Annotated in this window: 108 protein-coding genes, 27 tRNA genes, 4 rRNA genes, 3 pseudogenes and 3 riboswitches (2 of these 145 only partly in view); of the genes and pseudogenes, 38 read left to right on the plus strand and 104 right to left on the minus strand. The window is 46.0% G+C overall.

Annotated elements, in window-relative coordinates:
- Together MHI54_RS03485 and MHI54_RS03490 are read left to right on the plus strand one after the other, a co-directional pair.
- Positions 1-255, plus strand: the 3' portion of a protein-coding gene (locus tag MHI54_RS03485; protein WP_340082915.1) for a YitT family protein. 585 nt of this gene lie to the left of the window's left edge; the window shows 255 of its 840 coding nt (coding positions 586-840); its start codon lies off the left edge, out of view; the stop codon is at positions 253-255.
- A gap of 143 nt (positions 256-398) precedes the next feature.
- Positions 399-1,409: an STAS domain-containing protein gene (locus MHI54_RS03490; protein WP_095216802.1), complete on the plus strand. Its 1,011-nt coding sequence runs from the start codon at positions 399-401 to the stop codon at positions 1,407-1,409.
- A 38-nt stretch (positions 1,410-1,447) separates the two neighbouring features.
- Here the strand turns inward: MHI54_RS03490 and MHI54_RS03495 are convergent, their stop codons facing one another.
- The 10 genes from MHI54_RS03495 to MHI54_RS03540 form a co-directional block, all read right to left on the minus strand.
- On the minus strand, positions 1,448-2,767 hold the full coding sequence (locus tag MHI54_RS03495; RefSeq protein WP_095216803.1) for an SLC13 family permease: 1,320 nt from the start codon (positions 2,765-2,767) through the stop codon (positions 1,448-1,450).
- Between the two features lie 32 nt (positions 2,768-2,799).
- On the minus strand, positions 2,800-4,092 hold the full coding sequence (hisD, locus tag MHI54_RS03500; RefSeq protein ID WP_095216804.1) for a histidinol dehydrogenase: 1,293 nt from the start codon (positions 4,090-4,092) through the stop codon (positions 2,800-2,802).
- A 119-nt stretch (positions 4,093-4,211) separates the two neighbouring features.
- Positions 4,212-5,198, minus strand: a complete 987-nt coding sequence (locus tag MHI54_RS03505) for a LacI family DNA-binding transcriptional regulator (RefSeq protein ID WP_095216805.1) — start codon at positions 5,196-5,198, stop codon at positions 4,212-4,214.
- 50 nt (positions 5,199-5,248) lie between these two features.
- Positions 5,249-5,719 carry a GNAT family N-acetyltransferase gene (locus MHI54_RS03510; RefSeq protein WP_340082316.1) on the minus strand — a complete coding sequence of 157 codons (471 nt, stop codon included), beginning with the start codon at positions 5,717-5,719 and terminating at the stop codon, positions 5,249-5,251.
- Positions 5,716-5,877 carry a hypothetical protein gene (locus MHI54_RS03515; RefSeq protein WP_158221572.1) on the minus strand — a complete coding sequence of 54 codons (162 nt, stop codon included), beginning with the start codon at positions 5,875-5,877 and terminating at the stop codon, positions 5,716-5,718. Before MHI54_RS03515 ends, MHI54_RS03510 begins: the two co-directional genes overlap by 4 nt.
- 162 nt (positions 5,878-6,039) lie before the next feature.
- Positions 6,040-6,327, minus strand: coding sequence for a hypothetical protein (locus MHI54_RS03520; protein WP_340082317.1), 288 nt, complete (start codon positions 6,325-6,327; stop codon positions 6,040-6,042).
- 78 nt (positions 6,328-6,405) lie between these two features.
- Positions 6,406-6,984, minus strand: coding sequence for a hypothetical protein (locus tag MHI54_RS03525; RefSeq protein WP_095216808.1), 579 nt, complete (start codon positions 6,982-6,984; stop codon positions 6,406-6,408).
- 167 nt (positions 6,985-7,151) lie between these two features.
- Positions 7,152-8,462 (minus strand): PTS cellobiose transporter subunit IIC, encoded by a 1,311-nt coding sequence (celB, locus tag MHI54_RS03530; protein WP_095216809.1) that lies wholly within the window; start codon positions 8,460-8,462, stop codon positions 7,152-7,154.
- A gap of 267 nt (positions 8,463-8,729) precedes the next feature.
- Positions 8,730-9,491, minus strand: coding sequence for a GTP pyrophosphokinase family protein (locus MHI54_RS03535; RefSeq protein WP_340082916.1), 762 nt, complete (start codon positions 9,489-9,491; stop codon positions 8,730-8,732).
- A 235-nt stretch (positions 9,492-9,726) separates the two neighbouring features.
- A complete protein-coding gene (locus MHI54_RS03540; protein ID WP_233135118.1) occupies positions 9,727-10,641 on the minus strand; it encodes an AraC family transcriptional regulator in 915 nt (304 codons plus the stop codon).
- A 237-nt stretch (positions 10,642-10,878) separates the two neighbouring features.
- Here MHI54_RS03540 and MHI54_RS03545 point away from each other — a divergent pair, with 237 nt between their 5' ends.
- Positions 10,879-11,178 carry an HPr family phosphocarrier protein gene (locus MHI54_RS03545; protein ID WP_095216812.1) on the plus strand — a complete coding sequence of 100 codons (300 nt, stop codon included), beginning with the start codon at positions 10,879-10,881 and terminating at the stop codon, positions 11,176-11,178.
- 9 nt (positions 11,179-11,187) lie between these two features.
- Here MHI54_RS03545 and MHI54_RS03550 read toward each other — a convergent pair whose 3' ends face one another.
- A complete protein-coding gene (locus MHI54_RS03550; RefSeq protein ID WP_340082318.1) occupies positions 11,188-11,712 on the minus strand; it encodes a hypothetical protein in 525 nt (174 codons plus the stop codon).
- A gap of 95 nt (positions 11,713-11,807) precedes the next feature.
- Here MHI54_RS03550 and MHI54_RS03555 point away from each other — a divergent pair, with 95 nt between their 5' ends.
- Positions 11,808-13,271 (plus strand): PLP-dependent aminotransferase family protein, encoded by a 1,464-nt coding sequence (locus tag MHI54_RS03555; protein ID WP_340082917.1) that lies wholly within the window; start codon positions 11,808-11,810, stop codon positions 13,269-13,271.
- A 135-nt stretch (positions 13,272-13,406) separates the two neighbouring features.
- Here the strand turns inward: MHI54_RS03555 and MHI54_RS03560 are convergent, their stop codons facing one another.
- From MHI54_RS03560 to pdxS, 3 genes are all read right to left on the minus strand, one after another.
- Positions 13,407-13,610, minus strand: coding sequence for a zinc ribbon domain-containing protein (locus MHI54_RS03560; protein WP_095216815.1), 204 nt, complete (start codon positions 13,608-13,610; stop codon positions 13,407-13,409).
- 158 nt (positions 13,611-13,768) lie between these two features.
- Positions 13,769-14,353, minus strand: coding sequence for a pyridoxal 5'-phosphate synthase glutaminase subunit PdxT (pdxT, locus tag MHI54_RS03565; protein ID WP_095216816.1), 585 nt, complete (start codon positions 14,351-14,353; stop codon positions 13,769-13,771).
- Positions 14,354-14,370: 17 nt separating this feature from the next.
- The gene (gene pdxS / locus MHI54_RS03570) at positions 14,371-15,255 is read right to left on the minus strand and encodes a pyridoxal 5'-phosphate synthase lyase subunit PdxS (protein ID WP_340082319.1); all 885 of its coding nucleotides are present in this window, start codon (positions 15,253-15,255) and stop codon (positions 14,371-14,373) included.
- A 246-nt stretch (positions 15,256-15,501) separates the two neighbouring features.
- On the opposite strand from pdxS, the gene MHI54_RS03575 reads away from it, so the two are divergent.
- Positions 15,502-16,419 (plus strand): class I SAM-dependent methyltransferase, encoded by a 918-nt coding sequence (locus MHI54_RS03575; protein ID WP_340082320.1) that lies wholly within the window; start codon positions 15,502-15,504, stop codon positions 16,417-16,419.
- Between the two features lie 51 nt (positions 16,420-16,470).
- Here MHI54_RS03575 and MHI54_RS03580 read toward each other — a convergent pair whose 3' ends face one another.
- The 3 genes from MHI54_RS03580 to MHI54_RS03590 form a co-directional block, all read right to left on the minus strand.
- The gene (locus MHI54_RS03580) at positions 16,471-17,376 is read right to left on the minus strand and encodes a DMT family transporter (RefSeq protein ID WP_095216819.1); all 906 of its coding nucleotides are present in this window, start codon (positions 17,374-17,376) and stop codon (positions 16,471-16,473) included.
- Positions 17,377-17,505: 129 nt separating this feature from the next.
- Positions 17,506-18,426 carry a lipoyl synthase gene (gene lipA, locus MHI54_RS03585; protein WP_095216820.1) on the minus strand — a complete coding sequence of 307 codons (921 nt, stop codon included), beginning with the start codon at positions 18,424-18,426 and terminating at the stop codon, positions 17,506-17,508.
- A gap of 12 nt (positions 18,427-18,438) precedes the next feature.
- Positions 18,439-19,200: a biotin/lipoate A/B protein ligase family protein gene (locus tag MHI54_RS03590; RefSeq protein WP_095216848.1), complete on the minus strand. Its 762-nt coding sequence runs from the start codon at positions 19,198-19,200 to the stop codon at positions 18,439-18,441.
- Between the two features lie 210 nt (positions 19,201-19,410).
- Here MHI54_RS03590 and MHI54_RS03595 point away from each other — a divergent pair.
- Positions 19,411-19,638, plus strand: a pseudogene (locus MHI54_RS03595) (DapH/DapD/GlmU-related protein); the annotation flags it as partial.
- Positions 19,639-19,768: 130 nt separating this feature from the next.
- Here the strand turns inward: MHI54_RS03595 and MHI54_RS03600 are convergent.
- The 4 genes from MHI54_RS03600 to MHI54_RS03615 form a co-directional block, all read right to left on the minus strand.
- Positions 19,769-21,120 (minus strand): IS1182 family transposase gene (locus MHI54_RS03600; protein ID WP_340081544.1). Its coding sequence is split into 2 segments (ribosomal slippage): positions 19,769-20,553 and positions 20,553-21,120, totalling 1,353 coding nucleotides; the frame shifts between segments, so codons are not numbered across the junction.
- Positions 21,121-21,246: 126 nt separating this feature from the next.
- Positions 21,247-22,353 carry a 5-methyltetrahydropteroyltriglutamate--homocysteine S-methyltransferase gene (locus tag MHI54_RS03605; RefSeq protein ID WP_340082321.1) on the minus strand — a complete coding sequence of 369 codons (1,107 nt, stop codon included), beginning with the start codon at positions 22,351-22,353 and terminating at the stop codon, positions 21,247-21,249.
- 16 nt (positions 22,354-22,369) lie between these two features.
- Positions 22,370-23,542: an aminotransferase class I/II-fold pyridoxal phosphate-dependent enzyme gene (locus tag MHI54_RS03610; protein WP_095216823.1), complete on the minus strand. Its 1,173-nt coding sequence runs from the start codon at positions 23,540-23,542 to the stop codon at positions 22,370-22,372.
- Positions 23,539-24,654 (minus strand): methionine biosynthesis PLP-dependent protein, encoded by a 1,116-nt coding sequence (locus MHI54_RS03615; protein ID WP_095216824.1) that lies wholly within the window; start codon positions 24,652-24,654, stop codon positions 23,539-23,541. Before MHI54_RS03615 ends, MHI54_RS03610 begins: the two co-directional genes overlap by 4 nt.
- Before the next feature lie 77 nt (positions 24,655-24,731).
- A riboswitch (SAM riboswitch) is annotated at positions 24,732-24,835 on the minus strand.
- Positions 24,836-25,034: 199 nt separating this feature from the next.
- Positions 25,035-25,138, plus strand: a riboswitch (SAM riboswitch).
- Positions 25,139-25,246: 108 nt separating this feature from the next.
- Here MHI54_RS03615 and MHI54_RS03620 point away from each other — a divergent pair.
- The 6 genes from MHI54_RS03620 to MHI54_RS03645 all read left to right on the plus strand — a co-directional run bounded on the left by MHI54_RS03620 (position 25,247) and on the right by MHI54_RS03645 (position 31,955).
- Entirely contained in the window at positions 25,247-26,443 is a 1,197-nt protein-coding gene (locus MHI54_RS03620) for a M20 family metallopeptidase (protein ID WP_095216825.1), read from the plus strand.
- Positions 26,444-26,455: 12 nt separating this feature from the next.
- On the plus strand, positions 26,456-28,042 hold the full coding sequence (locus tag MHI54_RS03625; protein ID WP_340082322.1) for an ABC transporter substrate-binding protein: 1,587 nt from the start codon (positions 26,456-26,458) through the stop codon (positions 28,040-28,042).
- Between the two features lie 69 nt (positions 28,043-28,111).
- A complete protein-coding gene (locus tag MHI54_RS03630; protein WP_340082323.1) occupies positions 28,112-29,056 on the plus strand; it encodes an ABC transporter permease in 945 nt (314 codons plus the stop codon).
- A 22-nt stretch (positions 29,057-29,078) separates the two neighbouring features.
- The gene (locus tag MHI54_RS03635; protein ID WP_095216828.1) at positions 29,079-29,927 is read left to right on the plus strand and encodes an ABC transporter permease; all 849 of its coding nucleotides are present in this window, start codon (positions 29,079-29,081) and stop codon (positions 29,925-29,927) included.
- Positions 29,928-29,940: 13 nt separating this feature from the next.
- Complete coding sequence (locus MHI54_RS03640; RefSeq protein ID WP_095216829.1) at positions 29,941-30,957, plus strand: ABC transporter ATP-binding protein; 1,017 nt, start codon at positions 29,941-29,943, stop codon at positions 30,955-30,957.
- Positions 30,954-31,955: an oligopeptide/dipeptide ABC transporter ATP-binding protein gene (locus tag MHI54_RS03645; protein ID WP_340082324.1), complete on the plus strand. Its 1,002-nt coding sequence runs from the start codon at positions 30,954-30,956 to the stop codon at positions 31,953-31,955. Before MHI54_RS03640 ends, MHI54_RS03645 begins: the two co-directional genes overlap by 4 nt.
- Before the next feature lie 57 nt (positions 31,956-32,012).
- On the opposite strand, the pseudogene MHI54_RS03650 reads toward MHI54_RS03645, so the two are convergent.
- The 5 genes and pseudogenes from MHI54_RS03650 to MHI54_RS03670 all read right to left on the minus strand — a co-directional run bounded on the left by MHI54_RS03650 (position 32,013) and on the right by MHI54_RS03670 (position 34,499).
- Positions 32,013-32,570: pseudogene (locus MHI54_RS03650) on the minus strand (histidine phosphatase family protein).
- Positions 32,571-32,611: 41 nt separating this feature from the next.
- Positions 32,612-33,232, minus strand: a complete 621-nt coding sequence (locus MHI54_RS03655; protein WP_340082918.1) for an NUDIX hydrolase — start codon at positions 33,230-33,232, stop codon at positions 32,612-32,614.
- A gap of 199 nt (positions 33,233-33,431) precedes the next feature.
- On the minus strand, positions 33,432-33,605 hold the full coding sequence (locus tag MHI54_RS03660; RefSeq protein ID WP_158221573.1) for a hypothetical protein: 174 nt from the start codon (positions 33,603-33,605) through the stop codon (positions 33,432-33,434).
- Positions 33,584-34,039 carry a VOC family protein gene (locus MHI54_RS03665; RefSeq protein WP_095216833.1) on the minus strand — a complete coding sequence of 152 codons (456 nt, stop codon included), beginning with the start codon at positions 34,037-34,039 and terminating at the stop codon, positions 33,584-33,586. The genes MHI54_RS03660 and MHI54_RS03665 overlap by 22 nt, the downstream gene beginning before the upstream one ends.
- Before the next feature lie 106 nt (positions 34,040-34,145).
- Positions 34,146-34,499 (minus strand): helix-turn-helix domain-containing protein, encoded by a 354-nt coding sequence (locus MHI54_RS03670; protein WP_340082325.1) that lies wholly within the window; start codon positions 34,497-34,499, stop codon positions 34,146-34,148.
- Positions 34,500-34,612: 113 nt separating this feature from the next.
- On the opposite strand from MHI54_RS03670, the gene MHI54_RS03675 reads away from it, so the two are divergent.
- Positions 34,613-35,194: an NAD(P)H-dependent oxidoreductase gene (locus MHI54_RS03675; protein ID WP_340082326.1), complete on the plus strand. Its 582-nt coding sequence runs from the start codon at positions 34,613-34,615 to the stop codon at positions 35,192-35,194.
- Between the two features lie 188 nt (positions 35,195-35,382).
- Here MHI54_RS03675 and dhaK read toward each other — a convergent pair whose 3' ends face one another.
- Positions 35,383-37,125 carry a dihydroxyacetone kinase subunit DhaK gene (dhaK, locus tag MHI54_RS03680; RefSeq protein ID WP_095216836.1) on the minus strand — a complete coding sequence of 581 codons (1,743 nt, stop codon included), beginning with the start codon at positions 37,123-37,125 and terminating at the stop codon, positions 35,383-35,385.
- Between the two features lie 126 nt (positions 37,126-37,251).
- A riboswitch (SAM riboswitch) is annotated at positions 37,252-37,356 on the plus strand.
- Positions 37,357-37,457: 101 nt separating this feature from the next.
- On the opposite strand from dhaK, the gene sfnG reads away from it, so the two are divergent.
- Positions 37,458-38,543, plus strand: a complete 1,086-nt coding sequence (gene sfnG / locus MHI54_RS03685) for a dimethylsulfone monooxygenase SfnG (protein WP_095216837.1) — start codon at positions 37,458-37,460, stop codon at positions 38,541-38,543.
- A gap of 30 nt (positions 38,544-38,573) precedes the next feature.
- On the opposite strand, the gene MHI54_RS03690 is transcribed toward sfnG, so the two are convergent.
- Positions 38,574-39,068 carry a GNAT family N-acetyltransferase gene (locus tag MHI54_RS03690; RefSeq protein ID WP_340082327.1) on the minus strand — a complete coding sequence of 165 codons (495 nt, stop codon included), beginning with the start codon at positions 39,066-39,068 and terminating at the stop codon, positions 38,574-38,576.
- A gap of 83 nt (positions 39,069-39,151) precedes the next feature.
- On the opposite strand from MHI54_RS03690, the gene MHI54_RS03695 reads away from it, so the two are divergent.
- Together MHI54_RS03695 and MHI54_RS03700 are read left to right on the plus strand one after the other, a co-directional pair.
- Positions 39,152-39,811: a DUF3885 domain-containing protein gene (locus MHI54_RS03695; RefSeq protein ID WP_340082328.1), complete on the plus strand. Its 660-nt coding sequence runs from the start codon at positions 39,152-39,154 to the stop codon at positions 39,809-39,811.
- Between the two features lie 127 nt (positions 39,812-39,938).
- Positions 39,939-41,138 carry a DUF4317 domain-containing protein gene (locus tag MHI54_RS03700; RefSeq protein WP_095216840.1) on the plus strand — a complete coding sequence of 400 codons (1,200 nt, stop codon included), beginning with the start codon at positions 39,939-39,941 and terminating at the stop codon, positions 41,136-41,138.
- A 44-nt stretch (positions 41,139-41,182) separates the two neighbouring features.
- Here the strand turns inward: MHI54_RS03700 and MHI54_RS03705 are convergent, their stop codons facing one another.
- Positions 41,183-43,282 carry a 5'-nucleotidase C-terminal domain-containing protein gene (locus MHI54_RS03705; RefSeq protein ID WP_340082329.1) on the minus strand — a complete coding sequence of 700 codons (2,100 nt, stop codon included), beginning with the start codon at positions 43,280-43,282 and terminating at the stop codon, positions 41,183-41,185.
- A gap of 320 nt (positions 43,283-43,602) precedes the next feature.
- Between MHI54_RS03705 and MHI54_RS03710 the strand changes: the two genes are divergently transcribed.
- Entirely contained in the window at positions 43,603-45,015 is a 1,413-nt protein-coding gene (locus tag MHI54_RS03710; RefSeq protein ID WP_340082330.1) for a hypothetical protein, read from the plus strand.
- Between the two features lie 142 nt (positions 45,016-45,157).
- On the opposite strand, the gene MHI54_RS03715 is transcribed toward MHI54_RS03710, so the two are convergent.
- Together MHI54_RS03715 and MHI54_RS03720 are read right to left on the minus strand one after the other, a co-directional pair.
- The gene (locus tag MHI54_RS03715) at positions 45,158-46,387 is read right to left on the minus strand and encodes a Zn-dependent hydrolase (RefSeq protein WP_095216842.1); all 1,230 of its coding nucleotides are present in this window, start codon (positions 46,385-46,387) and stop codon (positions 45,158-45,160) included.
- Positions 46,388-46,402: 15 nt separating this feature from the next.
- Positions 46,403-47,596: a hypothetical protein gene (locus MHI54_RS03720; RefSeq protein WP_095216843.1), complete on the minus strand. Its 1,194-nt coding sequence runs from the start codon at positions 47,594-47,596 to the stop codon at positions 46,403-46,405.
- 209 nt (positions 47,597-47,805) lie between these two features.
- On the opposite strand from MHI54_RS03720, the gene MHI54_RS03725 reads away from it, so the two are divergent.
- Positions 47,806-48,876, plus strand: a complete 1,071-nt coding sequence (locus tag MHI54_RS03725; RefSeq protein WP_095216850.1) for an aldo/keto reductase — start codon at positions 47,806-47,808, stop codon at positions 48,874-48,876.
- Between the two features lie 341 nt (positions 48,877-49,217).
- The gene (locus MHI54_RS03730) at positions 49,218-50,678 is read left to right on the plus strand and encodes a carbon starvation CstA family protein (protein WP_095216844.1); all 1,461 of its coding nucleotides are present in this window, start codon (positions 49,218-49,220) and stop codon (positions 50,676-50,678) included.
- A gap of 166 nt (positions 50,679-50,844) precedes the next feature.
- Here MHI54_RS03730 and MHI54_RS03735 read toward each other — a convergent pair.
- The 42 genes from MHI54_RS03735 to MHI54_RS03940 form a co-directional block, all read right to left on the minus strand.
- Positions 50,845-50,926, minus strand: a tRNA-Leu gene (locus MHI54_RS03735).
- An 18-nt stretch (positions 50,927-50,944) separates the two neighbouring features.
- Positions 50,945-51,018, minus strand: a tRNA-Cys gene (locus tag MHI54_RS03740).
- A 4-nt stretch (positions 51,019-51,022) separates the two neighbouring features.
- Positions 51,023-51,097 (minus strand) — tRNA-Gly (locus tag MHI54_RS03745).
- A 73-nt stretch (positions 51,098-51,170) separates the two neighbouring features.
- Positions 51,171-51,245, minus strand: a tRNA-His gene (locus tag MHI54_RS03750).
- Between the two features lie 15 nt (positions 51,246-51,260).
- Positions 51,261-51,334, minus strand: a tRNA-Trp gene (locus tag MHI54_RS03755).
- Between the two features lies 1 nt (position 51,335).
- Positions 51,336-51,421, minus strand: a tRNA-Tyr gene (locus MHI54_RS03760).
- An 8-nt stretch (positions 51,422-51,429) separates the two neighbouring features.
- Positions 51,430-51,502, minus strand: a tRNA-Phe gene (locus MHI54_RS03765).
- A gap of 21 nt (positions 51,503-51,523) precedes the next feature.
- A tRNA-Asp gene (locus tag MHI54_RS03770) sits at positions 51,524-51,600 on the minus strand.
- A 123-nt stretch (positions 51,601-51,723) separates the two neighbouring features.
- A tRNA-Met gene (locus MHI54_RS03775) sits at positions 51,724-51,798 on the minus strand.
- Positions 51,799-51,833: 35 nt separating this feature from the next.
- Positions 51,834-51,909: transfer RNA gene (locus tag MHI54_RS03780), tRNA-Val, on the minus strand.
- Between the two features lie 20 nt (positions 51,910-51,929).
- Positions 51,930-52,004: transfer RNA gene (locus MHI54_RS03785), tRNA-Glu, on the minus strand.
- 17 nt (positions 52,005-52,021) lie between these two features.
- Positions 52,022-52,113, minus strand: a tRNA-Ser gene (locus MHI54_RS03790).
- A 1-nt stretch (position 52,114) separates the two neighbouring features.
- A tRNA-Asn gene (locus MHI54_RS03795) sits at positions 52,115-52,189 on the minus strand.
- A gap of 11 nt (positions 52,190-52,200) precedes the next feature.
- Positions 52,201-52,313, minus strand: a 5S ribosomal RNA gene (gene rrf / locus MHI54_RS03800).
- Positions 52,314-52,677: 364 nt separating this feature from the next.
- Positions 52,678-54,573, minus strand: coding sequence for an ABC transporter permease (locus tag MHI54_RS03805; RefSeq protein ID WP_095217316.1), 1,896 nt, complete (start codon positions 54,571-54,573; stop codon positions 52,678-52,680).
- On the minus strand, positions 54,548-55,312 hold the full coding sequence (locus tag MHI54_RS03810; protein WP_340082331.1) for an ABC transporter ATP-binding protein: 765 nt from the start codon (positions 55,310-55,312) through the stop codon (positions 54,548-54,550). The genes MHI54_RS03805 and MHI54_RS03810 overlap by 26 nt, the downstream gene beginning before the upstream one ends.
- Positions 55,313-55,393: 81 nt before the next feature.
- Complete coding sequence (locus MHI54_RS03815) at positions 55,394-56,395, minus strand: sensor histidine kinase (RefSeq protein WP_340082332.1); 1,002 nt, start codon at positions 56,393-56,395, stop codon at positions 55,394-55,396.
- Entirely contained in the window at positions 56,392-57,096 is a 705-nt protein-coding gene (locus MHI54_RS03820) for a response regulator transcription factor (protein ID WP_095217313.1), read from the minus strand. The genes MHI54_RS03815 and MHI54_RS03820 overlap by 4 nt, the downstream gene beginning before the upstream one ends.
- A 244-nt stretch (positions 57,097-57,340) precedes the next feature.
- Complete coding sequence (locus tag MHI54_RS03825; protein ID WP_095217312.1) at positions 57,341-58,276, minus strand: NADP-dependent oxidoreductase; 936 nt, start codon at positions 58,274-58,276, stop codon at positions 57,341-57,343.
- 781 nt (positions 58,277-59,057) lie between these two features.
- Positions 59,058-59,139, minus strand: a tRNA-Leu gene (locus MHI54_RS03830).
- Between the two features lie 18 nt (positions 59,140-59,157).
- Positions 59,158-59,231: transfer RNA gene (locus MHI54_RS03835), tRNA-Cys, on the minus strand.
- Between the two features lie 4 nt (positions 59,232-59,235).
- A tRNA-Gly gene (locus MHI54_RS03840) sits at positions 59,236-59,310 on the minus strand.
- Between the two features lie 73 nt (positions 59,311-59,383).
- Positions 59,384-59,458, minus strand: a tRNA-His gene (locus MHI54_RS03845).
- Positions 59,459-59,473: 15 nt separating this feature from the next.
- A tRNA-Trp gene (locus MHI54_RS03850) sits at positions 59,474-59,547 on the minus strand.
- Between the two features lies 1 nt (position 59,548).
- Positions 59,549-59,634, minus strand: a tRNA-Tyr gene (locus MHI54_RS03855).
- 8 nt (positions 59,635-59,642) lie between these two features.
- Positions 59,643-59,715, minus strand: a tRNA-Phe gene (locus MHI54_RS03860).
- A 21-nt stretch (positions 59,716-59,736) separates the two neighbouring features.
- Positions 59,737-59,813, minus strand: a tRNA-Asp gene (locus MHI54_RS03865).
- 123 nt (positions 59,814-59,936) lie between these two features.
- Positions 59,937-60,011, minus strand: a tRNA-Met gene (locus MHI54_RS03870).
- 35 nt (positions 60,012-60,046) lie between these two features.
- Positions 60,047-60,122 (minus strand) — tRNA-Val (locus MHI54_RS03875).
- Between the two features lie 20 nt (positions 60,123-60,142).
- Positions 60,143-60,217: transfer RNA gene (locus tag MHI54_RS03880), tRNA-Glu, on the minus strand.
- Between the two features lie 17 nt (positions 60,218-60,234).
- Positions 60,235-60,326 (minus strand) — tRNA-Ser (locus tag MHI54_RS03885).
- Between the two features lies 1 nt (position 60,327).
- A tRNA-Asn gene (locus tag MHI54_RS03890) sits at positions 60,328-60,402 on the minus strand.
- An 11-nt stretch (positions 60,403-60,413) separates the two neighbouring features.
- Positions 60,414-60,526, minus strand: a 5S ribosomal RNA gene (gene rrf, locus MHI54_RS03895).
- Between the two features lie 254 nt (positions 60,527-60,780).
- A 23S ribosomal RNA gene (locus MHI54_RS03900) occupies positions 60,781-63,705 on the minus strand.
- A gap of 301 nt (positions 63,706-64,006) precedes the next feature.
- A 16S ribosomal RNA gene (locus tag MHI54_RS03905) occupies positions 64,007-65,568 on the minus strand.
- Together the 16S, 23S and 5S rRNA genes with 13 tRNA genes alongside form the textbook arrangement of a ribosomal RNA operon.
- A gap of 392 nt (positions 65,569-65,960) precedes the next feature.
- Positions 65,961-66,830, minus strand: coding sequence for a nucleotidyltransferase-like protein (locus tag MHI54_RS03910; RefSeq protein ID WP_095217310.1), 870 nt, complete (start codon positions 66,828-66,830; stop codon positions 65,961-65,963).
- 143 nt (positions 66,831-66,973) lie between these two features.
- Complete coding sequence (gene perR / locus MHI54_RS03915; RefSeq protein WP_198946075.1) at positions 66,974-67,411, minus strand: peroxide-responsive transcriptional repressor PerR; 438 nt, start codon at positions 67,409-67,411, stop codon at positions 66,974-66,976.
- 126 nt (positions 67,412-67,537) lie between these two features.
- Positions 67,538-68,083 (minus strand): cob(I)yrinic acid a,c-diamide adenosyltransferase, encoded by a 546-nt coding sequence (locus tag MHI54_RS03920; protein ID WP_340082333.1) that lies wholly within the window; start codon positions 68,081-68,083, stop codon positions 67,538-67,540.
- Positions 68,083-69,039 (minus strand): D-2-hydroxyacid dehydrogenase, encoded by a 957-nt coding sequence (locus tag MHI54_RS03925; protein WP_340082334.1) that lies wholly within the window; start codon positions 69,037-69,039, stop codon positions 68,083-68,085. Before MHI54_RS03925 ends, MHI54_RS03920 begins: the two co-directional genes overlap by 1 nt.
- A 184-nt stretch (positions 69,040-69,223) precedes the next feature.
- Positions 69,224-70,321 (minus strand): aminopeptidase, encoded by a 1,098-nt coding sequence (locus tag MHI54_RS03930; RefSeq protein ID WP_340082335.1) that lies wholly within the window; start codon positions 70,319-70,321, stop codon positions 69,224-69,226.
- Positions 70,322-70,389: 68 nt separating this feature from the next.
- Positions 70,390-70,860: a thioredoxin-dependent thiol peroxidase gene (gene bcp / locus MHI54_RS03935; protein ID WP_095217305.1), complete on the minus strand. Its 471-nt coding sequence runs from the start codon at positions 70,858-70,860 to the stop codon at positions 70,390-70,392.
- 61 nt (positions 70,861-70,921) lie between these two features.
- Entirely contained in the window at positions 70,922-71,347 is a 426-nt protein-coding gene (locus MHI54_RS03940) for a potassium channel family protein (RefSeq protein WP_233135194.1), read from the minus strand.
- 235 nt (positions 71,348-71,582) lie between these two features.
- On the opposite strand from MHI54_RS03940, the gene MHI54_RS03945 reads away from it, so the two are divergent.
- Positions 71,583-72,872, plus strand: a complete 1,290-nt coding sequence (locus MHI54_RS03945; RefSeq protein ID WP_340082919.1) for a glutamate-1-semialdehyde 2,1-aminomutase — start codon at positions 71,583-71,585, stop codon at positions 72,870-72,872.
- A gap of 142 nt (positions 72,873-73,014) precedes the next feature.
- Positions 73,015-74,082: an aromatic acid exporter family protein gene (locus MHI54_RS03950; protein WP_095214865.1), complete on the plus strand. Its 1,068-nt coding sequence runs from the start codon at positions 73,015-73,017 to the stop codon at positions 74,080-74,082.
- A 196-nt stretch (positions 74,083-74,278) separates the two neighbouring features.
- Here MHI54_RS03950 and MHI54_RS03955 read toward each other — a convergent pair whose 3' ends face one another.
- The 11 genes from MHI54_RS03955 to mutY form a co-directional block, all read right to left on the minus strand.
- Positions 74,279-74,503, minus strand: a complete 225-nt coding sequence (locus tag MHI54_RS03955; protein ID WP_095214866.1) for a hypothetical protein — start codon at positions 74,501-74,503, stop codon at positions 74,279-74,281.
- 2 nt (positions 74,504-74,505) lie between these two features.
- The gene (locus tag MHI54_RS03960) at positions 74,506-75,153 is read right to left on the minus strand and encodes a class II aldolase/adducin family protein (RefSeq protein WP_095214867.1); all 648 of its coding nucleotides are present in this window, start codon (positions 75,151-75,153) and stop codon (positions 74,506-74,508) included.
- A complete protein-coding gene (locus MHI54_RS03965; protein WP_340082336.1) occupies positions 75,140-76,087 on the minus strand; it encodes a 1-phosphofructokinase family hexose kinase in 948 nt (315 codons plus the stop codon). Before MHI54_RS03965 ends, MHI54_RS03960 begins: the two co-directional genes overlap by 14 nt.
- Positions 76,088-76,100: 13 nt before the next feature.
- A complete protein-coding gene (locus MHI54_RS03970) occupies positions 76,101-77,456 on the minus strand; it encodes a PTS transporter subunit IIC (RefSeq protein WP_095214869.1) in 1,356 nt (451 codons plus the stop codon).
- A gap of 13 nt (positions 77,457-77,469) precedes the next feature.
- Positions 77,470-77,748: a PTS sugar transporter subunit IIB gene (locus MHI54_RS03975; protein ID WP_095214870.1), complete on the minus strand. Its 279-nt coding sequence runs from the start codon at positions 77,746-77,748 to the stop codon at positions 77,470-77,472.
- 5 nt (positions 77,749-77,753) lie between these two features.
- Positions 77,754-78,221, minus strand: a complete 468-nt coding sequence (locus MHI54_RS03980) for a PTS sugar transporter subunit IIA (protein WP_340082337.1) — start codon at positions 78,219-78,221, stop codon at positions 77,754-77,756.
- On the minus strand, positions 78,214-80,259 hold the full coding sequence (locus MHI54_RS03985; RefSeq protein ID WP_095214872.1) for a BglG family transcription antiterminator: 2,046 nt from the start codon (positions 80,257-80,259) through the stop codon (positions 78,214-78,216). The genes MHI54_RS03980 and MHI54_RS03985 overlap by 8 nt, the downstream gene beginning before the upstream one ends.
- Before the next feature lie 225 nt (positions 80,260-80,484).
- Complete coding sequence (locus tag MHI54_RS03990) at positions 80,485-82,263, minus strand: ABC transporter ATP-binding protein (protein ID WP_340082338.1); 1,779 nt, start codon at positions 82,261-82,263, stop codon at positions 80,485-80,487.
- A gap of 72 nt (positions 82,264-82,335) precedes the next feature.
- The gene (locus MHI54_RS03995) at positions 82,336-82,863 is read right to left on the minus strand and encodes a DUF402 domain-containing protein (RefSeq protein ID WP_095214874.1); all 528 of its coding nucleotides are present in this window, start codon (positions 82,861-82,863) and stop codon (positions 82,336-82,338) included.
- A 181-nt stretch (positions 82,864-83,044) separates the two neighbouring features.
- On the minus strand, positions 83,045-83,293 hold the full coding sequence (locus tag MHI54_RS04000) for a gamma-type small acid-soluble spore protein (RefSeq protein WP_340082339.1): 249 nt from the start codon (positions 83,291-83,293) through the stop codon (positions 83,045-83,047).
- 74 nt (positions 83,294-83,367) lie between these two features.
- The gene (gene mutY / locus MHI54_RS04005) at positions 83,368-84,453 is read right to left on the minus strand and encodes an A/G-specific adenine glycosylase (protein WP_233134829.1); all 1,086 of its coding nucleotides are present in this window, start codon (positions 84,451-84,453) and stop codon (positions 83,368-83,370) included.
- A gap of 72 nt (positions 84,454-84,525) precedes the next feature.
- Between mutY and MHI54_RS04010 the strand changes: the two genes are divergently transcribed.
- The gene (locus tag MHI54_RS04010; RefSeq protein WP_095214876.1) at positions 84,526-85,521 is read left to right on the plus strand and encodes a metal-dependent hydrolase; all 996 of its coding nucleotides are present in this window, start codon (positions 84,526-84,528) and stop codon (positions 85,519-85,521) included.
- Between the two features lie 27 nt (positions 85,522-85,548).
- On the opposite strand, the gene MHI54_RS04015 is transcribed toward MHI54_RS04010, so the two are convergent.
- On the minus strand, positions 85,549-85,812 hold the full coding sequence (locus tag MHI54_RS04015; protein WP_095214877.1) for a YfhJ family protein: 264 nt from the start codon (positions 85,810-85,812) through the stop codon (positions 85,549-85,551).
- A 99-nt stretch (positions 85,813-85,911) separates the two neighbouring features.
- Here MHI54_RS04015 and MHI54_RS04020 point away from each other — a divergent pair, with 99 nt between their 5' ends.
- Positions 85,912-86,076 (plus strand): YpzG family protein, encoded by a 165-nt coding sequence (locus tag MHI54_RS04020; protein WP_095214878.1) that lies wholly within the window; start codon positions 85,912-85,914, stop codon positions 86,074-86,076.
- Between the two features lie 29 nt (positions 86,077-86,105).
- Here MHI54_RS04020 and MHI54_RS04025 read toward each other — a convergent pair whose 3' ends face one another.
- Positions 86,106-86,435 (minus strand): YfhH family protein, encoded by a 330-nt coding sequence (locus tag MHI54_RS04025; RefSeq protein ID WP_095214879.1) that lies wholly within the window; start codon positions 86,433-86,435, stop codon positions 86,106-86,108.
- Between the two features lie 18 nt (positions 86,436-86,453).
- The gene (gene recX / locus MHI54_RS04030) at positions 86,454-87,281 is read right to left on the minus strand and encodes a recombination regulator RecX (RefSeq protein WP_095214880.1); all 828 of its coding nucleotides are present in this window, start codon (positions 87,279-87,281) and stop codon (positions 86,454-86,456) included.
- Positions 87,282-87,367: 86 nt separating this feature from the next.
- Here recX and MHI54_RS04035 point away from each other — a divergent pair, with 86 nt between their 5' ends.
- A complete protein-coding gene (locus MHI54_RS04035; protein WP_095214881.1) occupies positions 87,368-88,264 on the plus strand; it encodes a TIGR01777 family oxidoreductase in 897 nt (298 codons plus the stop codon).
- Positions 88,265-88,559: 295 nt separating this feature from the next.
- Positions 88,560-89,711, plus strand: a complete 1,152-nt coding sequence (locus MHI54_RS04040; RefSeq protein WP_095214882.1) for an AI-2E family transporter — start codon at positions 88,560-88,562, stop codon at positions 89,709-89,711.
- A 27-nt stretch (positions 89,712-89,738) separates the two neighbouring features.
- Here the strand turns inward: MHI54_RS04040 and MHI54_RS04045 are convergent, their stop codons facing one another.
- Together MHI54_RS04045 and tnpA are read right to left on the minus strand one after the other, a co-directional pair.
- Positions 89,739-90,878, minus strand: coding sequence for an alcohol dehydrogenase catalytic domain-containing protein (locus MHI54_RS04045; RefSeq protein ID WP_095214883.1), 1,140 nt, complete (start codon positions 90,876-90,878; stop codon positions 89,739-89,741).
- Between the two features lie 323 nt (positions 90,879-91,201).
- On the minus strand, positions 91,202-91,672 hold the full coding sequence (gene tnpA, locus MHI54_RS04050; protein ID WP_093727170.1) for an IS200/IS605 family transposase: 471 nt from the start codon (positions 91,670-91,672) through the stop codon (positions 91,202-91,204).
- Between the two features lie 350 nt (positions 91,673-92,022).
- Here tnpA and MHI54_RS04055 point away from each other — a divergent pair, with 350 nt between their 5' ends.
- The 5 genes from MHI54_RS04055 (at position 92,023) to MHI54_RS04075 (ending at position 97,528) form a co-directional block, all read left to right on the plus strand.
- Complete coding sequence (locus MHI54_RS04055) at positions 92,023-92,196, plus strand: hypothetical protein (protein ID WP_340082340.1); 174 nt, start codon at positions 92,023-92,025, stop codon at positions 92,194-92,196.
- Between the two features lie 71 nt (positions 92,197-92,267).
- Positions 92,268-92,690 (plus strand): YkvA family protein, encoded by a 423-nt coding sequence (locus tag MHI54_RS04060; RefSeq protein WP_095214884.1) that lies wholly within the window; start codon positions 92,268-92,270, stop codon positions 92,688-92,690.
- Between the two features lie 120 nt (positions 92,691-92,810).
- A protein-coding gene (locus tag MHI54_RS04065) for an IS1182 family transposase (protein ID WP_340081544.1) occupies positions 92,811-94,162 on the plus strand; the annotation gives its coding sequence in 2 pieces (ribosomal slippage) (positions 92,811-93,378 and positions 93,378-94,162; 1,353 coding nt in all).
- A gap of 298 nt (positions 94,163-94,460) precedes the next feature.
- Positions 94,461-96,389 (plus strand): LTA synthase family protein, encoded by a 1,929-nt coding sequence (locus tag MHI54_RS04070; RefSeq protein WP_095214885.1) that lies wholly within the window; start codon positions 94,461-94,463, stop codon positions 96,387-96,389.
- Between the two features lie 137 nt (positions 96,390-96,526).
- Positions 96,527-97,528, plus strand: coding sequence for a hypothetical protein (locus tag MHI54_RS04075; RefSeq protein ID WP_095214886.1), 1,002 nt, complete (start codon positions 96,527-96,529; stop codon positions 97,526-97,528).
- Between the two features lie 36 nt (positions 97,529-97,564).
- On the opposite strand, the gene MHI54_RS04080 is transcribed toward MHI54_RS04075, so the two are convergent.
- The 4 genes from MHI54_RS04080 to MHI54_RS04095 are packed head-to-tail and all read right to left on the minus strand — an operon-like array spanning position 97,565 to position 100,872.
- Positions 97,565-97,714: a hypothetical protein gene (locus MHI54_RS04080; RefSeq protein ID WP_198946020.1), complete on the minus strand. Its 150-nt coding sequence runs from the start codon at positions 97,712-97,714 to the stop codon at positions 97,565-97,567.
- A gap of 45 nt (positions 97,715-97,759) precedes the next feature.
- Positions 97,760-99,517, minus strand: a complete 1,758-nt coding sequence (locus MHI54_RS04085; protein WP_095214887.1) for an ABC transporter ATP-binding protein — start codon at positions 99,515-99,517, stop codon at positions 97,760-97,762.
- Positions 99,499-99,948 carry a hypothetical protein gene (locus MHI54_RS04090; RefSeq protein WP_095214888.1) on the minus strand — a complete coding sequence of 150 codons (450 nt, stop codon included), beginning with the start codon at positions 99,946-99,948 and terminating at the stop codon, positions 99,499-99,501. Before MHI54_RS04090 ends, MHI54_RS04085 begins: the two co-directional genes overlap by 19 nt.
- Positions 99,949-99,993: 45 nt before the next feature.
- Positions 99,994-100,872 (minus strand): exonuclease domain-containing protein, encoded by an 879-nt coding sequence (locus MHI54_RS04095; protein WP_233134832.1) that lies wholly within the window; start codon positions 100,870-100,872, stop codon positions 99,994-99,996.
- Positions 100,873-101,026: 154 nt separating this feature from the next.
- On the opposite strand from MHI54_RS04095, the gene MHI54_RS04100 reads away from it, so the two are divergent.
- Positions 101,027-101,099: transfer RNA gene (locus tag MHI54_RS04100), tRNA-Ala, on the plus strand.
- A gap of 67 nt (positions 101,100-101,166) precedes the next feature.
- On the opposite strand, the gene nadD is transcribed toward MHI54_RS04100, so the two are convergent.
- From nadD to MHI54_RS04125, 5 genes are all read right to left on the minus strand, one after another.
- A complete protein-coding gene (gene nadD, locus MHI54_RS04105; protein ID WP_095214890.1) occupies positions 101,167-101,781 on the minus strand; it encodes a nicotinate (nicotinamide) nucleotide adenylyltransferase in 615 nt (204 codons plus the stop codon).
- A 1-nt stretch (position 101,782) separates the two neighbouring features.
- Entirely contained in the window at positions 101,783-103,243 is a 1,461-nt protein-coding gene (locus MHI54_RS04110; protein WP_095214891.1) for a nicotinate phosphoribosyltransferase, read from the minus strand.
- Positions 103,240-103,803, minus strand: a complete 564-nt coding sequence (locus tag MHI54_RS04115; protein ID WP_095214892.1) for an isochorismatase family cysteine hydrolase — start codon at positions 103,801-103,803, stop codon at positions 103,240-103,242. The genes MHI54_RS04110 and MHI54_RS04115 overlap by 4 nt, the downstream gene beginning before the upstream one ends.
- 18 nt (positions 103,804-103,821) lie before the next feature.
- On the minus strand, positions 103,822-104,598 hold the full coding sequence (locus MHI54_RS04120; protein WP_340082341.1) for an NUDIX hydrolase: 777 nt from the start codon (positions 104,596-104,598) through the stop codon (positions 103,822-103,824).
- Between the two features lie 112 nt (positions 104,599-104,710).
- Positions 104,711-104,947 carry a hypothetical protein gene (locus MHI54_RS04125; RefSeq protein ID WP_095214894.1) on the minus strand — a complete coding sequence of 79 codons (237 nt, stop codon included), beginning with the start codon at positions 104,945-104,947 and terminating at the stop codon, positions 104,711-104,713.
- A gap of 87 nt (positions 104,948-105,034) precedes the next feature.
- Between MHI54_RS04125 and MHI54_RS04130 the strand changes: the two genes are divergently transcribed.
- On the plus strand, positions 105,035-105,295 hold the full coding sequence (locus MHI54_RS04130; RefSeq protein WP_095214895.1) for a hypothetical protein: 261 nt from the start codon (positions 105,035-105,037) through the stop codon (positions 105,293-105,295).
- On the opposite strand, the pseudogene MHI54_RS04135 reads toward MHI54_RS04130, so the two are convergent.
- From MHI54_RS04135 to MHI54_RS04145, 3 genes and pseudogenes are all read right to left on the minus strand, one after another.
- Positions 105,288-105,872 (minus strand): annotated as a pseudogene (locus MHI54_RS04135) (NAD(P)H-dependent oxidoreductase). The gene MHI54_RS04130 and the pseudogene MHI54_RS04135 overlap by 8 nt on opposite strands.
- Before the next feature lie 96 nt (positions 105,873-105,968).
- On the minus strand, positions 105,969-106,199 hold the full coding sequence (locus tag MHI54_RS04140) for a hypothetical protein (protein ID WP_095214896.1): 231 nt from the start codon (positions 106,197-106,199) through the stop codon (positions 105,969-105,971).
- A gap of 114 nt (positions 106,200-106,313) precedes the next feature.
- Positions 106,314-107,738 carry an alanine/glycine:cation symporter family protein gene (locus tag MHI54_RS04145; RefSeq protein WP_095214897.1) on the minus strand — a complete coding sequence of 475 codons (1,425 nt, stop codon included), beginning with the start codon at positions 107,736-107,738 and terminating at the stop codon, positions 106,314-106,316.
- 132 nt (positions 107,739-107,870) lie between these two features.
- Here MHI54_RS04145 and MHI54_RS04150 point away from each other — a divergent pair, with 132 nt between their 5' ends.
- The 3 genes from MHI54_RS04150 to MHI54_RS04160 all read left to right on the plus strand — a co-directional run bounded on the left by MHI54_RS04150 (position 107,871) and on the right by MHI54_RS04160 (position 108,842).
- Positions 107,871-108,050, plus strand: coding sequence for a hypothetical protein (locus tag MHI54_RS04150; RefSeq protein WP_340082342.1), 180 nt, complete (start codon positions 107,871-107,873; stop codon positions 108,048-108,050).
- Complete coding sequence (locus MHI54_RS04155; protein ID WP_340082343.1) at positions 108,050-108,439, plus strand: GNAT family N-acetyltransferase; 390 nt, start codon at positions 108,050-108,052, stop codon at positions 108,437-108,439. Before MHI54_RS04150 ends, MHI54_RS04155 begins: the two co-directional genes overlap by 1 nt.
- A 94-nt stretch (positions 108,440-108,533) precedes the next feature.
- The gene (locus tag MHI54_RS04160; protein ID WP_095214899.1) at positions 108,534-108,842 is read left to right on the plus strand and encodes a DUF3243 family protein; all 309 of its coding nucleotides are present in this window, start codon (positions 108,534-108,536) and stop codon (positions 108,840-108,842) included.
- A 25-nt stretch (positions 108,843-108,867) separates the two neighbouring features.
- Here the strand turns inward: MHI54_RS04160 and MHI54_RS04165 are convergent, their stop codons facing one another.
- Positions 108,868-109,764: a ComEC/Rec2 family competence protein gene (locus MHI54_RS04165; protein WP_340082344.1), complete on the minus strand. Its 897-nt coding sequence runs from the start codon at positions 109,762-109,764 to the stop codon at positions 108,868-108,870.
- Positions 109,765-109,896: 132 nt separating this feature from the next.
- On the opposite strand from MHI54_RS04165, the gene MHI54_RS04170 reads away from it, so the two are divergent.
- The 3 genes from MHI54_RS04170 (at position 109,897) to lepB (ending at position 112,059) form a co-directional block, all read left to right on the plus strand.
- Positions 109,897-110,478, plus strand: a complete 582-nt coding sequence (locus MHI54_RS04170) for a GNAT family protein (protein WP_095214901.1) — start codon at positions 109,897-109,899, stop codon at positions 110,476-110,478.
- Positions 110,479-110,569: 91 nt separating this feature from the next.
- Entirely contained in the window at positions 110,570-111,427 is an 858-nt protein-coding gene (locus MHI54_RS04175; RefSeq protein ID WP_233134834.1) for a glycosyltransferase family 8 protein, read from the plus strand.
- An 80-nt stretch (positions 111,428-111,507) separates the two neighbouring features.
- On the plus strand, positions 111,508-112,059 hold the full coding sequence (gene lepB / locus MHI54_RS04180; RefSeq protein WP_095214902.1) for a signal peptidase I: 552 nt from the start codon (positions 111,508-111,510) through the stop codon (positions 112,057-112,059).
- A 230-nt stretch (positions 112,060-112,289) separates the two neighbouring features.
- Here lepB and MHI54_RS04185 read toward each other — a convergent pair whose 3' ends face one another.
- Both MHI54_RS04185 and MHI54_RS04190 read right to left on the minus strand, forming a co-directional pair.
- Positions 112,290-114,425 (minus strand): ATP-dependent Clp protease ATP-binding subunit, encoded by a 2,136-nt coding sequence (locus MHI54_RS04185; protein WP_340082345.1) that lies wholly within the window; start codon positions 114,423-114,425, stop codon positions 112,290-112,292.
- Between the two features lie 204 nt (positions 114,426-114,629).
- Positions 114,630-115,343, minus strand: partial view of an acyl--CoA ligase gene (locus MHI54_RS04190; RefSeq protein ID WP_095214904.1) — the final stretch only. Its footprint extends 867 nt past the window's final position; only the last 714 of its 1,581 coding nucleotides appear in the window; its start codon lies beyond the right edge, outside the window — the gene reads right to left on this strand; the stop codon is at positions 114,630-114,632.

The raw sequence follows: 115,343 nt of genomic DNA on the forward strand, positions 1-115,343 counted from the left end.
GCAGTCTTCATCATTTCCAATCAAAAAGATACGATTGCCAAAACGATTTCCACACAGCTTGACAGAGGCGTCACACTGCTGGAAGGACGCGGGTATTATACGCAGAACCAGAAAGAGATACTCTATGTCGTCATAAATAAACAGGAATTGCTCCCACTGAAGAAAATTGTCCGATCCATCGATACAAAAGCATTCATCACCTTGTACGATGTACGCGATGTATTTGGTGAAGGATTCATGGATATCACCAAATAAATCGAAGCGAACCCAAGGGAATCTGGGTTCGCTTTTTGGTTTTTTTGAGGTTCCATGCCTTGGCAAAGGACTGGCATTGTATGCCAAGAAATTTTATAATGAGAGTTGGATAATAAAATGCACCAAGAAGGAGTACGAGATCATTGGACAAGATAGAGATCGGCGGCCTTCAGTTTGGTTGGGAACTGGAAAAAGGCAAATTCACATATGAAAATGAAGATGCGGTACTGTTTTGGATTTCCAGTGCCATGCGGGAATTTTTTGATACGATAGAGGAAATATCAGGGATGGAAGTCTCCAATCTTGTTTTTGAAACGTCTGGATATCGGCAGGGACTGGTCGTAGGTAAATATTTTCAGGACAAGCCTGATGTCGATCTTCATAAAGCTGCCGAACTGATTACGAATACGTATGCATCAGCAGGATGGGGCAGAACGAAAATCACGAATCTTGATCTTGAAAAACATACGCTGACAGCTGAGCTGATCGACAGCTGGGAGCACAAGATAAATGTCGCGCAAGGAAAAACCGAAGGCGGCTCCTTCCTTCCTGCGCATTATGCCGGTATCTTCAGCGGCATGTTCGAAACAAACATCTGGTACGAGGTAGAGCATTATCAATTGGAAGGTCATGAAAGTACCATCATCCACTACTTTCCTTCGGAGATAACTGTTACAGAGAATATCCATCAGCTGGCCCGTAAAAAAGAATCACAGCATATCATGGAATTGGAAGCGATTGTCGAAGATAAAACCAGGGATTTGAAGAATCTTGTAAGCGAGCTGTCATCTCCGATCATTCCGGTACTGGATCATGTCGTTGTCGTTCCGCTGATCGGGAAATATGACGAGGATCGATCTAAGGAGCTGCTCTTTAAAACACTGGAAAACCTGCCAGCACATAAAGCAAGATACATGCTGCTTGATTTGACAGGACTGGATAAGGACGTCAGCCAGTACACAGCCAATCTGATCAGCAAGGTTGGGTCCGCTGCATCCATGATCGGAACAAAGACATTGCTTGTAGGTATTTCCCCCGAGCTCAGTCTGCACATATCCAACTCCGGGATTTCACTCGCCTCCTTCGATTGCTTCCAAACACTGCAGCACGGAATCCATTATGCTTTAGGACAAATGGGAAAACAGATCATTTAACAGTGATAGCCCCCTTAAAAGGGGGCTATCACTATAGATTAGATACCCAATCCAAAACTGAATAATAATACTGCCAGAATGACTGCAGCCAACGGAACGCATACTGTCATCGCCCCAAAGGCCGGATATGCATCCCGGTGCGTCTCCCCAGCAATGGCCCGTATAGTGGTGACAGCGTAACCTCCATGCGGCAGGGAATCCAATGTGCCTGAAGAGATGGAAACCGTCCGGTGAAGAGCTTCCGGATCCACTCCCATATCCAGATAGTGCGGCGCCAAGATAGGCAAGGCTATCGATTGTCCGCCTGACGATGAACCAGTGAGACCTGCTATGACCATTACAGCTAGTGCGCCTCCTATCAATGGGGATCCAGGAATACTTGTCATAAAATTCACGGCATCATCGAAAGCAGGTGTTATTTTGGCAACTCCGCCAAAACCGACTACCGCCGCAGTGTTACCTATTGCAATAATTGCTCCGGTGGTACCTTCACCTACAGCATCCCAGAAATCCCTGAAATACTTCCTATTGAGCAGCCATGTAGAGATTATCCCGCCCAACAAAGCAAGTATCAACGCTGATTGTGCCAACGAGTCATGGAAGACAAAGGCAATGATCAATACAATCAGCAAAGGAATCAAGCTTTTCAGCGGATGCGGCAGGTCCTTTCTTATTTTCGTTTCATCCGTATCCCTGGCGATGAAATGTTCGCCTTTTTCAGCCGCCTTTTTAATCATCCTCATTAACCACCAGTACCCAAAGATAATCATGAAGACTGCTGTAACTAAACTTACTTCCCAGCCTGCATAAGGACTTGTTCCAAGATAGGGAATCGGAATCCAGTTCTGAATTTCAGGTGATCCGGCAGACGTCATGGTAAATGTCGTGGAACCGAAAGCCAACGCTGCGGGAATGAATCTTCTTGGTAAGTCAGCTTCCTTAAACAAGCTGACGGCCATCGGATATACGGCAAATGCCACAACGAATAAACTGACCCCGCCATAAGTCAGCACGGCAGATGCCAGTACGATGGCGAGTACGGCGTGCTTGATTCCTACCTTGGTGACGATCCAATGGGAGACACTATCAGCAGCCCCGCTATCTTCCATTACTTTTCCGAAGATTGCTCCCGCCAAGAACATAAGGTACCAAGAGGTGATGAATCCAGCGAACCCGTCCATATAACCAGTAATGAAATCTACCTGTCCATCTTCAGCAAACTGCGGGAATAACGGGATACCATTCAATACTGCGACGAATAATGCTGATATAGGCGCGACCACCAACAGATTCATGCCTCTCATCACAAGAACTGTCAGTAAAACCAGACCGCCGATCAGACCAATCATACTTAACATAATGCACCTACTTCCATAAAAGAAGTTAAACTCTATTCATTCTCCGACTCACCCTTGTACTTCCTTACACGAAGCAACGCTTGCTCTGCATGACCAGAGAAATTCTCCAGCTGGCAAAGTCTAGCAGCATATTCCCCGATATAAGCACTTTGCTCCTTGGAAGTAACTTTCTGATAGGTAACCGTTTTCAAAAACTTGCCGACCCAAAGTCCCCCGGTATATCTCGCCGCGCCTTTTGTCGGCAATGTGTGGTTCGTTCCTATCACTTTATCGCCGTATGCAACATTTGTTTCTGGTCCAAGGAACAGGCATCCATAATTTGTCATGTTCTCTAAAAAGAAGTCAGGATTCTTAGTGAGTATTTCAACATGCTCAAACGCTAATTTATCTGCTTCTTCCAGCGCTTCTTTCTCATCTTCTGCGATGATGATCTGTCCGTAATCATTCCAGGATACACTAGCTACATCTGCAGTAGGAAGAATCTTTAATTGTCTCTCGATCTCTTCGACTGTCCTTTCCGCTATTTCTTTCGAAGTGGTGATCAAGGCACCAGGAGATGTTGGTCCATGCTCGCCTTGACCAAGCAAATCTGTAGCGATAAATTCAGGATCGCTTGTTTCATCTGCAACTACCAGTGTTTCAGTCGGCCCCGCAAAAAGATCGATCCCCACGCGACCATAAAGCTGTCTCTTCGCTTCAGCTACAAAAGCGTTACCTGGTCCAACAATCATATCGACTGGTGCAATAGTTTCCGTACCAATCGCCATTCCGGCCATTGCTTGAATACCGCCTAAAATATAAATCTCATCCGCCCCAGCCTTGTGCATGGCATAAACCGTGGCCGCCGGAATCTCACCATTGATCGGGGGTGTGCAAGCTATCACTCTTTTAACACCGGCAACTTTAGCCGTCAATACACTCATGTGAGCGGATGCAACCATTGGATATCGTCCACCGGGAATATAGCAGCCAACACTTCCAACCGGAATATTCTTGTGTCCCAGAATGACTCCCGGCATTGTCTCCACTTCTATATCTTTCATTGATTTTCTTTGTTCCTCTGCAAAACGCCTGATGTTATTTTGAGCAAATTCAATATCCTGCTTTGTCTGTTCTGGAATGGATGCGCAGATTTCATTGATTTTTTCTTCTGTAAGCCGGAAACTTTCTGGCGACCACTTGTCAAATTGAAGAGACAATTCCCTGATTGCTTTGTCACCTTCATCTTCGATTTTTTGGATTGTGGATCTTACTATGCTCGCGACTTTCTCATCGTCACGCTTGATATCTTCATCCACTTTACCTTTTTTGAAATAAACAGCCACATTATCCCCTCCATAGTTTTTGCATACGTATGCAAAAACAGATCGATTAAATTTGCATACGTATGCAAATTTAATTATGTCTAGATAATAATTGAAACGCTTTCATTTGTCAAATAATTTTATCTTGTTGTAGCCCGGTGGATGAACTTGCCTTCCAGTTTAATTAATTCCGGCTCTTGTATTCGGTCTTTCAGCGTAACCAAATCAATCGCTTTCTCTACCATTTCATTAATAGGCTGAGCCCACGTAGATAACGAGTAATTGGGCCAAGAGGACATTTTGATGTCGTCAAACCCAATGACCATCGTTTTTTCAGGTATTTCTACCTTACATTCCTTCAAAGCATCCAAAGCTCCCAAGGCCGTAATATCATTTGCACCAAATATCACTTCCGGGATATGGCCTTTTTGAATCATGTTCCTAGTCAGATGGAAAGACTTTTCGTAAGTGTAATCACCTTCCTGGATTGTGATATCAGTGTCCTTGTCACGAAAGAAATCAATAAATCCATTTTGCCTGTCACGGCTGGTCGATGTATTCACTTTTCCTGTGATAAAAACTGCATCCCGGACTCCCTGGCCATATACGTAAGAACCTATCCTTTTTGCTGCATTGACATTATCGCAAACAACTGAATGGCACATCAGTTCCTTATCATGGCGATTAAACAAAATAACAGGTATGTTATTTGCAGTAAGCCTGGTGACAACGTTCGAGGATAAGAGTGCATCTGTCACAATGATTGCTTCTACATTGTATTCCAGGAAGTGATTGATTTCTTCTTGTTGAATCTCCTCATTTTCCGTATAAACAAATAATACCGAATATCCTTTTTCCTTCAGTTTTCGAGTGAATAACCCCAATACTTCATGGTAAAAGGGATTTTGGATGTCCTTCATCGCCAGACCGATCATGTTCGTTTTTTTAGTGATCAAGCCGCGAGCCAAAGCATTTGGCTGGTACTTTAACTCTTCGGCAGCCTTCATTACTTTTTTCCTTGTTTTTTCCGATACACTTGCACCTGGTGTAAAAACCCTGGATACCGTCGATTGTGATACATTTGCCAGTTTTGCAACTTCGATTGCCGATACTATTCTTCTTTCCATATCCATGCCCCATATCTATGCGTGTTTAATTCGTTTCTAAAGTAATATCATTAGATGTTACATTTCAAGACCATTCGGATAAATGGATAAACATCACCATTGGTAATCTGGTCAAATTGCTCCATCTGTTGGAACCCGACTCTTTCATAGACAGTGATCGCCCGCTGATTGAAAGCTGCTACTCTAAGGGAAATCGTCTCGGGCTGATGCATTTGTTGCACGGTTTCCACCAAAAAAGAAACAAAGGACTGTCCCAATCCTTGACCTGTCAAATCAGGCCGAATCCCAAATCCTATTTCTGCTTCTGCTTTTTCATACGTCACTGACAGGAAACCCACAAGCTTTTCCTTCTGTATAACAGCAAAAATCTTTCCTTCCCTTGCTGCCGGATTGAGGAATTCAGCCATATCTTCTTCATCCTGATCCATATCATAAAAGCTGTATGCCCCATCATATTTCCAAGTGTCCGCAATCGTTTCAGCCTGGCTTTGCGTCATTGGTACGATTTGATACACGGTCATTCATGCTCCTTCCTCGCCGCCTGCCATTCATCCATGATCTTTTGTTCACGTATTCGATTGTATCTCCGGAACACAAGATAGATACCGACCGTCACACCTATCACTATCAGCAGAATGAGTGCGGTGATGGCAACGGTGTAAAAGGATAACGCAGTCATAAGTTGTTTCTCCTTCTTCATGTAATTACTTCCATTATAGATAGAAACCACATGGCAGACCAAGCACAACTTTCATAATTTTCTTCAACCTCTTGTTCATTCCGGGAATGAAATGAATAAATATATACTTATTGGAAAAACCCGGCCACCGCCGGGTTTCGATCATTCTTTCACTTTTTCTTCCGCTTGCTTAATCTCTTCTTCCGTCGGGGTGATTGTGTTTGCCACCCATTCTTCCCGATAGGCATGATCCAATGCACTCAAACCCTTTTCCGCATCATCTGTTTTGGCATCGGGGCTAGGGAGCTTGTCCTCCCTCTCTTTATCCTGCAGATTCGATCCTGTCACCTTCTGATCGTCATCCTTCTTCCGTTTCAAATAAGAAAAGGTGCCTGCTGCTGCGGCTATTGCGACTGTCCCTCCTGCGATCCATCCGATATTTTTCTTCATCTTGTCACTTCCCCTCCACTCATTTGTGTTCAATGCCGTTTTCATCCTATATTCCTTGTTTGCGCTTTCTTCAAACCATCAAGCTTCCTGCTTCAATTCAAACTCGACAAGGTTCTCCCCTAGGACACTGAGCGTGATATGATTATCACTCATATTGATATAGCCATATTTCGAGCTCGATGTATCCGTGATGCTCTGGCGGAGATTACCCGGCACCTTACGCTCGCCATTCTTGTAGCAAGTATAGATATGATCAATCGTCACATCTGGTATATGCAGGACGTTCTTCAGATAGTAGACTGCCACTGTGTTGAACTTGATATTGGAGTTCACTTCATATCGTTCCAGGAAGTCGCGGAATGGTTCCACACCGCTCTTGCCCAGGAGATCCAGATCTTTCACCATGCTATAGGAGTCCTTGTTCCGGCGAATCGGACGTTTTTTGATGGATTGAACCCGATTGGAGTCGGCAACCGAAATATGCTGTACATTTTCTGTCTCCGGTTCTTCCGCAGCTGCCGTTTCAAAGGCATGCTCCCCAAGATAGCTTTTCACCATGATATCGAAAACCTTGCCCTGCAGATTCTCCGGGAACTTCTGTATCACTGTCGATATACGTTCCATTTCCACCACTAGTTCTTCGTAAGATGTCGTCATGATTCCCCTCCCATAGCCTTTTTCTATTTGTTTCTCTATTATTCGCACTATTTCCTGCATGAATTTCAATTTTTCTATATTGAAAGATTTATATAGTCATCATTCCACCATCCTTATCTTTTCACACCTTCTTAACATAGTGCTTTTCTATGTATGAAGAAGAGCAATCATTGCTCTTCTCCTCCCGATTCTTCAGCTGCTTTTTGTTTATCCCATAGCCGGAAAAATGGATAGTAAACCAGAAACGATAAGACAAGGATGATGATTTGTAATATCGCACCCGAAATGCTGCCGGTAATCATATATCCCTGCAAAATCGGCGGCATAGTCCAAGGTGGCACGATCCCGATCGGCTTTGCAACAAAGCCCCAGTCCATGGCCAAATACGTAATCAATACCGAAATAAGCGGTGTCACGATGAAGGGAACGATCAAAAGCGGGTTCATGACGATTGGCATACCGAACAATACTGGTTCATTGATATTGAAAATACCTGGCCCGATACTCAATCTACCAAGCTGCTTCATCTGCTGGCTTTTCGCAAATAATAGCATTGCCAGCACCAGCCCGAGCGTCGTACCGGAACCTCCGATAAAGACGATATCATTGATTTCATTCGTGACGATATGCTGTACAGGTTCGCCAAGCTCAAAGGATTTGGCATTCTCGGCTGTCAACGTCAGCCAAATCGGACCTGTCACTGCCCCGACAATTGTCGCACCATGCAAACCAGTACTCCAAAGCAATGTGATCAATAAGAAAATGATCATTGTACCAGCAAGACTCGTGCCGATCGATGTGAGCGGTTTTTGCAGCAGTACAGTGATGACATTATGAATGCTTCCAAAAGAACCGACATTCTCGACTAACAGCCTGATGCCCCAGATTACGATGATGGCAAAAAAACCTGGTATCAGAGCAGTAAAGGAGCGGGCAACCGCTGGCGGGACCCCATCCGGCAGCTTGATGACGATATTGCGCTGTACAATGAAACGATATATTTCTGTACATATCAAGGCAATCAACATTCCGACGAACAAACCTTTGCTGGTGAACATCGCCGTCTGATAAGCCGTCTCTGTAATATCCAATCCTTCCGGCGTCTTCCCTATTACGTATGTTACATACGGCGTCCCGACAAAATAAGCCGATAAAGATACAGCTCCTGCCGCAAGCGGATCAACCTTATATGACTCCGCCAGCCGATAACCGATCCCAAAGACCGCAGTCAAGGTCATCAATTCAAACGTCCCCCGATACGGATAAAGCAAGCTCTCCTTTAGCTGGGGACGATCGGCTAAGAAGTCCATATATGACTGAATGGGGAAATTGGCAAGTATCAAAAAGAACGAGCCGATGATGATAAGCGGCATCGATAATATCAGTCCATCACGAAGTGCATTCAAATGGCGCTGCTGTGCAACTTTTGCAGCTATGGGCATAACTTTCCCTTCCAAGAACTGGTTCACCTTACTCATCGCTGTACCCCCTTAACGGATTTACAGCAGTTTATGTAAACGCTTTCAATTTTGTTTTTGTATTTTTGCCCAAATATCGCGATACACTTTTGGGAGTATAGCATGCTGCTGTGCATTAATTGAGGCATCATCCATATAAAGATTCATTTTATCCTTTACTAGGTATATCCGTTATTTAAATGGCAATAGGTAACTATAATCCCCCCTAAAAAAACAAGAACCGTCCATCACCTTGCCTGAACGGTTCTATCCATTATCATGCTGAATCTATTCAAGTTTTTTCGGCTCTTTGAGCAACTGCTGGATGATTCCCTGCATAAACTTGTCCTGGGTCGCCGTCATGCTGCTTACATCAAATACCTCATCCAGTTCATTTAATTGTTTATTTTTCAGCTCTTTTACTTCACTATGGATTTTTTCCATCTTCTCGTCCAGTGCAGCTGCTGAATCTGCAGCTTCTTTCAGTTCAGTTGCCAGCCGGTTTGGGATTTCCTTGTCATATTTGTAGTAAATCTTATGCTCCAAACTGGCCCAGAAATCCATCGCTATTGTCCTGATTTGGATTTCCACACATACTTTTTCTTCCCTGTCGGATAAGAATACCGGTACCTTAACGATCAGATGCAGGCTCTGATAGCCGTTCGGTTTTGGATTCTGTATATAATCTTTCCGTTCTATCAGCTCGATATCCTTCTGATTCTGGATCATTTCGCTTAATGCATAGATATCCGATTTAAAAGAACAAATGATCCTGATACCGGCAATATCTTTGATATTTTCCTTTATGGAACCCAATGAAAATTCAATATTTTTCTTATAGATTTTCTTCAGGATACTTTCTGGTGATTTTAACCGGGAGCTGCAATGCTCTATCGGATTATAATCATGAATATAGGAGAATTCATCTTTCAGAATGTTGATTTTTGTATTCACTTCATCCAGGGCGAACTTATAAACGGCTGTGAATCTTGTCAGTTCCGTCCTCAATTGTTTAAGCTGCGTCAGATTCTCTTGTGTCAGTGGCTGCATCATCTGATTTCCTTTCCGATCGGCGATAGTGACTTCATACTGTCCTGTACTTAGTTTACCAATTTTTCATCATAAATGCTGGTACAAAGGAAAGAACGTCACCTTCTATATACACCATGAGCCCTAACCGGTGATAGTACGAATTGCAAGAGACTGCAGTATGATCACCAAGCGCAGCTCGCAAACAAAAAAACGAGAAAGGCCCCATCCTTTCTCGTTCATTCATCCGAATCCATCAGTCCTCAGTCACGCCGCTCCATTCCTCTTTTAAACGATTGATGTCCCTGCGCGGAGGCAAACCGAACAGCCTGGCATACTCCCTGCTGAATTGGGACACACTTTCATATCCCACATGAAGCGCCGCTTCCATTATATCTGCATCCTCATACAGCAATAGATGGCGAGCCTCCTGCAGCCTTATTTGCTTTTGAAATTGAATCGGGCTCATCGCGGTGACTTCCCTGAAATGCCGATGTAGCGTCGAAACACTCATCCCTGCAATGTCAGCAAGCTCCTCGATACGGAAGGATTGATTAAATTCCCTTCTTATGTAATGGATTACATCCCGGATACGCTGTGCATAGCTCCCCTGGATAGCCATCTGTGCCAGGGCACTGCCATGTTTTCCTTGCAGTACACGATAAAGGATCTCCTTTTTGATCAAAGGGGCGAGCACTGGGATATCCTCCGGTGATGCAAGCAGATCTGTCAGCCGGACTGCAACATCCAATATCGGATGCTCGACTTCACTCACATACATCCCTCGCTTCGGGTCCTCATCTGTAGTGAACTGCAAAGTGCCTTCTTCCATCACCTCTAATATTTCAGCTGGTGTAAATTCCATTTTCATAGCCAAATAGGGGGCAGAATCAGATGCTTCCAAAATCTGACCGGAAACTGGTAAATCCACCGAAGCCACCAAATAATGATTTGGTCCATAGAGTAGACGCTCCTGCCCTAAAAGGAGTTCTTTCTCTCCTTGCACGATGATACAGACAGACGGTTTGTAGACACTGTGTACAGGTCCGTAAGCACTTGAATGCCGAATGAAAAATAAGGAAGGGATGCTTGTTTCACAGATTCCCTCTTTCGGGGCAAAGCGCTTGATCACCTCGGCAAGTGTCGATTGCTTATCTGGAGCTGCTTTCACTATAAAACCTCCTCCTTCTCCATGTCATCTTAAATAGTATAAATCATTTCCTCCCGCGTGGCAGGATCAGGCAAATTTATGATACGAATAAGATAACGCTCTCCTATCGAATCATCGCATAATGAAAGACATACCAATCTTGGAAAGGATGTCATCTAATGAATTCGGAGCTACAGCATCATATTTCCAGCTGCATCATTCTGCCAGATCAATCTCCTTGGATTGGAGCCGATAAGGATGCTTGAAAAAAACTTCCGTATGACAGTTGAAACAGGGTTTGCACGTTATGCGGCCGCATTGGTCCATATTGCGGGAAGGTTCTCATCTGCCATTATCATGATGCACCAAGGAAAATCTGTAGATGTAAAGCATGTCCCGGATTGCATCCTGCAGATTATGAATCTTGGCATCAGTATACACAGTTCCTTTACGATCAGAGCAGATGGGATAGATGAGATACAGGCCATGGAAGCAATTACGGATCATTTGGAGGGTGTAAAGACAATCAATAGGATTTTTGACTTGAAATATAGATGATGATTTGTATCAGCGCTGTATCACAACATACTGGCGATCACACCAGCGGAATTTGCGAGCCAGATCTGCGATGGGATTTTCCCGGCTGATCGGAAAAGAAGCTCCTCCAGATTGATAGCTGCCAGCTCCCAGAAGAATCAACGTATCACATGCTTCCAGGCGGGCAGCATTTTCTTCCCCATCCCAGCATGGGTACATCTCTATCTTATCTCCATCATCCAGCTGCTCATCCACAAATCGAAATAATGCTTCATAGGCTGCCCCATCATCCTCACATTCCAGCTCATAAAGGAATGCATTGGCAATATGAGGTATGTAGCATTCCTTTCGGCGCTCAATGACAATGCTCGAATGATCTTTTTTAGTTTGACAGATACGCCAGTATTTTTCCCCCTTGATTTCATGCATTTTTTTAAAGTAAGCATTTTCAAGCATATAATCGTCTATATCCTCAGCTCGCATCCATATCGAGTTGCTTCCATGCTCTCCTTGCTTCAGTCTCTTGCCGGCTGCCAGATAATGTTTCTGTGTCATTTGTTCACCTGCTTCTTCGTTCATCTTACACATAGTATACAAGAAGATGCTATACTGGCATCATAATATAACAATGTATAACAAATAGGAGCAAGCTGATGATCACAATTAATAAAAACGAAGCAATTCCGCTTTCCAAGCAAATATATATGTCATTCGTGGATAAAATCCGCTCCGGTTTATTGATAGGCGGAACAAAACTCCCAACAGTAAGGCAGCTGTCCAAAGATCTCGAAGTTAGCCTCGTCACGGTCATGAAGGCTTACAAACAGCTAGAAGAAGATGGTTTTTTGGAAATGAGCAAAGGCAAAGGAACTTATGTCAAAGCCCAGCAGCAGCCGGAAAGCCTTCCTGCAGGATCCGATTTGGATTGGCAGCTGAGCATTCCTGATTACCTGCACCGTTCCCAATATGCGCGTTTTCAGGATTCGGATGCGAGTTACCATTTCTCTTCCTCCATGATCGATCCGGCTTTGTTCCCGAATCAATACATGGATCAGCTGATTGCACAAGTATTCATGCAGAATCCGCGCATACTGTCGCAATACGGCGGCATTCAGGGTGACCTGGCATTACGTGAGAAAATGGTACAAAATCTGCAAAAATCAAAAATCAACACTGCACCGGAAAACCTGCTGATCACTAGCGGTTCCCAGCAAGGTATCGACCTTGTTGCTCGTACATTCATCGGTCCTGGTGATGTCGTGATCATGGAAGCACCGACATATCCTGGTGCTATCGATGTTTTCCGCAGCCGTGGCGCCACCATCCTTACTGTTCCGATTGATCAAGATGGCATGCAAGTGGATATGCTGCATGGCTTATGCGAGAAACATAAACCAAAATTGATTTATACAACACCTACTTTCCATAATCCAACGGGAACCATCATGCCGCTGCAGCGTCGAAAAGTATTGCTTGATATCGCTGAAAGCCATCATTGCCTGATCACGGAAGATGATCCATTCAGCGATATCTACTTTGACCGAAAGCCGCCGCTGCCGATCAAGAGCATGGATAAGACAGGGCATGTCATCTACTTGAAAGGGTTGAGCAAGACGATTGCGCCTGGCTGCCGTATCGGCCTGATAGCAGCTTCCGGTTCGATCTTCAAGCGGCTTTATGCAGCAAAAGCGAATATGGATCTCGGCAGCCCATTGCTGCCGCAAAAGGTGATTCTGCCGCTCCTCGATTCCACCAAGATGGAACAGCACACCAAGCGGCTTCGGGCTGCCTTGAAGAGCCGCCGTGATACGGTGCTGAAAGTCCTGGCAGAGCATGCCCCCGACGGTGTGACATGGCTGAATCCCAAGGGTGGCTTGAATGTCTGGATACAGCTGCCTGCTTGGCTGGACAGCAACGCCCTGCTATATGAAGCAAACAAGCGTCATGTCTCTTTCCTCACTGGCTCTGCTTGTTTTGCCATTGAAAATGAACATAGCACATTCCGGCTGAGCTACTCCTATGCCAATGAAAAACGATTGCAAGAAGGTGTTCAGATCCTTTGTGATATCATGCAGGCGATGCAGCCATCCAGCTCTTCTTCGCCTACCTTCTGACTCGGGATCCAGTTTGTAATCAGATCGGAAACAATGGAGGCTTTAGCATGCGGAAATCCTGCTAAAGCCTTCTGACTTCATTTCACTTCCATCATCTCAGTAAACGCAAAAAAGCCATCCTCTTGGGATAGCTTTTTAACCAAAAAATAAATCCAGCAAATTACTGCCTTTAGATGATTCCTTATTATATAATTCCGAATACCCGCATTGTGTACAAGAAATGACCAGGAATTGATTATGCTGCACATCGAATAACTTCGACAGGCCAGTGCCCGTCATTGCCACTTCTTTTTGTGAAACATCTGTACCTCCGCATTTTATACAGCCACTCTGTTGCATAAACGACGCTCCCTTTTTCTTTTTCTATCATTCATACGAAGACAGCATCTTGCAGGTTTCATTTTTAATCTATCCAGAGCTCGGTATCAAGCTGAGCTGATATTTTATAAAATGGGACAGACAAAGAAGGAAGCTGCCCCAGGGACAGCTTCCTTCTTTCATAGCCTAGCTTTCGCAGCTTCCCCGACCATATCGCGGAAATAAGCAATCAATCTGGTATCATCGGTAAGTTCCGGGTGGAAGGCTGTTGCCAGATAATGTCCATCTCTTGCCGCGACGATACGCCCTGCATCTTCACTCAGCACCTCGACATCAGGTCCGGCTTCCAGAATATAAGGCGCCCGAATGAAAACTGCAGGAAAATCATCTGCCACTCCCTTTATTTCAAGGCCCGTCTCAAAGCTATCAACCTGGCGCCCGAACGCGTTCCGCTCCACAGTCACATCCATCAGGCCCAGATGGCTCGTTTCCTGATTATTGATACGTTTTGCCAACAAAATCATTCCGGCACAAGTGCCGAAAATCGGTTTTCCGGATGCACCGAAAGCCCGTAATGGCTCCAGGAAATGATACCGATCAATCAGTCTTCTCATTGCAGTACTCTCACCGCCAGGCAAAATCAATCCATCCAAGTCAGCCAGCTGTTCCACACGTTTGACCAAGACAGCTTTTGCGCCGACCGCCTCCACTGTTCGTGCATGCTCAGCCACCGCACCTTGAAGGGCCAATACACCGATTTTCATCGAGCAAATCCCCTTTCTTACCAGCCGCGCTCCTGCATTCTGTTTTCCGGAGAGAGGCTTGTGATGTCGATTCCATTCATCGGCGTGCCAAGTCCTTTGGAAAGCTCTGCAATCAGTTTGTAATCCTGGTAATGCGTCGTTGCTTCCACGATGGCTTTGGCAAATTTCGCTGGATTATCAGATTTAAAGATACCAGAGCCGACAAAGACACCATCCGCTCCAAGCTGCATCATCAGCGCAGCATCTGCTGGCGTTGCCACACCGCCTGCTGCAAAATTCACGACTGGAAGCTTGCCTGCTTCACGGATCTGAAGCAGGACTTCATATGGTGCGCCCAGCTCTTTGGCAAATGTCATCACTTCATCCAAATCCATGGAAAGAAGCTTTCGTACTTGAGACTGCACCTTACGCATGTGACGAACCGCTTCGACGATATTACCGGTTCCAGGCTCTCCTTTTGTACGGAGCATGGAAGCACCTTCCCCGATGCGGCGGGCAGCTTCACCTAAATCACGGCTTCCGCACACGAAAGGTACTGTGAATTCCCGCTTGTTCAAATGATACTCTTCATCTGCCGGTGTCAGTACTTCACTTTCATCGATATAATCGACACCCATGGATTCCAGCACGCGTGCTTCGACAATATGTCCGATTCGAGCTTTCGCCATCACCGGAATGGAAACAGCATTCAATACCTCTTCTACGATTGTCGGATCCGCCATCCGTGCAACTCCCCCGGCAGCCCGGATATCAGAAGGTACACGCTCAAGTGCCATAACCGCTACTGCACCGGCTTCCTCCGCGATCTTCGCCTGCTCTGCGTTCACGACATCCATGATGACGCCGCCCTTCTGCATTTCCGCCATACCCCGTTTAACTAAATCGGTACCTGTTTTCGCCATATTGACTCCTCCTGCTTTTATTATCTGAAAAGTTCGATGAGGATATTGTACATATGGATAGGGTATAACACGCAAGGATTCAGTATAACAATCTGCCCTGCGATCCAGTTAAGGCAACACAACTAAAAACCGATAAATATTTGACAAAAAAATCTATTTATGCTATAATTTACAATTATTTATTTATTGTATAAAATAGGGTTCCCTGGCCAGGGAACCCTATTTTTGTTTAAGGAGTGTGTCTTGTTGAATAAGAAGGAATCCAGTTTAACTTCGCTAATATCTGCTTTTAGTCGGGCATATCACAGTCAGCACGATACACCGAAGATCTTCGATGATTACATTGCCAAAGAGTTAATTCTTCCCGAGGAAATCGAGGCCATCAAGGCAAATATGCTAAAAGGCGTTCATTTCTTTAACGAACATATCGCAGCTAAACTCAATAATGATACAGCAGAAATTCTCAAATGGATAATACAGATCCAGCTTTCGCCGACTCCGTTAGCGCGTGCTGCGTACTGTGAACAAGTACTTCATAATGAAATTGCCTTAGGAGCAATACAATATGTCATACTAGGTGCCGGGCTGGATACATTCAGCTTCCGTCATCCAGAATTACAAAAAAGCCTGCATATTTTCGAGGTCGACCTTCCTGAAGCACAAACGTTCAAAAGAAAAAGGTTAGCTGAAGCCAACTTTGAGATTCCTTCCAACCTCCATTTTGTTTCGATGGATTTGTCGAAAAAATTTTCCTTCCATCATCTGATAAAGGCCGGATTTAATACTGGTAAAAAAACTTTCTTCAGTCTGCTGGGGGTATCTTATTACTTGGCGAAGGAGGAATTTTTTGACTTAATCGATCATCTATTTAGCTATGTTCCGCCTGGTAGTTCCATTGTCTTCGATTATGCCGATGAAAAACTCTTCGAAGAAAAAGGAATTTCGACCAGAGTCGAAAACATGGTGAAAATGGCTGCCGCCAGCGGGGAAACGATGAAGGGCTGCTTTTCCTATGAAGAAATGGAGAGTATGTTGGAACGATCAGGCTTGTTGATATATGAACATTTATCACCATCCAGAATAAATGAGCTCTATTTTGCGGACCGGAAAGACTACTTATCTGCTTTTGAGACAATCCATTATATTCATGCTGTAAAAAAATAAATTTATCCTTTATGAAGGAACATACCCAGGTATGTTCCTTCCGTTATTTCCTCATTCAATCTGTCCCTTCTTCTCTGCTTCCAATACACGATACTCACTGCTTTGCCGGATTAAAAACAGGAGAACTCCCATCAATGCAATCACACCCCCGACTATCTGCAGAGGAGCTATTTTCTCCCCTAGCAGCCAGACTGCGAGAAGGGTCGCACCGACCGGCTCTCCCAATACACTCATCGAAATCGTGGTCGTATTGACATGGTTCAGGAGCATATTGAATATGACGTGCGCCAGCGTCGGAAAGACAGCCAGCAGGAGAAAGATCTTCCATTCGTCAAATCCGTATCCGCTGATTGGCACCCCGGCTGCGAGATTATAAATGTTCAGCCATACACCCGCTGACAGGAAGACACAGAAGCTGTATACCCAATGAGACACTTTCCTGACATTGTTTTGTCCAATCAGCAGATAGCCGACAACCGCGATGACACATAAGAAGGATAATAGGTCCCCGATGAGGGCAGAGGGATCATCCAATCCAAGGTCTCCCCACCCCACCATGACAACTCCGATGATGGAAATGCCGATGGTGATGATGACGGCTCTGGAAGCCCTCTCTTTATAAAGCAGGAATCCGCCGATCATGGCGACGATCGGCTGGAGCGAAAGGATGATGGTCGAGCTCGCTACAGTCGTCAGCTTAAGGGAACTGAACCATAGCGCGAAATGCGCTGCTAAACAAGCTCCTGATAATACAAAGGCAAGGGCTTCCCGCCTGCCGATTTTTTTGAACTCCTTTCTTTTCATCCATACAATCGGCGCCAGCAACAAACAAGCCAGATACATCCGGTTCATACTGAGGATCGTTGCAGGAGCATCGGACCATTTGACGAAGATGGCTGCAAAGGATATGGCAATGATGGATATAAGCAGTAGAATGGCAGTTTGATTTTGTTTCAACAAGGCTCCTCCTCAGTACTATTGAAATTGTATAACGATTAATTTTAGATCCTTGACTGTGAAGTTGTCTTGATAAAATTTCAGCTTTGATAAAAGAGGTCATGCCTGATCAGCATGACCCCTTCCCGCTTATGAGCAGCCGCCGAACTGGCGCTGTCTCGCTTCTGGATTCACTTGTTCGTCCGCATGATAGGAGGAGCGGACCATCGGGCCTGATTCGCAGTGCCGGAAACCTTTTTGCAGGGCGATTTCCTTCAGCTCGGCGAATTCGTCCGGATGATAATACTTTTGTACTTTCAAGTGCTTGAAGGACGGCTGCAGGTATTGTCCGATCGTCATGATATCGACCTGGTGTTCCAGCAAATCATCCATGGCCTGCAGGATTTCTTCCTTCGTTTCCCCTAGTCCCAGCATGATGCTGGATTTCGTAGGCGTGTCCGGAGAAATGGTTTTGACACGTTTCAATAATTCGAGTGAACGGTCATAGGTTGCACGGTGGCGGACCGTTGGAGTCAGGCGTCTGACGGTTTCGATATTATGATTGAAAATATCCGGCTTGGCATCCATCAGTGTCTTGATGCTTTCATATGTACCTTTCATATCCGAAGGCAGCACCTCAACCGTCGTATTTGGCATCCGGCGGTGAATCGCACGGACTGTTTCAGCAAAAACAGCAGATCCGCCATCCTCCAGATCATCCCGGGCCACCGCTGTCACAACGGCATGGCGCAGTCCCATTTTCGCAACGGAATCGGCGACTCGTTCCGGCTCTGCCCAATCAAGCTCTGTCGGTTTGCCTGAAGTCACAGCACAGAAACGGCAGCCCCTTGTACAAATGGAGCCAAGTATCATGAAAGTCGCTGTTTTCCGTACTGACCAGCATTCATAGATATTAGGGCATTTTGCTTCTTCGCATACGGTATGGAGATTCATTTCCCGCATCATTTTCTTCAAATCCATGTAATCCTCATTCGTATTGAAGTCGATCTTCAGCCACTCCGGTTTGCGGAGCATTCCTTCCCGTCGTTGTGCCATCGTTTTCTTTACCATTTTCGTTCCTCCCTAACGAGCATATAAGAATTCATCATCCCGATATTTCTCCTTGGCCAGCTGTTCGATTGCTTCCAGCTGTTCTTCATCCAGTTCAAGTCTTTCAAATGTCACATCAAGTCCTTTTTGGAAACCATCATAAAAGGCAGCTCGTATATCCTCCATCGTTGTCTGCGCAGGAATGAATTCCTGCAGACTGGTCGCTTTGTTTGCGAAGCTTTGGTAAGCACGTTCTTTTACACGATCACTTGGATAGAGGAATAATTCCAGCAGATCCTCGCGATTCAGCCAGACCGGAATCGAACCATGCTGGAGTATGATACCTTTTTGCCTGGTTTGGGCACTGCCAGCTGCTTTCTTTCCATCCACATTGATTTCATACCAAGAAGCTTCCTCAAAGCAATTGGCAGTACCCTTCGGCTTCGAGTCAGCAGGTATGGCGAATTCCGCTTGGATGCCCAGATTCTCAAAACCAAGCAGCAGCCCCTCGGATAATACCTTATACGCCTCTTTGATCGTTGACGGTATCCCAGGATGATCCTCTTTTACAATGATGCTGTAAGTCAGTTCCTGATGATGGAGCACTGCCTGGCCGCCAGTTGGCCTGCGCACCAGCTCGAAGCCTCGCTTTTCGATTTCATCCAGATTGAAACGTTTCTTTGTCTTTTGGAAATAGCCGACGGAAAAGCCGCCAGGATTCCAGCCATAAAAACGTAATACAGGGGCGATCCGTCCCTCACGGTGCCATTGCATCAGCATTTCATCCGCCGCCATATTAAAGGATGGGGTATGATCACCGTCGTCCCAGAAAACCCAATTCCTCAAGCTGTCACCTTCTCTTTTGAAAGTTCAAATAATCTTAACAATTTTATTCTAGACCTCTTCTTACGACGTACGCAACCGCTTTCTAAAAAACCGACTATCATACTAGGATATATTACTCTTTTTCCCAATGGGTTATCATTTTGACCTAATGTCGGGATTTATACCGCTGGTCATTCCATCCAGCCAACAGGGAGGACAGAAGAAGGATTTGCCATTCCTGTCACGATAGGGAATGATGTCTGGATAGGCGGAAGCTGTACGATACTTGCCGGTGTCACAATCGGTGATAACTCCATCGTGGCAGCAGGGTCTGTCGTAACGAAAGATGTGCCGGCGAATACGATTGTGGCTGGCAATCCGGCAAAACATATAAAGGATATAGAATAAAAAAAGCCGTCAAAAATGACGGCTTTTCAGATTGTAGAGAAATCCCAGTTTCTCTACAATCTTTTTTTATTCGATACTCTTCTGCTTTCTTTAAAGGGCTGTTTTATAAAAAAGATAGCCAGCCACCTACCTATCCTAGCTTTGCTAGGTGGTTGGCTATCTTTTTTATGTTCTGACAGGTCGCTGTCATCAGCGCCTGTTCCTGCACTTTTTCTCTTCCTCGTAACCTACAATAGCGAAGCCCGTGGAGTTGTTTCGCATCCGCAAAGCTTCGCTCTATCGTTTCTTTTCGCAATTTATATAATAACTTTCCTGAGTGGCTCAGGCGATTTTCCCGCACCCAATCTTTACTACCTTCCCAAACATGCCTTGTGATAACTTTTCGATGATTTCTTGATTTCGTACATGTGGCCAACAGTGGGCAAGCAGTACATTGTTTAGGGTCAGATGCGTATTCTTTATACCCTTCTCGATTTGTTGTTCGCAGAGGTAATGTTTGTCCGTTTGGACAAACATAATGATCTTTCTCTGGGACATACTTGAACTTCCATTTAGGCATTAATCCTTTAGTAGGATGAAAACGTCGGTGACCGATGACAGCGAAAATATTCTGTTCATTCAAGGCGTGACAGATTGGCGTAGTGAGATAACCGGAGTCCAGAGCGACAGCTTCCACATCAAAATTAAAGCGTTCCTTCTGTCGTTCAAGGCGCTCCAAATAAGGCCGTGAATCGTGCACATTTCCGGCCGTGACATGGACATCGGTAATAATATTATATTTCATATCCGTAGTTCTATGATCTAAGTAGAAAAAGCCTTCAGGCTTTCCTTCTCGATACATATAGCCACTCTCTGGATCAGTCGTGCTTTCTTTCACTACTTTCGTTTCTGTCACCTCCTCTCGTGACTTTAAAGCTTTTTTCCTTGTTTTGTACGTTCTTCTTGGATTGCTTTATCCAATTCTTCCTGATATGAACGAGTAGCTTCCTGTACTTCCTTCTTGATGAACTTTCTTTTATTCGCATTGGCTTTTAAGTGGGTGGAATCAGTGAATAAGACGCGTCCTCCAACCATACGATGCTTCATTGCCTGTTCTACAATTTCATCAAAGATTTGTTGGAAGATATCTGTGCCCTTGAATCGATTACAACGATTCCAGCTTATTGTAGAGTGGTGAGGGACTGGGTCCGTGAGTTTAAGTCCTAAAAACCAACGGTAAGCAATGTTTGTCTGGATTTCTTTCTCTAATTGCCTTTCGGAACGGATACCGAAAAGGTAGCCGATAAAGATCATTTTAAAGAGGACAAGAGGATCTAGGGAAGGACGGCCATTGTCCGCCGAATAATAAGGACGAACTTTTTCACGGATGAAGGAGAAATCTATGTGGGTTTCTATCTTACGCAATAGGTGGTTTTCAGGGACAAGTTCTTCTATAGTTACGATTTCAAGAGCTGTTTGGTCATTCTCTCTGGAATTTAACATCTTGGCACCGCCTTTTAGTCGTTTCTTCTATTATAAAAAAGTAAGAAAAAGAAGTGAACTCAAAATAAAAAGGCTGTCGAGACTTTCTCGACAGCCTGAAAAGCCGTCAAAAATGACGGCTTTTTCTCATTGGTTCGGCCAAACAGTCTTCGCTACATCAACGATGAAGCGCAGTTTTTCCCATTGCTCTTCTTCTGTCAATTTGTTGCCGTGATGCGTGGAAGCAAAACCGCATTGGGGACTGAGACAGATTTGATCAAGCGGGATATATTTCGTCGCTTCTTTAATCCGGTTGATCACTGCTTCCTTATCCTCCAATTCCCCGAACTTGGAAGTCACCACGCCCAATACGACTCTTGGACCATCTTTTGGAATATACTTCAGTGGTTCGAATGTTCCGGATCGTGCGTCATCGTATTCCAGGAAGAAACCATCCACCTTCTCTTTTGCCAATAAGTCCTGGGCAATCAAATCATAGCTGCCTCCGAACATATACGTGGAGCGGTAATTTCCGCGACAGAGATGCGTTGTCACGGTAAGATCCTCCGGCTTTCCTTCCAACACACCATTGATGACACGGCGTGCCAGATCGATCAAGAATTCACGGGAGTGCTCCCCATCGAATTTCGTATCAGGAGAAGATAATGTGGCAATATACACATCATCCAGCTGCAAATAGCGTACACCTGCGTCATAGAATGCCTGGATGGCATCTCTGTATGCCTGGATGACATCAGCTGCGAAGTCCTCGATATCCGGATAAATCGAATGATCTCGAATATCTGTATGGAAGAGCTGATTCGGACTTGGAATCGTCTGTTTGGCTACTGCCCTGCCAGCGACGATATCTTGGAATACTTTATAATCCTCAAGGAATGGATGATCTGGATTGAACGATACTTTGCCTGTATTTTTTATGTTATAGCGTTCTGTTTCCTCGCCCTTGAACAGATAACCTGTCTCCGGGACATACCCCGTGATTCCATTAAGGTGTTCGAGAAAATCAGTGTGCCAGAATCTTCTCCGGAATTCCCCGTCCGTCACCAGTTCCAGTCCGACTTCAATCTGTTTGTCGACAATTCTTTTGATTTCCGATGTCTCGATTTCCCGCAGCTCTTGTTTGGTGATTTGTCCATTGTTGAATTGCTGTCTTGCTTTGTGCAGTACATCGGGACGAAGCAAGCTCCCTACGTGATCTGCTCTGAATGGTGCCGTTTTTGTCTTGATTGTCATGTTCATCTCTCCCATTTTAATTTTTCACTATCTCTGTTGATCGCCCAGCAGCCTCCAAAGCCTGGTGCAGATCCCCGATAAGATCTTCTGCATGCTCCAAACCGACAGATAAACGCAAGAGGCCATCTGTGATGCCGCGTTTTCTCCGCTCATCCTCCGGCATGGCCGCATGCGACATTGCAGCAGGATACGAGAGGATGGATTCCACCGCGCCAAGACTGACGGCGAAAACCGGAATGCGAAGCTGTTCAACGAATACCTTCGCATGCTCCCTGCTCGGCAGGATGAAAGATAATACCGCTCCGTTCCCGCTGGCTTGCCCGGTATGTATATCGCGGCCTTTATGGGTTGGCAAACCCGGGTAGAAGACATCTTCCACAAGCGGATGCTCCAGCAAGTAGGATGCTATCCTTCCCGCTGTCTCCGTCGACTGACGCAGCCTTGCTCCCAGCGTCTTGATGCCTTGGAGCAGCAAATAGCTATCCTGGGCACCAAGGATGGCCCCGAATGTATTCTGGATGAAGGCAAGCCGCTCTCCCAGATCGTTGTCCCTGGTGATCAGGAGCCCGGCGATGATATCGCTATGCCCGGAAAGGAACTTGGTCGCACTATGGATGGCTACATCCACACCGAGTGAAAGCGGCTGCTGATACAATGGCGTCAAAAACGTATTATCCAAAAAAGTCAAGCACCCATTCTGCTTGGCCAACCGTACAACCGCACGGATATCCGTCACCTTCAAACGAGGATTGGAGGGTGATTCCAGATAAATGACCTTCGTGTTTGGCTGGATGGCCGCTTCAACCGCATCCAGATCGGTTAGATCCACAAAGGAATGGCTGATCTGGAACTTAGGAAGGATCTCTGTCACAAAACGGTACGTACCGCCATACACATCTTCGGTCACTACCACATGATCGCCCGCAGACAGCAGCATGAATGCAGAAGATATCGCTGCCATGCCCGATGAAAAAGCGAAAGCACATGTCCCTCCCTCCAGTTCTGCCGCCTTTTGCTCGAGCGCTTCCCGTGTCGGATTGCCGGAACGGCTATAGTCGAACGGACCGAAAGCATCGAAGCCTTCCTGATGGTAAGTGGAGGAAAGATAAATCGGCACGTTCACCGCACCTGTCCGCTGTTCCTTATGCCGGCCTTGGATACACGCCGTTTCCAAATGCTGTTCGCTCATAAGATGACCTCCTGGTCCACTCTTTGGAATGCTTGCTGCAAATCTCCGATCAAATCATCCGCTTCTTCGATCCCGACCGAGAAACGGAGCAGCCGATCGCATATTCCCCTGGCTTCCCTTTCTTCAAGAGGGATATCGGCATGGGTCTGTGTCGTTGGATATGTAATGAAACTCTCCACTCCGCCAAGGCTTTCTGCAAATGTAATGGTCTTCAGGCTGCGCAGGAACGGATCGACCCATTTACTGTCCTTGACCCGGAAAGAAAGCATGCCGCCCTTGCCTGCGTATAGGACATCCTCCACCTTTGGCTGCTCTTTCAAATATGCCGCGATGCGCTTGGCATTGGTTTGATGCTGCCGCATTCGGAGCGGCAGCGTCTTCAAGCCACGGATGAGAAGCCAGGAATCGAGCGGGGATAACACGGCACCGATGCCGTTATGGAGTACAGACAGGCGCTCTGACAGCTCTACGCCCTTACTCACGACCAGTCCAGCCAGTACATCATTATGTCCGCCGATATATTTCGTCGCACTATGGATGACGATATCTGCCCCATGTGTAATTGGCTGCTGGAGATAAGGCGTCAGGAATGTATTGTCGACAATCAGCAACAGACCGTGTGCTTTCGCCAGTTGCGCATACGCATCCATATCGATTTCCTGCATCAGTGGATTTGTAGGTGTCTCCAGGAAGATCGCTTTTGTCTCATCCGTAATCATCGCTGCTGTTTCTCCCACTGTCCGAAATGGAGCGTAAATCGGTGTCACTCCGTATGATTCCGAATAGAAATCGAACAGTCGATAGGTGCCGCCATAAATATCCTCCGGCACGAGCAGGGAGTCTCCGGATCGGAAAAGTGATAATACGAGTTGGATCGCTGCCATGCCCGAGCTGCAGGCAAAAGCCCGGTCACCTTTTTCAAGCTTTGCGAATCCTTCCTCCAGAACAGCCCGAGTCGGGTTCTTCGTCCGGGTATAATCATAACCAGTCGATTCCCCGATTCCGCCATGTGCATAAGCAGTGGAAAGATAAACCGGCGGATTGACAGCACCTGTCACTTCATCACTTCGGTTTCCTATCTGTACAAATGTTGTCTCTAAGCTACTTCCCATATCGATTCTCACCCTTCTATATAAAAAAAGAACCTTCTCCCCAAAAAGGAAGAAGGTCCAGTCATAACCGAATCAGCTTCTTATCTTTAAGGCGGATACCTTTTGGAATTAGCACCGTGTCTGGACAGACTGGTTGCTGAGACATCATAGGGCCAATTCCCTCCGTCTCTCTTGATAAGAAAAATCACTATTCATTTTTTATATTATAGCCATGTTAACATACAGGAAAATCCAGTCAAGATATTTTTGATAATTTTCCATCAAATACAATTATTTCTGTTGATTTTTTTAGGCAAAGCCGTTTTTGATGGCAGTCAAAGTAAAAAAATAGGATTGACACCCAGTACTTTTCGGTCTATCCTTTTCCTTACAACTGATATTTCTTATCCAGATTGGTGGAGGGAATGGCCCTAAGAAACCAAAGCAACAGGCTGCAAGCCGCAGTACTGTGCTAATTCCAGGTGTTTGACACTGAAGATAAGAAGAGCGGAAGCTTGAAAAATGGCCCTCTTCTTGTGGAAGGGGCCTTTTTTTAAGACAAAATCCGATTAATTTCATTGGAGATATCAAGATTATTACAGGAGGCTATAGGATGGAGACCACAAAGCAGACCCTTGCGGAGGTACATAAGGAATTGGAACAGGATTTCGCAGAAGTCGTCGAATGGAGACGATATCTGCATCAGCATCCTGAATTGAGTTTTCAAGAGACAGAAACAGCCCGTTTCATCGCTGATAAGCTGCACAGCTTCGGATATGAGGATATCCAGACAAATATCGGCGGCTACGGCATTGTCGCAGCGCTGTCAGGGAAAGAGACTGGGCCGACGATTGCCCTCAGGGCTGATTTCGATGCCCTGCCGATAGAGGACGAGAAAGAAACAGCCTATCGCTCCCAGATACCTGGTGTGATGCATGCTTGCGGGCATGACGGTCATACGGCTGCACTACTCGGGACTGCCAAAGCATTGATCAAGCATAAGGACAGCCTGAAAGGCAAAGTCGTCTTCCTGTTCCAGCCTGCTGAGGAAGTACCGCCCGGCGGTGCCAAGGCGATGATTGAAGATGGAGCACTCGACGGCGTCGATTATGTCTACGGCGCACATCTTAACTCTGCTGCCCCTGTCGGGAAAATCGGTGTCGGCGAAGGATTCAAAATGGCCGCAGTGGATAAATTTTCGATCACCATCCAAGGAAAAGGGGGGCATGGCGCCGCTCCTCAGGAAGCTGTCGATCCAATCGTCATCGGCAGTGATATCGTAAGCGCCTTGCAGAAGATTGTCAGCCGCAGAGTCAGCCCGCTGGAATCCGCGGTTGTGACACTGGGTGTCTTCCAGTCCGGCAATGCGTTCAATGTCATTCCGGATACAGCCAAATTGGAAGGCACGGTCCGGACATTCAATGCCGACATCCGCAAGCAGGTCAGACAGCAGATAGAAGCAATCGTTTCGGGGATCACGAGCGGATTCGGCGCAACCTATTCCATCGATTACCTGCACGGCTATCCTGCGCTTTATAATCATCCTGAGGAGACTGCTCTTTTGCAGAGGCTGTTCTCCGAGCAATTCGGCGAAGAACAGGTAATAGAGCTTGAAACCGGGATGGGAGCGGAAGATTTCGCTTATTACCTGCAGGAAAAACCCGGCAGCTTTTTTAAAGTTGGCTCCCGCAACGAGGATACAGGCACACACTATCCGCATCATCATCCGAAATTCGACATCGATGAGCGCGCATTGCTCATCACCGAAAAAGCGTTCACGAAAATCGTATTCTCGTTATTGGGAAGCTAAGGAGGAAATGTCTTGAAGAAGAGATTTGCACTTATATCATTAGGCTTGGCGGCTACCATCGCACTGTTCGGATGCTCCGGCAATTCCAGCAGCAGTTCCGGCGCAAGCGGCGGAGAACCCGTGGAAGGCGGCGACTTGAACGTTGCCATGACAGCGGATCCCGACACACTGGACTGGATGTATTCCGGTGAAAGCGCTGCGAGAAAAATAGGCTGGCATATCTATGAAGGCCTGTTCGCCCTCGATAAGGATTACCAGGCTCGTCCTTTACTAGCCGACGACTATACCGTCAGCGATGACAAGAAAACATACACGATCACCCTGCGTGATGGACTGAAATTCCACAACGGCCAGGACGTGACTGCCGAGGATGCCAAAGCATCGATCGAACGCTGGCTCAAGGTCTCTTCCGTCGGTAAGATCACAGCAACACATGTGGATGCTGTCGAAGCAACAGATGACTTGACATTGGTCATCACGCTGAAAGACCCGTATGCCGCTTTGCTCACCGATCTGGCTGCTCCGAAAGCATCTGCTGTCATCATTCCTGCCGACATTGCAGAAGCCGCTGGTGAACAGCCGCTGACAAATGAACAGCTGATCGGTACAGGTCCCTTCAAATTCGATTCCTGGAAGCGCGGAAATGAAATCGTCCTTTCCAAATTCAAAGATTATCAATCTCGTAAAGAGGAAGACTGGGGCGGTTTGACAGGTAAGAAGACAGCTTATCTGGATACGATTCATTTCAAGATCGTCAAAGACCCTCAAGTCATGCTCAATGGATTGAAGACAGATTTATATGATTATGTACAGTCCATTCCGCTTGATTTGTATGATGTAGTCGATACGACACCGAACGTCGAACCTGCCATCTCAAGCAATGGCTATTCCGTCATCACACCGGATAAATCCGAAGCGCCATTTGATGATATCAAAGTCCGCGAAGCACTTCATGCCGCGCTTGATAAAGAAGCCATCGCCAAGGCAACTTATGGCAACAGTGAATTCTACAATCTGGATGGTGCCTTGTTCACTCCGGATCAAACAGCTCTTTACTCAGATCAAAACATCGATGACTTCGAGGCCTATGATCCGGATGAGGCGAAAAAGCTGCTGGAGGACAGCTCTTATGATGGGCAGCCAGTGAAAATCATCTTCTCCAATGACCATGCAGAGTATAAGAAAATCGCGGAGATTGCCGAGCAGCAGCTGGAAGCGGTCGGTTTCAATGTCGAGCTCGAGTCCTATGAATGGGCAACTTACTTGGAAAAATGGAGCGATGGTGCTAACTGGGATATGGTAGTGGTTGGCTGGTCTCCGTTCTTCTCGCCAAACCAAGCCGGAATGGTGAGCCAGGATTCCAACAGCAGCGGCTGGTATAACAGCGAACGCTGGCAGGAGCTTGTCGCACAATGGGGCGAGGCAGAAGATGAAGCAGCCCAAAAAGAAATCCTTGCTGAATTGAACAAGACAATCTATGATGAGCTTCCATTCGAAAAAGTAAGCAACCTTTCCACTTTGGATGCACGTACTTCCAAGCTGCAGGATTATGAAGATTGGTATGGTCCGCGCTTTTGGAATACATGGAAATCCCAGTAATGCCCCGAGAAAATCGCCTGCGTTACCGCTGGCGATTTTCTTCCATTTCCAAATAAAGGAGTGACGCTTGTGCTTAACTATACAATCCGCAGGCTGCTGTCTGTCATACCTGTCATGCTCGTGGTCAGTATCATCGTATTCCTGCTCGTTCACCTGACACCTGGCAATCCGGCTTTCATCATCCTTGGTGAAGATGCCTCACCTGAAGCCGTCGCGCAGCTGGAAGAACAGCTTGGCCTGAATGAGCCACTGTACATACAATTTTTCGACTGGCTCAAACAAGTCATCACTGGCGACCTTGGAACAAGTGTGTATTCCTCCCAGCCGGTCACGGAACTGATTTTTGCCAATTTTGGCCCCACTTTCAGTTTGATGGCCTTGTCCCTGCTCTTTATCTTGGTCATCTCCATTCCGATTGCGATCCTGATTGTATCTTTACGCAAGACGATCCTGGATCCATTATTCACAAACGCATCCCTGCTCGGTGTGTCGGTTCCGGAATTCTGGCTCGCCATCTTGCTTGTGCTGGCGTTTGGGGTGACGTTCCCGATATTCCCGGTCGCCGGTTATATCCCACTTTCTGAAGGTTTCGGAGCCTGGCTTTATCATTTGCTTCTGCCTGCTTTTGTGCTTGCGCTTGTAGAAATCGGCATCATCGCAAGAATGCTCCGGGACAGCATGCTGGATTCCGTGAACCAGGATTATACAAAGACGGCACGGGCAAAAGGCGTCCGTGAACGCGATGTATTGATGAAACATGTTTTCGCCAATGCACTCATCCCGACAACGACTGTCCTTGGTGCCACTGTTGCGGGACTGCTCGGCGGAACGGTCATCATCGAAACGCTGTTCACCATCCCAGGAATCGGACAGCTGCTGATCGATTCGATTCACCGACGGGATTATCCAGTGATTCAAGGTGTCGTGCTATTCATTGCTGCTATCTATGTGTTAGTCAACCTTGTCGTCGATCTCTTGTATGCATTCCTGGATCCAAGGATCCGCTATGACTGAAGCCAAAGGAGGTACATAAACGATGATGTCCAAGAAACGAAACATTATCGCCCTGACGATTTTCTTATTGATTGCCTTGGCAACGATCACCGCCAATTGGTGGCTGCCGGTCTCCCCTGCGGCAATGGATGCCAACCAGCGACTGCTTGCACCATCTGGCGCTCATTGGTTCGGCACCGATGATTTCGGCCGTGACATTTTTGCCCGCGTGGTCGTCGCCGCCCGTGTGTCTTTAGCTGTCGGTGTCATTGTAGCCATCATAGCGACAGTCATCGGTACATTGATCGGTCTTGTATCCGGCTATTTCCGTAAAACGGATTTTATCCTGATGCGGATTGTGGACGGATTTCTCGCTTTTCCTGCCCTGCTTTTGGCATTGGCGCTCGTAGCGGCGCTTGGCGGAAGCATCACGAATATCGTCATCGCCCTGACGATTGCTTTCTTCCCGGTCATGTCACGAGTGGTCCGCTCTGCCGTACTGCAAATCAACAACGCACAATATATCGAAGCAGCGCGGACAACAGGGACTGGAAATATCGTCATTTTATTTAAATATATACTGCCGAATGTACTCTCCCCCATCATTGTGCAAAGTACATTCATTTTTGCCAAAGCCATACTAGCAGAAGCTGCACTCAGCTTTCTCGGTGTCGGTGTCAATCCATCCACGCCGACTTGGGGAAATATGCTGCAGGAATCACAGATTTATATTACGATCGCTCCCTGGTTCTCGATTTTCCCTGGCATCGCAATCGTGATTACCGTCTTGTCGCTGAACATACTTGGCGACGGACTCCGGGATGCCTTCGATCCGCATAGCATCAAGAGAAAGCGGAAACGGAAACCAAAACAAACAGCACCAGCTGCCTAGAGGAGGTTACATTATGCTAGAAGTAAAGAATCTGCATGTCCACCTGGATACACCAGCCGGCCTCGTCAAAGCGGTTGATGGTGTATCATTCCGGCTGGAAGCTGGGCAGACCATCGGCATCGTCGGGGAATCGGGCAGCGGAAAAAGCGTCCTTGCTCATTCACTGACAAAGCTGAACCCTGAACCACCAGCCACCTACCCTGAAGGAGAAATCCTCTTCGAAGGAGAAAACATCCTGACAATGGATAAAAAGCGCCTGCGCAACCTGCGCGGGAAAGAAATCGCGATGATTTTCCAAGATCCGATGTCGAGCCTGAATCCCGTTTTCAAAATCGGCAGACAGCTGATGGAAGCCATCCAGACCCATCAAAAGCTTCCCAAAAAAGAAGCGCGCCAAAAAGCGCTCGAACTGCTGGCAGATGTCGGTATCCCAGACCCGGAACGCCGGATGCATAATTATCCGCATCAATTTTCCGGAGGGATGCGCCAGCGCGTCCTGATTGCCATTGCACTCGCCGCCAGACCGAAGCTGCTCATCGCGGATGAACCGACAACAGCATTGGATGTGACGATCCAAGCCCAGATCATTGAACTATTGAAAAACATCCAAAAGAAATATGGAACAGCCATCATCATGATTACCCATGATCTTGGAGTCGTGGCAAATCTGGCAGATCGGATCCTTGTCATGTATGCCGGCAAAATCGTCGAGTCCGGCAGTACAGCAAATATTTTTTATGATACGGCCATGCCATATACATGGTCGCTGCTGCGCTCGATTCCAAGACTGGATGCGGCAGGTTCCGAACGGCTGCTGCATATCGAGGGGAATCCGCCTAATCTGATTCATCCGCCAAAAGGATGCAATTTCCATCCCCGATGCCCATTCGCACGGGATGCTTGTCTGCAAACCGATCCTGCGCTCATAGAACGCGGAACAGACCACTGGGCCGCTTGTGTTCTCAGCAAGCCGCAATTCGATGAAGAAAAACAAGCTGTAGCAGAGCAGAAAGGAGTGCTGCTATCTTGACCGCATTATTGGAAATCAAGGATTTACACGTCCATTTCCCGATCAAGAATGGAGTCCTGCAGAAAACGACAGGTCATGTGAAGGCTTTGAATGGTATCGATTTGACTGTCAATAAAGGAGAAACCTTGGGGATTGTAGGGGAATCAGGCTGCGGGAAAAGCACACTTGCCAGAAGCATCGTCGGATTGCAAAAGCCCACTTCCGGCGATATCCTCTTTAACGGAAAAACGTATACAGATGCGTCTTCCAAGGAGCTTTACGAGCTGCGCCGCAATATGCAAATGGTTTTCCAGGATCCATATACCAGCCTGAATCCGCGCATGAAAGTGAGCGAAAGCATTGCCGCTCCGCTGAAGGCGTACAAAAAGACAAAAAATCTGGAATCCCGGGTAAAAGAGCTGATGGAGCTCGTCGGATTGAATCCCGATGATCATTATCACCGGCTGCCGCATGAATTCTCCGGCGGGCAGCGCCAGCGGATCGGAATCGCCCGCGCCATCGCCCTGGAGCCAAAGCTGATTGTCTGCGACGAGCCTGTCAGTGCACTGGATGTATCCGTCCAGGCCCAGGTCATCAATTTATTCCAGGATCTTCAGAAGAAATTGGATTTGACCTATGTCTTCATTGCACACGATCTTTCCGTGATCAATCATATCGCTGACCGCGTCGCTGTCATGTATCTAGGCAAAGTGATGGAAAAATCCAATCGCGAAACATTCCAGACGCATGCACAGCATCCCTATACAAATGCGCTGCTATCTGCTGTGCCTTTGCCGGATCCCGATAAAGAACGGGCACGGGAACGCATTGTGTTGAAAGGCGAACTGCCTTCCCCTGCCAACCCGCCATCCGGCTGCGTGTTCCATACCCGCTGCCCGAAAGCGACGGAATTCTGCAAAACCAACATACCCGCCCCGGAAGAACGCGGTGTTCCTGGACAGGAAGTAGCTTGCTTCTTTCCAGTCGGTGCGGAGGAGAATGCCAGGATTACATTATAAGAAAAGCAACCTGCACGTGCAGGTTGCTTTTTATGTACCCTTACCATTTTTCCCGGATCAGCTCCACACTCTTTCTATCCCCATCAATTCCCGACCTTCGAATTTCATTATATATCTGGCTTAGTTGATTGTAATAAAAAATCCAAACCATACCGACTATCATAATAGCCCATCATCAGTGTCGTGACAGCGCCATGTGTACCTATTTTTAGATCCCTGATAGATTCTCAGTAAATCCTCCATACTGCCATAAGCCCTTTTTTGACAGTCTGCATTCGACTCGCCTCCTGGAAAGGAGGAGTTTGGGTCGGCAAAAGATTCCTTTAACGAAGGAGATAATTCCTTATCGAAGATCCGCGTATCACTCGGAGCAAAGACGCGTTCCCGCAGATCCTCGATTTCATCCACTTCTTTTTCCGCATATTCCGCCAAGCAACGGATTGTTTCAACTGCACGTGTGTATGGACTGGAAACAAAAAGTTCCATCCCATCACCCTTCAAGGATTTGGCAACCTTTAAAGCATCCCGCCTACCTTTATCAGTCAAAGCTCTCGTTCTTTGATTACCTTCCTTGGGAGATTCGCCATGCCTTATCACATAAATGATGGTAGTTATATTTACACCCCTGATCCTCATTTTCACAGACAAAATCCAGTCTAATCAAACACGCTCAGTTTGTCAGGGTTACGCAGAAATCCAAACAGCATTTGAACCTGCGCCTCCGTATTTCTTTTCAGCGACAATGGCGGGAGCTTGGTTTCGTCAAAGAATCCGACTTCGCTTGTCTCCGCGCTTCCCTGCGCTCCCCCGCCGACAATCTCGCATTGCAGGAAGATTTTGTAGTAATGGAACATTTGCGGTTTGTCGGTATGTTTATCTGAATCCAGCACTGCTAAAAGTTTCTTTGGCATCACGTCGTATCCAGACTCCTCTTTGATTTCCTTTACCGCATTTTCACCAGCCGATAATCCCACCTCACAAAATCCGCCAGGCAGCGACCAGCGATCGTCCATCTTCTCCTTCACCAACAGCAGTTTTCCATCCCGGAACACGACTCCTCGTATATCCAGCTTAGGTGTGGGATAACCTTTTTCGGCTGCGAGCATCCCCCTGACTTGTTCTTTTGACTGCACACTATAATCAGCAATGATTTCCGCGCTGAGCTGCTGCAGCTCCTCGTATCTCTCCCGATCGAATACATCCTTTGAAAAATGCAGCCCTGCCTGGGAAATTGCCTGTATCCTCCTGGCCCATTCCAACCATTTTTCCAAGACTATCACCTATCATCCGTAATCTTATTTATGCTTCGTCCACTAGTTTATGCTTCTGTTCCTGAATAGTGATGGCTCTTTCGGAATTTGGGTGCTGCCCGCATCATAAATACATTGTTTCTCCAGCATTGTCTTGCGCTGCTGCAGATTTTCAACGTGCCGGAATAATAAGCTGATACTAAAGGGGGATTGATGGCAGGTTCTGTCAGCTTCCAGATAACACTTGAGCCGCCTGCTTCGGATACGTTTTCGTCCTGCCTCCTGCCATATGCCATAGGTGCTTGGAGAATTGGCATAGAGCTTCTGCCAGCTGATTCGTCAAATAATGGCCATCCCGCCTTTTCCCCGGTACCTGCCCTAGGCATTGTCTTTCTCCCATTCACTCAAATACATCCTTGCTGTTACATTGTTGGGATTTTCCATCTTCGAGATAAGCTCCAGACTATTCCCATCCAAATCATTGAAATGAATCTTCGCATGTGCCATTCCATCATGTGCCATCACAAAAGGCTCATGAGGGCCGAAGCCAAACGCCTCCCTTGGCCGATATCCTCTTTCCCTCAACCACTCCGAGGCACGTTTCAGATTCTCCAAGCTTACTTGAAATGCGACATGCCTGATCGATGGATGATAATCAAGCTCTGCCTTGTCCGATTCCCAGAGACCAAGCCAGCTGTGGCCCTTTTTTATCCAAAAGAATGCCAATCTATCCTCATGGATATGGGAGAGTTCGAGTCCCAGTCCCTCATAGAATGCAATGGATTCCTTTAAATCACTTACTGGCAGATGTGCTTCATATAATCCTTCTATCAAATAAAACACTCCTTCCTTGATTGTATAATCAGAATATAACAACTAAAAATAGAAATGCTGATATAATTCATACCCCACCATGATTTAGTATCGATATATTATTTATTCAGTTAATTTTTCTATCTTCCAATTGCTTTTCACCCCAATAACAAATCGCATCTAATACAGGAATCAATGATTTTCCTTGTTCTGATAAACTATATTCTACTTTTGGAGGAACTTGCGCATATTCTTTTCTAACTATCAATTGATCCTTTTCTAATTCCTTTAACGTATTGGTCAAGGATTTATATGAGATTTTATCAATCACACGTTTTAACTCGGTGTAACGAATCGGTCCATTACTTGTATATAGGGTATATAAAATTATCATTTTATATTTTCCACCTATCAATGACAAAGTGTATCCAAATCCAGTATTTTTCAAATCCCCATTATATCCGAATGATCGTATATCCATTTCACACTCTCCTTTTGGTTAGTATCGCACTTTCATTACCATACTTGTTTAGAGTCAAAACCCGAAATAAAATGAATGCAGATATAAAGAACACAATATAGGAGGAATAGGAAATGAAAACAATTATTTATGCACACCCCTGGGAAGGTAGCTTTAACCATGCAATTTTAACTTCGATCACAAAAGATTTAGAATCAAAGAAAGAAACATTCCAAGTGATAGATCTGTATAAAGATGAATTTAATCCAGCATTTACCGCAGAAGAATTAAAGTTTTTTAATAAGGGTGAAACGCCATACGAATTAGTTAAGCAATATCAAAAACTACTAAACCAAGCAACTGAGTTGATTTTTATTTTTCCTGTTTGGTGGTGGGATTTACCAGCCATATTAAAAGGTTTCATCGATAAAGTAATGCTATCGGGTTTTGCTATCTTAGAAACTAAAGAAACAGGTGCTTTGACTGGATTATTGACCAACATAAGAAAAACAACCGTCATCACCACTTCTACATCGGAAAAAGAGTATCTTGAAAATGAAGCAGGGAATGCTATTCAAGGTGTTTTTATAAATCGAACTCTTGCTGATCTCGGAATTAAAAACGAACATACTAAATGGATTAATTTTTCTAGGGTGAACTTGACAACTGATGATAATAGACATCTATTTTTAAAAGAACTTCCTCAAATGATATAAGGTCAATCCAAAGCCTTCCATGAGGGGCTTCAGCAACTCGAATGACCAGAGTTCCTTCTGAATTAAATGCTGCAAAGATGTTGCCGGGAATGACTGATTCTGACGTATGTAAAAGGCTGTGGAACTTTCTCCACGGCCCTATTCTAATCTCCATTTATCTCGGTTCTTCCAATTTGACTGTTTATCCATCATTCCAGACTTTCCGCCAACTTGGTAAAGATGACTCCCAGAGCATGCGCCCCGGCGTCCGGATAGCCAAGGCTGCGCTCCCCTACCGTACCGGCGCGTCCCATCCGGGCAACGATTTCCTTTGTCTTTTCAGCTCCGTTCACCGCAGCATCCGCCCCCTTCCGGAAAGCAGCCTTCACGTCTTCACCTGCTGCGGCACTCTGCTGCCAGCTGTCTGCACATGGAGCGAGGGCATCGATCAATGTCTTATCGCCAACTTCCGCACCGCGGCCGAAGGAACGTTCCCCGATATCCTGAATTGCCGTGACGATACGCTGCAGCGTATCAGCGAATGCTGGTACAGAAAGCTCGTTTTTCCCTTCTGCCGCTTTACCCGCAGCTCGGAACGCTCCGCCCCAAATCGGACCTGAAGCACCCCCGCAATGCTCCATGATCACCATGGAAGCGTCGTCGAGGAAGCGTGCAATTGTCAGATCATCTTGACTGAGAATCTGCTTCCACTCCCGTTTCAATTGACGGAAGCCTTTTGCCACACTATTTCCGAAATCGCCATCTCCCGCGTGTGTATCCAGCTTATTGAAAGCCGCTTCATTCTCAATGATGATTTCACTCATTTTATCGACTAAGTAGATGATATTTTCCAGCGTGATGGAATCTTCTTTTACTTGTGCATACGAACTGTCCGTTTCCACCCGGAAAGAAGCAACCGCATCCTCCGCTGATTCTTCCCGCTCTTCAAATGGCGGCTGCTCGACCGGTCCGTCGATCTTGAAAGCAGGTGTATCCGAATGGCTGGAAAGCAGCGTGCGCAGCTCCTCATCAAGTGACATGATCGTCACCGAAACACCGGACATATCGATGCTCGTCATATAATTGCCGACGAATATGCGGTTTATTTTTATATGACGCTCTGCCAGTTCCCGATTGACTGACTGATTGAACAGATACAGCTCCTGCAATGGCGTCCCGCCGAATCCATTGATCAGCAATGCCGCGTCTTCTTCCGGCTCTCCTTCTTTCAGTAAGTCATCTACCATACGTTTCGCCAATTCATCCGCTGTCAGTACTTTTTCACGTCTTATCCCTGGTTCCCCATGAATACCCACACCGTATTCCATCTCATCCTCTGCCAGTTCGAAAGTCGGTTCGCCTCCAGGCAGGGTGCAGGATGTCAAGGCTACGCCGATACTGCGTGTCCGCGAAACAGCCTTCTCGGCAGCGGCTTTCACTTGCTGCAGGTCGCGCCCCTCGGCTGCTGCTGCACCGGCAATCTTATGTACAAGGACGACACCGGCAACACCTCGCCTCCCGACCGTATATAAACTATCCTCAACCGCGATATCATCATCGACCTTCACATAATCCACTTCCAGTCCATCTTCCTTGGCCAGGTGAGCTGCATTCTTGAAGTTCATGATATCCCCGCTGTAATTTTTGATGATGAGCAATGTACCCTTCTCACCAGCTGTCTCCTTGATCGCTTGATACACCTGGATTTGGGAAGGGGAAGCAAACATATCACCGCATACCGCGGCATCCAGCATGCCTTCCCCGACAAAACCGGCATGCGAAGGCTCATGCCCGCTCCCGCCCCCGCTGATCAGCGTCACCTTATCCGTTTGCGGTCGTTTCTTTTTGATCACTTTATACTTTTTCAATAACTCGAGCTCCGGGTGCGCCAATACCAGCCCGTGGCACATTTCCAGGACAACATCCTCTGGGCGATTGATGATTTTCTTCATTGGTCATCCTCCTCTTATCCAAGCAAAAGTGTCTATCTTCCTTCAGCTTAACAGAACGAATCAAGAATTGCACAGACTAGGTTGACAAGTCTGAAAAGTTTGGATACAATCACTAAAAAAATAGTTTTCTTATCAAGAGAGGCGGAGGGACTGACCCTGTGAAGCCTCGGCAACCGACTGTCAGCAGCACGGTGCCAATTTCAGAAGGATGATGCATCCTGAAGATGAGAAGCGTGTACGGATAGTTACAGACCCGGCAGCCCTTCTCTTTTATATGGAGAAGGGCTGCTTTCGTATACGCCTTGATAAGCAAGCTTGATTGGAGTGTAAACATGACCAAGAATGTGAAATTTGCTTATTGGGTACCAAATGTGAGCGGCGGTTTGGTCATTTCCAAGCTGCCGCAAAAGACGGATTGGAGTTTCGAAGCAAATAAACGCTATGCGCAAATCGCCGAACAGAATGGCTTTGAATATGCCCTGCTGCAAACACGCTTCATCGCAAGCTATGGTGCAGACAAACAGCTCGAGGCGATAACACTCGCCTCGGCCCTTGCCAGTGTCACCGAGAAACTGAACCTTATTTCGGCTGTCCACCCTGGGCTTTGGCATCCAGGCGTCTATGCCAAGATGCTTGCCACTTTGGATCATATCAGCGGCGGCCGTGCTGCTGTGAATATCGTCAGCGGCTGGTTCAAGCAGGAATTCATCAGCTACGGCGAGCATTGGCTCGATCATGATGAACGCTACCGTCGTTCCGAGGAATTCATCCGCGTGCTTCGGGCATTGTGGGAAGAAGAACAAGCTACCTATCGGGGAGACTTTTATCGATTGACGGATGCCCCATTGAAGCCAAAGCCCAAAAATCGGATTCCAATCTTCCAGGGCGGTAATTCAGAGGTTGCCAGGGACATGGCTGCCCGTGTTTCCGATTATTATTTCATGAATGGCAATACACTGGAGGGGTTCCAGCAGCAAATCCAGGATGTAAAAGCCCGAGCAGCCAAACAAGGACGGGATGTCAAATTCGCCGTAAACGGCTTTGCCATCGTCCGGGACACAGAAGAAGAAGCCGTATCCCTTCTGCGTGACATCGTAGCGCACGCCGATGATGAAGCCGTGGAAGGATTCCGGGAATCCGTCAAGGACGCAGGCCAGGCAACACGCAGCAAGCAAGGCATGTGGGCAGACTCCTCTTTTGAGGACCTTGTCCAATATAATGACGGCTTCAAAACCGGTCTGATCGGTACAGCCGAACAAGTAGCCGACCAAATCATCCGCTTGAAACAAATCGGTGTCGACCTTGTCCTGACCGGCCACTTCCATTATGAAGAGGATTTGGAGCGCTTCGGTCGTCAAGTCATCCCGCTCGTCCGTGAAAGGGAAGCAGCTTTGACACATGCAAAACAGCCCACTTGATGTGGGCTGTTCACTTATGCACAGGAGCAATCACTTTAAGCTTTTCACCAAGTTGAACCAAACTTTACCCGCATGCTCAGAAGCTGATTCCCCCTCATTACAGTACCCACTTGCCTCATAGAAAGGCACCAAATGATCCAAGCATGTCAGGGTGATTCCCTGCCTTTGATATCTCACACACATTTTTTCCAATTCATTTAACAGCTTTACCGCAATCCCTTTCCCTCTATGGTGAGGATGCACCGCCAAACTGAGTATGCTTTGAAATCCCCCGCTTGGCGGATTAGGGATTGTATGTTCAAACAATTCATCTGTGATATAACGCTGAGGTATGACTGGACCGACGACATAGCCGAGGATCTTATCGCGGCTATCTCTTGCCACGATGAATGAATCTGCTATAATCTCAATCCTCTCCAGCATGGCTTCTTTCGTCGCCGCTTCATCAGGTGTGAAGCCAGCATATTCAATATCCATCAGTTCTTCTAAATCCTCTCGATGTGGTACAGTAAAGTGAATGTCCATATTATTTATCCCCTGCCATTTTCAAACAATATCATTATATAATCATTATACTACACTAGCTCTCCAAGGAAGGAGTGATTGACATGCATGCAAAAGACTATCTCGCAGTCTGCTTTGCCGATCTTGAACTAGTACCAAGCATTTATCATCGATGGCATACTGGCATGCATATAGCGCTCGGCGGAGATAGCCATCAATTACTGGACAATGACCAGCTCAATATGGATCTGTTCCATCTCGTCTATCATCAAGCATTGACCATTCTCAGGCATTTATTTGATTCAGACGATGAGCTTTATCTAGCTGCCAATCTATATAAGGGGAAACGTGGACGAATAAAGAAGACAAATCTATTTAGACCATTTATAAGAAGGAAAAAGTTGCTCTATCAGATTCGGGCTCACACATTGCCTTACCCGTTTGAAGATGAAAGTCTGTTCGAATACCAGCAGTTTTCCCTCAAGTGCAGACCAGCTGATATCCGGATTCCAGCGCTGCTGAAAGCTGCATGCAATAAGGATTTCCCTCCCCTTAAACCGAGATTCAAAGCGCATGCCGGCTACCCCGACATCTTTTTTATCAACAAAAGCAAGGATATCATCTTTTTCATCTATGATGATCGCGGATGCGAGGTGGTTGCAAAAGAGCCAGCAGCATTGGAGTCTTTATCAAGTCGGCTTTCAGGCTATACATATGATATAAAGACAAGGGATGAACAGCTCCCTGTCCATCTAAATCGCTAATCGATTTCTTCATATCAATAAGAATATAATTCAAAACTCTACAATAAAAGTGCCGTTTCGCAGCCTATGTCTATGTTAAAATAAGTGAACGCGCAATTCACTCTATCGATAAGGAACGGGAATCAATATGAATAAAAAAGATATCGCAACTATCCGAAGACAATTCAAAAAAGGCAATGATAAGCTCAAAATCTCGGATATATTCAATGTATATATCATGAAAGAATCAAGCGACATTTATCATCATGAGCGTATGCCATTCGATATGCTGGATGAAGACCAGCAGGAACTTTTTCTTGGCAATTTCAAGAAGGTACTGGCCGGACAGCTCGATGAGAAATTATTCGAATTGAAATTCAAACGGGATGCCGAGGACAGCAGTCAGTTCATCCTGCATCGCGGCCTGCTCACGAATGATGTCGAGGAATGGGCCAATGACATGCTCCGCCTTGTTGCCAAAATGCTGCAGGACAGGCAGTATGAGCATGATGTTGTCATCAGTTTCATCAAGGCGGAATACCTGAAAGCCCAAAAACGCCAAAGCGAGGAATCAGAGGAAAGCGCCAATGACACGATGTATTCCCATCAATTCCTGCTTTGCAGCATCAACAAGACACAGGAGCCGAAGAAGGAATTGCAATTCGATTATGTGGAGCGGGAGTTCAAGTATAATGTGACAGTCGATCCAGTCATCAATCTGCAGTCCCCGTTATCCGGCTTCCTCTTCCCATGCTTTAATGACAGCGCGGCTGATGTCAACCACGTCCTTTATTCAACGGCAAAGGCCTTTGAACCGGATACAGCGTTCATCGAAAATGTATTGAATGCCGAAGAAATCATGACAGCAAAAGATGACAAGAGCGTTTTCGAGGAAATCGTCAAGGATATCACAGGAGACCAGCTGAACACCTCGACACTCGCCAATGTCTATGAAGAAATCAACCGTGTGGTCGAGGAAAATGAAGAAGATGAACCACCGAAACTCGACCGGCAGGATATTCAACGCGTTCTGACGATGAGCGGTGTGGAAGACGTGACCCCCGAAAAAGTGGAGACCGCCTATCAAAAAGTCATCGACGATGAGAAATATGAAATGAAAGCAACCAGCGTACTGCCAAAGTACAACTCCAAATCCATCAAAATCAAAACAAAGGTAGCCAATATCGCCATCAGCCCGGAAGATCTGCGTTACGTACGGCAAGTTGTGTTCAACAACAAACGCTGCATCATGATCGAAGTGGAAGAGGATACTGTCATTGAAGGATTTAAAATGGCGGAAGAAGCTTTGGTGAATAAAATGAATAAAGAAGAAGCCGAACAGTTATAAAGCAATAAGGATGCTGCGTGATGCAGCATCCTTATTTGTATTGATCAGGCTTTTGCTTTCCTTCTTTTGAAGATAAAGAGAACTGCTCCGGCAGCAAGCAATGCCGCCCCGGCCAGCATGTACGTATACATATTCGTTGCCGTGTCAGGCAGTTTATTTCCGCTGACCTGCTCCGCACCGCCGTCAAAGGCTTTGCCGCCGCCCTGGCCGCTATTATTCCCTCCGTTATCATGGCCGCTTGGCGAAGGTGCATTGCTTTTATCATTTTGATCATTTTTGTCTTGGTCTGCCGGTTCATTGTCATCTTCCGGATCTTCCTGCGGCTTATCGTCCCCTGGATCCTCCTCTTTATCACCATTGTCCTTCGGATCTGGTGTCTTTTCATTAGAGTCTGGTGTTTCTTCATTCGGATCTGGTGTTTCTGGAGATTCCGGAGCTTCGTCTTTCGGCTCCTCTGGCGGTTCAGACGCCTCTGGCTCTTTGCCCTCCAGATCCGTAATACGTCCTTCAATCACTGGGTTCACTTCCCCGTTCAAATCCTCCACCATATAATCACGGAATTGCTCCCAGTCTATTTCCCCAAGGTCTTGCACACGACCTTCTGCATATGCTTGGGCGAATACATCATAACCATCCCCGCCTTTTGCGGTGAAGTTATTTGTTGTCACAGCGTACATCTGATCTGGCTGGATATCTGCATACACGTCGCCTTGTTTCACTTGCATGCTTACGACACGGGAACCCGCTTCCTTGGTACTGTCATAAGTGAACTTCATGCCTGAAACCTGCAGGAAGCCGCCGCTTTCTTCCGGGGCCAAACGAACGCTATATTCCAGGATCTGCTTGATTTCGTCACCGCTCAAATGCACCACAGCAGGATCATTGCCAAAAGGTAATACAGCAATCACTTCCCCGACGGTGATCGGACCCTGATCAATCGGTGCTCGGATGCCCCCGCCATTTTGCATGGCAATCGCAACTTCCGGCATTTTCTCCTGTGCTTTGGCAAGCATGGCATCCGTGATCAAGTTGCCTAGTTCTGTCTCATCGGCCCGGACACTCACGTCACTATCGGAAAGTCTTGGATTTGTAAGAGGTTTCAGGGCAACAGCGCCTATTTCCTCGTTGGAAACCTGGTCGACTTCATTCTTATACGAAGCAAGCACACTTACTGCGTCCGGATCTGCTTGCTTTTCCGTGACGTCGATCAAACGCCCTTCATAGCCTACCACTTGCCCTTGATCATTGAACTCGACATCCAATTCCCCGAGGTTTTCAGCATATTGATAGGCCTGGACAATGACAGTGGGATCTTTTGCCTCGCCGTTTTCATCCGTATCGACTACAGTTGGCTGCTCCAATTTTGTATGGGAATGACCCCCGACAATGACATCGATGCCATCGACTTGCTCTGCCAGCATCAGATCATTACCCACTGCAGGGTTGCTGTCATAGCCGATATGGGTAAGTGCCACAATCTTATCGACACCCATTTCCTCAAAAGCAGCCACTGCCCGCTCTGCTTCCGCAGCATAATTAGAGATTGTCGCATTAACAGGACTGGACGTTTGCAGCGTTTCCTCTGTCGTCAATCCAAAAATCCCTATCTTCTCCCCATTCACTTCTTTCACCATGCCGTCATATATCATGCTGTCCTGTGCATCTTCCGTGAAGGTGTCGCTCACTTTGCTTCCTACATAAGCATCCCCAGAAAAATCGACATTGGCTGAGATGAAAGGGAAGTCCGCTCCGGCAATGAATTCGGATAGCGACTTATGCCCGTTTTCACTGGAACCCAAATCGAATTCATGGTTCCCGAAAGTCATCGCATCAATGTCCATCATATTTAAAAGTGCCAAATCCGCTTGTCCCTTGAACTGATTGAAATACAGGGTGCCGGAAAAAACATCTCCAGCGTTAAACAGCAATGCATCCGGATGCTCCGCACGCACTTCCTTGATCGCAGTGATCATATTCGGCAGCGGCTCCACATGCGCATGCGTATCGTTCATATGCATGATGGTCAACGAGAAGTTTTCTTCCTCCTCGGCTGCATATGTACCAGTTGGCAAAACGATCGATGATAGAAAAGCAATGATTGCAGCAGCACTAAGTGAAAATCTTAAACGCTTCTTATGCACCATATTTCAGATACCCCCAAATAAATAATAAAGCCGACAGATGATACCAAAATCCGCCTCGCTGCATTTGTCGACTCTTCCCTATCAGTGTAGAGAATTACTATTAATTTATCATGAAGAGATTGTGAATATCTGAAAATATTTAAAAATTCAGATGTTAACTTCTAAAATCCTAAATAATTGGAATTAATAACCAATAAAATAAGTATTTTATATTACTTATCATTATGCAATTTAGAAAAAGTAGTATGAGGCTGATGGATATTATGATAACTTAATATTTGTATTTTACATTTTTTTACATAAACAGGGAGGTGGCTCGATTGAAAAGAGTTGTCAAGTGGATGACCTGGGCGTGTCTAGCCGCAATCTTAGGGTTGCTGCCATTTAATCCAACTGCCCATGCAGAAAACAACTATAGCCTGACAGGCTTTGCCCAGGGTACGACAGGGGGCGGTGTACTGGAAGAGACAGATCCATCATACAGAAAAGTGTATAATGCGGCCGATCTTGCCAAAGCACTTAAGAAAGGTTCCGATGTAAAAGTCATCGAAATCATGAATGATCTTGATCTGGGGTGGAATGAACTTCCTTCTTCTGCCAAGACATCGCCATTCTCTCAGCATAATGCACCACTGACGCATCCTGTGTTGAAAAAGAGCGGTGTAAGCAAGCTTACAATTGACGGCTTCGACGGCTTGACGATTTTCTCAAAGAATGGCTCCAAGATAAAACACGCAGGCATCATTATCAAGCGAAGCAAAAACATCATCATCCGCAATTTGGAATTTGATGAGCTCTGGGAATGGGATGAATCCACAAAAGGAGACTATGATAGGAACGATTGGGATTACATCACGATTGAAGGTGCAAGCAAGGGCGTCTGGATCGACCATAGTACCTTCCATAAAGCCTATGATGGCATCGTCGATGTTAAAAAAGGCAGCAATGGTGTCACCATTTCTTGGTCCGCATTCAAAGGGGATGACAAGGGGTCCGATAGCTGGGTGACACAACAGATCAATGCTATGGAGAAGAATAAAGCATCCTACCCAATGTATGCCTATCTTCGCAGCAGTGCAGTCGGCCTAAGCAAGGACGATATCATCGATATTGCTTCCGGGCAAAAGAAATCCCATCTGATTGGAGCATCATCCTTCGCATCTGATAATGCCGATCTGGAAATCACGCTTCATCATAATTATTACGAAAATATACAGGATAGGATACCACGCCTACGGGGCGGCAATGCCCATGCCTACAATATCGTCATGCATAATACAGGACTTGTGGAGGCCAAAAACAAAATCACCTCCAGCATGAGTAAAGCCATCAAATCGAAAGGGTATCACTTTACCGTTACAAGTAATGGTGCCATCTCCACAGAAGGCGGTGCTTTGCTTTTGGAGAAATCAGTAATCAAGGATGTCACACAGCCGGTGAAAAACAATCAGAAGGATGCCGCCGATAGTTCTTATACCGGAAAAATACTAGCGCTGGATACGATCTACAGTAATGACGGTGATACATTCCGCGGCGACAGTACAACCAGCGGCAGTCCGCTGGCTCCGGAGCCGGCGCCGGCGATCCCATTCTCCTGGAATGGATTCAGCAAACTTCCATACAGTTATAGCACAGACGACCCTGCGAACTTGATGAATCAGCTCACTTCATCCGATGGAGCTGGAGCTGGAAAGCTGAATCGCAGCGCATTTGAATGGATGAGTACGAAGTAAGAACATAGAATTAATCACCAATAGTCACCTAAAAAAGAGTTAGGCATCACTTAGATGATGCCTAACTCTTTTCCCAATATGTGCGGCTTATCCCTATTCCCATTAAAGAGCTTGCCTTACCCGAAGCCCAAATGCTGACGCTTCATTCGGCCTCCGTCAATTCCTTCGCTGCCTCATAAAATATCTCCGTCGCCTTAGCTATATCCCTTGAGTCCGACCATTCTTCCGGACAGTGACTCAGCCCGGCTTTGCTAGGAATGAATAACATGCCGACATCCGTAAAATCGGAAAAGACCATTGCATCATGTCCAGCTCCGCTATTGATGGAACAATAGGAAGCATTGCATGCACTGCTCCTATCTTTTAATAGCGTACGGATTTTTTCATTCAGCAGCTTAGGCTGCATATATAGCTGCTCCTCGGACTGCACTTCTATTCCATTCCCTTGATGGAGATCCAAGCATTCCTTCATTTTTGCAATCACATTTTGAACACTTTCTTCTTTCCCTGCTCGGATATCGACCGTAAATACAACTTTATCGGGAATGACGTTCGCTCCATTCGGAAATACATGCAGACGCCCTGTCGTAAGTACGGTGCCATTCCCCTCTTCAACAGCCAGTCCAGACAGCTGACTGATGATTTTCGCTGCAGTCACCAAGGCATCTGCGCGACGGTCCATGGGAGTTGTTCCTGCATGTCCAGCCTGTCCTTTCACTGTCACTTCATATTGAGTCAAACCGACGATCGTCTCTACTACGCCGATCTGCATGTTCTTTTCTTCCAAAATCGGCCCTTGCTCGATATGTAACTCCAGAAAGGCCTTCATTGTTTTTGGATCTCTTCCTTTTGGCAGCGATGGATTTAAGCCTATCCGCTGCATTGCTTCTGCTGCGGAAATGCCATCCCTATCCCTTAAGCTGTTAAAATCAGCTTCACTCAGCAAACCAGTGATGCCTCGGGAACCCATCAATCCGCCGCCAAAACGGGAGCCTTCTTCCTCCACCAGAGCTACGATTTCAAGCGGATATTTCGGCTTCAATCCGTTCTTTCTGAAAAGCTCCGCCACCTCAAGGGCTGCAACTACTCCCGCCGGGCCATCATAGGCCCCTCCATTCGGCACTGAGTCAAAATGAGAACCTATCATCACGCTTGGGGCATCGGGGGCAGTACCCTCCAGCTTCCCGAATATATTGCCAAAGCCATCTTCGGCTACGGTCAATCCTGATGCTTCCATTTGTTCTTTTATATAAGTGCGGGCTTGCAGATCCTCCTTACTGTATGTGAGCCTTGTGGTGCCATTGCCAGGTGTTGCCGTAAACTGTTCCAATGCTTCGATATGTTTTTCGATCCGTTCCTTCATTTCACTCATTCTTCCATTCCTCCATTACAAGAAGCTAACGAATATTCCCGCCAATACGACTGATACGATGGTCACCGTGATGAACCCTCCGACTAGCATCGGCGGCAGCATACGGCTTGTCAATACTTCTCTTTCCTTCTCATCTTCGGTCAAGGACTTGATTACTTCATTAGTAATAATATAATCTGCCGGGAACCCGTAAAGTGCCGTCAGAGAAACAGCAAATGCCATATCCTTGCTAACTCCTAACATCTTGCCGGCAATGAAGGAGAAGATATACATACCGATAACTCCGATCACAATGGTCCCGATTAATGGATACAGGATTTCAAGCATCATACTTGGAGTAGCTTGATTCAACCCGTCGAAGATGAACAGCATCAGTACCAGGATAGCAATCCCAAAACCATTCGCTTTTTGCAATGCCTGCTTTTCAAGGAAACCGGCACTGGTGGCAATCACTCCAAACAGCAGACAAAGCACGAATGGACTGATTTCCACGACAGGTGCCAAGGCAGTGGATACAAGGTACGCTGCATAAGAAACAAGTGCCAGCTTGAAAAACTTGAAGAAATCAGTGTTATACTTTTCGGGCACTTTCCATCTTGATGGTCCAGCTTCCGCAGTGACAGCTATTTCTTCTTTCGCCTTATCAGGCACATCTGTTTTCAGGTCGCCATTTCGATAAAGCTGCAGCAGACGCTTCCCTTCCTTTTTGAGCACTACCGATGTGATCGGATAGCCAGCAAATCCTTGAATGACATAAATGACGATGGCAAATACGGCCAATGATGAAAGTCCTGCCGCACTGGCTGCATCAGACATGATCAAGGACGACACCACCCCGCCGACCAAAGGCGGAATTGCCACGACCATCGTCTCAAAGCCAAATATCAGCGTTCCGACAGTCATCAATAAAGCCACGATACCTAAAATACCTGATAAAGCAATCACGATTGTTTTCCACTGTGCTTTCAATTCTTTAAGAGACAGCAAGGTTCCCATATTGGTGATCAATAAGTACATCATCATCGTTGCGACAACTGGCGGAACACCAGCCACTGACACGATATCCTTTGGGAAGAACGTCCAATATCCCAAGAGAAATAGAATCGCACAAACGAAGACTGACGGTACCCAAGCCTTCGTACGGACTGCGACCAGATCCCCGATGAATAAAATAAGGGTAAGTATTACCAAAGCTAATAATTGCGACATAAGGATCTCCTAACTTCTATTATAAAGTTGTCGTAAATATAAAAAATAATAAATATTCAAATATGTCCGACATATAAAAATAATAATATATTTGTAGTTTTCAGTCAATTTTATATGAAAAATGACCAATGAAAAACACTAAGCCTGAAAGTTTACTACTTTTCTAGCTGGGAAAACTATCTAAAATGGATTATCAGAAGGAGGATATCATGGAATATATCAATTTAGGAAATTCCGGTCTGCGTGTTCCGAAATATATATTAGGGACCATTCCCTTCAGCGGTACGAATGGTTTTGAAGCAACCGGAAAGGTCAAAGAAGATGAGGCACGCAGAATGGTGGATATGTCATTGGAAGCTGGAATCAACATGTTCGATACGGCGAATCTCTATTCCAAAGGTGATGCTGAACGTGTACTCGGCGCTGCCATCAAGGGCCGGAGAGACGAAGTATTGATCACTTCCAAAACAGGCTTCAAGCTAGGCGATGGACCAAATACCGGAGGAGCTTCCCGCAGCAATATCGAAGCCTCCATCGATCAATCACTGCAACGCCTTGGGACGGATTATCTGGATTTGTTTTTCGTTCATTTATGGGATGGGCGCACCCCGGTTGAAGAAACGATCGATACGATGACCAATCTCGTCAGAAAAGGAAAAATCCGTTATTGGGGAGTCTCCAACTACAGCGGATGGGCACTTGCGAGAACCTTCACCGTGGCACAGCAGCCTGGATACATCCCCCCGATCACACAGCAAATCTACTACACACCTGAAGCTCGTGAAGCCGAATATGAGCTGCTGCCGGCGGGTAAGGAACTCGGCATCGGCAACATGATCTGGAGCCCTCTTGGGGAAGGCCTTCTAAACGGGAAAATCGGACGGAATAAAACAGCACCTGAAAACACCCGTCAAGGCGGCGGATGGCCAGAGCCTTGGGTGCAAGACCAAGAACGGCTCTACCGAGTGATCGATGCGCTGGAGGAAGTAGCAGCCAGCCATGATGCATCTGTGCCGCAAATCGCCTACACCTGGGTCAAGGACCGTCCGAACGTAGGCCCGATCGTCATTGCAGCCCGCAACGAGCAGCAATTGAAAGAGGACATAGCTTCCTTTGATATCAAGCTGACACAGGAAGAACATGACCTAATCGAATCAGCCGCTCGTCCAGCACCAATCTATCCACTCTGGCACCGGACCATGAGCAGCTTTGAAATGGGAAGTCCAGCAGAGATGGCGTATTTGCAGGGGTATAAACAGTCGATGGGCTTGGATGATTAAATGATGGCATTTAAAATACCGAAAACAGATCTTTAGTTCTGTTTTCGGTATTTTTATTTATGTCATAGGATGTGAATCATAGTCATAGCTTGCTTTAAAACCTCTGGCCGCCTTCGATCCTTCTTTACCACAATTCATCTTTAACTGGTCATGCTTTAGGTAACATTAAATCAAAGAGTATCACACTTATGGCATTTAGCTTATCCTATTTGATATATGTTTCGATTTCTCGCCCCTGGGAATTCCCTGCAGCGTGACATGTTATTTTTCCTTCCTTCATAAAGATTTTTATAATACAATTATGATAACGCTTACATACACTAACATGGAGGGGATCTAAGATGATTACTTTTTTTGTTGCAATATTAACATTGGTTGCAGCGTATTTTACGTATGGAAAATACGTCGAAAAAGTATTTGGACCGAATGAAGAACGGCAGACACCTGCATATGCTAATCAAGACGGTGTAGATTATGTCCCGATGAACAAACAGAAAAACGCATTGATTCAATTACTGAACATTGCCGGTACCGGTCCCATATTTGGTCCGATCATGGGCGCCTTGTATGGTCCCGCAGCATTCTTATGGATCGTTCTGGGTTCTATATTCGCTGGAGCGGTACATGATTACTTGACTGGTATGATCTCGATTCGTAATCGAGGTGCTCATATCCCGGAACTTGCCGGAAGATTTTTAGGTCGCGTTTCCCGTCATTTAGTGAACGTTTTTGCTTTACTGTTATTATTGCTGGTTGGTACAGTATTTGTTACGACACCTGCGTCATTATTGCATAATTTAATAGATGGCCGGGTTGCTTTGATAGCCATTGTCATCATTATCTTTGCTTATTATTTTTTGTCTACCATTCTCCCAATCGATAAGATTATCGGCCGCATCTACCCGTACTTTGGAGCACTATTGATCATTGGAACAATTGCAGTAGGTGCCGCATTATTATTAAGCAGCTATAAAATTCCTGAATTATCATTAACGAACATGCATCCGGCCGACTCACCTATTTTCCCAATATTATTCTTAACGATTACTTGTGGTGCCTTATCAGGGTTTCATGCAACACAATCACCGCTTATATCAAGAACAACTCAAAACGAAAAACAAGGCCGTTACATTTTTTATGGCATGATGATTGCCGAAGGTGTTATTGCCATGATATGGGCAGCAGCCGCAATGGCTATATTCGACGGACAAAGTCTTCAAGGATTAATAAATGAGGGGACAGCTTCCCTGGTAGTCAGTGAAGTCAGCATGACCTTACTTGGAGCTGTCGGCGGTACCATAGCCGTCCTTGGTGCAGTGGTGTTACCGATTACCTCAGGTGATACAGCGTTCCGGGCCGCACGTAATATAATTGCAGATTATATTAGTTTGAGCCAGACCAAAACAGCCAAACGGTTAGCAATCGCGATACCGATGTTTGCAGTTTCCTACTGGTTAACGACCATTGATTTTAATCTTTTATGGCGCTACTTCTCGTTTGCCAATCAAGGAACTGCGGCACTTGCGCTTTGGATAGGCACTATGTATCTTTTTGTTAAAAAGAAAAATTATATCATTGCACTAGTTCCAGCGGTATTCATTACCGATATGGTCTTAACTTATATATTATATGATGGAAACCTTGGGTTTGGCTTATCCTATCAGGCAGCGCATACAGGTGGAATAATCCTGACATTGGTCATCACTGCTCTGTTCTTCTGGAAAGCAAGAATGAATTCCAGAGGGAATTTGGCTGTCGATATGGAAGTACCTGCTCTTCATAAAAGTGAACAAATAAACTAATTCAGTGGAGTTAGGTAAGCGTAACTGCCTTAGCCTAACTCCTAGTAAAGATACATTGGAACATGTATATGCGAACTTTTTTTCCCTCAAAAATATAATAAAGAAAGACCCTGACTTTACGTCAGGGTCTTTCTGTTTACCGTTTGGCAATACGGTAAGTTTGTGATACCGGTGGTCGGGGTCGAACCGACACTCCCGAAGGAACACGATTTTGAGTCGTGCGCGTCTGCCAATTCCGCCACACCGGCACGTTCATGATTTTCTTATGGAGGCGGCAACCGGATTTGAACCGGTGATCAAGGTGTTGCAGACCTTTGCCTTACCACTTGGCTATGCCGCCAATTTGGAGCGGAAGACGGGATTCGAACCCGCGACCCCCACCTTGGCAAGGTGGTGTTCTACCACTGAACTACTTCCGCATGCAAGTCAGGCTGGAAGGATTCCGATGGAATCCTTGCCTGTTTACTTGGCTATAGCCTAAAGCTATATGGAGGGCGATCGATGGGAATCGAACCCACGAATGCCGGAGCCACAATCCGGTGCGTTAACCCCTTCGCCACGACCGCCATGATCAATATGTTATGGCAGGGGTAGTAGGAGTTGAACCCACACCGACGGTTTTGGAGACCGCTGTTCTACCATTAAACTATACCCCTATGGTGGAGGGAGTAGGACTCGAACCTACGAACCCGATGGGAGCGGATTTACAGTCCGCCGCGTTTGGCCAACTTCGCTATCCCTCCGATGAGAGTGGCTCGGGACGGAATCGAACCGCCGACACACGGATTTTCAGTCCGTTGCTCTACCGACTGAGCTACCGAGCCATTATGTATTCATTTTATAAGTGGCGGTCCGGACGGGACTCGAACCCGCGACCTCCTGCGTGACAGGCAGGCATTCTAACCAGCTGAACTACCGGACCACTTTATCATGTCTTTGGTTGCACACTTCGTGTACCACGATTAAAACATTATCGTCGCACCCTTCAGGTACTCCCATTTTTCACTAGCCAAGAAGAAATATCGACGTAGTAAGTGAATTATTATGGTTGCGGGGGCAGGATTTGAACCTGCGACCTTCGGGTTATGAGCCCGACGAGCTACCCCTGCTCCACCCCGCGATGATGATAGGTATTCTCTATGAAACTGATAAAGATGGTGGAGGATGACGGGCTCGAACCGCCGACCCTCTGCTTGTAAGGCAGATGCTCTCCCAGCTGAGCTAATCCTCCGGATTGGTCTTGAAAATATATGGTGACCCGTACGGGATTCGAACCCGTGTTACCGCCGTGAAAGGGCGGTGTCTTAACCGCTTGACCAACGGGCCATCTATGTATGTTGTGATGGCGGAGAGCGAGGGATTCGAACCCTCGAGACCGCTGTAGCAGCCTACACGATTTCCAATCGTGCTCCTTCGACCTCTCGGACAGCTCTCCGTGGCTCCACAGGCAGGATTCGAACCTGCGACCGATCGGTTAACAGCCGATAGCTCTACCACTGAGCTACTGTGGAATGATCATCTTGCCTGGCAGCGTCCTACTCTCGCAGGGCGAACCCAACTACCATCGGCGCTGAAGAGCTTAACTGCTGTGTTCGGCATGGGAACAGGTGTGACCTCTTCGCTATTACCACCAGACCTCTTATGTATCGTCCTTTTCTTAAGGACAAGTTAGATTATATATGCTACAGAGATAAAAAGCAATACATTATTTAAAATTAACTAGGTTTTTTTCCGTATTACATTCTTTTTATTACATGTAATGGCTTACTTGCTGCAAACTTAAGGTTCTAATAAAACGCAACCCTTGTTATTCTACACGAATGGGACACGGTTTGGCAACCAGCGGCAGAAGTCCTGTCCCGAACCAACGTAGTTTATCGTCATGATTCCGCATCCCAGTATGGATACAGCAGTGCTTTCCTTCCCCTGACTTAAAAAGCTGCCGGATCCCCTGATCCAGCAGCCGATTCCCAATGCCGTCCCACTCTTATGCAGTTTATTAAAAGACCATCCGTATCACTTGTTTCACATAGAAAAATCGTACAGTCAGGAAATAAAGTAATTGGATTACCGCAAAGCTTCCAAGGACAAAGGCTGATTCCACTGTTAAATTGTAGTCAAATAAATGCGACAAAGCTGTTAGGGCCACCGCCCCGTGAAAGAGCGCCACTACAATCGGCGAGAAAAATAAAATAGCAATTTGCCGATTCACTACTTTTTTCAACTCTGATTGTGTCAAACCAATTTTGGCAATCGATCGGAACTTGCGCTTTTCCTCATCAATATCCGTGAATAATCGGAAGTAAAGAAAGCTGCCAGCCGAAACAAAGAACACAATACCAATAAACAGGCCAATAAAAAGAATCAGTCCATAGGCTTTATTGGTTTCATAAAGTGAATAATCAATAGAAAACACCTTATGCTTTATCTGTTCCTCTAACCTTTTTCCCGTTTCAATTACTTGTTCCTCGCTCCCATCATGTACATTCCACGCGGCAGTCATATCTGTCCTCACCGGTGTTCCAAGCTGCTTATATGTGCCGTCATTCACCACATAATACCCCATTAATCCTAAACCTACAGCTGATTCCACTACATGACTTGGTTGAATTTCTTTTCCGTTGTCCAGCTTTATGTTCGATTGCTTCAAGGCTTCACTTGCTTTCTGTCCTTCAGTGATTACGGCATCGCTTTGTTCCATAACAATTGCCTCATTTTCCTCTGGATGCAGTTCTTTCTCATCGATTAATGCAGCAAATCGATTGTAATCAGAAGCTTTCACTATCAATACAGGAGACTCCTCCACAGATGTATCATAAAAAGCCAAGTCCGCAGCTTCCATTTCTGCGTCGATTTTCTCTTCATCCAATATAGCATTGATCTGCTGAAGGTCTTGTTCGATAATTTCTTCACTATCGTCCAAAAAAGGAGCATATCTATAAGTATATGGATTGATTTCCTTCATCCCTTTCGTAAGGTAAGATTGGAATCCATATAATGTCCCAATGGCACTAAATGCAACAGTTGATATTATCGCTACCAAGAAAAAGGTTCTAGCGTTATCTTTCATCCGAAACGATAAATCACCGAAAAGCAGCATGTTGGTCTTCCGCCAGAAGATCGATTTATTTCCTCTCAGCAGACGGATGCAATACACACTTAACTGCGTAAACAAGATGTATGTTCCCAGTGTCACCACAATGATGACCGGGATCATCATATAGACTACGCCGACACCTTTGACAAGTAGGGCAGTGCCATATCCCGCAAGCAATAAGAGTATCGCAAGGATGGATAGTGTAATGGACGCTTTCGGTTCCCCTTTGGACTGCTTATCTCCTTTAATGAGATCGACGAGCTTATTCGTGCGTAAAATGAACGCAACAAAAATCGATATACAGAAGAAGAGAAAGAGAAAACTGAAAAACGTCACGACAATTGCCCATACAGGGAAATAAAAATCCAATGAAGCATCGATAATTAAAATATTCTCGGCAATCAATAGTATTGTTTTTGCAAACACCAGACCCATCAGGATCCCGCCAGCTGTTGCAATAAATCCTATTAAGATATTCTCTAAAAATACCATAAGCCGTATCTGCTTATCAGAAGCTCCTAAGATAATCAATAAACCAAATTCCTTCTTCCTTGATTGCAAGAAAGAGCTCATCGAATATAAAATAAAGAAGAACGAAAATATATAAATGATTCCACCAGCCACAGCCATCCCAAAAAGCGCATACTCATTGATCGAGCTATCCAAAAGAGCTGGATGGAAAGCAAAGATTGCAAATGTGAAGAATACCATCACCGTAAACATACTGCTGAGGAAGTACGCAATATACAGCCGTTTATTGCGTAGGACATTTCTAAACGCGAACTGACGAAAAGTCATTTCCCTCTCCCCCCATCAGCGATAGCATATCGATTATCTTCTGGAAGAATGCTTGTCTGCTCTCCCCTCTATGAATCTCGGAATACAGCTTCCCATCCCGGATAAAAACAACCCGATCAGCATAACTTGCTGCCTGAGGATCATGTGTTACCATCAATAAGCTTGTTCTATTCCTTTCATTTATGGATACCAGCATCTTCATGACATCCTTGGCTGCTTTAGAATCAAGGTTCCCTGTTGGCTCATCCGCCAACAGTAATTTGGGCTCATGGATCATCGCCCTGGCAATCGCTGCCCGCTGCGCCTGCCCTCCGGAAATCTCATACGTACGCTTATTCATGATGCCTTCGATACCAAGATGCTTCGCTATCTGTTGTGCCTTCTTCTGCATCTCCCCTGCTGGGACACCATCCAATGTGAGCGGAAGGATGATATTTTCCTGAACAGTAAGTGTATGCAATAGGTTGAAATCCTGAAAGATGAATCCCAATTCATTACGACGGAATGCGGCCAAAGCATTCTTTTTCAGCTGATGCGGATACCTCCCATCGATTTCCACCTGCCCAGTGGTCGGCGCATCGTTTGTGGAAACGATATTCAAAAGGGTTGTTTTACCGCTTCCCGATGGACCCATGATCGCTACAAATTCACCATCCTCTACGTCCAGATCGATATCGGCCAGGGCTCGATAAGCAACCTTCCCCTCATATATTTTACTGACTTTTGTAAGCTTGAGCATAATCCATTCTCCTTCCTGATGCTTAATCCAAGCATAGCCTGAGCAGTACATGTCCTACCATCGATTATGCTTTCACGAATCTTACATTGATGTAAGGTTTTGTGTTTTGGAAAAAATGATCCGAAAAATCGTCCCTTCTCCAACGGTCGATTCCATTTCCAGACGGTGATCCAATTTTTCAGCGACTTCTTTTACCAAATACAGTCCCATACCCGTAGACTCCCGATATTTCCTGCCATTTTCGCCTGTATAAAACTTATTGAAGATACGTTTCCGATCGACAGCAGGAATACCGATTCCAAAGTCCTTCACTTCCAATACCATTTCTCCAGCTCTGTCATAGACAGAAAGAATAAGTTGATTCGATTTTCCAGCAGAGTATTTGACAGCATTATGCAGCAGCTGCGACAGCAGGAAGAAAAGCCACTTTTCATCCGTCTCCACTATTGCCCCAGTTGTCTCTTCCTTCAATACTGGATATACTTCATTGCGGATGTAGAATCGCTTATTTTCCTGGTGGACTTCGCTGATCAGCTTGGTAAGGACCACAGGCTTAATATGAAAATCCTCGGTGATGGTGCGAAGCCTTGCTAAATAGAGGACTGTATTCAGACCTTCCCGCATCCGATCCGTTTCTTCCCGGATACTTGATGAATCTGGTTCGTCCAATGTTTGGGCCATCAATTCAATGACTGAGAGCGGTGTTTTCATTTGATGGACCCAACGATCCATGAACAACAAATGCTCATCCTGTCTGTCTTCCCCTTTTAATAGTTCTTCCCGATATAAGCGATACTGGGCAGCCAGCAATTGATCGAGCGCTTCAGAAATAGGTGCCCGTTCGGTAGTCTCCAAGGATTCATCCAGTGCTGTCAGCGAATGCTGCAATCTTTGATAAAAATTCCTTCGACTAAAGTACCGATAACAGAGGAATGCGGCTATGAAAAGCATGGATAGGAAAAAGGCGTATAGACTAATGCCAAGATCACGATAGCCGTCCAGCCAAAATAGCACCGGAACCAGCAAAGCTTGAAAGAGCTGGACCAAAATGAGCAGCACATGCTCACGAAGGAATAATTTCATGCTTTCTCCTCATTCCAGCTGATACGCAAACGATATCCTGCTCCCCTGACCGTTTCCACAGCATCCTCGATGCCTATATCTTGCAACTTATGACGAACACGGGCTATATTCACATTCAAGGTATTCTCATCCACATAGGCTTGATCATCCCATAATTTCTCCAGCAAATCCTGCCTGCCAGCAACGCGGGGATAACGCTCAAGCAGGCTTTCCATAATATCCGATTCTTTTTTAGTTAATTGCGTTGATTGATTCCCGAACTGCAGTTCCAATCGTTCGGGATAAAAGTACAATCCATCCTGGATAAGCACTCGCTCCTCGTACTTTGCAGCATACTCTCCATACGCACGCCGCATTTGACTTCTGATTTTTGCCATCACTATATCCGGATGAAATGGCTTGGTAATAAAATCATCCCCGCCGTTTTCTATTGCCATGACTTGATCCATTTCTCCCGTTCGTGCCGAAATGAAAATCACTGGGCAAATCGACGTTTTTCTGATTTGCCTGCACCAATAAAACCCATCATAGCTAGGAAGATTAATATCAAGCAAAACAAGATCAGGCTGCACCGCAAGAAACGCAGCTAATATATTTCCAAAGTCATCCGCAATGGTGACATCATATCCGTATTTTTCAATGTGGGAACTTAAGTAGTCCGCAATTTTTATGTCATCCTCAATGATCATGATTTTTTCCATGTTTCATGTCTCCTAGCCATATAATCACTTCCATTATAATTTTACCATTGAATCCCATCGCATGTTATTATCCGTAAAATCATCCAGGAATCCTTAAAGGAATACGACATAAAATCAGCAGACATAAAAAAAGACCCCAACTTTGCGTTAGAGTCTGGATATGACAATATTAGCATGTATAAAAGTATCCGATAAAGATACTCAATCTAACATGTGCTGCCATATAAGTTGCGGCGTTCAGCGTTTATTTGACTTTGATTACAATTTTCCCTTTGGCATGATGTGTTTCACTTAATTCATGAGCTTCTTGTAAATCTTCAGCTGAAAAATCAAATACACTGCCCACTTGAGGCTTAACTATCCCTTTTTCAAGCAATTCCCCTATTTCATCTAACTGTTTACCATTTGGCGTCAGCCAATAGGAGCTTGCCGTTACGTGATGCTTATCTGCTAACGCTGAATCGGGTTGTCCGGCAATCGTTACCAGCCTGCCGCCGGGCTTTAATACTTGGAAGCTCTTATTTAGGATGTCACCGCCCATTGTATCAATGACAGCATCATAATCACTTAATTCATCTTCAAATTGTTGTGTGCGGTAATTAATGAATTCATCTGCACCCAGCTCTTTTACATATGCTTCATTTTTTTCACTCGCAGTTGTAGCCACGTAAGCACCCAAATGTTTTGCCATTTGAATGGCCAAACTTCCTACACCGCCAGCTCCAGCATGGATAAGTACTTTATCCCCTTCTTTGACTTTTGTATTATCCACTAAACACTGCCAAGCGGTTAATCCTGCTAATGGAATGGAGGCAGCTTCTTCAAATGTCAGGTTGCTAGGCTTTTTCGCAAGCAATTCCTCATCGACAGTCGTAAACTCCGCATAAGTACCTTCAGCTGTCGTATCCGGGCGCGCAAAAATCTCATCCCCGACCTGAAAATCCTTCACATCACTTCCAACTTCAACTATCTTACCGGCAACATCCCAGCCGAGGATAATCGGGAATGACCAATCCAGCATCTGCTTCAAGTAACCTGCCCGAAGCTTCCAGTCAATCGGATTAATGGAAGTAGCATAAACCTCCACAAGTACTTGATTTGCCTTTATTTCCGGCTTCGGCAGCTCTTGCTCTCTCAATACCTCTTTACTGCCATATTCATTGATCACAACTGCACGCATGAATAGCACTCCCTTTTCATGAAATGTATTACCAAGTTCTATATTAGTTGCTTCTTCAGAAGTCATTCTTTCTTGTCAGATATAAATCAAATATAGAATCTTCTATGATATGATATATTCCATACAAATATATTGTAGCTTTATATAACTTGAAATTAAACTAAACCGCTTGGAAAGTGGATATTTTCCCCTCCTCCCCCAAACACTTCAATTCCTATATTTCCATATGCAGCTATATTTTATCCGTTAGATACTCGGGACAAATCAAAAAAGAACCACTCATCGGCTGCCATTGCACCTGATGAGTGATCCTATTAATGAACGCTTCCGCTCGCTTATTTTGTTCCGTTTAATTGGCATGAACTGGTCTGCTGCCCTTCTATAATACCCGATAAGCCTTTTCTTTGTTTTAAGAAATCCTCTAAATATGCCACACTGCCTACAAAACTAAAAAATCCAGTTCCCCGTTCAAGTCAAATCAAGGACACTCCGATTGGATCTGCAGGGATGAATATCAGTCATCTAAGGGGTAAGCAACGCATCTTCTTTTAAAAAAATCCTACTCAAAAATGGATGCATCTCTACCTACATTTATTACTGCTTTGCCCATCCATGTCTTCTATTCCGAAACGATGAAATATGGGAGAACCTATTACCGTTCCTCTACTCATCAGCTAGCCCCTCCGACCAAATCATCGTAAATATGAATAAATGAAAGAAAGACCCTAACTTTACGTCAGGGTCTTTCTGTTTACCGTTTGGCAATACGGCATGTTTGTGATACCGGTGGTCGGGGTCGAACCGACACTCCCGAAGGAACACGATTTTGAGTCGTGCGCGTCTGCCAATTCCGCCACACCGGCGCGTTCATGATTTTCTTATGGAGGCGGCAACCGGATTTGAACCGGTGATCAAGGTGTTGCAGACCTTTGCCTTACCACTTGGCTATGCCGCCAATTTGGAGCGGAAGACGGGATTCGAACCCGCGACCCCCACCTTGGCAAGGTGGTGTTCTACCACTGAACTACTTCCGCATGCAAGTCAGGCTGGAAGGATTCCGATGGAATCCTTGCCTGTTTACTTGGCTATAGCCTAAAGCTATATGGAGGGCGATCGATGGGAATCGAACCCACGAATGCCGGAGCCACAATCCGGTGCGTTAACCCCTTCGCCACGACCGCCATGATCAATATGTTATGGCAGGGGTAGTAGGAGTTGAACCCACACCGACGGTTTTGGAGACCGCTGTTCTACCATTAAACTATACCCCTATGGTGGAGGGAGTAGGACTCGAACCTACGAACCCGATGGGAGCGGATTTACAGTCCGCCGCGTTTGGCCAACTTCGCTATCCCTCCGATGAGAGTGGCTCGGGACGGAATCGAACCGCCGACACACGGATTTTCAGTCCGTTGCTCTACCGACTGAGCTACCGAGCCATTATGTATTCATTTTATAAGTGGCGGTCCGGACGGGACTCGAACCCGCGACCTCCTGCGTGACAGGCAGGCATTCTAACCAGCTGAACTACCGGACCACTTTATCATGTCTTTGGTTGCACACTTCGTGTACCACGATTAAAACATTATCGTCGCACCCTTCAGGTACTCCCATTTTTCACTAGCCAAGAAGAAATATCGACGTAGTAAGTGAATTATTATGGTTGCGGGGGCAGGATTTGAACCTGCGACCTTCGGGTTATGAGCCCGACGAGCTACCCCTGCTCCACCCCGCGATGATGATAGGTATTCTCTATGAAACTGATAAAGATGGTGGAGGATGACGGGCTCGAACCGCCGACCCTCTGCTTGTAAGGCAGATGCTCTCCCAGCTGAGCTAATCCTCCGGATTGGTCTTGAAAATATATGGTGACCCGTACGGGATTCGAACCCGTGTTACCGCCGTGAAAGGGCGGTGTCTTAACCGCTTGACCAACGGGCCATCTATGTATGTTGTGATGGCGGAGAGCGAGGGATTCGAACCCTCGAGACCGCTGTAGCAGCCTACACGATTTCCAATCGTGCTCCTTCGACCTCTCGGACAGCTCTCCGTGGCTCCACAGGCAGGATTCGAACCTGCGACCGATCGGTTAACAGCCGATAGCTCTACCACTGAGCTACTGTGGAATGATCATCTTGCCTGGCAGCGTCCTACTCTCGCAGGGCGAACCCAACTACCATCGGCGCTGAAGATCTTAACTGCTGTGTTCGGCATGGGAACAGGTGTGACCTCTTCGCTATTACCACCAGACAATGCAAGAATTCATATGGAATGAACCCTCAAAACTAGATAAGAAACATTCATGCTGTACATCTCATGCGTGCCGAGCACCGGAGTGCTTGGTCTTTGGCGTTGACTTACTAAGGGATCTGGCGCTGCGGCTAGATCCAGCTCCGGAAACCAGAAACTGCGGCCTAAGTGATAGCCCTTCAAGGGTAAAACCACCCTTTACGGCCTCTCGCTTATTCCTCCGTTTCTAAACGGTTTCCTCCGCTTTTCGTTTTTTAGTTAAGTCCTCGATCGATTAGTATTCGTCAGCTGCACGTGTCACCACGCTTCCACCTCGAACCTATCTACCTCATCGTCTCTGAGGGATCTTACTCATTTAAAATGATGGGAAGTCTCATCTTGAGGGGGGCTTCATGCTTAGATGCTTTCAGCACTTATCCCTTCCGCACGTAGCTACCCAGCTGTGCTCCTGGCGGAACAACTGGTGCACCAGCGGTGCGTCCATCCCGGTCCTCTCGTACTAAGGACAGCTCCTCTCAAACTTCCAACGCCCACGACGGATAGGGACCGAACTGTCTCACGACGTTCTGAACCCAGCTCGCGTACCGCTTTAATGGGCGAACAGCCCAACCCTTGGGACCGACTACAGCCCCAGGATGCGATGAGCCGACATCGAGGTGCCAAACCTCCCCGTCGATGTGGACTCTTGGGGGAGATAAGCCTGTTATCCCCGGGGTAGCTTTTATCCGTTGAGCGACGGCCCTTCCATACGGCACCGCCGGATCACTAAGCCCGACTTTCGTCCCTGCTCGACTTGTAGGTCTCGCAGTCAAGCTCCCTTCTGCCTTTGCACGCTACGAATGATTTCCAACCATTCTGAGGGAACCTTTGGGCGCCTCCGTTACTCTTTGGGAGGCGACCGCCCCAGTCAAACTGCCCACCTGACACTGTCTCCGAACCGGATGACGGTTCTGGGTTAGAATGTCAATACAGCCAGGGTGGTATCCCACGGATGCCTCCGCCGAAGCTGGCGCTCCGGTTTCCAAGGCTCCCACCTATCCTGTACAAGCTGTACCAACATTCCATATCAGGCTACAGTAAAGCTCCACGGGGTCTTTCCGTCCTGTCGCGGGTAATGCGCATCTTCACGCATAGTATAATTTCACCGGGTCTCTCGTTGAGACAGTGCCCAAGTCGTTGCACCTTTCGTGCGGGTCGGAACTTACCCGACAAGGAATTTCGCTACCTTAGGACCGTTATAGTTACGGCCGCCGTTTACTGGGGCTTCGGTTCACAGCTTCGGGACGAAGTCCCTAACCATTCCCCTTAACCTTCCAGCACCGGGCAGGTGTCAGCCCCTATACTTCGCCTTACGGCTTTGCAGAGACCTGTGTTTTTGCTAAACAGTCGCTTGGGCCTTTTCACTGCGGCTTCTCCTAAAAAGAAGCACCCCTTCTCCCGAAGTTACGGGGTCATTTTGCCGAGTTCCTTAACGAGAGTTCTCCCGATCATCTTCGGTTACTCACCGTGCCTACCTGTGTCGGTTTGCGGTACGGGCACCTATTTCCTCACTAGAGGCTTTTCTTGGCAGTGTGAAATCAGGAACTTCGGTACTAAATTTCCCTCCCCATAACCGCCTGGAATCATGTTGAGTGGATTTGCCTGCTCAACTTCCTCACGGCTTGGACGCGCATGACCAGCAGCGCGCTTTCCCTATCCTCCTGCGTCCCCCCATCGTTCAAGCGGATTTAGGTGGTACAGGAATATCAACCTGTTATCCATCGCCTACGCCTTTCGGCCTCGGCTTAGGCCCCGACTAACCCTGAGCGGACGAGCCTTCCTCAGGAAACCTTGGGCTTTCGATGAAAGAGATTCTCACTCTTTTTTCGCTACTCATACCGGCATTCTCACTTCTAAGCGCTCCAGCCGTCCTCACGATCGACCTTCACAGCCCTTAGAACGCTCTCCTACCACTGACATCGTAGATGTCAATCCGCAGCTTCGGTGGTGTGTTTAGCCCCGGTATATTTTCGGCGCAGCGTCACTCGACCAGTGAGCTATTACGCACTCTTTCAATGATGGCTGCTTCTAAGCCAACATCCTGGTTGTCTAAGCAACGCCACATCCTTTTCCACTTAACACACACTTTGGGACCTTAGCTGGCGGTCTGGGCTGTTTCCCTTTCGACCATGAACCTTATCACCCATGGTCTGACTCCCAAAGTAGATTGATTGGCATTCGGAGTTTGACTGAATTCGGTAACCCGATGAGGGCCCCTAGTCCAATCAGTGCTCTACCTCCAACCATCATCCTTTGAGGCTAGCCCTAAAGCTATTTCGGAGAGAACCAGCTATCTCCGTGTTCGATTGGCATTTCACCCCTACCCACACCTCATCCCCGCACTTTTCAACGTGCGTGGGTTCGGGCCTCCAGTCAGTGTTACCTGACCTTCACCCTGGACATGGGTAGATCACACGGTTTCGGGTCTACGACCACCTACTATGTCGCCCTATTCAGACTCGCTTTCGCTGCGGCTCCGTCTTTTCAACTTAACCTTGCAGGGGATCGTAACTCGCCGGTCCATTCTACAAAAGGTACGCCGTCACCCATTAACGGGCTTCGACTACTTGTAGGCACACGGTTTCAGGTTCTATTTCACTCCCCTTCCGGGGTGCTTTTCACCTTTCCCTCACGGTACTGGTTCACTATCGGTCACTAGGGAGTATTTAGCCTTGGGAGATGGTCCTCCCGGATTCCGACGGAATTTCACGTGTTCCGCCGTACTCAGGATACACTCCGGAGGAAACCACATTTCAAGTACAGGGCTCTTACCTTCTATGGCGGGCCATTCCAAGCCGCTTCGTCTACATGGTTTCTTTGTAACTCCAAAGGAGTGTCCTACAACCCCAGAAGGCAAGCCTTCTGGTTTGGGCTGATTCCGTTTCGCTCGCCGCTACTTGGGAAATCGCATTTGCTTTCTCTTCCTCCGGGTAATGAGATGTTTCAGTTCCCCGGGTCTGCCTCGCATCACCTATGTATTCAGTAATGCGTACTATCCAATAACGGATAGCGGGTTCCCCCATTCGGAAATCTCCGGATCAAAGCTTACTTACAGCTCCCCGAAGCATATCGGTGTTAGTCCCGTCCTTCATCGGCTCCTAGTGCCAAGGCATCCACCGTGCGCCCTTCTTCACTTAACTAATAACGCATGATGCATTAAATCGCGACAATATATATTGTCTTGCTTTAAAGTTTGATGTTCTGGCATGTTGTTTCTTATCTAGTTTTCAAGGTTCACAAGAGAGATTGATCTCTCAAAACTGAACAAACAACCCAATTACGTGTCTACTACGAAGTAGTAGTTCCAATGTCCAGGTTCAGCTCCTAAAAGCTAGCGTATAGTTCATCTCGTTTCCTGACTCCAAAACCCGGAGTCTGTAACCGATCTGATCTATCCGTACGCTTTTGAACAGTCGCTTCACCTTTTCCAATTATCCTTAGAAAGGAGGTGATCCAGCCGCACCTTCCGATACGGCTACCTTGTTACGACTTCACCCCAATCATTGATCCCACCTTCGGCGGCTGGCTCCAAAAGGTTACCTCACCGACTTCGGGTGTTACCAACTCTCGTGGTGTGACGGGCGGTGTGTACAAGGCCCGGGAACGTATTCACCGCGGCATGCTGATCCGCGATTACTAGCGATTCCGGCTTCATGCAGGCGAGTTGCAGCCTGCAATCCGAACTGAGAATGGTTTTATGGGATTTGCTTAGCCTCGCGGCTTCGCTGCCCTTTGTACCATCCATTGTAGCACGTGTGTAGCCCAGGTCATAAGGGGCATGATGATTTGACGTCATCCCCACCTTCCTCCGGTTTGTCACCGGCAGTCACTCTAGAGTGCCCAACTGAATGCTGGCAACTAGAATCAAGGGTTGCGCTCGTTGCGGGACTTAACCCAACATCTCACGACACGAGCTGACGACAACCATGCACCACCTGTCACGCTGTCCCCGAAGGGAACGCCTTGTCTCCAAGGTTGTCAGCGGATGTCAAGACCTGGTAAGGTTCTTCGCGTTGCTTCGAATTAAACCACATGCTCCACCGCTTGTGCGGGCCCCCGTCAATTCTTTTGAGTTTCAGCCTTGCGGCCGTACTCCCCAGGCGGAGTGCTTAATGCGTTAACTTCAGCACTAAGGGGCGGAAACCCCCTAACACCTAGCACTCATCGTTTACGGCGTGGACTACCAGGGTATCTAATCCTGTTTGCTCCCCACGCTTTCGCGCCTCAGCGTCAGTTACAGACCAGAGAGTCGCCTTCGCCACTGGTGTTCCTCCACATATCTACGCATTTCACCGCTACACGTGGAATTCCACTCTCCTCTTCTGCACTCAAGTTCCCCAGTTTCCAATGACCCTCCACAGTTAAGCTGTGGGCTTTCACATCAGACTTAAGAAACCGCCTACGCGCCCTTTACGCCCAATAATTCCGGACAACGCTTGCCCCCTACGTATTACCGCGGCTGCTGGCACGTAGTTAGCCGGGGCTTTCTGGTCAGGTACCGTCAAGGTACAAGCAGTTACTCTTGTACTTGTTCTTCCCTGACAACAGAGCTTTACGACCCGAAGGCCTTCATCGCTCACGCGGCGTTGCTCCGTCAGACTTTCGTCCATTGCGGAAGATTCCCTACTGCTGCCTCCCGTAGGAGTCTGGGCCGTGTCTCAGTCCCAGTGTGGCCGATCACCCTCTCAGGTCGGCTATGCATCGTCGCCTTGGTGGGCCGTTACCCCGCCAACTAGCTAATGCACCGCGGGCCCATCTGTAAGTGACAGCCGAAACCGTCTTTCCATTTCCGATCAGGAGAAAGGAAATACTATCCGGTATTAGCCCCGGTTTCCCGGAGTTATCCCAGTCTTACAGGCAGGTTGCCCACGTGTTACTCACCCGTCCGCCGCTCATTCCGCCAGAATCACCCCGGAGGGGTCATCTGGTTTCCTGCGCTCGACTTGCATGTATTAGGCACGCCGCCAGCGTTCGTCCTGAGCCAAGATCAAACTCTCCATGAAAGTGTTGATGCATTGCTCGTCAGAGCTGACGTTGATCTTATGATCATGTCGTTTAGTTCGTAATTGGTTGTTTTGTTCAGTTTTCAAAGATCAATTTCGTTCTGCCGCTCGTTTGGCGACTAGAACATCATATCATGTTTCAACTTGCGTTGTCAACATGTTTTTTATCTCTGTGCTGTCAGGCGTTGTTGCTCGCTGACGACGCCTATAAATATAACACGCACTCCAATCATCGTCAATAGTTTTTTTATAATAATCTTGAACTCATACAATATGCCGTACACAGCCAAACCAGCTTAGCACATATCCTCCCATAAAACCATATCAGCATCAGCACTGATTTAAACGAGGACAGTAACTTACATCGACAGCTGCCCTCGTATTTTTTATCATCATTCTTTGATTCGGTATTCCCGATGGTATATTGCCTTGCCTTTCGTTTCTGTCAGCACCGCTTCAATGATCTCCTTCTCCTCTAAATAATTGAGGAGTGCACTCAAATGCGCAGCATAGGCTTCCACTTCCGGTCTGTTTTTCAATTCCCCGAAGGTCCATGCCTCATCCTTCATACGCATGACACGCAGCAGGTGCTCCGCAGCGGAGTGGGATCTGGCATTGATGGCAACATTGACGGCAAGCAGCATAAGCTGCACCCGCTGATCCGTTTCCTCCTTACTCTGGATGAATTCTTCACAAAGCTTATATACTTCCGAATCTATTCTACGCACCTGATTCCAAACGGTGACTTCCGGGTGATGTCCTTTTTCGATGATGGACAGCCGAGCCAGGTAATGCAGACAACGGACCATCCGCGTATATGCATCGAGGTACTGCCCGCTGTCATGGAGATCCTTTGTCTCGGCATAGGCACTTATCAATTTTGCAAATTCGATCGTCATTTTCAATTTCCGCTTTTCATATGGGAAGCTCGCCAGCTCGTTTTTCAGTTTTTCAATATATTCATTCCGATCGAAAACAACCTTTCCTTCGAAGATCCATTCAACCGCCCGCCGATATGTGCTAGTGTCAATCCAATAATGAAGCAGCGACTCCTCGACGATATGCATCGCTGCTATCTTCCCCTCATAACTGTAATGCTTCGTGAACCACGGCTCGTCTGCCTGTTTGACGATCACCAACAGAATCATATCGAAATTATCCGTGGTCGGACTTACCGGCTTTGTCTTTTCCACTAGGATGATACCCAATGTATTCGGCATACTGGCACGTTCTTGATAAATCGGACGAAGAATGTTCTCCAAGGCAATCCCTCCGCTGTGTAATTCTATATATTTTAGTAGTAATTCAACATATTTCTTCAAAATCCTCTTTTACCTGACAAAAGAAAAGCCTTCATCACAAACGTGACAAAGGCATTTCTATCTATAGAAGACTGCGCTCGAGGTTAATGCTTGGTTGTTTGCTGACAATCCGGGCACGTACCATACAACTCTAACCGATGGTGAGTTACATCGAAATCAGTTACCTGGGCAGCGAGCTTCTCTACTTCATAAAGACTTGGATAATGGAAATCGACAATCTTCCCACATGAATCGCAAATCAAATGGTAGTGTTCATCTGTATCACAATCGAATCGGCTGGAGGAATCTCCATAAGTCAACTCCCGTACCAACCCGTTCTCACGGAACACACGAAGGTTGTTGTAGACCGTTGCTACGCTCATATTAGGAAACTTATCCTCTAGCGCTCGATATATATCATCAGCGGTAGGATGGATCTTGGAATTCAGCAAGAACTCAAGCACCGCATGACGCTGTGGTGTTATTCTGACGCCGGATTCTTTCAATCGCTCCACTGCTGCTTGTAATCTCTGTTCAGACACCGTCATGCACCTCGCTTTCACTTGTAGATAAAACATTTGTCTAAACGATGACTATTCTTACATTATACTTCTTCTAAATTGTAAAGGGCGTTGCCTGATCTTGTCAATAAAAAACCCTGCTACCCTTTAAATATCCGGGACAAGCAGAATCTCTTCTGCCCCATGCAGGAGATTGGCATACCTTGCCGCGACAAAAAGATAATCAGACAAGCGGTTAATGAAGCGGAGTACCTCGTTGCTGCCATCTCCCTCTGCCAAAGCGACAATCAATCTTTCCGCTCGTCGTACAATGGTGCGCGCTTGATGCAAAGCAGCAGAGCTTGGGCATCCGCCTGGCAGGATGAATTGTTTCAGCGGCGGCAGCTCTTCTGTCCATCGATCGACTTCCATCTCCAAACTGGCTGTGTGCTTTGCTTCCAGCTTCCATTGAACCTCTTTATCAGGCGGCGTCGCAAGTTCAGCTCCTGCATGAAAGAGCAGTGTCTGGACACGCTGCAATGATTGACGGAAAGGAGCATTTTCAACCGTCATTAAACCGACTGCCGTGCCAATTGCTGCATTCGCTTCATCCAACGTGCCATAAGCCTCGACGCGAGGATGATTTTTCGGCACCCTCGTTCCATAGATAAGGGAAGTCTCCCCTTTATCCCCTGTTTTCGTGTAAATCTTCATTAGTATCCTCTGTCCAAATCGATTTTATTTATATACTGCTTCTCGGCTGATTCGTCTGTATATACCGTTAAGTTCTTTTCGAAGATATCCATTGCCCGCTCGATATAATGCGGGGATTTACCGGCCATATGCGGAGTCAACACAACACGTTCATGATCCCAGAAAGGATGATCCTCAGGAAGCGGTTCCTCTTCGAAAACATCCAGCACGGCAGCTTTTATCTTTTCTTTGTCCAAAGCATCCAGCAGCACTTCCGTCGCCACTGCATCTCCACGCCCCATATTGAGGAAGACCGCATGCTTCGGCATAAGGTCGAAGTGATTTTCTTTATAGAAATATTTGGTTTCCTTCGTACTTGGCAGAATGGAAATCAGATAATCTGCATGCGGAAGGACTATGTCAATATCTTTCTGTTTATATACTTCATCAAAATACTCTTTCGGAGAACCGCTGCGGCTCACACCGATTGTATGCATCCGGAAGGCTTTCCCTAACCGTGCCACTTCCTGACCGATGGCACCAGCCCCGACGACTACCAGTTTTTTCGCTGTGATTTCATCTATCATCAGATCCTTATCCCATACATGCTCTTCTTGCTTCTTCAGGAAAGCACGCTCATTGCGGGCCACAGCCAGTATCGACGAAATCGCATATTCCGCCATCTGGATTCGATGGATACCATTGGCGTTTGTCAGCATGATGCCTTTTTGGGCCATCAGCTCAAGCGGCAGATTATCGACACCAGCAGAAATGACCATGATCCACTTCAGCTTATCCGCTTTGCGGAGCGATGCCTCATCCGCTCCCCTTCCGCCGGTAACCAAGATTTCCGCTTCTTTGATGCGTTCCTCTGTTTCTTCTTTTGTGGAACTGAAGTGGAAAGTGATATCCGGATAAGAAGTTTCAAAATGCCGTTTCATTCGCTGATCTATTTTCACTGCTACGAGAACTTGCATATGTATCCCCTCCAAAAGTGTATGTATTTGTTTTCTCCCTTTACTATACCCTTTTTGCATCGAGCACGAAAAGCAACAGCCTTCATAAAAAAAGCCCAGACACTTAATGTCTGAGCCAATATCATGTAGGGGAGGTTTCATGCTGTACTATATGCAAGCAATGACCTCCCTGTATATGCGCTTGTCACGGATTGAGCCCTTTCAGTTCATCCAGTACAAATATGCCATCCTTGCGTATCAGCACATCATCAAAATAAATCTCGCCTCCGCCATATTCGGGGCGCTGGATGAGCACCAGGTCCCAGTGGACGGAGGAGCTGTTGCCATTCTCGGTCTCGTCATAGGAATCCCCGGGCGTGAAATGCAGGCTGCCGGAAATTTTTTCATCAAAGAGGATATTCCCCATCGGCTCCTTGATGACAGGATTCACCCCGAGGGCAAACTCACCAATGTAGCGTGACCCTTCATCTGTGTCCAGCACTTCATTCAAATTATCGGTGTGATCGGATACTGCCTTGACAATCTTCCCATTCTCGAAGGTGAGGGATACTTGATGATGGATGACACCTTGGTAAGGACTTGGCGTATTATATGTAATCGTCCCATTCACACTGTCTTTGACAGGTGCGGTGTATACTTCCCCATCCGGTACATTATGTGTACCTGCACAAATGACTGCTGGTATGTCTTTGATGGAAAATGAAATATCCGTTTCCGGACCGACGATACGAACGCGATCTGTACGCTCCATCAAATCCTTCAACGGCTGCTGTGCTTGGCGCATCACCTCGTAATCGACTGTGCTTACATCCATCACATAATCGTAAAATTGATCATGATTCATCCTCGCCTTCTGCGCCGCCGCAGGTGTCGGATATTCGAACAGCACCCATTTCTGGTTTTCATACAAGTAGTCATCGGATGCCTTCATCAGCTTCCCATGCTTGATGAACTGGTCATTCGGAACGCTGCCCAGCTCTGCATCATTTTCTTTTCCCCGAATCACGAGAAAAGCATCAGTATCCTTGAACTGTTCCAAATTCCATTTATCGGTCAAACGGAACTGTTCTGCCGGGGCATGCTCCATGATGATTCGTTCTGTTTCTTCTTCATTCCAAAATAAGAATGGAATAGCACCCAGCGCATACGTTTCCTTCAGGATTTCCTTCACAAGCGGTTTACTGGCTGGAACTGCACTGATAATGACTTTCTCATTTTCTTTCAGCTCCAGACTATGAGATAAAAGCAGCTTGGCTAGTTTATTCAAGCGAGGATCTTTCATCGATATCATCTCCTTTATTTTCCATCATAACAAAAACGACCCAATGCATGTGCATTGGGTCGCGAATATCATTGCAGGTTGTCCTGGATGAACTGCAGCGCTTCTTCGGTATGTCCGTCCACTTTCACCTTGCGGAATTCCTTTTGAAGGTTTCCCTCTTTGTCGATGATGAAAGTGGAGCGTTCGATTCCGTAATATTCTTTGCCGAAGTTCTTTTTCAGCTTCCAGCATTCGTAATCTTCTGCCACGGCATGGTCTACGTCTGCTAGCAAAAGGAATGGCAAATCGAATTTGTTGATGAATTTTTCGTGGCTTTCTATCGGGTCCGGGCTGACACCGATGATGACTGCATCCAGATCGGTGAATTTATCATGATTATCACGGAAACTGCACGCCTCTGTCGTACAGCCTGGTGTATTATCTTTTGGATAGAAATAAAGTACGACGTTTTTACCTTTGAAGTCGTGAAGGGAAACGATTTCTCCGTTTGTCGCAGGCAGGGTGAAGCTTGGTGCTGCTTTGCCGATTTCTGTTGTCATGGAAAGACCTCCTTGAATTACTGATATATCTTAGCGTATCCGATTTAAGCCAGGAGCACAACTAATCTCCTTCGCCATTCATCTTTTGCCTTACGACCGTGTGCTGCCATACCTTCAAAACCAATCCAGACGGCAGCAGATATCCGATCAGCGCCTCAATCAGTGCCAGGAACCGACCGACACCTACAGGCAGGATATCACCGTAGCCTACGGTAAGTAACGTGACCCCGCTGAAATAGATGGAATGCAGCAAGGAACCTGCAAGCGAGGAATCGATCAGGTCACCGCCTTCTGCAAGAACGATGCCTTCAATCGACAGGATGAAATAAAACAGGCCAAAAGCGAGCATCACACTAACATATAGGAACAACAAAGATAGGAATAAATCGATAGAAAATATCGAGGAGGATTTCACCTCATGTTTAAAAAAGGAATACATACAGCCGATCAAGGCAATGAATATCACGATCACCAATACAAACACCATGTCCATCCCTCCGGTCCAGCTGCAAAAGCCAGGAAGTGGTGGATACGCAATGGGAAGGACACATTCCGCCCTCCCTTTTTCATCCTTCCATTCCCAAACGCTTTCTCCGCTTTTCTAATTAGTTATTAGTTTACGAGCGGCATGTCCCGACTATGTGCAAGCAAGCTGCTTTTTTCGAAGAGCCATAGGGACTGTGCTATACTGGAGGAGAGAATGATACGGAGGTTTACCTATGATGAATAAGACGAAATCAGAACAGTTACATAAAGAAGCACAGGAGCATATCGTCGGCGGTGTGAATTCCCCATCCCGCTCGTTCAAGGCCGTCGGCGGCGGTTCCCCGATATATATGGAGAAAGCACAAGGGGCTTATTTCTGGGATGTGGATGGCAACAAGTACATCGATTATCTAGCTGCATACGGCCCGATCATCACTGGTCATGCGCACCCGCATATTGCAGAAGCCATCACCAAAGCAGCCCACAACGGTGTGTTATACGGAACACCGACACGCCTGGAGAATCAATTCGCGCAAATGCTGAAGGAAGCAATCCCTTCCCTGCATAAAGTCCGCTTCACGAACTCCGGTACAGAAGCAGTCATGACGACGATCCGCGTCGCCCGTGCCTATACCGGACGCAATAAACTGATCAAATTTGCCGGCTGCTATCATGGCCATTCCGATCCGGTACTGGTGGAGGCAGGGTCAGGTCCTTCCACCCTGGGTACACCAGATTCCGCTGGTGTACCAGCATCCATCGCGGCAGATATGATCACCGTTCCATTCAATGATCCAGATGCATTGTATGACGCTTTGGAAAAATGGGGCGACCAGATTGCCGGTATCCTTGTCGAACCGATCGTCGGCAACTTCGGCATCGTGACACCAGAGCCCGGCTTCCTTGAAAAGGTGAATGAGTATGCGCATGCCAAAGGTGCACTTGTCATCTATGATGAAGTAATCACAGCGTTCCGCTTCACCTACGGCAGCGCCCAACAGCTTCTCGGCGTGGAACCGGATCTGACAGCAATGGGTAAAATCATCGGGGGCGGCCTTCCGATTGGTGCCTATGGCGGCAAAAAAGAAATCATGGATCAAGTCGCACCTCTCGGACCTGCTTATCAGGCTGGTACAATGGCCGGAAACCCAGCCTCCATGGCAGCAGGCATCGCTTGTTTGGAAGTACTGCAGCAGCCAGGTGTATATGATAGCTTTGAAGAGCTTGGGGCGAAACTGGAAAATGGCATCAAACAGCATGCAGCCGACGCTGGCATAACGATCACTGTCAATCGCGTAAAAGGCGCTCTTGCGGTCTACTTCACAGATGAAAAAGTAACGAATTATGCACAAGCTTCTGCATCCGACGGCGAGAAATTCGCCCAGTTCTTCCAGCTTATGCTGGCTCAAGGGATCAATCTTGCTCCTTCTAAATATGAAGCATGGTTCATTACGACCGCCCATACAGAGGAAGATATCGATCGGACATTGGAAGCCGTGAAATCAAGCTTCGAACAAATGAAATAAGGGTATGCTAAAAGGCATCAGCACTTTCGCTGATGCCTTTTTTGTTCTGAAATATTTCTTCAGATAATACTTTATTATCTCAGGGCATTCGTGTAACATCATATAGAATAGTTTTTCAAGGAAAGAACGGAGGATCCAAGAAATGAAACTTGGTGCCAGAATGCTTAAAACTGGCGTGGCAATCACTCTTGCCTTATATGCAGCGACCTTACTTAACTTGACGCCGGTGTTCGCTGCCATCGGAGCTGCCTTCTCGATGCGGCAGTCCGTCTATCAATCCTACATCGGGCTTATGGATCAGGTGAAGGGGAACGTCGTTGGTCTGGTCGTCGCTGTTGCGATGTATTACACCTTCGGAACGGAACCGATCATCATCGGGGTTTCCGCCATCCTTACCATCGGGCTTTGTGTAAGCCTGAAAATACGGGAAAGCGTCATTGCGATCGTATCCCTTGTTTCCGTGATGGAGAACACGAGCGGTATGGATTTTCTCCCGTTTGCCCTGCTGCGGTTCTCGACATTGACATTAGGTATTTTATCTGCCTTTTTTGTGAATCTTGTTTTTCTTCCGCCTAAGTATGAAGTCGTACTATTGCAGAAAATCGATCAATTCAGCACGGAGATCCTGCAATGGCTGCGCGTGGCCACCCGCAACTGGTCGGATCAGCCGGCTCTGAAGGATGAAATAGCGAGAATCGAATCGGAAATCCAAAAAATAGACGATATCTATACTCGTTTCACTGAAGAACGGACCTACACCCAAAAACAAAAACTTGTGAAAGCTAGAAAACTGGTTGTCATCCGTCAGCTCATCACGACCTTGAAACAGTCGCACGGCATCCTAAAAGAAGTATATGATCTGGGGGAAAAGATGTCAGAGCTTCCGAACTGTTCAAGCGAAACATTCGTCGAAGAACTCGATAAGGCCATCATGTCACATGAAAAGCTGATTCTGAGTGCAATGGGCCGTATCAAGCACCAGCAAGAAGAAAGCAGCATCCGCGAAACACTGGATCCGGATATCCCGGCACTTGTCGACCTGCTGATCCATGTCTTCGAAAACAAGGAAAACGATGAGAAAATGCTCTTCCTTCCGCTAGCTTCGCGCCTGATGGAATATCACAGAGAGCTGGATAGACTGAAACGGCTGTTGAACAGCTACCTCCGATACCATAACGAGGACTCAACAGTGGTCATGCCAAAGGAATAAATACATCACTCTAATGGAGTGGTGTATTTTTTATATTCAATTTAATTTAATGGAAATGATGACTTCAAAGCAGCTCGGGAAAGATGGGTACTTCATTCAAAAGCTACATAGTTGAATATCCCATGCTTTTATTTTCCTGGCCGCTTATAACAAGAAAATGGTGCCCGAAGATGCAAAAGGAAAAGACTGTTGAGTTTTACTGCTCAACAGTCTTTTCCTTTAATTTCTCCAACCTTACCTGTCTCCTTTTAATTATTTCTTTGTAATTAAAATACGAGCCATCGTATGTTTTCTTGAATAATCGTTGTGCATGTAAAGCGGAAATTAGCGCCAAACCTGCAATCCAAAAAGAGGAGCTATAAATTCCTGATACTAATAACCCAGCGCTTATAAAGATCCATAATATAATGGAGTGTTTCATCACTATTCCTCCAAATTATAGGTATGGACTTCTTCTGAACGCTTTGAAATATTTAGCGCTTCAAATAAGAGAGCCTTTGAGGCTACGTACGCATTATATTCAATTCGCTCAAGCATATCATACGCCCTACGAAGTGTTTTATCTATTACGAGTATGCCGTGTTTATTCAGCAGCATCGCTTTAGGCAGTGTTGCAGCTGGCAACTCACTTAGATGATCTTTTACAATAGCTGCCAGCTCTTTAGAAGTAGCTGGCGCGAATGGCAATGTCGGAATTTGGCCAAGTTTTTGCGTGGCCTCCGTCAAGTTAGGCAGCTCCATACCTAAAGTTGCAAATACCATGGATTCCTTAGGGTGCGCATGTAAAACACAACCAATATCCGAACGTTGTTTGTAACAGGCCATATGCATGTTTATTTCACGTGTTATATTTCCCTCCCCTTCTACCTTTTGCTCATTCATATCCACTACTAAAATCTCATAAGGTTTTAAATCGCAGAACTTTTCTTGAGACATCAAAGTCGGAGTCATGATGATATGGTCTCCATTCATACGAACACTCACATTTCCTCCCGCTGCATTTGTCTCATAGCGATCAAACATCATCTTTACAACTTTACATAAGTCTTCTCGTTCTTTACGATATAGCATCTGGGTTTACCTCCAATTTTTTGATTTTTATCATTGGCAGCATCTGCTCTGCTTGGATTAAATCAAAATCAGTGCAATTCCGTTTTGTCACTTTAGATGCAGAACAAGCAGTAGCATAAGCAATTGCTGTTTCCAGATTTGCTCTAAGTGCTAGTTGTGCAAGGAAACTCCCAACAAAAACATCACCTGCACCTGTATCATTCACTTCTTTGACCTTCGGCGGAAAAACGCGGTATATTTCACCAGCGTGGACAACATAACTTCCCTCTTCCCCAAAGGAAGCAGCTATATATGGAACGCTTTCATTCAAAACTAATAAACGATCTTTCATGGATTCCATTGCTGGAGTCAGTAGTTCCTCTAACTCAAACTGATTCGGTTTTATAAAATCCACTTCCATTTTTACCGCCAGCTTAAGGGCATCCCCAGAAAGATCACACGCAATAAAGCTTCCAGCCCGTTTACCAACATCGATAATTTCTTTCAGCTGTTTCAGTGTATAATCAGGGGGAAGCGAACCCGCTAAAACAAGCATATCGTCTTTTTTCAATAACTTTTGCAGTTGGAAAATCAACTTTTCATGATTGGTCCTTGAAATGCGAAAGCCGCTTCCCGTAACCATCGTACTTCCCTGGCTCTCCTCATCAATTAACACAATGCACTCCCTGGTTGATGCATTTTTTTCAACGATCAACTGATGAGTCACTTGTTTCGCTCGCAGGATTTTTTCCATCTGCAGTTGATTCTCGGACCCTATAAAACCTAACGCAATATTTTCAATACCAAATTTGCTTAACACATGCGAAACATGGAATCCTTTCCCTCCTAAATCGTATTCTGCCGTTTTTACACGATTAGTTTTCTTTTTCGTTAACATACCGCTTGTTTGGATAAGCCGATCGATGGCCGGATTAAGCGTGACGGTGTAAATCATTTTTTTGGCCTCCTTACGCTACTTCTTCCTCCTTGTTTAAAGCTTCCGTACGTTTTTTCATCATTCTATAGTAGATTACGAGCAGCACAATCCATACTGCTCCAAAGAAGATTCCCAGAATGCTGCCGCTTGATGCATCTGCAAATATATAGCGGAAAACCGGATACTCAAGTGTACTCCAGGACAAGAGTTGACCTTCTGCAATATTTACTGCATTGGTATCCCGAGCAAGCTTTGTAATGGTTGGTGCGAATCCTGTAGCAATATATAAGAATATTGGAGTCGTCACACTACCGAGCAATATCATCCGAAGTAAATTTCCTCCCGTGATGATTAAAGCCGGAACAGCTAAAGACGTGTTGATAATCCCGGCAAACGGAAGAACATTGTTACCAGGCAGGATGATCGCATAAATAAGGGTAATTGGTACAAGGATTATCATTGCTACCCATACTTCGTTACTTCCGGCTAGTATTGGCCAGTCGAGCCCAATAAAGAGTTGTCTGTTTTGAAACTTCTTTCTCATAAAATCAGAAACTGCTTCTGATAAAGGAGATAACGCCTGCATAAACAATTTTGCCACCATCGGGAACAGCGTCAGTGCAGTCGCAGCCTGAACTGCCAACATCAAGCTTTCCTGTACAGAGTAACCAGCAGCAATACCTAGTAATAGACCAATGATGAAACCCATCACATGGTTTTCTGCAAAAATACCTATTCTCTCTTTCAAGGTATCTGCATCTACATGCTTATCCAGAAATGGCACTTTACTAATCAGCCAGTTAAACGGGAGCAGGAAGACACCAAATATCATCATACTGTGCGACACCGTCACACCAGGAATTCCGGTTATTTTTTCGATTTGCTTTTGATTCACATCCCCTAAAAGTAGTTCGATGACCATTTGGAAAGCTGCTACTAAAAAGGAAAGGATGATATTTCCGCTTACTCCAATAACAAGTACTGCCGTAAGGATTTTCCCCCATACATTCCACAAGTCAACGTTTAATGTCTGGGTCCTGTTGATGATCAACATCACTGCATTGACAGCCATTTGTAACGGAAACATAAGGAAGGCTAAAGGCCACGCCCAGGCTAAGGTTGCTAAAGAAGTCCATCCGCCATCGATGATATTGAGTTCAATACCAGTACGCTCTACCAGCCCCTGTGCTGCAGGCGTCAGCGCGTTGAGCATAAAGCTGATGACAATATTCATCCCGATAAATGCCACGCCAAGAATGACAGCAGCACTAAATGCATCTTTCCATTTCATTTTTGCTGTGATTCCTACAATGAACATCAGTAACGGAACGAAGACTGCCGCTCCCAGATCTAATACATATTGAAAGATTTGTTGTAAAAGATCCATCCATCTCCACCTCCTACGATTTTAAAAGCGAGATCAGTTTTTCCGTTTCTTCCTTCATTCCCATACCCGTTAAAAAAGCAATTCCATTTAAAGTAGGGATATCATAGTGTTTTTTGGCCTTTGTAATGGCGATATATACATGGCTGGTCTTGATATACTGATCCAACGATTTAATATCGACTGCCTCCACGTTCGCTTTCACACCATTTTCATTCAAAATTTTTTTTACTTTGGATGCGACCGTCTGACTGGTCGCTACACCAGAACCACATGCAACGATAACTGTTTTCATCTTGCTCACTCCTCAAACTTTTTTTTGATAAAAGAAAATAATGTATGCTGTTCTTGATTAGACTGAAGTCCTTCGACGAACTCAAGACTTGAAAACTTTCCCATCAGGAGTTGCAGCAGCTTTACTTGATCACCTGTATCTTTAATGCCAAGGATAAAAAAATAATCGATTAATATCTGTCGATTTTCCGTCCCCATATGAATGAATGGAAGCTTATATTTATTTTTAACTACTGCCACAAAACCTTTATTTACGTGCTCCGGGTCTGTATGCGGGATACCTATATTAATTTGCTCCAGGGCCAAACCTGTTGGATACAGTTCCTCCCTCTCTGTGATTGCACGGATAAAAGTAGATTTTACATATCCCCTCTTTTCCAGCTCCTCCCCTATAAATAAGAAAAGGTCTTCCGTATTCCTTGCATCAACATCCAGAAATACAAGCTCTTCATGTAACAAATCCACTTCACTCATCTTGGTCACCTCCTTTTTCCTCTGTTATAAATTTCAGAGCATCTTCCTCAGATGAAGCGCTTACAATTTTATTTAAACTATCCTCTTCTAAAAACAGTTCATTTAAATGTAATAGTGTAGGAACGTGGAGATGATAATCACTTGGAGCTAAGACAACTATCACCTTGGCAAAATGGGAATCCGGCATTTGAATTTGCTTCCTGCAAATAAGTATGGAGAAATCCTGCTTGTTCACTCCATCAGACGGCTGGGCATGTGGAAGATAGACATGCGGACCAAGCATCATCCTGTCACTCTCCCGTTCGAATATCTCATATAATTTTTGTGAATAACCTTCTGTTATGGACTCCCTGGATAATAAAGGTTTAATAGCATACGCTAATGCATCCCGCCAATGAATTGTTTCATCCAGGAATAAAATATGTTCTTTCTTAAAAGGGAAAAGATGCGAGTTTGTACTACTTTCCATTTTTAATTTTGGGGATTTATTAAAGAAGTCTACAATTTTATCGTGAACAATCTGGTAATTGCCTTCGTTGATATGTTCTTTTAGATAATAAATTAATTCCTTGGCTTTCTTATCCGCATTACGGTTAATATGTTTATCGATGGCATTTCGTATCTCCGATCTAGCTGCTCGATTTAAGAAGGGTTTCACTATAAACGTTTTCTTGGATGTATTAAGAGGGACTGTGGAAAAGATAAAATCCACCTCCTGTTCATATTCCTTGAAATGTCTTTCTGCATAAGCCCCCATAAATTGAATATGACTAAACATATCTTTTAACGTTTCCAATAACAGCTTGGAGACAGAGGTTCCATTTCTGCATACGACTAATGCTCGAAACGCATATTCTTGTCTTTCTTCCGTTCGATAGATCCATGCTTGAATGATCATGGCCAAATAAACCAATTCTTCCTTGGAAATAGAAGCTCCAATAGACTTTTCGATTGGATAAACCGATTTTGAAACGATAGCAAACATGGCAGGAAATTCCGCAATAAATTGTTCAGTTAATGGATTTTGTATTGAAAGATTGAATCTTATCCTATATATTGCTGGTCTAAGATGAAGCAATATTTTATTCAAAAGCTCTGATTTATCAAGTAAATTGGTTGCAAGCTGTGTATCGACCATATCAATTGTTGTTCGGACCGCCAAGGACAATTCATTGCTCGAAGAGATTGCCAGTACAGATTCAAGCATATTGGATGACAGGATCTGCAATGCTAAATACGTTTTGTCTTCATCATCCAAATGACTATCCCAGAACATATGCTTCAAGGTTTGGATTTCATTTGATTGTTCCATATCTGCCAAATCGAATTCTGCCCTCCAAGAAGCATTTGAATGTTTCATTCGCTGTATAAGGAGATACAATACAACAGGTAAATCATCTATTTGCTCATCAGTTAAAGCTATCGACAACTTCTTCTCCATATTGATCAACCGCCGCCGTAGGAAAAAGATATCTTCTTTGTCAAGGAAACCAAGACGGCAGAGGAAGGAGAAACCGAATTGCGCTGCTAAAACCCTTTTAATTTCCTCAATAAAAAGCTTTCGTATCTTGAACTCTTCCCCACTGATACTGTATCCATTTTTTCTGGTATAGTTTAACTCAATCATTTTTTCAGATAATATATCTCTTATTCGTTTCAAGTCTTGCAGAGCCGTATTTTTGCTTACCTGAACCAAATCAGCCAAGTCTTGTAATGCAGGATTTCCATCTGTGATGCAGAGCTTGATAAACAGCAAACTTTCGCGCATTTCAGGAGCAATATAATTCAAATCGGCCATAACGCCATGCTTTAGAAAATAATATAAACCTTCTCTAGTACTTTCATTGATCGTAATATTGCCATTCTTACTATCAATCCTAATAGCTTCTCTGTTTTCTTTTATTAGGTACTGATTCACATCGTCTATACAGGCTTGAAGACTGCGTTTATTCCTGCACATCTCTTCTTCAACAGCTGTTAATGTTGATGAATGGTGCTCTAAAAAATACAGGACTAAATCACTCACTTCTTTTTTCATTTTTTCACTCCCTTCTTGACTCTTCCTAATCTCATTATATTCAATGAAAAATCGCGTGAGGTCTGATATATCACAATTTAGGTAAGCGCTTCCATTTGCGTTTGTGATGAAGTTTGGGTAATAGGGGGGAACAAGTCAGTAATTGTTTTCTCATGCTATGCTACCCCTGTATCCATGCAACTAAAATAAACAAAAAAGGATAGATGAACAGGTCTCCCTGTCCATCTATCCTTTTTCCATCGTACTCAATGTACCAGAATCCTCATCCAGATGCTGTATCTGATATAGATTGAAGTAATTGCCTTGGAGCGCCATCAAGTCGACATGGGATCCTTGCTCGACAATACGGCCATCCTGGACGACGACGATTCGGTCTGCATGCGTGATTGTCGCCAGTCTGTGGGCGACAATGAAGGTCGTCCGATCAGATGCAAGCTTCTCCAGGGCTTCCTGAATCAAATGTTCACTCTCCAAATCAAGCGCCGATGTGGCTTCATCAAGAATAAGGATCGGCGGATTTTTCAGGAATATGCGCGCAATGGCAATCCGCTGCTTCTGCCCTCCGGATAGCTTGACGCCGCGTTCTCCCACAAGGGTATCGTATCCTTGCGGCAGATGCTCGATAAAGTCGTGCGCATTGGCTGCTTTGGCGGCTGCCACTACTTCTTCATGGGTAGCCTCCGGTCTTCCAAGCTTGATGTTCATTTCGACTGATTCACTGAACAGGATATTATCCTGCAGCACCATTCCTATTTTATCCCGCAAGGAACGTGACTGTACATCCCGGATATCGGTGCCGTCAATCGTTATCCTGCCGCCTGTCACATCATAGAACCGAGGGACGAGGCTGACGATCGTCGATTTACCGCCGCCGCTCATCCCGACAAAAGCGATTGTCTCCCCTTGTTTCACATCAAGCGAGATATCCTTGAGCACGAGCTCTTCATCGTCGCCGTAACGGAACGATACATTCTCGAAGGAAACATGGCCATCGACCTTTGTGAGCTTCGCGGCATCGGGTTTATCTTCAATATCATATTTCTCATCGATGAATTCAAATACCCTGTCCATGGAAGCGACCGCCTGTGTCAGTGTCGTGGAAGAGTTCACCAGCCGGCGGAGCGGGCTGTATACGCGATCCATGAATCCGGCGAAAGCAACCATTGTCCCCAATGTAAGATTCCCTTGAATAACCTCATAAGCTGCATATGCAATCACGATCAATGGCGCCAAGTCCGTAATCGTATTCGTTACCGCAAAGGTCTTGGCATTCCAGACTGTATGCTGGATGGCACTCTCGAGGAAGCTGCGGTTTTGTGCATCGAACTGCTTTTGTTCATAGTCCTCCAGCGCAAAACTTCGTGTGACCGGGATACCTTGGACGCGTTCATGCAAGTGACCCTGCACTTCAGCCAAAGCTTGCGAGCGTTTCCTGGTCAAACTGCGGAGACGCTCATAAAAATACTTGATCGCCACACCATATACCGGAAACAGTACGATGGCCACCAGCGTCAGCGATACATCCATCGTAAACATGATACCAACTGCAATAATGATCGTAGCCAAGTCCAGCCATACATTCATCAAGCCAGTCATGATGAAGTTCTTTGTCTGCTCCACGTCATTGATGACACGGGATATGATTTCCCCTGTTTTCGTCTGGGAATAATACCGCAGGCTCAGGCGCTGGATATGATCGAACAACTGATTCCGGATATCATACAGCACCCGGTTCCCCGTCCACTGCGCCAAGTACTGCCGATAATACTCCACTGGCGGCCTCAATATCAGAAAGACGATCAGGGAACCGCCAAGCAGCCAGAATAGGCGCTGCACCTTGTCCCCTGCCGATAAATCAGCATTGACGACATGATCGACTACGTAACCCAGGATCAGCGGAATCAGCAAAGGTATGGCGAATTTTACTATACCGATTATAATCGTAAAAATAATTTTCCATTTATACGGTTTTACAAAACGTAAATACCGTCTCGTACTGCTCAACACAATCACCTCTCTGTTGTGCACAACGATAAATCCCTGCCAAGGTAGGCAAGGATTCATAGCTTATGTTATTTATCTGTAGGTCAGGAAAAGCTCATACCATGTATCGATGAAATCCGGTGAAAATGGCCCTTTTCCTTGTCTGATCCAGCTGATCAGGATATCGACCTGATTCCATAGGATTTTCTCTATTTCCGGAGGATAATTCATCTGCCGCTTGTGTACATCGAATTCATCTTCATCCAGCAGTGTAAACGTCATATCGGGATATATCTTGATATCCAGATCATAATCGATATACTTCAGCGCCTCTCCATCATATACATACGGAGAACTGATATTGCAATAATAATAAATCCCATCCGTACGCAGCATACCGATTATATTGAACCAGTGCTTCGCATGGAAATAAACAATGGCAGGTTCGCGTGTGATCCACGTCCGTCCGTCGCTTTCCGTGACCATCGTCCGGTCATTGGCACCAATCAGGATTTCTGCCGTACTCTTCAATACCGTGCTGCTTTCCCATACCCGATGGAGCTGGCCGTTATGCTTATAGCTGTGTATCTGAATTTTCGTTCCTGCCTCTGGGCCAGCCATGCGAATCTTCCTTCCTTTGTATTGTCCTATATGTAAGATCGTTTCTTTATATTATAAAGATATTTCAGACACAATGGAAATGAAAAACGCTGATTGCTGCCCAAGCATCGGCAAAAGAGCCCCTCAGCGTGCGCTGAAGGGCTCCGTTCATACGAAAGTAACAATTCAGACGATGTCCGTCTTACTTGCGGGACTGTTTGTTTTGCTTTTGAACTTGCTGTACATCCGTCTCGGAAGCAAATTCAGTTCCGAACTGGCTGGAACCGCCTTTTGCTTTCTGTCGAGACTGCTGGTTCTGCTGTTGAACCTGCTGTACGTCAGTTTCAGAAGCAAATTCAGTTCCGAATTGGCCGGAACCACCTTGACGAGACTGCTGGTTTTGTTGTTTAACGTGCTTCGCATCAGTACCAGATTGTGTCTTTTTGTTCACTGTTATCACCTCCGCCACATTACTTTCTCCTGAATGCGGCGCTGTTATCCAAAAAAGTTCAAAAAGCTTCTGGTTTATTCTGGTATATGAAACTGGTGCAGGATTTTCTGATGCGGAACTGGAAATGGATATTCATCTATATCCGAAAGGGCAACGAATTTTCCTTGCTCCGGTATCGCGTCTGTTGTTTTTGCGCGCAGGACGATGATTTCCCATATGATATGGGAAAAAACATGACGGACAGGCTGCAGCGTTTCAACGAGCTCGATTTCAATGCCATACTCCAGCTTGAACCAATACGCGAGCTGTTCGACCGAAACCTCTGCAGCATCCGCCATTGGAAATTGCCATAGGTTCGCAAGCAGCCCTTCTTGGGGTCTTTTCTCGATAAGGACTTCTCCTTGCGGGTTCTCCACGACGACAGAAAGATATGGCATCGTCTTTTGCTTCTTCCCTTTGGATTTGATGGGCAGCTCTTCCTGAAGCCCTTGCCGGAATGCGGCGCAGTGCTCCTGTACCGGACATAACATACAAGCGGGCTTTTTCGGAGTACAAATCAGCGCTCCAAGCTCCATCAGCCCTTGATTGTAGGAGGACGGGTCCTCCTTCGAAATCATTTCTTCGACTGCTGCTTCAAAGATTTTCCTTGCTTTTGGCTTCGCGATATCTTCCGTGATCAAAAGGATCCGGGACAAGACCCTCATGACGTTCCCATCGACTGCCGGCTGCGGAATTCCGTAAGCGATGCTGAGGATGGCACCCTTTGTATATGGTCCGACACCTTTGAGCTTCCCTAACTCATCCACATCATCCGGTACCTTGCCGCCGTATGTCCGGGCCACCTCACGCACGGCTGTTTGAAGATTGCGGGCCCGGGAATAGTAACCTAAGCCTTCCCATGCTTTCAGGACGTCCTGCTCATCCGCTTCGGCCAATGCCTGGATTGTCGGAAAGCGTTCCATGAAACGATTAAAATAAGGAATCACAGTATCCACCTTCGTCTGCTGGAGCATGATCTCCGATACCCAAATCCGATACGGATCCCGCGTTTCACGCCAAGGCAGTGAGCGTTTTTCCTGCTGGAACCAATTAATTAAATCATCTTGAAATAAATCTATGGAAAAATGCTGAAACTTAACATGTAGATCGTCTAAATGCAAAATCATTCACACTCCGTGTTACAATAATAAATGTATTAGGTGGTTTGGTTTCATCAGAAGGAGGACACATCAATGGACACTGGTACCCATATTGTCATGGGGATAGCCCTTGGGGGCTTGGCCACACTTGATCCTGCTGTTCACCAAGACCCTGTATTGTTCAATGCAGTACTTGCAGGCACGATCCTTGGTTCACAGGCACCCGACTTTGATACAGTACTGAAATTACGGAACAATGCTTCTTATTTACGAAACCACCGGGGAATCACGCATTCGATCCCCGCTGTCATATTGTGGGGATTGGCGATTTCCCTGCTTCTGTACGTGTTAGTGCCAGAGATCGACTTTCTGCATCTATGGCTATGGACTTTCGGTGCCGTTGTGCTGCACGTATTTGTCGATGTATTCAATGCTTACGGCACACAGGCTTACCGGCCATTCACCAGACGCTGGGTCGCTTACGGCTTCATCAATACGTTCGATCCTTTCATCTTTACGATGCATGTGATCGGTATCGGCCTCTGGCTGATCGGTTTTGAACCTGGTCCGACCTTTGCAGTCATTTACGCGATCCTTGTCCTCTATTATGTGAAGCGTTACATGGATAAACGAAGGATCATCAAACAAGTGAAGGCACGGATTCCCGATGCCCAGATCATTGCCACTTCCCCGACGATGAAGCAAGCAGTCTGGCGTGTTGCGATCACAGCTCCCGATCATTTTTATGTCGGGAAAGTGGAGGATTGGGAGCTCCGCATCATCGATGAGTTCGAAAGGAAGCCTTTGCCTGACAGCGAGCTGATGGAAGTTGCCAGGGAAGACAAGAATATTGCAGCCTTCCTAAGCTTTTCCCCTGTTTTCACATGGGAAGTGAACTTGTATGATGATTTCACCGAGCTGCGGCTGATCGACCTGCGCTACCATAACAGCGCACAGCATTACCCATTCAAAGCAGTCGTTCAAATTGATGATAATCATCAAATCATAAGCTCCTACACAGGCTGGATCTTTTCCGAACAGAAACTGCAGCGAAAGCTTGTTACAGACGATAATCCATCTGCATTATAAAACCTGGAGATTTGATTCTCCAGGCTTTTATTGTTGTCTGCGTTCCTTGAATAGATAATGGTATTTCGGATTACGTTCCAGGAACTCATCCAGTCTTGGGCCATAATGCTGAATCCATTGGCGGACAATCGCTTCTGTCATGTCCTGCCCTTGATACTTGCGGCCGGCTTTTGCGCGTGTTGCCTCGAAATCTTCCCAAAGGATCTCGACCCATGTCCGGGCCTCATCCATTGTCAGCCGTTCGTTTTGCTGCTGCAACAGCGCAGCAAGCTCACGGAATTTATTTTCCATTCATTCTTCTTCCTTTCCATCATAAACCCAACATAATCTCAAAAACAAATGCACAAGCTAGAATCAATGCGGATCAACCAATCTTGAGGAGGCAGATACATGTCCAAGTTTGACCGTTTTTCCAGAACAGGCACCATCAATTCCGTCATCCAGTCACCCCGCACCACTTCAAAGCATGCGAATAACCAGGTGAATGGGGAAACACAGCAAACACAGACAGATATCATCATCCGTACTCAAGCAGTCAAGAAAAACCGCAGATAAAATTCACCTCGGCTCATCAGCCGAGGCAATTACATAGTCGGCCTGCCGAGCACGCTGATCGGCAAGGCTTCCAGTTCTTGTCCAGTTTCACTGCCATGACGGCGGTAGCCCCAGGCAAACACACCATTGAGATAATCAATCGTGAACACATGCGACCGATCGCCTTTGATTTGATACGTAACACCTGGCTTGAATTCATCCGGATTCATCGTATATGCTTTGGCCATTTGACGCTTGCGCTCCAAAATCTGATATTCGCTGAAATTTCCCATCTGTTCAGCCTTTTGCTGCTGGATTTTCAGCTGTTTCATTTCCTCTTTCAGCTGTTCCACTGTCAAATCACTATAACGCAATTGCATATTTGCACCTGCTTTCCCCTAATAAAGGTCTTTTTCCTTCGCTTCCTCTATATACTTCTGGATCAGCTCCATCGGGAAGCCTTTTCGATAAAGCGCCGTCTTGATCTTTTGAATGAGTTCATAGCCTTCCGCCTTTTGCGCATACCTGCGCCAAAGCTTGTCGCCTTGAAATCTGACAGCCTCCAGCTCCGCATCCGTGTCCTGATCGGTATCTTTCAGCGCCAGTGATACAGCTTCCTTGGCAGCAGCACTCGAGAATCCCTTCGAAAGCAGCTGCTGCTGGGCAAGCTGGATCTTCTCCTGATGGGATTTTTTTGCTTTTGCCTGCAGCTTGCTGCCGGCAAGCTTGACGGCTTTCTCCAGCTCTTTCTCAAAAGTGTAATACGTCATCGCTTGGTCTGCAGCTGCCCCGGCAATCCCTTTTTCCTGTAATTCTTTCCGGATGACAAGCGGACCCTTGCTCGTCGTGTTCACCTTTGTCCGGACAAAAGCGCCGGCAAAGGCCGCATCATCTATATAACCTTGTTCTTCCAGCCTGTTCAAGGCTTCTTCGATATGTGTCGGATCCTGTTCTTTCTTTATCAGATAATTTCTTATTTCTTTTTTTGAACGCATCCGGTAGCTTAAATATTGTAAAGCCAGGGTAAAGCACTTATGGGCCGTATCTTTTTCGATGATGGTCTGCAGCGCTTCGTCCGATAGTTCCTGTCCTTTGGCGATTCCGCTTGAAATCAGGATATCTTCATCGAGACCGAAGCCGAACTTCTCGCCTTTCCCATCGTCGATAAAAATATTATAGCGGCCGATTGTATTTTTCTGGGTCGTGATTTTTGTGATTTTCACCATTTTCGACACCTCTTGTGTCTTTATTCTACCACGAAATGATTGTCCATAAAATCGTAAGCTCAGCATAAAGAAGGAGGAGCAAGATCATGAATATCGTCATCAGCGGCGGAACAGGATTCATTGGAAAACGATTGGCAGAGATCTTGATCGAGAAAGGACATCATGTGTATATCCTCACTCGATCACCCGGGAAAAAGATAGATACGAAACAAGTCACTTATGTCGGCTGGCTGAAAAAAGGGGCCGATCCCCTTTCCCAGCTTCCAGAGGTTGATGCTGTCATCAATTTAGCCGGAACCAGCCTTTTCGGCAAGTGGACAAAGGAAAAGAAAGAGCAAATACGGAGCAGTCGATTGGAGGCTACTGAAACTTTGGTGGATATGATGGAGAAAATGCCGAAGAAGCCAAAAGTCTTTATCAGCGGGTCGGCTGTAGGCTATTACGGGACGAGCGAACAGGATGCTTTCACCGAGGAATCAAATAAACGCGGTCACGATTTTTTGGCGGATGTGACATATGATTGGGAAGAAACAGCAAAACAAGCACAGGGCATCGGTGTCCGTACCATACTGGCACGTTTTGGCATCGTGCTGGGTGACAAAGGCGCATTGTCGCTCATGCAGCTTCCTTTCCGTTACTTCGCCGGGGGAAAGATCGGAAGCGGAGAGCAGTGGCTGTCCTGGATCCATGTCGAGGATGCTGCTGGCATGATGGCGTTTGCGATTGATAATGAGCAGATCAAAGGACCGTTGAATGTCACTGCCCCCTCCCCGCGACGGAACAAAGATTTCAGCAAGGCATTGGCAAAGACGATGCGCCGTCCCTATTGGACGGCAGTACCGGCACCGATCATCGAAAAAGCTTTAGGTGAAATGAGCACTTTGGTTTTGGAAGGACAATGCGTCTATCCGAAGAAAGCAATCGAAAATGGGTACCGATTCCGATTTTCCAGCTTGTCCGAGGCATTGGAACAAGCTTTATGATCATACAGTCTGGACGCCGACATATTCATTGACTTGTGCACAACCGCCCAAGGATTGTGGATGATGTGCATAAGTCGATTTTTCGTCCATTTCATAATTAAAATGCTGTTGATAAAACTGTTGATAAACATTTTGATAAAATCATCATCCTTTCCCCGCTTCCTTGGAGTGCCTGAGTAGATTAATTTCATACATAGGATTAAAATAAACATAATGGTTATTCGCCTTGATATTAGGCTATAATAATAGAACACTAGAATTACGGGAACAGCGTGTCAAAGAGGAGAGGAATGCCATGCCAGACTTGGAGCGTACCAATCAGGGGAAGTTCAGAAAATTCTTCCTGAATAATAAATTTGTCATCGCGATGCTGATTCTTTTCATCATCGGGTTGAATATATTAGTCTACTCGAAAGTATCATTTATTTTCACACCTGTTGTTGTCATAGTGAAAACAGTGATACTGCCCATCATTTTAACTGGTATTGTCTATTACTTGACAGTACCGATCGTCAATTACTTGGAGAAAAAGCGGGTAAAGCGGATATATTCCATCATTGTCCTCTATCTTGTCATCATTGGGCTGCTGACCATCCTTATCAGCTCCGTCATTCCTGTCTTGAAGGAGCAGACATTGAGTCTGATCGACAATAGTACAGTATACTTCGAACAAGGCGTCGATATGGTCCAATCCATAACAGGAAGCAACATCGTCAATCAGATTCAGCAATCAGGGAATATCGATTTCAATCAGATATTGAATGAATTACAGACTCGCGGAACAAGCATGCTGAACAATCTGTTCTCTAATTTGAGCAGCTTCGTCGGTGCGGTCACGGAAGTGATCATCTCGATTGTGACAGTACCTTTCATCCTCTTTTATTTATTGAAGGATGGCAAGAAACTGCCGGTCTACATTTTGAAATTGCTTCCGGTACGTTTCCGCAGCCAAACATATGAAGTGATGTCCGAGATGAATCATCAGATCAGTTCCTACATACGCGGACAGATCATCGTCAGTTTCGTCATTGGTGTATTGCTGTATATTGGTTATTTGATCATCGGTCTCGAATACGCACCAGTACTTGCTGTCATTGCAGCATTCACGAGTGTCGTTCCCTATCTTGGACCTGCCATCGCCATTACGCCCGCAATCATCATTGCGATTGTGACATCACCGTTCATGCTGCTGAAGCTGATCGTTGTCTGGACGGTCGTTCAGCTGGTTGAAGGAAAATTCATCACACCGCAGATCATGGGCCGCAATATTCGCGTTCACCCGATCACCATCATCTTTGTGATCCTCACCGCAGGAAATCTGTTCGGTGTTGTCGGCGTCATCCTGGCTGTACCTGGATATGCAATCCTGAAAGTAATTGTGACCCATACATTCCATTGGTTCAAAAAAAGATCCCATCTTTACGAGGAACCAACCAATACAAACTAAAAAAGGAGCTCCGAGAGCTCCTTTTCTTTATGGCTTCAATAGTACCTTGATGTTATTATCCGCCTTTTCATCAAATATCTTATACGCTTCTTCGGCTTCACTGATTTTCATCGTATGCGTGATGATATCCGTTGGATCGAATACTCCTTCCTCGATCATCCGATATAGCTTCGGCATCAAATGGATGACCGGGGCCTGTCCCATTGTCAGTGTCACATTGCGGGAAAAGAGATCACCAATCGGGAAGCCGTTCGCTTCTGTCCCATATACACCGGTCAGCTGTACCGTACCGAATTTCCGTACAGCTTCACTAGCAGTAATGATCGGCTGGATCGTCCCGAATTGATTGTCATGTTCAGAACCGAATTGAACACCTTCCGGCACTGTTCCATCCATGCCGACACAATCGATGACGACATCGGCTCCCCCATTTGTTTCGCTATGAAGCAGCGAACCGATTTCCGGATTATCGGAAAAGTCATAGGTCTCCACATTGTTCATCCGTTCAGCGTGCTCCAGGCGATGCGGTACATTATCGACTGAAATGACGCGCTCTGCACCTTGCAGCCAAGCAAATTTCTGTGCCATTTGGCCAATCGGTCCTGCTCCAAGGATAATGACAGTATCACCTTTCTTGACACCGCTGTTTTTCACACTCCAATAAGCCGTCGGTATGACATCCGATAGGAAAACGATGCTCTCATCCTTCAGTTCACTTGTTTCCGGTACTTTGAAGGAAGTGAAATCGGCAAATGGCACACGCAAGTATTCTGCTTGTCCGCCGGGATAGTCCCCGAACTGTTCGGAAAACCCGAATAAACCGCCTGCATCTGTATGCGGATTGCCATTTGAGTTATCACATTGGCTTTCCATTTGATGCGTACAGTAGAAGCACTCTCCGCAGCCGATGTTGAATGGAACGACGACACGATCACCTTCTTTCAAATTCTGCACAGCAGAACCTACCTCTTCCACGATTCCCATCGGTTCATGACCGATGATATAGTCTTTTTCCGGTGTGATTCCTCCATGATAGAGATGCAGATCAGAACCGCAGATCCCAGTAGCTGTAATACGTACGATCATATCGGTCGTATTCTCGATCGAAGGGGCCGCCACTGCCTTTACTTCGATGTTCTCTTTGCCTTGGAAGGTGACTGCTTGCATGGTATCAATCTCCCTTAAATGTAGTTGAAAGTCTATACCTGCTGTCCTCAGAACTTAAACTCGGATTTTTTTAAAAAAGTTGAAACCATTCTAGGGTTGCTTGCGTCTATATAGTCGAGAACGAAAAAATGTGTTTTCTAACAACATTACCTCCCACATATTTCGTTCATCTCACCACATTTATTTCTAACAATCAAAACCACCAGTGTGAACTGGTGGTTTGTTCTGCGGCTAAAAGCCTTTGTTACCGGCCTAGGCCTCAAAGGCCCGCTGAATGGGTTCCCTCTTGCACCACATCTACTCACCAATTCTAAAGAATTTCTTTATTTCTTCCGATTTTTTTCTCCTGTAAATGGATCGTACTCTTCGAATAATGTCAATTGATCGCCCATATAGTCCTCTTTTAGCTGATTCCTAATATATTCTTGTATTTGTTTCTTATTTCTCCCGACTGTATCAACATAGAATCCTCGACACCAAAATTTTCGATTTCCATATCTATATTTTAAATTGGCATGACGATCGAATATCATTAAACTACTTTTCCCTTTTAAGTATCCCATAAATTGTGACACACTTAATTTCGGCGGGATACTTATCAACATATGAATGTGATCCGGACAAGCATTTGCTTCATGGATAATCACACCTTTCCGTTCACATAAATCCCTAATAATTTGTCCGATACTCTTTTTGTATTTTCCGTAAATAACCTGCCTTCTGTACTTTGGCGCAAATACTACGTGATACTTACAATTCCATGTTGTATGTGCTAAACTGTTCATGTCCTTCATAGGGCACTCCTCCTTCTATGGCGAGATAAAGTGGTCGGGAAACCAACTTTATCCTACCATGAAGTGAGGTTTTTTTATTACCACGCTTGAAGCTTTCTGGAACCCCCGGCATAGCCAGGGGTTTTCTAATACATATAACAACAGAAAAGCAGGCAGCCCCCGCTGCCTGCTTTTCCCCGTTCAAGACATTCTCGCTTCCTCTCTCTGCTCACTTTCTTTATAATAGATAAGTGAATTATCCTTCATTGGATTCATCGTTGATAAGGACCACTCGAGCTTGCAGTCACCTGTTGGCTCAGTTCTTTCCGACAGTGCCGAAAGATGCTGTTCAGATTCGAAAGGAGAGCAATATGTTCAAAGTCATTGCAGTCGACTCAAACCAAGTGAAGCTGGAATTCGTCGGAAAAGACGGAGAAGTGTTCACTTTTGACACATATGAAGCAGCGGAAGCCTTCATGCAGGAAGTAAAGGCGAAAGACACCCTGCCGGAACGGTACCGGGTTCTTGTAAAAAAAATAGATTGAATCCCCTTCCTTGCATGACAGGGAATTGATCCTCATAATAGAAAAGAGAAAGTATCAAGGAGGCACACCTTATGAAATGGAACCTGACACAGCTCCTGCAGAAACGGCATGCTTACACACCCAAAGCAAAAGCATTGCTGCAGGATAAGGAGAAATCGAAGGAGCTCCTTGCAAATGTATCGACGAAAGCGACAGATAACAAAGGAAAACTTGCAGAAATATGGTCAGACTTGCAATTGATGGTGAATATGCTCCGCGATTGGCGCAAGGGTGCTTACAGCCATCTGCCGAAAAAGTCACTGATTATGATCGCTGCCACCTTCCTCTATTTCCTGAGTCCGGTCGATTTTGTTCCGGATTTCCTTCCAGGCGGACTGCTTGATGATGTTGCACTCATCGCTTTCACGTTCAAGCAGATACAGGAGGATGTAGCAGCATACAAGCAATGGAAACGCGAGCAGCCAATTGAAAGTCAAACAACGATCGTTTCGTAAAAAAAGAGTGCAGACGCACTCTCAGGCTGTCGAGAAAGTCTCGACAGCCTTTTTATTTTGAGTTCACTTCTTTTTCTTACTTTTTTATAATAGAAGAAACGACTAAAAGGCGGTGCCAAGATGTTAAATTCCAGAGAGAATGACCAAACAGCTCTTGAAATCGTAACTATAGAAGAACTTGTCCCTGAAAACCACCTATTGCGTAAGATAGAAACCCACATAGATTTCTCCTTCATCCGTGAAAAAGTTCGTCCTTATTATTCGGCGGACAATGGCCGTCCTTCCCTAGATCCTCTTGTCCTCTTTAAAATGATCTTTATCGGCTACCTTTTCGGTATCCGTTCCGAAAGGCAATTAGAGAAAGAAATCCAGACAAACATTGCTTACCGTTGGTTTTTAGGACTTAAACTCACGGACCCAGTCCCTCACCACTCTACAATAAGCTGGAATCGTTGTAATCGATTCAAGGGCACAGATATCTTCCAACAAATCTTTGATGAAATTGTAGAACAGGCAATGAAGCATCGTATGGTTGGAGGACGCGTCTTATTCACTGATTCCACCCACTTAAAAGCCAATGCGAATAAAAGAAAGTTCATCAAGAAGGAAGTACAGGAAGCTACTCGTTCATATCAGGAAGAATTGGATAAAGCAATCCAAGAAGAACGTACAAAACAAGGAAAAAAGCTTTAAAGTCACGAGAGGAGGTGACAGAAACGAAAGTAGTGAAAGAAAGCACGACTGATCCAGAGAGTGGCTATATGTATCGAGAAGGAAAGCCTGAAGGCTTTTTCTACTTAGATCATAGAACTACGGATATGAAATATAATATTATTACCGATGTCCATGTCACGGCCGGAAATGTGCACGATTCACGGCCTTATTTGGAGCGCCTTGAACGACAGAAGGAACGCTTTAATTTTGATGTGGAAGCTGTCGCTCTGGACTCCGGTTATCTCACTACGCCAATCTGTCACGCCTTGAATGAACAGAATATTTTCGCTGTCATCGGTCACCGACGTTTTCATCCTACTAAAGGATTAATGCCTAAATGGAAGTTCAAGTATGTCCCAGAGAAAGATCATTATGTTTGTCCAAACGGACAAACATTACCTCTGCGAACAACAAATCGAGAAGGGTATAAAGAATACGCATCTGACCCTAAACAATGTACTGCTTGCCCACTGTTGGCCACATGTACGAAATCAAGAAATCATCGAAAAGTTATCACAAGGCATGTTTGGGAAGGTAGTAAAGATTGGGTGCGGGAAAATCGCCTGAGCCACTCAGGAAAGTTATTATATAAATTGCGAAAAGAAACGATAGAGCGAAGCTTTGCGGATGCGAAACAACTCCACGGGCTTCGCTATTGTAGGTTACGAGGAAGAGAAAAAGTGCAGGAACAGGCGCTGATGACAGCGACCTGTCAGAACATAAAAAAGATAGCCAACCACCTAGCAAAGCTAGGATAGGTAGGTGGCTGGCTATCTTTTTTATAAAACAGCCCTTTAAAGAAAGCAGAAGAGTATCGAATAAAAAAAGATTGTAGAGAAACTGGGATTTCTCTACAATCTGAGAGTGCAGACGCACTCTTTTTTTATGGATATTTTTCTCATTTTGCTTTTTCAGGGGAATCTGTTATATTAATAGATTATGAGCCCAAATTTTGTTGCAGGGTTTTGGTTGTTTTTTAGATTGTTAATTTGATAGAATCAATGTCGTTGATTTATTCAGTAGATGCCTGATAAGAAAATGAAGAGGTGAAAGATAATGAAGAAGCTTCTGGCTTCAAGGAAAGGATTTTTTACGCTGGCCGTTATTTTCTTATGGGCCAAGACGTATTTAACCTACCAAAAGGAATTTAATTTAGATATAACAAACGCCATGCAGGAATTCCTGCTCGTAATCAACCCATTCAGTGCGAGCATCGTCTTCCTCGGTCTCGCCTTCTTGGCAAAGGGCAGAAGGATGGGAATCTGGCTGCTGGTCATCGATTTCTTCATGAGCTTCCTGCTTTATGCCAATGTCCTGTACTACCGATTCTTTAATGATTTCATTACGCTGCCTACCTTGAAACAGACGGACAACCTAAGCTCCGGTATGGGCGGCAGCATCTTCGGGCTGATGGAAGGCTTTGATTTCATTTACTTCCTGGACATCATCCTGTTGATTGTATTGTATGTCTACACTAGAAAGAACTGGACTACCGAGCGCCTTGCTTTCCGGAAGACGGCTATGGTCATCGTTTCCGGTATTGCACTATTCGCAATCAACCTGGGATTGGCTGAGGTTGATCGCCCGCAGCTGCTGCAGCGTACATTCGACCGTACGTACTTGGTGAAATACCTTGGACCATATAACTATACGATCTATGATGCAGTACAAAACGCGAAAACTTCCACACAGCGCGTCATGGCTAGTCCGAATGACGTAACGGAAGTAAAGGATTTCGTAGACAAGAATTATGCAGAACCGAATCCAGAATACTTCGGTAAAGCCGAAGGCATGAATGTCATCAAGATTCATTTGGAAAGCTTCCAAAGCTTCCTGATCAATTATAAATTGAATGGTGAAGAAGTGACGCCGTTCCTGAATTCACTGGTGAATGATAAGGAAATCACTTATTTCGACAACTTCTTCCACCAGACAGAACAAGGTAAGACAGCCGATGCGGAGCTATTGATGGATAACTCCCTCTACGGTCTTCCGCAGGGATCTGCCTTTTCTGTAAAAGGTACGAACACATATCAAGCAGCTCCTGCCATCCTGAACCAGGAACAAGGCTATACGAGCGCAGTATTCCACGGTGATGAGAAAACATTCTGGAACCGTGATGAGATTTACAAGCAATTCGGAGTCGATCATTTCTTCGATTCCACGTATTACAACATGGAAAACTCGATCAACTATGGTTTGAAGGACAAGCCTTTCTTCGAGGAATCCATGCCGATGCTAGAGTCGCTGCCACAGCCATTCTATGCCCACTTGATCACGCTGACGAACCACTATCCGTTCACGCTTGATCCGGAGGATGCAACGATCGATAAAGCAACGACAGGCGATACCACTGTCGATAACTACTTCCAGACCGCACGTTATCTGGATGAAGCACTTGAGCAATTCTTCCAAGACTTGAAGGAATCCGGCTTGTATGACAATTCCGTCATTCTGCTTTATGGCGACCATTACGGTATCTCAACGAACCATAATAGAGCAATGGAGCAAATCATCGGTACAGAAATCACCGATTATGAGAATGCACAATTGCAGCGTGTCCCGCTTATGATCAAGGCGCCAGGCCTTGAAGGCGGCGTGAACCATACGTATGGCGGTGAACTTGATGTTCTGCCTACGCTTGAGCATTTGCTTGGCATCGACTCTTCGAAATATATCCAGTTCGGTACCGATTTATTATCAGAAGAGCATAACGGTGTAGTCGGTCTGCGTAATGGCGACTTCATCAGCAAGGATTACACGGTGATCGGTGATGATTATTACGATACCGAAACCGGTGAAGTGATCAAGGATGAAGATGAAATCAAGGAAATCGAGTCCGAAAAAGATGAATTAGCCGAGAAATTAAGTCTCAATGACAAAATCCTATATGGTGACCTGCTCCGCTTCTATGACCCGGAAGGCTGGACACCAGTGAATCCGAGCGATTATGATTATAATAATCGCCAAGAAGAGGAAAAATGATTTGGAACACCTGCCAGTTATGTGGCAGGTGTTTTTTTATACAAGCCCAAATCACTAATTTCTTTAGACAATGCAGAGCAATATCGATACAATTGAGAATGCTGTATATAATAGAAAATAGGGAATACAACAACAGCATGACAGCTGAAAGGAGGTATGGCTTTATCGGAAGCTTCATTTATGCCGTATCCATCATTCTTATCGGTCTCATCATCGGCAGGGCCATCCGGATCATCGCCGAGAAATATCGGCTGCCGGAATGGTTCTCGCTTAATTATTTCATGAACGCATTGATTCGGGTCGTCTTGCTTGTCCTGAATCCCATCATTCTGATCAGCGCCTTTTGGTCTGCTGATCTGACCAATATCAGGCTGATTTACTTGCCCATCTTCGGAATCATAACCATCTTTCTTGGTGCTGGTTTGGCATTTCTCTACTCCAAATGGAGACAGCTTCCGAATGATCAAATCGGTTCCATGTTTGTATCTGGCGCATTTCTGAATCTGGGCAGCTTCGGTGTGCTCTTCTGCGTGCTCTTCATCGGCGAGGAAGCAGTCGCCTATGCAGCCATGTTCCGTTTACTCGAGGAATTCACTTATTATACAATCATTTACCCGATTGCAAAATCATATGGATCAATCGAAGGAAATGCACCTGGATCACGTGTGATGAGAATCATTAAAGATCCCTTCATCATGATCACCTTCTGTTCGATTATCGTCGGTGCTGCACTGAACTTATCTCCAATCGATCGATTCGAATGGCTGGGGGCAAGCAATTCGGCTTTGGTTGCATTGGCTTCCATCCTACTTTTGGTTCCGGTCGGCTTCAGTATGCGCATCGCTTCCGTCAAAAAGTATTGGAAGCTTAGTATCTGGCTGATACCAATCAAGTTTCTTGCTGTTCCGCTTATCATCACAGGCAGTGCCTACTTGATCGGCCTTGGCAGCTTATATGACGGCATCCTGTTACAGGTACTCGTCATCATGTCCGCCATGCCGCCTGCCGTAGCTTCACTTGTGCCGCCGCGGCTGTATGATCTTGATATGGAGCTGGCGAACTCTAACTGGATCGTGACGACATCTTCGTTGATTTTTGTATTGCCGATCTTGTTTATGCTTGTGAATTGGATGAAATGAAAAAGCTGCTGCCTCTTATGAAAGGCAGCAGCTTTTTCAGTCTTCTTTAGCGGAAATATATTCGTTTTCCGCATCGCCTGATCCATTGACGTTGTTCTTGAACTGGCTCAATCGGCCATTGCGCTTTTCGCCATGGTTCTTGTTTTCTTTGAATTGATGATCATTATTGGGCTTTTTCTTCGGCATGACAGAACCCCCTTTTTTGTCTATTATGCGAAAAGAAGGATCCATTTATTCCATCTTACCTGCCAGCAGCTGCTGCTGTGATGCGAACTCACGATACAGGTCGTGCTGCTTGAATAACTCCTCATGGGTTCCAATACCTGTTATGCTTCCTTTTTCAATGAAGACGATTTGATCGGCATCCACAATTGTCGACAGCCGGTGAGCTATCACAAAGGTAGTCCGATCCCGCATCAGATTTTGCAGCGCTTGCTGGACATAGATTTCCGAACTGCTATCCAGACTTGAGGTCGCTTCATCCAGCATCAGGATCTGCGGATCACGCAAGAGCGCCCTGGCGATAGCTATACGCTGGCGCTGCCCGCCAGAGAGCTTGATTCCCCGTTCTCCCACCTTCGTCTCATAACCATCCGGCAGCTCTTCGATGAATTGCTTGGCATAAGCCATCTCCGATACGCGTTCCAATTCTTCATCCGACACCTCTCGCTCCAAGCCATAACAGATGTTCTCACGGATCGTGCCGGATAATAATGCTGTCTCCTGTGCCACATACCCGATTTGACGCCGCCAGTCCTGCAGCTTGTAATCCTGGATAGGCGTATCAGCCAGCCTGATCATGCCGCTTGTCGGTTCGTAATACCGCTCCAGCAAGCCAAAAAGTGTCGATTTCCCCCCGCCGCTTGGTCCGGCAATAGCCGTCACCTTACCGGCAGGAGCGGTAAAACTAAGATCATGCAATACTTGTTCTGAGTGATAAGCAAAGCTCACATGTTCAATATGCAAATCCCCATCCACCTGCTGAATGGATTTACCTCTATCTGCATCCTCTATTTCTTCTCCAAGTACATCATAAATACGCTCCGTCGCCCCCATCGCCTTCTGCAGGTGTGTGAAGAACATCGACAGCTGTGTCATCGGCATGATGATCTGAAACAAATACAGAATGAAGGCAACCATATCTCCTGCTGACAATGCACCCGATGCGACACGTACCCCGCCGTAACCAATGATGGTCACCAGCAGAAGCATCATGATGAACAGCATGAGCGGTGAAAGCAGCGCCTGTATCTTTGCTTCCTTCAAGCCATATGTGAATAATGACCGGATCCCTTTGTTCCCGCGTTCCAATTCGACACGCTCGGCATTGGAAGCTTTGACGAGCTTCATTTCCGGAAGGACTTGATTCAGGACAGCTGTGAATTTAGCCGTCTCTTCCTGCATCGTCTTTGATACCCGATACATCTGACGTCCAAGCACCATGATGATAAGGATGGCTATCGGAACAGCCAGCAGCATGACGATGGTCATCTTCCAATCGAGGATAAGCAAAATGATGATGGAGCCGACAATCGATATGATGCCAGTCACGAAGCTAGTCAGATGATCTGTAATCAGCTCTTTGACAATCGTTGTATCATTCGTCACGCGGCTGAGCGTCTCGCCTGTTTCATTGTTATGGTGAAAACGAATCGGAAGATGCAATAGCTTCTCCCATAAACGCTCCCGCAGTTTCGCTACGACATGATGTCCGACTTTGGCCAGCAAGTAAATGGACAATCCACTGGCCAGCGCCTGCAGCACGAAAGCCATTACCAGTATGGCAATTTGACCGCCAGTGAACGATTGCCCGCTGAAACCGTCCACCAGATTTTTCGTGAACAACGGAACAGTGAATCCGACACCCGTCGTCAATAGACTCATGATCAATGCCGTCATGACAATTCCTCGCGGCGGGTTCGTCCCTTTGACCAATGCCAGGAATAGCCGCCAATCAAATGGTTTCTTTTCTAATCGGTTTTGATCCATCTTGACCCCCTAAGTTCCAATAAATGACTATCCACTTCAAAAAGCATCGCATAACCTTCATGTGCATTCGTTACGAAATACTCCTTTTCTTTCTTTAAAAAAGACAAATCCTCCGGAAGCTCCGGCTGCTGCCAGGCAAAAAGATCATCCGCCGCCCCCAAAATCACCCGCCGTGACTGCTCGCATATATGGTAATGATGATTCGCTGCCGATATATGCGGTTCAAAAAGATTCGCGCATGTACCATTCGCATGAACGACCTCTTTTAAATATGGATCCAGCTCTGTCAACAGCCGGCGGAGCGATTCTGTTTGCCCCATCATCCGCTTAGGCAGTACAGCAAATGTGAATGTGTCGCAGACATCGCATAATCTTTCAACCATTGGCTTATACGTTCCTGCCGCAATATCCGTTTCCATTATTTCAAACATATCATCTCTCCCAGTAAAAATAGGAGTCCTCCCGATGAGAACTCCTTATACCAATGATAGGAACTTTTCCTCTGATATGATTCGCAATGGTCTCCCATTCTCAATCATCCGCTCCGCTTGCACAAGCTTGCTCGTTTTCTTGCCAGCAGCGAACTTCTCATAATCCCTTGCTCCGACAACGAGATACCGTGTAGACGCATCCATCCTGTCTGTATGCACGCCGCCTACATTGACCAGCTTTTGGATCGCATCCTTCCGTTTCAAGCTTTTCATCGTCCCGGTGAACATCACCTGCTTCCGGTAGAACGGATGGGCCGGATCGAATTGATCCGTCTGAGGCTTGATATCCCCATATCGTGACCTGCTGCCAGAGGAGCTTGTATCATGGATGCTTTTTTGCTTCACCTTCAATACTTTGGTCAGCTCCTCGATACTCTGTGCACCTGAATCAGCCATCGCATGAAGGAAGATATTCGCTGCCACTCGTGCATCCTCCATGGCATTATGGTGCGCAAAGCTGATATCCTTGCTGGCAGCCAAGGTATTCAGCCGATGGTTCTCCATATCCGGCCACACCTTCTTGCCGATGATCCGCGTACAAAGATAATCAAAATCCGGCATCTCCAATCCAAAACGTGCCGCAGCCTTGCGAATCACACCCATATCAAAGCTGGCATTATGCGCAATGACGACATTGCCGGCCAGATAGCTGCTCAGCTTGGGCCAGATTTCCTTGAACGTCGGCGCATCCTCCACATCACGCGGAAGAATCCCATGCACCTGGATGTTCTGATCTTCAAAATCCATCAGCGGGTTGATCAGTGTGTACCATTCCTCCATCACACCTGTCTCATCCGCTACAGCAACACCGACCGAACAAGCACTGGACCAATACCGATTCGCCGTCTCGAAATCTATACTCACAAACCGCACTCCATCGTCCTCCAAATCGACATTATATTATTTAGATTATATCATAGCAGCCGATAGAGTCCGACAATCATGCTTGCAAAAAAGATATTGCCAGAAACGCAAAGAAGCGCTATAATACTTTTGTGACGGATCATCAATTACATACGGGGCATTAGCTCAGCTGGGAGAGCGCTTCGCTGGCAGCGAAGAGGTCAGCGGTTCGAGCCCGCTATGCTCCACTAAGATAGCGAAAAAGAGGCATACTGATTTATGCCTCTTTTTCGTTTTTCCCAATGAAATGATCTATCATCCATATATCCGATGCTCCTTGATATACCGATAACAGCTCTCCGGCAGCAAATATCTCGGCTCTCCTCCAACAGCGAGCTCATCGCGGATATAAGTGGAGCTGATTTCCATCGCCAGCCCTTTATCAATCAGATGAAAGGTTTGGCCGTCATCATGGTTGCGCAAAAGCGGTGAACGACTGATGACTTTCAGCATATCAATACCGTTACGGGCCATGACGATGAATCGATTATCACGCACCAGTTCTTCGCTATTTCCCCATTTGCCTGCTCCGATATCCTCAAGCAGATCTGCACCCATGATGAAATATATCTCATCATCTGGATAGACTTCCTTGAAATGCTTCAGTGTCTGCTCGGTATACGCATTCCAGGCTTCTTGCTTCATTTCGTAATCATCGGCAATATAACGGTCATTATCCTGTATAGCCATCTGAACCATTTGCCAACGATGTTCGTCGGTCGTATTGAGTTTTTTATCCTTCCGCTTACTGGAGCAAGGCAGGAAGATCACCTTATCCAGCTTGCAGCGATGGGCTACCGTGCTGGCGGTCCATAAATGGACATTGGTAATCGGATCGAAGGAAGAACCATAAATTCCGATTTTCCCCATATCACTTCTCCTCCAGCTGTGACTTGATGTGTTCAATCAATTGCATCTTATTGTTCCAGCAAGCTGTGCTCAAGTCGACAGGATACGCTTCGGGGTTATGTGTCCGTTTATATTCATCCCATAGATAGGTGAGGCTGTGCTTCACATATTCACGCGTCTCTTTCAGTGATGGCAGCTCATAGACGAGCTCGCCATTCCGGAAAATAGGCTGCTGAAGCTCCTTCGCCTCGAAGTCCGTTACGAACTTACTGATGTACGGATAAGTCGGGTGGAACATCTTAAGCCTCTTTTCATCCTCTGGCTTTTCATCCTTTAGCGCAATATAATCCCCCTCCGATTTCTGATTGACCCGATTTATGATCCGATAGACACGTTTCAAACCAGGGGTGGATACTTTTTCAGGATTGGCGCTGATTTTGATTGTATCGACCATATTGCCATTGTCATCCTCGATGGAGACGATTTTATAAACGGCCCCCAATGCAGGCTGATCATACGCGGTTATGAGCTTGGTGCCGATGCCCCAATTGTCGATCTTTGCGCCCTGTGCCTTCAATGCCCCGATTGTTTCCTCATCCAAATCATTGGAGGCAGTTATTTTCGTTTCCGTGAAACCCGCTTCATCCAGCATCTTGCGCGCTTGCTTTGACAAATAAGCGAGATCTCCGCTATCCAGCCGAATGGCATTGAAATTGATTTTATCTCCCATTTCTTTTGCTACCCTGATGGCATTAGGCACACCCGACTTCAATGTATCATACGTATCTACAAGGAAAGTACAGTCCACATGGCTTTCTGCATACTTGCGAAAGGCCTCATACTCGTCGATATATGCCTGTACAAGTGCGTGGGCATGCGTACCGGCAACCGGGATGCCGAATTTCTTACCCGCTCTCACATTCGACGTAGCATGGAACCCGCCGATGTAGGCAGCCCTGGTCCCCCAAATGGCTGCATCCATCTCTTGGGCACGCCGGGAGCCGAATTCCATTGCAGTATCCCCCTCATCCAAGACCTGCATGATACGGGCTGCTTTCGTGGCAATCAGCGTTTGATAGTTCACGATATTCAGCAAAGCCGTTTCGATGAGCTGGGCCTGGGCCAGCGGCGCTTCCACCCGGATGATCGGTTCGGTACCGAAAACCAGCTCCCCCTCCTGCATGCTGTACAAATCGCCAGTAAAACGCAGCTCGCGCAAGTAGGCGATGAATGCTCCATCATATCCAAGCTCCTGCTCCAGATAGTCCAAATCGGAGTTCGAGAAGCGGAAATCCTTCAGGTAATCGATGACACGCTCCAAGCCGGCAAAGACGGCAAAGCCATTGCCAAATGGCTGCTTACGGAAAAACAGTTCGAATACGGCTTTGCGATTATGTTTTCCATCCTTCCAATATGTCTGGGCCATATTGATTTGATAAAGGTCGGTATGCAATGCAGTGCTATCGTCCTGATAATATGTCATTTTTCCTTTCCTCCTTCGACAACTTCAGCACCTAATACGTTTTTAAAATGATGCAGCGCATAGGAATGCCCTTCCTGATGGAAGCTCGCCACCGCATCGGCATGGACGATGATTTTGAAGCCATAGTTATAAGCATCGACAAGCGTGTGAAAAACACAAATATCCGTGGCCACGCCAATCACATGGATTTCCTCAATCCCTCGTTCCTTGAGCCGCTGCAGCAGGTCGGTACCAGCAAATGCACTGTACCTTGTCTTATCCATAAAGTACACATTCGCTTTCTGTTTTGCCGTTTCATATACCTCGGCAAGTCTTCCGTACAAATCCCTCCCCTGTGTCCCTTCGATATTGTGGGGCGGATACAGCTTTGTTTCCGGATGGAATGCATCCCCTTCCTCATGCTTATCGATGGCAAAAACAACATAGTCCCCACTCTCGATGAATCCGGAGGTGATCGCTGTCAGCCGCTCCTCGATCTCACGTCCAGGCTCCCCGCAAGTGAGCGCTCCGTTTTCTGCCACAAAATCATTGGTATAATCGATATTGATCAATGCCTTCATCCTAAATCCTCCTCTTGATTAATGACGGGCTGTATAAATCGATTGCTTTATTTCTGCATCCACGAAACGATAAAGCTGTGTCGGAAGCTTGGAGGTACGCTGTGTCTTTTGGCCTTCGACTGCTTCAATGAAAGGCAGTGACTTGATTTTACGTGCAAACGCCTGTTCATTCCGGATTGCCTTGTCATCGGTGACGGTAAGCAGGACAGCCTGCAGCTCCGAGTAGGTGAATGCCTCCGGCAGGAATTGCTTTGCAACTGTAGTTTGCAATAAATCCCGCGAGATATGAGCGACGGCATCACGAATGATGGCTGAATGATCGAATGCCAACAGATCCCACTCGAGTTCCTCTAATGAAAACAATTCCACATCGGCAGCATCATCACTCGCTCTTCTGTCACATAATGCATGCTCCGGCACAATGGCATAATGTGCATTCGAAATGATCCATCCGCGCGGATCCCGTCCGGGCTGATCATAAACACCGAAATGCGCCAGATGAATGTGCTCTATACCCGTCTCTTCTTTCAATTCACGGCTGGCTGCCTCAAGGGCAGTTTCTTCCGGTGCCACGAATCCTCCTGGCAATGCCCATTTACCTGCTTCGATATTGGGATCCCCCTCCGTATCAAGCTCCGCTCGCTTAATGAGCATCAGCTTTAGCTCCATCTTGGGCGGGGCATATGCTTTCGTTTTTTCCGATGTAATCGTAAATACGGCTATGTCCGAGGTATAACCATCAGGTGTGCGATAGCGGCTGACATCATAGTGTTTCACTTCTTTATTCGACTTCAATCATATAATCTCCTTTTAATTAACAATATGTTAAATGTTAATCGTATTGTATGCAAGTTACCTTCTTCTTGTCAAGGATAAACAAAAAAGCCTCCTCTGGGATGAAGGAGACTTATGTCTGTGTCAAAATCATGGCCATTGCAACAACGACAATCACGAAAATGACGGCATATAATCCGGCAATCAGCTTTCTTTTGTTCAAGCTCGCCTCAATTGCAAACAGCAAAAACATAAGAGATAATAGCGGCAGCATCAATTTGGGATTCACTTCATAATCCTGATCGATATATCGGTAGACGCCGATCGCAATGACAATCATGGCGAGCAGAGCATTTATTTTTCGTAACATTTGCTTTCTTCCTTTCCAGGTCGCATGATGAGTCATAGACAGTATAACAGGACGAAGCTCCTTGTTGAATAGAAAGGGGTATGTACTATGCCGACTTATGACGAATGGCAAGCGACCTATAAAGAGACGGCCATCCGGGAAATTCAGAAATACTTCCGGATTCACGAAATCGGAAACATATCAGAAGCAGTTTTGGAATCAGTATCCACCCGGATTGCCCAGCAGTCGGAGCGCATTGAAGATGAAACATTCGCTTCCTTGCTGGATCAGATCAGCCGCAGCTTAGCTAAAAATGATATACAGGATGTCAGGAATAAATACTATGATTTGGAACAGCTGCCTATTTAGACAGCTTACGAAAGAATGTTTCGATTCGACTCAGATACTTTTTCTGTTTTCCGCCCTGCTTTTCCATGCTGCCAAACTCGAAGATCTTAAACTTGCGAATGCCGACAAACTGAAACAATGCTCGCTTCATCAGGATTTTATGGGCATTTCGCAAATAAAAACGGCTATATACGGAGGGGCCTTTCATCGTCGAAACACATACTGCCAGCTTTCCTTTCAAAAGTCCCTCCGGCAGCAGGCCCTAATCCCGATAGGCAAAATTTGCTGCAAAGACTTGATCGATGAACCCTAGCAGCATCGCCGGCGGCCGCCCCCAAAAAATCGGATAGACGAATACAAGCAAATCGGCCTGACTGACTTTGTCGCGATATGATGCAAAATCCGGTTCGTTGTGCATATCCCGGCGCCGCTTTTTTTCATTGAAAACCAAGACAGGATCGAAGTCTTCCTCATACAAATCAATCGTATCGGTTTTGCTGATGGCAGGGTTGGCTTGGATGCCTTCTTGCACTGCCTGTAAAAAGCTATAGCTGAGTGATGCATGATTCGGATGAGTGTATACCAGTAAAGCGTTCATTTAATCCCTCCTGAATCAAGCTATCTCCTATACGCCAATCATTAAAAAAAGTTACAAAAAAAAGAATGCCGGCGTTATACCTGCACTCTTTTTCATTTATCCTGTCAAAGCAAGGATAAGGATGGCCACGATTTGATAGCCTGCACCGATGATACTCGTGGCCATCCCTCCGATTGCCATACCTCTTCCTGCCCTTTCGACATGATCAGCTTTCCTTATCGTATGTAACGCAAGGACAAAACCAATGATCCCGAAGAAGATACCGTATAGAGAAAGAAACAGACTGATGACCCCGAACACGAGCGATATAAGCGCTGTTTTCTGCATGGAGCAAAACTCCTTTGTCCATAGTTCTGATTCCATTGTACGCCTAGTCCTTCCCTGCTGTCGTGTTTCTTAACTTATCTAAATCATTTTATGCTAAACAAAAAAGGCACCCTCTTAAGAGGATACCCTTGATTTGTCAGCTTGCTTTGCCCAAACATCTTCGTCAACATTCGGGATTCCCGCTACGCTGTCTGCATAGAATTGTGGGTTTTTCCCAGCCCGCTTTTGGGTCATATAATCTTTCAAAGCACGGAAAGCGATTCTTCCAAGCAGCACAATGGCGATCAAGTTGATGAATGCCATGATTGCCATGAAGAGATCGGCCACTCCCCACACAAAATCAAGGCTTGCCACGGAACCGACTGCAACCATCGCAACTACTGCGACGCGATAGATGAACAGCCATGTTTTGCTAGGCTTGATGAAATTGATGTTCGACTCCCCATAGAAATAGTTACCGACTACAGATGAGAAGGCAAACAAGAGGACGATCAAAGCGATGAAGATTCCTGCCCATGATCCCACAAGTGAACTCAACGCATCCTGTGTCAGTACGATTCCATCAGATTCCGTACTTGTATAGAGACCAGAAAGAATGACGATAAATGCAGTAGCTGTACAGACACCAAATGTATCGACATATACCCCAAATGATTGGATGAAGCCTTGTTTCACCGGATGGGATACATTGGCAGTAGCCGCAGCTTGCGGCGCACTACCCATACCGGCTTCATTGGAGAACATGCCTCGTTTGATACCTTGCATCATAGCAGTACCGACAGCTCCGCCAGCAATTTCCCTGATGCCGAAAGCATCCTGGAAAATAATCATGAATGCATGCGGAATATCTGTGATATGGAAGATGATGATACCGATCGCCAGCAGGATATATCCCCCTGCCATCACCGGCACGATGATTTCGGATACTTTGACAATCACCTTGGTTCCCCCGAAGATGATAAGTGCACTGACGACTGTCATAACGACCGCCAGCAATTCTTTGCTGATACCGAAAGAACTGTGGAATGCACTTACGATCGTATTGGCCTGGACGGAATTAAAGGCAAGACCGAATGTCAACGTAATGATCACAGCAAAAGTGACTCCCAACCAGCGCTGTCCCAGGGCTTTCTCCATATAGTAAGCCGGCCCTCCCCGGAAGGAAGCTTCACCGTCACGTGTCTTATAGATCTGCGCCAGTGTTGCCTCGATGAACCCGGAAGCTGCACCCAGGAAGGCCATCAGCCACATCCAGAATACTGCGCCCGGACCGCCGACAGAGATTGCCAGTGCCACACCTGCCAGGTTGCCAGTACCTACCCGGGCAGCTGCACTGATACAGAAGGCCTGGAACGAACTGACTCCTTTCCCATCAGCAGACTTTTCACCGATCAGTTTAAACATATGCGGTATTTGCGTGAATGTCGCCAATTTAAGCCGAAGGGTAAAATAGAGACCGACAAGGAGCAATAACCCCATCATGATATAAGTCCACATAAAATCGCTCGCGGACTGTATTATTTTTAATAATATATCCATTTCTTTCTCTCCCCATTAAAAATACACCTTTTCAATGTAACAAAATCTAACATGATGCGCAATGTTTTTTCCTTCCATAGCAGTCTGTCATTCATGTTATACTGGAATTACAAAAGCAAGGTGGGATAAGAATTGACGCAAACCAAGGAGAAAAAACCCTTCCGCTACCCTTTGGCGATCACAGTCGGCATCATTACGGCAATACTGTTCGGTATCGCCCTTCAAAGTGTCGCAATCGGGTTAGCAATGGGCTGTATATGGGCAATCGTTTTCGGATCGATGCCAAAAGGAAAACAAAAGGGGCAAAAATAATGATAGCGATACGTCCCTATCAGACGGAAGATCTGCGCTCGATCATTTCATTATTAAAGACAGAGGGCTGGACTACACTCGCCGCTGATCCCAAGCGCTTCGACCAAGCGATGAAGGGATCGGCTCCTGCTCTGGTTGCTGTGAAGGATGGGATGATCAGCGGATATATCCGCTGTATCACGGATAAAGTCATCACGCTTCTCGTTGCCGAACTGCTGGTAGCTGACAGCCTGCGCGGGCAAGGTGTCGGCGGCAGGCTCCTTCAAGAAGCTCATGATCTGTTCCCTTCTACACGCATGGAGATGCTGGCAACCAGTACGTCAAAATCGTACTACGAACAAAAGAAATTCCGCCCCTTCTATGGGTTCCGCAAGACGTATGCCGAGTAACCCTCCATTTACCAGCATATTTGATCTTTTCATTGTTTGTCTATTTGCACAGTGGGAAATACATTACTGACGCAATAAGAGGAGGCAATGAAAAATGACAGATGAAGCTCGCGCGCAAAATACTGTGAAAAATTTACCTCAAGAAGAAAAAAACGAGATCCTGAACAACTTCCATGACTTCCAGGATTATTTAGGAAACAAAGTGAAACAAGGGGAACGCCTCGGTTTGAGCGAAGAGGCTTTGACAAAAGCCGCCCAGCGCGTTGCCGATTATCTTGCGGAAAATGAAGAACCTCGCAATCGTGAAGAGTACTTGCTCAAACAGCTATGGCTTGCAGCTGATGAAGAGAACAAAAAGCCACTTGCGAATACACTCGTGAAGCTGGCTGCCCGAACAAATTAAAGCGGATCCGATCGGATCCGCTTTTTCATTTGGCCCGATAAATCGGATCGGGCTTTTCACTGGTGATCCGACAAGACAGACCATTCGTTTCAATACTGATTGTCCCGCCTTTGGCCGTTGCATAGAGCACAGCGCCAGTCTTTCGCAAATTACGTACAACCTCTTTTGTCGGATGCCCCAATTCATTATCCTTCCCATAGGAAACCACAGCGTAATCAGGCTTCACTTTTTTCAGGAAAGCGAGTGTATTACTCGTGCGGGAGCCGTGATGTGCAACCTTATAAACCTCCGATTCCACTTCAAAATTATGTCTCATCCTATATTCCTGCTGCGCTTCCGCATCACTCATAAGCAGGAAATCGACTGTCCGATACGTAAGCCGCAATACGATGGACGCTTGATTATTTGTCGCCTTCGTATGATTGGCGTTTAATATTTGCAAGGAAATAAGCGGATCTATGGATAAATAATGGCCTTCTTTGGCGATGGTCACCGGTATTTGTTTTTCTGCCAGGATCTCCGTGTATCGCTGATACGTTCTGGTCGTATATAATTTCCCGCTATCCAGGACATGCTTTACTTCCAGCTCTTCAAGTATTGGAAGGAGTCCGCCGATATGATCGATATCCGGATGCGTCGCCACCAGGAGATCTATCTTTTCCACTCCCTTGGCCAAAAGCTCTTCCATCACTTTCTCCCCGGCTTCCCTATCCCCTCCATCTACGAGTATATTATAATGTGATGGCGTTTGTATCAGCATGCTGTCACCTTGCCCGACATCGAGGAAATGAACTTGGAGCTTGCCTGCTTCTTCCGTTTGCGAAAATATATAGTCCCAAATACCACTCCCGCTTTCTGCAGCAGTATTGACAGGAAAAACAAGCATCAGGCAGAGACAACTCAAACATACCCATTTCTTCATTGGTTCCGCCCCCTTTTTCCATAGGATGCAGTCTGCAAAGGGTTCGTATGCACGAAGGCTTTCCTCCTAATTTTAACAATCGGCTGGACATGCTATACTAATAGCATTGGGAAAGGAGCGACATATCATATCATGTTTACACATCGTATTGACTCAGCCACTTATTTGAAGCTTTTGGAGCAGCACGATAGCGATAAGCTGTTCCAGCTGATCGACAGCTCCCGTGAGCACTTACGGCAATGGCTTCCTTGGGTAGATCAGAATACGACTGTCGAGCACAGCAGGCAATTCATCCAGCAAACACTGGAGCAATTCGCCGCCAATGACGGCTTTACTGCCGGAATATGGTATCAAGGAGCTTTAGCCGGAGTGATCGGCTTCCATAAGATTGACTGGCAAAATCGTTCCACCAGCTTGGGGTATTGGCTGGGAGAGGATTACACCGGTCTGGGCCTGATGCAGAAATCCGTCAGCAAATGCCTTGATTATGCCTTTCTTGAACTTCGGTTGAACCGGGTCGAAATCCGTTGTGCAATCGGGAATGTACGAAGCAGGAGAATCCCGGAGAAGCTCGGCTTCACGCATGAAGGAACAATCCGCCAAGCAGAAAGGCTCGTCTATGGATATGTGAACCATAATGTCTATGGCATGCTGCTGGAAGAATGGGAAGCAAAAGAAAACAGTAAGACGAACGATGATGAGGCAAAAGGTTAATCAATATATTTCAAATGAATTACAATTTTCCTTCATATGTTTAGTCTCATTTTCCAAGTGTTATATACACACCAAGGAGATGAGAAGTAAAATGAAGAAGAAAATGCATATTGTTTCATCGACAGACGACAACTACGCACAGCATTTGGGTATGACATTAAGTTCTTTACTTGAAAACACTTCCAGCCCTGAGGATATTGTCATTTCAATCATCGACGGCGGAATCAGCCGCGAGAAGAAACAGCTATTGAAGGAAACTGCAGCAATCCATGGAGCGCCGCTTGATTTCCTCACTGTGAATGTGGAAATATACAAAGGCGCAATTGCCAGCCGTCATATTTCAAAAGCGGCTTATTATCGTATTTCCATTCCTGAAATGATGGATCCTGCCATCGAACGGACGTTGTACGTTGATTGCGATATGCTGATATTGGATGATGTCAAGAAATTATTCGATATCGAGATGGAAGGAAACATCATTGCAGCCGTCGGCGACTACGGTGAGCACCACCGCCTTGAAAAAATGGGCATCACCAAGGAAGATCGTTATTTCAACTCTGGTCTGCTGCTGATCGATATGCAGGCATGGCGTGACCATGATATTACGGATAAAGTGCTGACATTCATCAATGAAAATCCAGATAAACTGGCTTGGCATGATCAAGATGCACTGAACGCCATCCTTTGGAATGACTGGCTCATGCTCCATCCAAAATGGAATGCCCAGACACATGTTATCCTGAAAGAATACAAAGCGAAATCACTCGAGGAGGAGCGGGTTTTGCGCACGGTAAGGGAGAAACCATCAATCGTCCATTTCTGCGGCGAAGAGAAACCTTGGCAGAAAGGATCCATTCACCCTTACACAGATGGTTACTACGACTATCTGGCTAAAACCCCGTTTGGCCGCCAGCCAGCACCCGCTTCGAAGAGTTCCTTATCTATATAAAATTGTTGTAAAACTGGAGTTAAAAAAACTCCAGTTTTTTCTATGGACTCTCCGTATATGTTACACTGGTACTAAAGGAGGTGCTTTCCCTGAAAGCTAGACGCACACTATACACTGTGCTGCTGTCGGTTGGTATTGCCATTGTCGCTTTATTCATTTTCCGCACTTTTTTTTATTTTCCCAGTACCGTATATGGCGAATCGATGGCCCCTACTTTGGAAGACCAGAACAAAATCATCATCAGCCGGATTGGAGAAATCAACCGTTTTGACGAAGTCGTCTTCCACGCGCCAGATCAGGATGCAAGCTATGTAAAACGCGTGATTGGTGTACCTGGAGACACGATCGAGTACAAGAATGATGTACTCTACGTAAATGGCAAAAAGCATCGGGAGCCTTATCTGAAAGAGATGAAGGAAGCTATGCAGGGAGATGCATTATTTACGAATAACTTCAAGCTGCGTGATGTCATCGGTGAAGATACAATTCCTGATGGTTACCTGTTCGTCATGGGAGATAATCGCAGAAACAGTAAAGACAGCAGGATGTTCGGCTTGATCCCACAAGACTCCGTTATCGGGGAAGTTAAGTTTCGATATTATCCATTCCCTCAGATAGGATGGACCAATTGAATAAATTTAGTGACGAGCAGTGCAGGCTATTGCACTGTTTTTTATTTTCTCCTTAGCTGGTAAACCATTCCACTAAACTTATACCCATCCAACATATCCACATTGTCCAATCAGCGCAGGCACCGAGCTAAAAAGTATACTGCATACTTTGCCGCTTTCTTTCTTTTGCAGGTCTATTATACTGTATAAAAAAAGAGACTCATGCTTTACATGCATGAGTCTCTTCCGTATCATTTACCAATTACAGTAATCTGTTCATCAATCAAATCCACTACCATACTGCTTGCATCCTCTTCTTCAAGAATATAGTCGGTGATTTTATCCTCTACTTGATCCTGGATGACTCGGCGTAATGGACGGGCGCCAAAGCGAGGATCATAGCCTTTTTTCGCCAGGAAGTGTTTTGCAGCGTCTGTCACTTCCAGCTTGTAGCCTTCTTCTTCCATATTCTTAGTCAAATCTGCAAGCATAAGCTCTACAATCCGTACCAAGTCTTCCTCTTTCAGCTCATCAAAGCTGATGATGGAATCAAAGCGGTTCAAGAATTCAGGTTTGAAGTAAGCGCCCAGCTTCTCGATTACGGATACCGCTTCATTGCTGGAATTCGTAAAACCGACCGAGATCTGCTTATCCCCTGTACCTGCATTGCTTGTCATGATGATCACGGTATCTTTAAAGCTCACTTTTCGGCCTTGGCTGTCTGTCAAATGACCGTCTTCCATGATTTGCAGGAATAGATGCTGTACATCAGGATGTGCTTTCTCGATTTCATCCAATAGGACGATTGTATAAGGATTGCGGCGCACTCGCTCTGTCAGCTGTCCCGCTTCTTCATGTCCGACATATCCCGGAGGTGAACCGATAAGTTTCGCCACGGAGTGACGTTCCATATACTCACTCATGTCCAGACGAATATAGGAATCACGTGTACCGAACATCTCCTCTGCCAAGGCTTTCGTCAATTCCGTTTTCCCAACACCAGTCGGTCCGACAAATAGGAAGGAACCAATTGGGCGCTGTTTGGATTTCAAACCGGCTCTGCTGCGGCGAATTGCTTTGGCGACTCGATCTACTGCCTGCTGCTGTCCAATGACCTTGCTGGACAAATTAGCAGCTAAGTTTTTCATTTTATTCTGCTCTTCGGATTGGATTTTCGTTACAGGAATGCCTGTTTTCTCTTCGACAATCTGCTGGATGACTTCGACTGTCACTTCGCCTTTTTCTTCATTCTTCGGTTCCTCAAGCTTTTGTTCCAGCTGGATTTCTTCTTGGCGAAGATATGCTGCACGTTCGTAATCTTCACGGCCTGCAGCCTCTTCCTTCTCTTTGGCAATCTGTGCAAGACGAGCTTGGATTGCGTCTTCATCAGTTGTCACGGTCAGCAGATTGATTCGTGAACCGGCTTCATCCAGCAAGTCGATGGCTTTATCAGGAAGGAAGCGGTCTTGGATATAACGCTGTGACAAGTTCACGCTCGCCTTGATTGCATCCTCTGTGTAAGAAACCTGATGGTATGCTTCGTATTTCTCCTGCAATCCTTTCAGGATCTCAATTGCCTGCCCTGCTGACGGTTCTTTCACCATTACCGGCTGGAGGCGGCGTTCAAGCGCGGCGTCTTTCTCGATTTGACGGTACTCTTTCAAAGTGGTTGCACCTATCAATTGTAACTCGCCGCGTGCCAGTGCCGGCTTCAGGATATTCCCTGCATCCATTTGGGAACCTTCGGCAGACCCGGCCCCGACCAATAGGTGAATTTCATCGACGAACAGGATGACATTCTTACGCTGCTGCAATTCAGAGATCAGCTGTTTCATCTTTTCTTCGAATTGGCCGCGTACGCCTGTGTTTGCAACCAGCGAAGCGACATCGAGCAAGTAGATTTCTTTATTTTGCAGCTTTACAGGTACATTTCCTTCGACGATCTGCAAAGCTAGTCCTTCTGCAATAGCTGTCTTACCTACCCCTGGCTCCCCGATCAGGACTGGATTGTTCTTATTGCGTCGGTTCAATGTCTCGATGACACGTTTCACTTCTTGCTCACGGCCGATTACCGGATCGATCAGACCTGCACGTGCGCCATCTGTCAGGTTCTTGCCAAGTGAGTCGAGCAGCCCTCCGCGGCCATTACCGCCAGCTTGCGCTTGGCCGTTGGCTCCGGCTTGGAAGCCGGATTGTGCTCCTTGGAAGATATTCTTGAAGAAATCATCCATTGTTCCGCCATTGTTTGCGAAACCTGCAGGATTTTTAGATGTATTTTTCATTTCGTTGTAGCAAGTATGGCAGAGCTGTAATTGTTGTTTTTGGTTATTGAATTGCATAAACAAGTTCACATTTGCTTCTCGTTCACCACAATGTTGGCATTTCATAAATACAATTACCTCCCTAATCGTTTTGTTTGGTTCAATTGGTCAAGTGTCACGCTTTGACTTTGACTATCTTTGACCTTGTGACTTCATTATAGTCTGACCTTCTTTGACTTTCAAGTACTTTGCTTTATTTTTTATAATTATTTTAGTTTAAGCCCAAGGCAAATAAAAAAGCACCGCCCGGCTGTAGGCGATGCTTCTGTTTTATTTCGTTTTTTGTTTTTCCTGGTTGCGCAATTCGACCCGTCTGATTTTACCGGAGGAAGTCTTCGGCAATTCTTTGACGAATTCAATTTTACGTGGATACTTATAAGGTGCAGTGGTATTTTTCACATGTGTCTGCAATTCTTTGACAAGCTCCGGATCGTCCTCATCCACACCTTCGCGCAGGATGACGAATGCTTTGACGACATTGCCGCGAATTTCATCCGGGCTGGCAACGACTGCGCATTCCGCTACAGCTGGATGTTTGACCAAGGCATCCTCCACTTCGAATGGTCCGATCGTATAACCGGAGCTGATGATGATGTCATCGCTGCGGCCTTCAAACCAGAAATACCCGTCTTCATCGACGGAAGCTTGATCGCCAGTGACGAAGTAACCGTTTCTTTCCGCTTGTTCACGTCGTTCCGGCTCACGGAAATATGTTTTGAACAAAGCAGGACTGTCCAGCTTCAGTGCAATATCACCGACTTCACCCGTTTTTACCGGATTGCCATCTTCATCGATCACGACTACCTCATTACCTGGTGTCGGTTTACCCATGGAACCTGGTCTAGGCTCCATCCCTTTCATGATACCAAGCAGCAGCGTGCTTTCTGTCTGTCCATAGCCATCACGCACAATAATATCAAAGTGCTTTTGGAAGACATCGATCACTTCCCGGTTCAATGGTTCGCCGGCAGATACCGCACTATG

Origin of the sequence: Terribacillus sp. FSL K6-0262 (assembly GCF_037977385.1) — a bacterium.
Classification (GTDB): Bacteria; Bacillota; Bacilli; order Bacillales; family Amphibacillaceae; genus Terribacillus.

What these genes read in the sequence shown, in the direction of transcription:
- MHI54_RS03495 (WP_095216803.1), bottom strand. Translation starts at nt 2,767, where the DNA reads ATGTTAAGTATGATTGGTCTGATCGGCGGTCTGGTTTTACTGACAGTT.
- MHI54_RS03505 (WP_095216805.1), bottom strand. Translation starts at nt 5,198, where the DNA reads ATGGAAAGAAGAATAGTATCGGCAATCGAAGTTGCAAAACTGGCAAAT.
- MHI54_RS03510 (WP_340082316.1), bottom strand. Translation starts at nt 5,719, where the DNA reads ATGACCGTGTATCAAATCGTACCAATGACGCAAAGCCAGGCTGAAACG.
- MHI54_RS03515 (WP_158221572.1), bottom strand. Translation starts at nt 5,877, where the DNA reads ATGACTGCGTTATCCTTTTACACCGTTGCCATCACCGCACTCATTCTG.
- MHI54_RS03520 (WP_340082317.1), bottom strand. Translation starts at nt 6,327, where the DNA reads ATGAAGAAAAATATCGGATGGATCGCAGGAGGGACAGTCGCAATAGCC.
- MHI54_RS03525 (WP_095216808.1), bottom strand. Translation starts at nt 6,984, where the DNA reads ATGACGACATCTTACGAAGAACTAGTGGTGGAAATGGAACGTATATCG.
- celB (WP_095216809.1), bottom strand. Translation starts at nt 8,462, where the DNA reads ATGAGTAAGGTGAACCAGTTCTTGGAAGGGAAAGTTATGCCCATAGCT.
- MHI54_RS03535 (WP_340082916.1), bottom strand. Translation starts at nt 9,491, where the DNA reads ATGCAGCCACTGACACAAGAGAATCTGACGCAGCTTAAACAATTGAGG.
- MHI54_RS03545 (WP_095216812.1), top strand. Translation starts at nt 10,879, where the DNA reads ATGCTTGAAAAAAACTTCCGTATGACAGTTGAAACAGGGTTTGCACGT.
- MHI54_RS03550 (WP_340082318.1), bottom strand. Translation starts at nt 11,712, where the DNA reads ATGACACAGAAACATTATCTGGCAGCCGGCAAGAGACTGAAGCAAGGA.
- MHI54_RS03560 (WP_095216815.1), bottom strand. Translation starts at nt 13,610, where the DNA reads ATGCAACAGAGTGGCTGTATAAAATGCGGAGGTACAGATGTTTCACAA.
- pdxT (WP_095216816.1), bottom strand. Translation starts at nt 14,353, where the DNA reads ATGAAAATCGGTGTATTGGCCCTTCAAGGTGCGGTGGCTGAGCATGCA.
- pdxS (WP_340082319.1), bottom strand. Translation starts at nt 15,255, where the DNA reads ATGGCGAAAACAGGTACCGATTTAGTTAAACGGGGTATGGCGGAAATG.
- lipA (WP_095216820.1), bottom strand. Translation starts at nt 18,426, where the DNA reads ATGGTAAAGAAAACGATGGCACAACGACGGGAAGGAATGCTCCGCAAA.
- MHI54_RS03590 (WP_095216848.1), bottom strand. Translation starts at nt 19,200, where the DNA reads ATGGCGGCGGATGAAATGCTGATGCAATGGCACCGTGAGGGACGGATC.
- MHI54_RS03605 (WP_340082321.1), bottom strand. Translation starts at nt 22,353, where the DNA reads ATGACAATCAAGACAAAAACGGCACCATTCAGAGCAGATCACGTAGGG.
- MHI54_RS03610 (WP_095216823.1), bottom strand. Translation starts at nt 23,542, where the DNA reads ATGAGCGAACAGCATTTGGAAACGGCGTGTATCCAAGGCCGGCATAAG.
- MHI54_RS03615 (WP_095216824.1), bottom strand. Translation starts at nt 24,654, where the DNA reads ATGGGAAGTAGCTTAGAGACAACATTTGTACAGATAGGAAACCGAAGT.
- MHI54_RS03620 (WP_095216825.1), top strand. Translation starts at nt 25,247, where the DNA reads ATGGAGACCACAAAGCAGACCCTTGCGGAGGTACATAAGGAATTGGAA.
- MHI54_RS03635 (WP_095216828.1), top strand. Translation starts at nt 29,079, where the DNA reads ATGATGTCCAAGAAACGAAACATTATCGCCCTGACGATTTTCTTATTG.
- MHI54_RS03640 (WP_095216829.1), top strand. Translation starts at nt 29,941, where the DNA reads ATGCTAGAAGTAAAGAATCTGCATGTCCACCTGGATACACCAGCCGGC.
- MHI54_RS03660 (WP_158221573.1), bottom strand. Translation starts at nt 33,605, where the DNA reads ATGGGAGAAAGACAATGCCTAGGGCAGGTACCGGGGAAAAGGCGGGAT.
- MHI54_RS03670 (WP_340082325.1), bottom strand. Translation starts at nt 34,499, where the DNA reads ATGGATATACGATCATTCGGATATAATGGGGATTTGAAAAATACTGGA.
- MHI54_RS03675 (WP_340082326.1), top strand. Translation starts at nt 34,613, where the DNA reads ATGAAAACAATTATTTATGCACACCCCTGGGAAGGTAGCTTTAACCAT.
- dhaK (WP_095216836.1), bottom strand. Translation starts at nt 37,125, where the DNA reads ATGAAGAAAATCATCAATCGCCCAGAGGATGTTGTCCTGGAAATGTGC.
- sfnG (WP_095216837.1), top strand. Translation starts at nt 37,458, where the DNA reads ATGACCAAGAATGTGAAATTTGCTTATTGGGTACCAAATGTGAGCGGC.
- MHI54_RS03690 (WP_340082327.1), bottom strand. Translation starts at nt 39,068, where the DNA reads ATGGACATTCACTTTACTGTACCACATCGAGAGGATTTAGAAGAACTG.
- MHI54_RS03695 (WP_340082328.1), top strand. Translation starts at nt 39,152, where the DNA reads ATGCATGCAAAAGACTATCTCGCAGTCTGCTTTGCCGATCTTGAACTA.
- MHI54_RS03700 (WP_095216840.1), top strand. Translation starts at nt 39,939, where the DNA reads ATGAATAAAAAAGATATCGCAACTATCCGAAGACAATTCAAAAAAGGC.
- MHI54_RS03705 (WP_340082329.1), bottom strand. Translation starts at nt 43,282, where the DNA reads ATGGTGCATAAGAAGCGTTTAAGATTTTCACTTAGTGCTGCTGCAATC.
- MHI54_RS03715 (WP_095216842.1), bottom strand. Translation starts at nt 46,387, where the DNA reads ATGAGTGAAATGAAGGAACGGATCGAAAAACATATCGAAGCATTGGAA.
- MHI54_RS03720 (WP_095216843.1), bottom strand. Translation starts at nt 47,596, where the DNA reads ATGTCGCAATTATTAGCTTTGGTAATACTTACCCTTATTTTATTCATC.
- MHI54_RS03725 (WP_095216850.1), top strand. Translation starts at nt 47,806, where the DNA reads ATGGAATATATCAATTTAGGAAATTCCGGTCTGCGTGTTCCGAAATAT.
- MHI54_RS03730 (WP_095216844.1), top strand. Translation starts at nt 49,218, where the DNA reads ATGATTACTTTTTTTGTTGCAATATTAACATTGGTTGCAGCGTATTTT.
- MHI54_RS03805 (WP_095217316.1), bottom strand. Translation starts at nt 54,573, where the DNA reads ATGACTTTTCGTCAGTTCGCGTTTAGAAATGTCCTACGCAATAAACGG.
- MHI54_RS03810 (WP_340082331.1), bottom strand. Translation starts at nt 55,312, where the DNA reads ATGCTCAAGCTTACAAAAGTCAGTAAAATATATGAGGGGAAGGTTGCT.
- MHI54_RS03815 (WP_340082332.1), bottom strand. Translation starts at nt 56,395, where the DNA reads ATGAAATTATTCCTTCGTGAGCATGTGCTGCTCATTTTGGTCCAGCTC.
- MHI54_RS03820 (WP_095217313.1), bottom strand. Translation starts at nt 57,096, where the DNA reads ATGGAAAAAATCATGATCATTGAGGATGACATAAAAATTGCGGACTAC.
- MHI54_RS03825 (WP_095217312.1), bottom strand. Translation starts at nt 58,276, where the DNA reads ATGCGTGCAGTTGTGATCAATGAATATGGCAGTAAAGAGGTATTGAGA.
- MHI54_RS03920 (WP_340082333.1), bottom strand. Translation starts at nt 68,083, where the DNA reads ATGAAGATTTACACGAAAACAGGGGATAAAGGGGAGACTTCCCTTATC.
- MHI54_RS03925 (WP_340082334.1), bottom strand. Translation starts at nt 69,039, where the DNA reads ATGCAAGTTCTCGTAGCAGTGAAAATAGATCAGCGAATGAAACGGCAT.
- MHI54_RS03930 (WP_340082335.1), bottom strand. Translation starts at nt 70,321, where the DNA reads ATGAAAGATCCTCGCTTGAATAAACTAGCCAAGCTGCTTTTATCTCAT.
- bcp (WP_095217305.1), bottom strand. Translation starts at nt 70,860, where the DNA reads ATGACAACAGAAATCGGCAAAGCAGCACCAAGCTTCACCCTGCCTGCG.
- MHI54_RS03940 (WP_233135194.1), bottom strand. Translation starts at nt 71,347, where the DNA reads ATGGTGTTTGTATTGGTGATCGTGATATTCATTGCCTTGATCGGCTGT.
- MHI54_RS03945 (WP_340082919.1), top strand. Translation starts at nt 71,583, where the DNA reads ATGAATAAGACGAAATCAGAACAGTTACATAAAGAAGCACAGGAGCAT.
- MHI54_RS03950 (WP_095214865.1), top strand. Translation starts at nt 73,015, where the DNA reads ATGAAACTTGGTGCCAGAATGCTTAAAACTGGCGTGGCAATCACTCTT.
- MHI54_RS03955 (WP_095214866.1), bottom strand. Translation starts at nt 74,503, where the DNA reads ATGAAACACTCCATTATATTATGGATCTTTATAAGCGCTGGGTTATTA.
- MHI54_RS03960 (WP_095214867.1), bottom strand. Translation starts at nt 75,153, where the DNA reads ATGCTATATCGTAAAGAACGAGAAGACTTATGTAAAGTTGTAAAGATG.
- MHI54_RS03965 (WP_340082336.1), bottom strand. Translation starts at nt 76,087, where the DNA reads ATGATTTACACCGTCACGCTTAATCCGGCCATCGATCGGCTTATCCAA.
- MHI54_RS03970 (WP_095214869.1), bottom strand. Translation starts at nt 77,456, where the DNA reads ATGGATCTTTTACAACAAATCTTTCAATATGTATTAGATCTGGGAGCG.
- MHI54_RS03975 (WP_095214870.1), bottom strand. Translation starts at nt 77,748, where the DNA reads ATGAAAACAGTTATCGTTGCATGTGGTTCTGGTGTAGCGACCAGTCAG.
- MHI54_RS03980 (WP_340082337.1), bottom strand. Translation starts at nt 78,221, where the DNA reads ATGAGTGAAGTGGATTTGTTACATGAAGAGCTTGTATTTCTGGATGTT.
- MHI54_RS03985 (WP_095214872.1), bottom strand. Translation starts at nt 80,259, where the DNA reads ATGAAAAAAGAAGTGAGTGATTTAGTCCTGTATTTTTTAGAGCACCAT.
- MHI54_RS03995 (WP_095214874.1), bottom strand. Translation starts at nt 82,863, where the DNA reads ATGGCTGGCCCAGAGGCAGGAACGAAAATTCAGATACACAGCTATAAG.
- MHI54_RS04010 (WP_095214876.1), top strand. Translation starts at nt 84,526, where the DNA reads ATGGACACTGGTACCCATATTGTCATGGGGATAGCCCTTGGGGGCTTG.
- MHI54_RS04015 (WP_095214877.1), bottom strand. Translation starts at nt 85,812, where the DNA reads ATGGAAAATAAATTCCGTGAGCTTGCTGCGCTGTTGCAGCAGCAAAAC.
- MHI54_RS04020 (WP_095214878.1), top strand. Translation starts at nt 85,912, where the DNA reads ATGTCCAAGTTTGACCGTTTTTCCAGAACAGGCACCATCAATTCCGTC.
- MHI54_RS04025 (WP_095214879.1), bottom strand. Translation starts at nt 86,435, where the DNA reads ATGCAATTGCGTTATAGTGATTTGACAGTGGAACAGCTGAAAGAGGAA.
- recX (WP_095214880.1), bottom strand. Translation starts at nt 87,281, where the DNA reads ATGGTGAAAATCACAAAAATCACGACCCAGAAAAATACAATCGGCCGC.
- MHI54_RS04035 (WP_095214881.1), top strand. Translation starts at nt 87,368, where the DNA reads ATGAATATCGTCATCAGCGGCGGAACAGGATTCATTGGAAAACGATTG.
- MHI54_RS04040 (WP_095214882.1), top strand. Translation starts at nt 88,560, where the DNA reads ATGCCAGACTTGGAGCGTACCAATCAGGGGAAGTTCAGAAAATTCTTC.
- MHI54_RS04045 (WP_095214883.1), bottom strand. Translation starts at nt 90,878, where the DNA reads ATGCAAGCAGTCACCTTCCAAGGCAAAGAGAACATCGAAGTAAAGGCA.
- tnpA (WP_093727170.1), bottom strand. Translation starts at nt 91,672, where the DNA reads ATGAAGGACATGAACAGTTTAGCACATACAACATGGAATTGTAAGTAT.
- MHI54_RS04055 (WP_340082340.1), top strand. Translation starts at nt 92,023, where the DNA reads ATGTTCAAAGTCATTGCAGTCGACTCAAACCAAGTGAAGCTGGAATTC.
- MHI54_RS04060 (WP_095214884.1), top strand. Translation starts at nt 92,268, where the DNA reads ATGAAATGGAACCTGACACAGCTCCTGCAGAAACGGCATGCTTACACA.
- MHI54_RS04070 (WP_095214885.1), top strand. Translation starts at nt 94,461, where the DNA reads ATGAAGAAGCTTCTGGCTTCAAGGAAAGGATTTTTTACGCTGGCCGTT.
- MHI54_RS04075 (WP_095214886.1), top strand. Translation starts at nt 96,527, where the DNA reads ATGACAGCTGAAAGGAGGTATGGCTTTATCGGAAGCTTCATTTATGCC.
- MHI54_RS04080 (WP_198946020.1), bottom strand. Translation starts at nt 97,714, where the DNA reads ATGCCGAAGAAAAAGCCCAATAATGATCATCAATTCAAAGAAAACAAG.
- MHI54_RS04085 (WP_095214887.1), bottom strand. Translation starts at nt 99,517, where the DNA reads ATGGATCAAAACCGATTAGAAAAGAAACCATTTGATTGGCGGCTATTC.
- MHI54_RS04090 (WP_095214888.1), bottom strand. Translation starts at nt 99,948, where the DNA reads ATGTTTGAAATAATGGAAACGGATATTGCGGCAGGAACGTATAAGCCA.
- nadD (WP_095214890.1), bottom strand. Translation starts at nt 101,781, where the DNA reads ATGGGGAAAATCGGAATTTATGGTTCTTCCTTCGATCCGATTACCAAT.
- MHI54_RS04110 (WP_095214891.1), bottom strand. Translation starts at nt 103,243, where the DNA reads ATGACATATTATCAGGACGATAGCACTGCATTGCATACCGACCTTTAT.
- MHI54_RS04115 (WP_095214892.1), bottom strand. Translation starts at nt 103,803, where the DNA reads ATGAAGGCATTGATCAATATCGATTATACCAATGATTTTGTGGCAGAA.
- MHI54_RS04125 (WP_095214894.1), bottom strand. Translation starts at nt 104,947, where the DNA reads ATGTTACGAAAAATAAATGCTCTGCTCGCCATGATTGTCATTGCGATC.
- MHI54_RS04130 (WP_095214895.1), top strand. Translation starts at nt 105,035, where the DNA reads ATGCCGACTTATGACGAATGGCAAGCGACCTATAAAGAGACGGCCATC.
- MHI54_RS04140 (WP_095214896.1), bottom strand. Translation starts at nt 106,199, where the DNA reads ATGCAGAAAACAGCGCTTATATCGCTCGTGTTCGGGGTCATCAGTCTG.
- MHI54_RS04145 (WP_095214897.1), bottom strand. Translation starts at nt 107,738, where the DNA reads ATGGATATATTATTAAAAATAATACAGTCCGCGAGCGATTTTATGTGG.
- MHI54_RS04155 (WP_340082343.1), top strand. Translation starts at nt 108,050, where the DNA reads ATGATAGCGATACGTCCCTATCAGACGGAAGATCTGCGCTCGATCATT.
- MHI54_RS04160 (WP_095214899.1), top strand. Translation starts at nt 108,534, where the DNA reads ATGACAGATGAAGCTCGCGCGCAAAATACTGTGAAAAATTTACCTCAA.
- MHI54_RS04165 (WP_340082344.1), bottom strand. Translation starts at nt 109,764, where the DNA reads ATGAAGAAATGGGTATGTTTGAGTTGTCTCTGCCTGATGCTTGTTTTT.
- MHI54_RS04170 (WP_095214901.1), top strand. Translation starts at nt 109,897, where the DNA reads ATGTTTACACATCGTATTGACTCAGCCACTTATTTGAAGCTTTTGGAG.
- MHI54_RS04175 (WP_233134834.1), top strand. Translation starts at nt 110,570, where the DNA reads ATGAAGAAGAAAATGCATATTGTTTCATCGACAGACGACAACTACGCA.
- MHI54_RS04185 (WP_340082345.1), bottom strand. Translation starts at nt 114,425, where the DNA reads ATGAAATGCCAACATTGTGGTGAACGAGAAGCAAATGTGAACTTGTTT.